Origin of the sequence: Streptomyces sp. NBC_00370, assembly GCF_036084755.1 — a bacterium.
Lineage (GTDB): Bacteria > Actinomycetota > Actinomycetes > Streptomycetales > Streptomycetaceae > Streptomyces.
Genome location: NZ_CP107968.1, coordinates 6,785,708 through 6,899,075, shown reverse-complemented (window position 1 = coordinate 6,899,075; position 113,368 = coordinate 6,785,708). Strand labels below are relative to the sequence as shown.

Genomic DNA, 113,368 nt, shown 5'->3' with positions numbered 1-113,368 from the left:
GCGCCAGGAGCCCGGCGGTGAGCCGGGGGCAGCCCCAGCCACTGAGCAGGATCTCGGTCTCGGCGAGCGTGGCGCGGACCGCCGGGTCGCCCGGCGGTCCTGTCAGCGACGTCGGCGCCAACCGCACACTGCGGGAGAGCCGTTCACGCAGATCCGCCGGCAACACCAGGTCGGCCACTGCCGGGTCGACGGCCAGGGCCGCGATCGGTCGATCGGTCACGTGCCGGTCCTTCTCTCGGGGATCTCAGGAAAATTCATCGTGCTCCAATAAATCCAATGGATTGCCTCACGTCAACGCATCGACGGCCACATCCGGTCGCGCGCAAGGCCGTTGGACAGGGGCCGCCTGCGGAAACCCGCTCCCGGCGATCAGTTGGAGACCGCCCCGAGTGGCAGGTAAGTACTTTTCCCTGCAAGGGATAACGGGAATCCGCGCCACCGAATCGCGGACCTGTGGTGAATGAGCGTGTGCTCAGCGGGCAGAAGGGCTCCTGGACGATCCGCTTGCTCGGGAGGGTGATGTCATGACGACCAGCACTGTGCACGCTGCCAGGACGGAGCAGGCAGAAAGTGCCGTGGCGTCGGGGCCGGTGGAAGCGGCGGACGCACTGCCGCAGATCGACGACCCGGGCAAGATCGCCCCGAGGGACGCGCGCGCCCTGTCGAAGCTGTTCTTCGACCAGCTCCAGGTACTGGAGGAGGGCACGCCCGAGTACCAGTACGCCAGGAACACGCTGATCGAGATGAATCAGTCCCTGGTGCGCTTCGCGGCGAGCCGGTTCCGCAACCGGGGCGGCGGCGAGATGGAGGACATCCTCCAGGTCGGCACCATAGGCCTGATCAAGGCCATCGACCGGTTCGACCTGTCGCGCGAGGTCGAGTTCACCTCCTTCGCCGTCCCGTACATCGTCGGTGAGATCAAGCGCTTCTTCCGGGACACCAGCTGGGCCGTGCATGTGCCGCGCCGGCTCCAGGAGCTGCGGGTCGAGCTGGCCAAGGCCAAGGAACTGCTCGCCACCCGGCTGGACCGGGACCCGACCGTCGCCGAACTCGCCGCCATGCTCGGCATCGAGGAGAGCGACGTCGTGGAGGGCCTGGTCGCGACCAACGGCTACACGGCGGGCTCGCTCGACATGCCGACCGGTGACGAGGGCAAGACCGGCGCCAACAGCCGCACCTTCGCGGACATCCTGGGCGAGCCCGACCCCGCCATGGAGAAGGTCGAGAATCTGCACGCCCTGGCCCCGCTGCTGGAGCAGCTCGACCCGCGCGAGCACCGCATCCTGGAGATGCGGTTCGGCCGGGAGATGACCCAGTCGCAGATCGGCGCCGAGCTGGGCGTCTCGCAGATGCATGTGTCCCGGCTGCTGAACCGCATCATCGCGCGGCTGCGCGAGGGGATGCTCGTCGAGGAGTAGGCGCCTCGCGCCGCTCCGCACGCCCCGCCTCCCCAAGCGCCCCGCGCCTGCGCCCCGGATTGTCAGACCCCTCGTCCAGACTTGAGGGTCCGACAGATTCATGGGGAGGAAGCCGAAATGACCAGTACGTCCAGCACGACCCACGCGTCCGGTGAACGCACAGCGGCCAGGGCCTACCTCAGGCTCCTGGCCGCTGTGCGTGCCGTCCTCGACGACCCCGCCCAGGCGTCCCTGGCGGCCCCGCTGCTCGCGGCCCCGATCGCCGAGGCCGACGAAGCCCTGGGCGCGGCGGGGCTGGCGGGGAACGAGCGGGAGTTTCTTCATCTCGTGGCGCATCAGGCCCTGGGTGAGAGCCCAGGGCCTGTTACGGACGAAGACGACGCGGGCGGATCAGGCGGACCCGGCGGCCGGATCCACTGAACCCGACCGCCGGCTCCCCGTCACCGTCCGATGCGCGTCAGACGCGGGTCAGACGCAGCGTGATCAGCTCGAACGGCCGCAGGGACAGGGTCACGGCCCCGTTGTCGAGCTCCGGCCTCGGTACGTCGGCCAGCGGCCGCTCCAGCAGGTCCGTCACGGCGATCCCGCCGACCCCGAGGTCCACCCCGACCCTGGCCCTGGCCCGGCCGCCGTGCGACTCGTAGAGCCGTACGACAAGGTCGCCGCTCTCGTCGTCGGCCAGCTTCACCGCGCTGACCACGACCGCGTCGTTGTCGACGGTCACCAGCGGGGCCACCTCACCGGTGCCGGTGACCCGGCGCTCAGGCAGGTTGATCAGGTAGCCCTCCCTGACGGCGTCGCCGATGGCGGCGCCGGGCACGAGCGCGTGCCGGAAGGTGTGCACCCCCTGGTCGGTCTGCGGGTCGGGGTAGCGGGGCGCGCGCAGCAGCGAGACCCGGACGGTGGTGGTCGTGCCCGCGTCGGCGGCCCGGACCGTACGGGTCACGTCGTGTCCGTACGTCGAGTCGTTGACGAGCGCGACCCCCCAGCCCGGCTCCTCCAGCTGGACGAAGCGGTGGTTGCACGCCTCGAACTTGGCCGCCTCCCAGCTGGTGTTGGTGTGGGTGGCGCGGTACACATGGCCGAACTGGGTCTCCGACGCGTACCGCTCGGCGTGCACGTCCAGCGGGAAGGCCGCCTTGAGGAACTTCTCCGTCTCGTGCCAGTCCACCTCGGTGTCGATGTCGAGCCGCTTGGCCCCCGGTGCGAGGGTGAGCAGCTGCGTCACCTTCGAGGCGCCGAAGGTGCGTACGACCCGGACGGCCGCCGACTCCCCTTCGAGCGGGGTGAGTTCGTCCAGCTCCGTCAGATCGGTGACGGTGTTCCGGTAGAACGAGTCGACGTCCCAGGCGTCCCACTGGTTGGGGAAGTCGGGGTGGATCTGGAGCAGGTTGGCCGCCTCGCCCGGCGCGACGCTCTCCCGCCCGGCCGCGATGTCGTAGGCCGACACCACAAGACCCCGGCCGTCGATCTCGACCCGCAGCAGCCCGTTGTCCAGCACATGGCCGCCGCCCTCCCGGGCGCGCAACTCCGTGCCGCCGGACCCGGTGACCGGCCCTGCGCCGCCCGCGGCGACTCCGGCCCTGGCGTGCGGGGCCGCGTTGAACACCAGGGCCGATCCGCCGGACGCCTCGCCTGCGAGCGCGCGCTGCGCCGATTCGATGATGCCGGTCAGCTCGGCGGCGACGGCGTCGTACGTCTTGCGGGCCTCACGGTGCACCCAGGCGATGGACGAGCCGGGCAGGATGTCGTGGAACTGGTGGAGCAGGACCGTCTTCCAGATCCGGTCCAGTCGCTCGTACGGATAGCTCGCGCCGGTCCGTACGGCGGCGGTCGCCGCCCACAGCTCGGCCTCGCGCAGCAGGTGTTCGCTGCGCCGGTTGCCCTGCTTGGTCTTGGCCTGGCTGGTGAGCGTGGCGCGGTGCAGTTCGAGGTACAGCTCACCGACCCACACCGGCGGGTTCGCGTACTCCGCCTCGGCCTTGGCGAAGAAGTCGGCCGGGGTCTCCCACTCGACCGTGGCGGAGCCTTCGAGACTGCGCAGCCGCGCGGCCTTGGCGATCATCTCGCGGGTCGTACCGCCGCCGCCGTCGCCGAACCCGGTGGGCGCGAGGGAGCGCCGGGCGACGCCCTTCTCCTTGAAGTTGCGGGCGGCGTGGGCGATCTGCGCGCCGTCCATGACAACGTTGTACGAATCGATCGGCGGGAAGTGGGTGAAGATCCGGGTGCCGTCGATGCCTTCCCAGTTGAAGGTGTGGTGCGGGAACTTGTTGATCTTGCTCCAGGAAATCTTCTGGGTGAGCAGCCACTTGGACCCGGCGGCCTTGATGATCTGCGGCAGCCCCGCGGCGAAGCCGAAGGTGTCGGGCAGCCACGCCTCGTCGTTCTCGATGCCGAACTCGTCGAGGAAGAAGCGCTTGCCGTGCACGAACTGCCTGGCCATCGCCTCGGAGCCGGGCATGTTGGTGTCCGACTCGACCCACATGCCGCCGGACGGCACGAACCGGCCGTCCGCGACCGCCTTCTTGACCTTCGCGTAGACCTCGGGGCGGTGCTCCTTGATCCAGGCGAACTGCTGCGCCTGGGACATCGCGAAGACGAAGTCCGGCTCGTCCTCCAGCAGGGCCGTCATGTTGGCGGTGGTGCGGGCGACCTTGCGGACCGTCTCACGCAGCGGCCACAGCCAGGCGGAGTCGATGTGCGCGTGGCCGACGGCGCTGATGCGGTGCGCCGTCTCCTGCGCGGGCGTGGCCAGTACGCCGGCGAGCTGGGCGCGGGCGGCCTCGGCCGTACCGTTCACGTCCTGGAGGTCGATCACGTCGAGCGCGTGGCTGACGGCGCGCAGGATCTCCCACCTGCGGCCCGCGTCGAGGGGCAGCTGTTCCATCAGCTCGCCCAGCACTTCCAGGTCCTGGATCAGGTTCCAGACGCACTCGTCGAGCACGGCCAGTTCCATCCGGCCCAGCGTGTACTGCGGTTCGCTGCCGGCCGTCTCGATGTCGCCGAGCGGTGTCGGTTCGAAGGGGTTGCCGCCGGAGTGCACGTTGGGGTTCGAGGCGGCTTCGATGTGCAGCAGCACCTCTTCGCCGCCGGCCGCCGGCGCGCCGACACGCACCCACTGGTTGCGGGGGTTGAGGCCCTTCACCGGGCTGCCGTCGGGGCGGTAGACGAGCCCCTCGCACTGGAATCCCGGGCTGGTCTCGTTGAAGCCGATGTCGAGGAGGGCCTCGACGGTGCGGCCCGCCCACTCCTGGGGGACGGTGCCGGTGACCCGGAACCAACTGGTGCCCCACGGGGCGCCCCAGCGGTCGCCGGTGGCGATGGGCGCGGTCGGCCCCGCCAGCCCTTCGTCCACCGGTACGGGCTCACCGGGTGCGGTCCAGACTTCGACGTCCAGCGGTATCGACTCGGGGTAGACAGCCGGCCTGATGCGCTCCTGGAGGACGCGCTTGAGGCGAGCTTCGACCAGGCTGCGGTCGTCGTGCATGAGGGAGAGCTCCTGAATGACGGAAGTGTGCGGGTTTCCGGCCGGTGCTGGTGGCGTCGGAGACGATGTACATCCTTCTCCGACCCTACGCACTCCGAAACACGCTGTGCCACACCTCGCGTTGTTTTTGGCTCCTCAGCAAACAAAAGAAACGGGGAGCACCCGTGCGGCGCCGGCGGTGTCGTCAGGCCGACTCCGTGGCCTCCTGCGGCACCTCATGGGCCAGCGGTCTGATCGCGGGTCCCAACGGCACCTGCGGGCCGCCCCCTTCGCGCAGCCAGCGCCTGAGCACCAGATGCACCCGCTCGGCGCCGACGAGTTCCGTACCGTCCGGCACGGGCGCCGAGAGCACGAGCGGTGACAGCAGGAACGCCGTCGACTGCTGACCGCCGAGCCCGCCGTGCGAACCGATCTGCTCCTCGAAGGCGTGTACGCGCCCGGTCGCCGGGTCGTACATCGAGTTGACCATGATGTCGGCGACATGCGGGAAGCCGTCCGTGCGCCGCACGGCGTCGGCGGCGCCGCGCCCCATCGCGGCGAGCGGCCCCTCGTGGTCGCGGAGTTCGGCGACGGGGACCTCGACGCCCTGCGGGCCGAACACGAGCGAACCGTGCTCCTCGCTGCGCACCAGCAGGAAGCCGATCCCCGGATGGCTGGCGAGGGTGCGCAGCAGCGCGGGGTGGCGCCGGTCCAGCTCCTCGCGGCTCATCCGCCCGGGCACGTCGGGGAACGAGATCAGCGCCAGATTCCCGGAAGCCAGCACGATCGGCTCCGAGTCAGCCTCAGGACGCTGCTCGCCCGCCTCACCCGCCTCGCCGTCGCGCAACGGCCGGTGCAGCGCGGTGCGCACCGCGCGCCGGGCGGCGTACCTGGCCTCGGCGCCGCTCCTGGTCCGCTCGGCCTTGCGCGAGACAGGCAGCCCGCAGCCCGCCCTGACCAGGTCCTTGAGGGTGAGGCCGTAGACCCCCTCGAAGGTCTCCCCCGGGCTCTGACCGTGGTCGGACAGCAGCACGATCCGGTACGTACGGGGTGTGTACTCGGCGATCTTGGCTATCAGGCCGACCGAGCGGTCCAGCCGGGCCAGCACCCGCACCGCGTCCCTGCTGTGCGGTCCCGAGTGGTGGGCCACCTCGTCGTACGCCACGAGGTCCGCGTAGACGGCGGCGCGGCCCGCCAGCATGTCGCCCATGACAGCCGCGACCACCACGTCCCGTTCGAGGACCGTGGCGAAGGCCCTGATGAGCGGGTACAGCCCGCCGCGGCCGACCCGGGGCCGGTCGCCGCGGATCCGCGCCCGGGTGGACTGGCCTATCTCGCGGCCGACTTCGGCGACGAAGGAGACCGCCGTACGGACCGCGTTGGCCGGGTCGGAGAAGTACGCGAAGTAGCCGTCGCGCGAGCGGTTGGACTTGCCGCGCCTGGCCGCCATGGACAGCACCAGCGCGAGCTGGTCGGCGCCGCCGCTGAAGAGATTGCCGCGGCTCGCGCCGTCGAGGGTGAGCAGCCCCCCGTCGCCGGTCCGCTCGATGGCGCGGCGCTGCAGCTCGGCCGCGCTGGCCGGGCGGTTGCTGACCATGATCTGGCCTGTGTCCTTCTCGTACCAGCGGAAGGCCGGGGCGTCGTGGTTGGAGCCGTGCAGGATACCGAGCTGGCTGGCGCCTGTCTGGCTCGACCAGTCGGTGCGCCACGGCGTCAGCCGGTGGGTGGGCCGCTCGCCGAGCCAGCGCGCCACCTGCGGCATGCTCCCGTTCGCCACCGCGTCCAGCAGTACCTGGTGCCCCACCCCGTCGAGTTGGAGGAAGACCGTGCCGGGCGGCCCGCCGTGGCCGCCGTCCTCACCGCTGCGGCGCCGCCGCCGGTCGGCGAGCCGGGAGAGCCTGCGCCGGTACGCGCCGTCGTCGCCGACGGCGAGCGCGGTCGAGGTCGCCGAGGCGACGGCGGACATCACGGCCGCGACCACGATCGCGTTCTCCGGGTTGGCGGCTCCCCTGCCATCGGGGATGAGCCGCAGCGCTATCAGCAGCAGCGAGCCGTTGAGGAAGAAGACCAGCAGCCCCAGCACGAGCGCGGGCACCAGCAGCAGCGCCCTGACCAGCAGCGGCCAGACGAGCGCGCTGAGCAGCCCGAAGGCACCGGCGCCCCAGCCCGCCGTGACGGCCGTCCTGGTGGCGCTGTCGCCGTCGTCGGACTGGAGCTGGAAGTCGGGCAGGATCCCGGCAAGCGCCAGCATCGTCAGGGTGGACACCGCCCACACCACGACCACGCGCAGCAGGGCCTTGCCCGCCGTCCGCCATCGCCCTCGGAGCACCGCTCTGCCACCTCACGTCCGGGCCCGCACGGGGTGTCCGGGCTCGGCACAAGACTGACACAACGGACCGACACCCAGGACTGCGCGCCGGTCCGTCCGCCCGGAGCCCGGCCCCGCGCCGGTCAGCGGCCGGTGAAGCCGCCCGCCGGCAGCGTGAGTCTGCGGTGCACCTCGGCCTTCATCCCCGCGTCGTACGACGGCTCGTCCAGGCTCACGGTCTCCAGCAGTACGCCTCTGCGCTCGCATTCGGCGAAGAAGGCCGCGGGTGAGGTGAAGGCCCGGTCGAGCACCCGGTGGTTGGGGGCGACGAAGACGTCCACGAACCCTTCGTCCACGTCGACCCACAGTCCGCGGTGGTCCGGGCGGAGCTGGTAGGCGGTCAGCTGCCGGGTGAGGACATAGCCCTTGTCCTCGGCCCACCGGGCGCACATCGCGTGCTGGCCGTGGGAGTCCACGAGGAAGGGATCGGTGTCCAGCTCCTCCAGCGGGGTCAGGCTGGCGATCGCCGCCACTCTCACGTCGCCCATGTCCGTTCCGTCCCCCCGGCAGTCACCTACGACTTGGTGCGCCGACCCTACTCCGCCGGTGACCCCGTGAGGGAGGCGTGAACCAGGCACCGGAGGCGCATTTCCGGTACGCACGCGGATGAGCGGGGAGCGCCGGCCGGGGCCGTCCCCGTACGCTGACGGCCTGGCCGCGCGAAGGCGGCCCCTGGGATCGGAGCTGAGGTCGAGGGTGGGAACTGTCATCACCTGGTGGGGTCATGCCACCTGCACGGTTGAGGACTCCGGGGTCCGGGTGCTGACCGATCCGCTGTTCGTCCAGCGGCTGGCGCATCTGCGCAGGCGCCGGGGACCGCTGCCGCCGCCGGAGGCGACGGTCGCCGACGCCGTGCTCGTCTCCCATCTGCACTCCGACCATCTGCATCCGCGCTCGCTCTCGCGGCTCACGCCCGGCACCCGGCTGATCGTCCCGAAGGACGCGGCCCGCTCGGTGCCCGCGCTGCGCAGGCTCGACGCCCGCCGCAACCCGGCGGGACTGCGGATCACCGAGGTCGAGGCGGGGGACGAGGTCGAACTCGGCGCGCTGCGGGTCCGGGTGGTGCCCGCGCACCACGACGGCAGGCGGCTGCCGGTCGGACCGCAGCGCTCCCCCGCGCTCGGCTACGTGATCAGCGGTGAGACCCGCACCTACTTCGCCGGTGACACGGGGCTCTTCGACGGGATGGCCGACGCCGTAGGACCGGTCGACGTGGCCCTGCTGCCGGTCGGCGGCTGGGGGCCGCACCTCGGTCCCGAGCATCTGGACGCGGCGCGTGCGGCGCAGGCGCTGGCCCAGCTGGCGCCCGCCGCGGCCGTGCCCGTCCACTACGGCACGTTCTGGCCGATCGGGATGGACGGGATCAGGCCGCACGAGTTCTACACGCCGGGCGACGAGTTCGTACGGCGCGCGGCGCGGCTGGCGCCGGACGTGACCGTGCATCTGCTGCGGCACGGCGAGAGCATGCGGCCGGAGGTCGCCCGGTGATCGACCAGCTGATGTCGCAGCTGCCACCGGAGTCGACCCAGCAGGCGGTCGGCTATCCGTCGGTCTTCCTGCTCGTGACGCTCGGGGCGCTGGTGCCGGTGGTGCCGACCGGGGCCGTGGTGAGTTCGGCGGCCGTGGTGGCCTTCCACCAGACGGCCCCGCTGTCGATGCTGTACATATTCCTGGTCTCCGCCTTCGCCGCCTTCCTCGGCGACATGGCGCTGTACTGGCTCGGGCGGCGCGGGGTCGGTTCGAAGAACGGCTCCCGGTGGCTGGAGAAGATCAGGGAGCACGCCCCGCCCGACCGGTTGGAGCAGGCGCAGGCCAAGCTCCAGGAGCACGGGGTGGCGGTGCTGGTGCTGTCACGTCTGGTGCCGGCCGGACGGATCCCGGTGATGCTGGCGTGCCTGCTGGCGAAGTGGCCGATGCGCAGGTTCGCCCGGGGCGACGTGCCGGCCTGTCTGGCCTGGGCCGCGACGTACCAGCTGATCGGGATCCTGGGCGGCTCGCTCTTCCCCGAGCCCTGGCAGGGCGTGGTGACGGCCGTGGTACTGACGGTCGTGCTCAGCGCCGCGCCCACGCTGTGGCGCAAGCTGCGCGGTCCTTCCGGGGACGCGGAGGGACCCGAAGGGCCGGCCGGGTCAGGGCACCAGCAGGCGTGAGGCGCCGACGGGGAGGTCCCAGAGCTGTTCGCGTGGCCGCCCCGTGCGCTCCCAGGCGGCTCTGACCCGGGTGAGCGGTTCGAGCACCGGTTCGGCGGAGAGGACGAACGTCGCCCAGTGCATCGGGGCCATGTTCCGGGCGCCGAGGTCGTCGCACGCCTGGACCGCTTCCTCGGGGTCGGTGTGCACGTCGCTGAGCCACCAGCGCGGCGCGTAGGCGCCGATCGGCAGCAGCGCCAGGTCGATGTCGGGGTGACGGGCGCCGATCTCCTTGAACCAGTGGCCGTAGCCGGTGTCTCCCGCGAAGTAGACCCGCCTGCCGTTGGGGTCAGCGATCACCCAGCCGCCCCACAGGGTGCGGCAGGTGTCGGTGAGGGACCGCTTGGACCAGTGGTGGGCCGGTACGAAGTCGAAGCGGACGCTGCCGCCGCCGGCGGCGGGCAGCTCGGCCGACTCCCACCAGTCGAGTTCGGTGACCCGGGTGAACCGGCGCCGCCTGCACCAGCGGGCGAGCCCCGCGGGGACGAACAGCGGGGTGTCGCGCGGCAGCCGTTTGAGCGTCGGTGCGTCGAGGTGGTCGTAGTGGTTGTGGCTGATGACGACGGCGTCGACGGCGGGCAGGTCGTCCCAGGGGATCCCGACGGGGGTGATCCTGGCGGGTGTTCCGAAGATACGGCGGGACCAGACGGGGTCCGTGAGGACGGTGAGGCCGCCGGCCCGGATCACCCAACTGGCGTGCCCCGCCCAGCTGACGGCGACCGTGCTGGTGTCCACCACGGGCAGCGGACCCGGCGCGTAGGGCAGGTGCGGGATGTCGCGGAGCCCGTCGGCGCCCGGTCTGACCGCGCCTTCCCTGGCGAGTCTCGCCATCCCGAGGACGCCGGGCAGCGGTGCGGTCAGCCGGTCGGCGAAGGACCGTGGCCACAGCCGGTGTTCACCGACGGGGCGCGGCGGGGCGCCGGTGAGGCCGGTGCGGTCCGGCAGACCGGTCTGTTCGCCCTGTTCCGTCATCGCAGGCTCCGTTCAACGGTTCGTCGGGTCAGCGCAGTTCGTCGAAGGCGGCGCCGAGTTCGTCCAGCGCGTGTGCGGCATACGGCAGTTCGAGCGGGGCCGCCGCGGTGAGGGACTCCAGGCGCTGTTCCGGGGTTGCCCCGAGCAGCGGCCCGGTGGACAGCCGTACGCGCAGCGCGCCCAGTTCGTCACCGAAGCGGTGGCCGCCGGGTACGGGTGTCCCGAGCCGCCGGCTCAGATGGCTCTCCAGCTCCATGGAGTCGGACACACCGAGCGCGGCCAGGCGTTCGCGCAGCGGCCCGAGGTCGGCGTAGAGGTGCCGGCCGGCGCGCGGCGGCCTGGCGAGCGCGCCGGAGACGAGCACCGCGTGGTGCGCGGCGACCGCGGCCCGCCCGTACAGCGCGGCCGCTGCCCGCGCCCTGGTCCGTACCGGCTCCGGCTCGTCGAGTGCCCACGCCGCCGCTGCCGCGACGGGCCCGGCGACGAGCGCGCCGAGCGCGGTGAGGATGTCGACGGTCGTGGCGCGCAGCGCGGCGCCGGCGGCGGTCGCCGGGAAGCGGGCGACGGCGGCGGGCCAGGCCGCGGGGGTGAGCGCGCCCGCCGTGTCGCAGATGACGGTGACGTCGTCCGGGAACATCTCGGCCGGGCTGGGCAGGACCGTACCGGCGGACGCGTCCGGCGTCCCCGGTTCGTGCAGGGTGTCGCGCCAGGTCTCGTCGCTGACGATCCGCAGTCCCTCGCCGATCGCGGCCTCGCAGGACTCGCGGACGAGTTCGGGCGGCGCGACGGTACCGGTCGGGTCGTCGGCGGGACAGAGCAGCAGCACCCCGGGGCTGCCGCCCTCGGCGCGCACCCGCCGGACGGTCTCCAGCAGCGCGTACGGGTCGGGCACTCCGCCGCACTCGGCCGGGATCGGCACGTGATAGGCGGCCCGGCCGACGATCCGCGCCTGCGGGGTCCACCAGGCGGGGCAGGGGCGCGGCAGCAGGATGTCCCCGCCGTACGCGGCGAGCAGCGCGAGCAGCAGCGGCTGGCCGCCGGACGCCGCCGCGACCTCGTCCGGATCGCACGGCAGCCCGCGGCGCAGCCAGTAACCGCTCGCCGCCTCGCGCAGCGACCGCCCGCCGCCGGGCGGCTCCGGCCCGGTGCGCCCGGCCGCGGCCGCGCAGACGGCGACCAGTTCGGCGGGGGCGGGGAGCCCGGCGTCGGGGGCGGCGGGCCCGAACCGTACGGGCCCACGGCCCGGCACCGTCCGCCGCATGCCGCCACCTCCCACAGTGAAGTCCCGTGCCCTTTATATGCAGATTCGTGGGGTTTGGCACTCCGTGCTTCCCGGCTCCCGCGCCACCGGGTGCCCGGTCGGCGTACGGCCGCTGCGTGCGGCGCCCACCTGCGGGGTACCCGCGATGCATGTCTGACACCTCTGCCGCGTACCACCAGGCGAGTCCGGAAACCCGCTCCCGGGTCGCCGCCATCCTCACCGACTGGGACACGCGGCTCTTCCGCTCCGTCGCCGACCGGCACTGGCCGGGGGCGGGCCCGGTGCTGCCGCGGCTCACCCGGACCGCCAACCACGGAGTGCTCTGGGTGGGCGTCGCCGCCGGGATCGTCGCCGCCGGGCGCGGGGCGCGCTCGCGGCGGGCGGCGCTGCGCGGGATCGCCTCGCTGGGGCTCGCCTCGGCGGCCATCAACACCGTGGGCAAGCGGGCCGTGCGCCGGCCGCGGCCGGTGCTGGACGTCGTGCCGGTGATACGGCAGCTGAAGCGGCAGCCGATCACCACGTCGTTCCCTTCCGGGCACGCGGCGTCGGCCGCCGCCTTCGCGACGGGCGTCGCCCTGGAGTCCAAGGGCTGGGGCGCCGCCGTGGCGCCGCTGGCCGCTTCCGTCGCCCTGTCCCGGGTCTACACGGGCGTCCACTACCCGAGCGACGTGGTGGTGGGCGCGGCGCTCGGCGTCGGGGCCGCCTTCGCGGTGCGCGGGATCGTACCGACCCGCTCGCAGCTGCCCTCGCCGGGCCGTCCGTACGCCGAGGCGCCCGCGCTGCCGGGCGGCGAGGGTCTGGTGGTCGTGGTGAACCGGGCGTCCGGTTCGGCCGGGCTCGCCACGCTGCTGACCGACGCGCTGCCGCGCGCCGAGGTGGTGGAGTGCGAGCCGCAGGAGGTGCGCGGCGCGCTGGAGAAGGCGGCGGAGCGCTGCCGCGCGCTCGGTGTACTCGGCGGCGACGGGACGATCAACCGGGCGGCCGTCGTGGCCGTGGAGCACGGGCTGCCGCTGGCGGTCTTCCCCGGCGGCACGTACAACCACTTCGCCTACGACCTGGGCATCGAGGACGTCCATGACACCGTCAGGGCGCTGGCGGCGGGTGACGCGGTCCGGGTCGACCTGGGCCGGTTCAGTCCGGGTCTCGGCGGGGCGAAGTCAGGGTTCTTCCTCAACACCTTCAGCCTGGGCGTCTATCCGGAGCTGGTCAGGGAGCGGGAGCGCTGGGCGTCACGGATCGGCGGCTGGCCCGCCGGGGTGCTGGCGGCGGCGAAGGTGCTGCGCGGCGAGCAGCCACTGCACGCGGAGTTCGACGGCAGGAAGCGCGCGCTGTGGATGATGTTCGTGGGCAACGGCATGTATCGCCGGATGGGCCCGACGCCGGGGCACCGGCGCGATCTGGCGGACGGTCTGCTCGACGTACGGATCGTGCACGGCGGCCGGGTGCCGGGCGCACGGCTGCTCGCCGCCGTGCTGGCGGGTCCGCTCAGCCGCTCCCCCGTGCACGCGGCCGAGCGGATGCGCCGGGTGCGGATCGGCGGCATCGCACCGGGGACCCCGCTGGCCTTCGACGGTGAAGTGGCGCCGTCGCCCGGGGAGTTGCTGATCGACAAGGTCAACGAGGCGCTGATGGTCTACCGGCCGCAGATCCTGCCCTGACCGCGTTCGCCGATCAGCCGGCTGACCACATCGTGAGATTGGGGTCTCAGTATTCAACATGGCGGCGTAGCGTGACCTCATCACGCCACGAGAAGGAGTCGGCCATGCCGAAGGAGACCGCCGTCTACACGCACGGGCACCACGAGTCGGTGCTGCGCTCGCACACCTGGCGCACCGCCGCCAACTCGGCCGCGTACCTCGTGCCCGAACTCCGGCCGGGCCAGGACGTGCTGGACGTCGGCTGCGGCCCCGGCACGATCACAGCCGACCTGGCGGCGCTGGTCGCGCCCGGCACGGTGACGGCGGTCGACGCCGCCGAGGACGTCCTGGCGAAGGCCAGGGAAGCCGCGGAGGCGGCGGGCGTGACCAACGTCCGTTTCGCGGTCGCCGATGTCCACGCACTGGACTTCCCCGACGACTCCTTCGACGTCGTCCACGCCCACCAAGTCCTGCAGCACGTCGGCGACCCGGTACAGGCGCTGCGCGAGATGCGCCGGGTGTGCAGGCCCGGCGGGATCGTGGCGGCCCGCGACTCGGACTACGGCGCCTTCGCGTGGTTCCCGGAGATCCCCGTGCTCGACGGCTGGCTGGAGCTCTACCGCACGGTGGCCCGCGCCAACGGCGGCGAGCCGGACGCCGGGCGGCGGATCCTGTCCTGGGCCCGGCAGGCCGGCTTCACCGACATCACCCCGACCGCGGGGACCTGGTGTTTCGCCACCCCGGACGACCGGGCCTGGTGGAGCGGGCTGTGGGCGGACCGTACGGTCGCCTCCAGCTACGCGGACATCGCGGTCAACGGCGGGCACGCCACCCACGAGCGGCTGACGGAGATCGCCGCGGCCTGGCGCGAGTGGGGCGCGAACCAGGACGGCTGGTTCATGACACCGCACGGCGAGATCCTCTGCCGGGCGTGAGCCAGGCCAACTAATGTGATCGCCATGGAAATCCTGGGAACCACGCTGCGCATCTGCGTCGACGACCTGGAGACCTCGGTCGCGTTCTACGAACGGCTCACAGCGACGCGCGCGCTGCGGTTCGAGCGCGGTGGGGTCTCGGTCGCGGCCGTCTCCTGCTTCTTGCTGATGAGCGGCCCCGCCGAGGAGATCGACGTGCTGCGCAAAGTGACCGCCACGATCGCCGTGAAGGACCTGGACCACGCGTTCACCACCCTCACGGCGGTCGGCGCCAAGGTCCTCGTCGGACCGGTGCCGACCCCCGTGGGGCGCAACCTGATCGCCGTCCACCCGGACGGCTCGGTCTTCGAGTACGTGGACCGCAACGGGGCGTAGTGCCGTGACCGGCACCGGGTGCCCATGACGGAGCGCCCCGCCGCGTGGCCGGTCGCACGTACCGAGGACCGGCACGCGCCCTAGGTCGTGTCCGGGCCGTCTCGTCTGGCTCGCGATGCCCGGCACGCACGCTCGCGGCGTTGCCGACCTGCCCAAGTAGCTCCGCTACAAGGGCACATCGGCGCCTTGCGATCGCACGCACCAGCCCCCGCGAGCCCCGCCCAAAGGGCGGACGACGATACTTCGCGGACACTCCCTAGTGCCCGTCCCGGCCGTCCGGGCCTTCCGGGCCTTCCGGGCCGTCCTGCGGTCGCATCCGGAACTCGTAGGCGTCAGGCAGCGGATCGTCGGTGAGCGCTGCCCACACCTCGCTCAGCGTCTCGGCGCCCTCCCGCAGGTCGGCCACCTCGAACCCGGCGTCGAACAGCGCACGCGCCGCGGCCTTGTCGCCCTCGGCGAGCAGCAGTTGGGCCTCGACGAAGCGGAAGGCGCCGCGCCGGCGCACCGCGGGCGGCAGCCGGTCGAAGACCCGGCGTGCCTCGGCCGCCCGGCCCACGGCCAGCAGCGCCGCCATCGCCTCGCGGCCGAGCGCGGCCGTCGCTGCCGTCCAGCCGGGGCCGTCGTCGCGGCGCTGCTCGCACAGGTCGTCGAACGCCTCGGCGTACTGGTCGGCCGCGCGTGCCGTGTTGCCGCCCCGCTGGTCGGCGGCGGCCAGACAGCGCAGCAACGGCCAGCGCGCGGGCGCCAGTTTGAGGCCGCGCTCCCAACTCCGCACCGCCTGGGCGAGATCGCCCGCGTGCCACTGCGCGACCCCGAGGTGGTACTCGGTGAGCGGCTCGGCGGGCGCCGTCTCCAGCATGTCGCGCCAGTGCGGCGCGACGAGCGTCGGGCCCGGCGGGGCCGGCGTGCGCTGCTCGGGCAGCGCGCCGCCCGCCAACAGCTCTGCCCACGGGGCCTGTTCGGCGCCGAGCGTCGACGGGTCGAAGGGCGTGCCGGGCAGCTGACGGCCCGTCCGCAGCGTCTCCAGCGCGCCCCAGCCCGAGCCCGTCGCCAGCCGTTCGCCCGGTTCGGCGTCGGCGTACGGCAGCCATGCCCGGTACGCCGCTTCGACGTCGGCGCGCGGGAAGGCCGCTTCGAGCCGGTCCGCCACCTCGGCGCGTGCCGCGCCCCAGTCCGCCCCGTGGACGAGGTCCGGGTCGGTTTCGAGCGGGCCGTACACCTCCAGCCAGCTGAATTCCCCGCCGCCTTCGAGCCGTACATGCTCCAGTTGGGTGCGGGCGAGGCCCGCCTGGATCTCCGCGTAGCCGGTCGTGCCCGGTTCGGTGAGCCAGCGCTGCCAGCGCCGGCCGCCGGTGCCCGCGCCCCAGACGAACAGCTTCCTGCCGCGCAGCACATCGGTCGAGGTCTGGACGAGCCCCTGCCCCGCGCCGTCGAGGGAGGCGATCCACTTCCGCTCGTCGGCCGGCACCTCGTAGAAGTAGTCGGCGGGGAACTCACCGCGCAGCGGGTACGTACGGTCGGCGCCCCGGAACTCGGGTACGGGGACCCGGCGCAGGCTGCGTTCGTAGCCGAAGTGCCAGGCCTCGTCGGCGGGGGCGAGCACCCGGGTGTGCTCGTTCTCCTCGACGGCGATGTTGGACCACCAGTACACCGGCGCGGGACGGTCGTGCGGGTTGCGGATCCGGACGCCGACCCGGAGGAAGGCGGCGTCGTCGGGGAGCCACAGGTCCACCTGGAACGGCAGGTCCCGCAGCCGCTCCCACTCCCAGAGCCGGAGCATCTGCCCGCCGTCGGGCGCGGGCACGACAGCGGCGTGCAGCGGGGCGCAGGAGAGCGTGGTGTGGCCGGTCGCGCCGATGTTCCATTCGATGCCGCCGGAGAACCATGCGCCGTTCAGCGCGAAGCAGGCGGGCTGCAGCACCGGGTTGCGGTAGAGCAGTTCGCGGCCGGTCGGCTTGTGGAGGAGCGACTGGATCCGGCCGCCGAGCCCCGGCAGGACCGTCACCCGCAGGTGCTCGTTCTCGATAACGATCGTGTCGATGCCGGTCTCGGCGCGGTCGCGTCCGTACCCGTCGAGGACCCGTACGGGCAGCAGGGTGCGCAGCGGTTCGTAGCCGATCTGCCGGGCCATGTCGCGCGGCAGGTCCGCCTTGTCGCGCTCGTCGATCGTGTGCGTCTCGTCGAGGGGCCGCAGGGCGGGCAGCGGGTTCTCCGGCCCGACGGGGGCGGCGGGCAGGGTCAGTACGGCACGTCGCACAGTCGTGGCCATGGCAGCCTCGCTTTCGTCCGCGGGCGGCCGGCGGCTCCGTTTCGGCCGGTGGCCCGTCGACCATGGAACACGTTGACCGCCGCACTGACCAGGGGCCCCAGAGGTTTGAACCGCGGGACAGGCGTCAGTCCTTGTCGTCGCCGAAGGCTCCCACGATGACATCGGTGAACATGGCGCCCGCGCTGCCGTCCGGGTCGAGGTCCGGGTCGTAGATGGTCACGTTCAGTCCGACGCAGCGCTCGGAGCGCACCAGGGTGCGCAGCAGCACGGCGAGTTCGTCCGGCAGGAGGCCGCCCGCGTCGGGGGCGTCGACCGCCGGCATCACCGCGGGGTCGAGGACGTCGGCGTCGAGATGCACCCAGAATCCGTCGGTGGCGGGCGTCTCCAGGGTCCGCAGAACGCCGGCGGCCATCTCGGCCACGCCCCATTGGCGCATCTCGCCCACGGACACGGTCGGGATACGCAGCCGGGCCAGCTCGGCGCGGTCCGTGTCCTCGTCGCGGATGCCGAGCAGCCGTACGTCCTCGTCGCGCAGATAGGGGCGCAGCCCCTCCAGGTCGGCGAGGTCGTCCTGACCGCGTCCGGTGGAGATGGCCAGTTCCTCGCCGCCCGCCGCGCCGACCGCGGCCGAGTTGCCCGGGTGCCGGAAGTCGGCGGATCCGTCGATGGCGGCCAGGCCGTAGCGGCCGATCCGGCGCAGCGCGAGCGAGGCGCCGAGCTGGATCGAGCAGTCACCGCCCAGCACCACCGGGAAGTCACCGCTCCTGACATGGCGCTCGATCCGGTCGGCGAGCCGGGGGGTGTACGCGGCGATGGCGGCGGCGTTGAACACCCCGTCGCCCTCCTGCCAGTCGCCGCGGTCGTAGCGCGGCGGGACGACGACACCGCCCTCGAAGGCACCGAGCCGCTGGACGATGCGCTGCTCGCGCAGGGCTCCCGCGAGCTTGTAGCAGCCGGGCACCGTCCCGGGCGCCGGGGGCCGCAGCCCCAGGTTGGAGGGCGCGTCGATCACCACGACAGGAGCCATACCGATCATTCTCGCCGGGTACGGTCCGTCCCTCAAGCGGATTGCGGACCTGCGGTGACCGCCCAGCGTTCGTGGTCGCGCCAGGCGCCGTGGATGTACAGGAAGTCCGGCGAGTAGCCCTCCAGGCGGAATCCCGCACGCCGGACGAACGCGATGGAACGGGTGTTGGCGGGCTGGATGTTGGCTTCGAGACGGTGCAGTCCGAGCGGGCCGAAGGCGTGCCGCATCACCAGGGCCAGCCCTTCCGACATCAGGCCCTGGCCCGCCGCGTGGGCAAACGCGCCGTAGCCGATGGCCCCGCTGCGGAAGGCTCCTCTGACGATGTTGTTCACGTTCACGTACCCGGCGATCCGGCCGTCGGAGCGGGAGCAGACGAGATAACCGGCGGCGCCTCCGACGCCGGCCGGGCCGCCCGCGCCGGACGGGCCGGTGAACCGGCTCACGTACGTGGCGAACGCCTCGGCGTCGTCGGGCGGGAAGAGCCAGGGGTGGTGCAGCGCCTTGCTCTCCCGGGCGAGCGCGGTGAACTCCTCGGCGTCCTCGGACCGGTAGGGACGGATGACCGCGCGCGGACCCGCGCCGAGCTGGGTGGTGGTTTCGGGCATCCCGCCAGCTTAACCAACACCCCGTCCGGACGGCTTGAGGAGCCGGACGGCTTGAGGAGTCAGATCAGCGCCGGGACGTCCAGGGTGAGGGTGGCGCTGTCCGCGTCGAGGACGCCGGGGACGCCCAGTGGCATGGTCAGATTCGTCTCGCCGTGGCCGAAGCCCAGCTCCTCGACGACCGGCACCCCCAGGCCGCCGAGCCGGTCCAGGAGCAGGGCGCGGACCTCCTCGTACGGGCCGCACTGCGCCCAGGAGCCGAGGCCGATGCCCGCGACACCGTCCAGCCAGCCGGAGCGCAGCAGCTGGGTGAGGATCCGGTCGAGCCGGTACGGCTCCTCGCCGACGTCCTCGATCAGCAGCAGCCCGCCCGCCGCGCCGCCCCGCGCGTGCGGGGTGCCCAGGTCGGCGGCGAGCAGGCTGACGCAGCCGCCGAGCGTGACACCGGCCGCCCGGCCGGGGACGAGTCCGCGGGCCGTCCCCAGCCCCAGGGTCCGTACCGACTCGGGCTCGAACAGCGTGGCGCGCAGCGACTCCTGGGTCGCGGCGTCCTTGAGGAAGGTCACGGCCGCCGTCATCGGACCGTGCAGGGTGACCAGCCCGAGCCGGGTGGCGAACGCCTCGTGCAGGGCGGTGACGTCGCTGTAGCCGACGAAGACCTTGGGGCCGGCGGCCCGCATGGCGGACCAGTCGAGCAGCTCGGCCATGCGCTGCACGCCGTAGCCGCCGCGTGCGCAGAACACGGCGGAGACGGACGGGTCGCACCACGCCTCGGTCAGGTCGCGTGCGCGGTCCTGGTCGGTGCCCGCGAGGTAGTCGAACCGGGGGTGGGTGTCGAGGACATGGGGCGCGACGACCGGGTCGAGGTCCCAGCCGCGCAGGATGTCCAGGCCGCTCTGCAGCCGCTCCTCGGGCAGCGGTCCGCTGGGCGCCACGACGGCGACCTTGTCGCCCGCGCGCAGCCGGGCCGGCCGGGTCAGTGGGATGACGGTCACTTGCGCAGCTCCAGTCGCGGGACGTCCGGGCGGTCGAAGCCGAACGTCTGTGCGTACAGGGACAGTTCGGCTTCGAGGGAGCGGATCAGGGTGTCCCGCATCCGGAAGCCGTGGCCCTCGCCCTCGAAGGCGATGTACGCGTGCGGTACGCCTTTGCCCTCGATCGCCGCGAGGAAGCGGTCGCACTGGACGGGCGGGCAGATCACGTCGTCCAGGCCCTGGAGCAGCAGGAACGGCGCGCTGACCCGGTCGACGAGGTGCACGGGTGAGCGGTCGCGGTAGCGGTCGGGGACCTCGGCGAGCGGTCCGATCAGGGATTCCAGATAGCGCGACTCGAAGTCGTGCGTCCCGTCGGCGGCCCAGTCGGCGAGATCGAGGATGGGGTAGAGGATCGTGCCGCAGGCGTAGACGTCGCTGGTCGTCAGGGACGCCGCTGTCGTCCAGCCGCCGGCACTGCCGCCGCGTACGGCGAGCCTGGCGGGGTCGGCGCTGCCTTCGGCGGCCAGCGCCTCGGCGACGGCCGCGCAGTCCTCGACGTCCACGACGCCCCACTGCTCGCGCAGCCGTTCCCGGTACTCCCGTCCGTAGCCGGTGGAGCCGCCGTAGTTGACCTCGGCGACGCCGATGCCGCGTGAGGTGAAGTAGGCGATCTCCAGGTCGAGGACGAGCGGGGTGCGGCTGGTGGGGCCGCCGTGCGCCCACATCACGAACGGCGGCAGCTCACCGTCGGGCGCGGTGTGGGTGGGGCTGTGCGGCAGGTGCACATGGGCGTGGATCTCCCGGCCGCCGGGCCCGGTGAAGACCCGCGACTCGGGCCGGGAGTAGTACGCGGGGTCGACGGGATCGTGGTGCGGCGAGCCGATCACCCGGGAATGGCCGGTGAGCGTGTCGAGTTCGACGATCTCGAAGCCGGTGTGGGCTCCGGCGGCGACGCCGATCACCCGACTGTCCTGGACGGCGAGGGTGGAGGCCCATTCCGTCCAGGGCCCGACGGCGTCGACCAGTTCGCCGCTCTCCGGGTCGAGGATGCCCAGCGCGTTGGCGCCGGTGCCGTGGATGACGGCGATCAGCCCGTTGCGCAGCGGGTGGAACCACTGGAGGCCGATCTTCCACAGCGGCCCGCCGAACTCCTCGGCGCCGCGCGGGGACAGGACCGTGGCGGCGAGCGGCCCGGCACCGACGGCGGGTGCGGCGAGGGCGTCGGGGCGGATCCGCTGGAGCTGCCACCAGTTGTCGGGGTCGGAGACGAACAGCAGCGAACCGTCCGGCGCCCAGTCCACCTGCGCGACGGACTCGCCGGTCCCGCCCGCGACGGACCTGACGCCGGTGAAGGGACCGGCCCCGCCGGCCTCGCCGAGCATCACCTCCGTACCGTCCCAGGGCATCCGGGGGTGGTCCCAGGCGAGCCAGGCGACCCGCAGGCCGTCCGGGGACAGCCGGGGCCCGGTGACGAAGTGGTGCCGGTCGTCGGAGAGTTCACGCACGGCCGTACGGTCGTCGGCCGCCGAACCGTCGAGCGGTACGGCGGCGATCACCCGCCGTACGTCCGTGGGCAGTTCGCCGGTGAACTCCTCCAGCACGCACCAGACCTCGCCGCGCTCGGACCTGAGCACCGGGTCGACCCAGCGCAGCCCGCCGCCGGTCGGCGACAGCGGGGTGAGCGGCCGGGGCTCGGCGGCTGCCGCCGGCTCGTACACGTACAGCCGCTGGTCGGGGAAGTGCACGAAGACGACGAGCGGGCCGCCGTCGGGGCGCGCCTGCGCCGCCCAGGGGGCGCCGCCGTACTCGATGACCCGGCTGCGTACGTTCCACGGGGCCGGCAGCACCGGCTCCTCGTGTCCTTCGGCCGTCCGGCGCACCAGCGCGCGCCTGCCGCCCTCGGCGGGGCGTGGCTCGGTCCACCACACCTCGTCGCCCACCGCCCCGACGAATTCGGGGCGGCCGTCGTGCGAGGCGGCCAGTGCGGCGTCGATCGGCGAGGGCCACGTTCCGTAGGCGCCCGTGGTCAGCATGTGGCGGCTCTCCCTATGCGGTCTGCAGATAGTGGTCGAGGACCCGGACGCCGAAGTGCAGCGCGGAGACGGGTACCCGTTCGTCGACGCCGTGGAAGAGCGCCTGGTAGTCGAAGCCCGGTGGCAGCTTGAGCGGCGAGAAGCCGTAGCCGGTGATGCCGAGCCGGGAGAACTGCTTGGCGTCCGTGCCGCCCGACATGCAGTACGGCACGGTGTGCGCGCCGGGGTCGAAGCGCTCAACGGCGGCGCGCAGTTTGGCGAACGTCGGCGAGTCGACCGGGGCCTGGAGCGCGATCTCCTTGTGGTGGAACTCCCACTCCACGTCGGGTCCGGTCAGCCGGTCCAGGGTGGCGCGGAACTCCTCCTCGCCGCCCGGCACCATCCGCCCGTCGACCAGCGCCGTCGCCTGTCCCGGGATGACGTTGACCTTGTAGCCGGCTTCGAGGACGGTCGGGTTGGCGCTGTTGCGTACGGTCGGCTCGACGAGCGCCGCCGCGGGGCCGAGCTTGCCGAGCAGCCCGTCCGTGTCGAAGTCCGGCGCCTCGACGTCGGCCTCGATGCCGTGCAGCGCGGCGAGTTCCCGCAGGGCCGCCCGCACGGTCGGGGTGAGCCTGACCGGCCATTCGTACTCGCCGATCCTGGCAATGGCCGCTGCGAGCCTGCTGACCGCGTTGGCCCGGTTCACCTTCGAGCCGTGGCCCGCCTTGCCGTGCGCGGTGAGCTTCAGCCAGCCGGTGCCCCGCTCGCCCGCGGCGATCGGGTAGAGCGCCATGCCGGGGCCCGCGTGGAAGGTGAAGGCGCCGGACTCGCTGATGCCTTCCGTGCAGCCGTCGAACAGCGCGGGGTGGTGGTCGGCGAGGAAGCCCGAGCCGTCGACGGCGCTGGCCTCCTCGTCCGCGGTGTAGGCGATGACGATGTCCCGGCGCGGCCTGATCCCTTCCCTGGCCCAGGCGCGGACGACGGCGAGGACCATCGCGTCCATGTTCTTCATGTCGATGGCGCCGCGCCCCCACACCACGCCGTCCTTGACCTCACCGGAGAAGGGGTGCACCGACCAGTCGGCGGGTTCGGCGGGGACGACGTCCAGATGGCCGTGGACGAGGAGCGCCTCGGCCGAGGGGTCGGTGCCCTCGATCCTGGCGACCACGTTGGTGCGGCCCGGGGTCCGTTCGAGAAGCGTGGGTTCGATGCCGGCGCCGGCGAGGCGCTCGGCCACATATTCGGCCGCCGGACGTTCCCGGCAGTCGCCGCTCCCTCGGTTGGTGGTGTCGATACGGATGAGCTCGGAGGTGAAGGTGACCACCTCGTCCAGCGCCGTCTGCATGTCAGCCATACTGCTCCTCCACCGCGGACGAGACGATCGTGGTGACCGCCTTGAACGTGCGAATGCCCTCATACATCGTCCCGCTCGTGTACGCGACACGCCGTTCGCCGCTGGGGGTCACCCCTGGGACGACGGTGGCGGCCGCCGCGAGATGCGCGGCGTCGAACTCCAGCTCCACGGTGAAGGTCTTGCCGGTCACCGGCTCATGACGCACGGCCAGCGCCGTCGCCTCCTTCGCGGCGGCGCGGATGTCGGCCGCCGTACGCGCCGGGGTGCGGCAGACGGCCGCGTAGCGCGAGACATGGTCCTTGACCGCGACGCTCCGGGCCCGCGGTGCGTAGCCCGCGGCGTCCTCGCAGGTCAGGTCGTCACCGGTGACGAGCACCACCGGGACGCCGTACTCGGCCACGACATGGGCGTTGAGCAGCCCCTCGCTGGCCCGGACGCCGTTGAGCCAGACGCCGGTGATGGAGTTGGCGAGGTAGGTGTGAGCAAGGACACCTTCGGTGCCCGCGCCGGTGTGATAGCCGACGAACGCGATCCCGTCCACGTCCCCGTGCTGGACGCCTTCGACCATGGAGAGCGACTTGTGACGGCCCGTGAGCATCTGGACGCGGTCGTCGAGGCGCTCCAGGAGCAGATTGCGCATGCTCCAGTGCGCCTCGTTGACCAGCACCTCATCCGCGCCGCCGTCGAGGAAGCCGAGCGCTGCCGCGTTCACGTCCGAGGTGAACAAGGAGCGGCAGCGCTCCCACTGGGGTGTGCCGGGCAGGACGTCGGCCGGCCAGGTCACACCGGTCGCGCCCTCCATGTCGGCGCTGATGAGGATCTTCATGGCGGAAACCGTACGCGCCCCGGTGTGGCCGATCCAGCCCTGTGGAAAACTAACGGTGGTCTAGACCTCTAATGCGACCCGCACGGCCCACGACCAGCGCCTTCACCACCGCCGGCTCACTCGCGGGCGAGAACGAACCACCGGGCCGGCAGATCGATCCTGGTGCCGTCCGGCAGCCGTTCCGTCATCGGCAGCGCCGTGTCCCCGCTCGCCAGGATCCGCAGGCCCGCCGCGCGCAGCAGCTCCGGCACCTCCTCGTCCGCCGCGCCGGCCGGCTTGAGGCCGTGCTCGAAGACCCGGCGCAGCTTGGCGGGCGGTCCGCCCGGCGACTCGGCGGCGCCTTTGAGCACGCCCTGCGCGGCCGGGGTGAGTTCGACCACAAACGCCCGGCCTTTCACGCCGAGCAGCCCGGCCACGGCCGCAGCGACGGCCGGCCGGTCCTGCGGCTCGCTCTGATGGATCACGGCCCGCATGTAGACGTTCGTGTCGCCGGTGCGCTCCCCCAGCGCCCGGACCGCTTCGGCGTCGACCAGATCGAGCTGTTCGTACTCGGCGGCCTTCTCCGGGTCGGCGCGGCGGGCGTGTTCGACCGCCGCGTCCGACAGGTCGACCCCGATGGCCCGGGCGAAGAGGGTGGCGAGATAGCGCGTCTGCGTGCCACTGCCGCAGCCGAGGTCGACCACGGGCAGCGCGGTGTCGGCGTGCGGCAGCAGCAGTTCGCTGTGCGGGACGGCGGAGAGGCCGGCTTCCGCGTCCCACATCGCCTCGCCCGGCGCGTCCGAGGTCGTCCGCCAGAAACCTTCCCATGACTCCCGGTAGCGCTCCGAGACGTCCATACGGCCTCCCATGTCTGGTTGTGAGGCACCGGACTACCGTCGCCGCCGGGCGCCGGGCAAGTGGGCGGGGGCCACTCGGCTCAGACGTTCGACCCGAAACGTACTTTTTACGCCAGAGCCTGCTCGAACCACACCGTCTTGCCGTGGGTACCGGTGCTGCTGCCCCACTCCCTGGCGAGTCTGCTGACCACCCGCAGCCCACGGCCGATCTCGTCGTCCGCCCCCGCGTCCCGCAGGGCGGCGGGCGCCGGTTCGTCGTCGGTGACTTCGCAGAGCAGGGCGTCGGTACGCACCAGACGCAGCCCGATATGGCGGCACTTGCCGTGGTGCACGGCGTTGGTGACCAGCTCGCTGACGAGCAGTTCGGCGGTCTCCACCGCTTCCGGCAGCTCCCAGTCCAGCAGTCTGCCGTGCACCAGCCGACGGGCGCGGGCCACCTCCCGTGGATCCAGGGCCAGTTGCCACTCGGCCACGTCGTCGGCCGGAATGCCGTTCAGCCTCGCCATCAGCAGGGCCACGTCGTCGTCGCGCCCTTCCCTGGTGTTCAGGGCGCGGATGATCGTGTCGCAGGCGGTGTCCATCGAGGCGGCGGGATGGGCGGCGTGCTCGCACAGGGCGGCGAGCCCTTCCCCGATGTCCTGGCCGCGCACCTCGACCAGACCGTCCGTGCACAGCACGAGCCGGTCGCCGGGCGCCACCGAGTAGGTCGCCGTCTCGAAGGCGACACCGCCGACGCCGATGGGCGCACCGGTCGGCGGGTCGAGCAGTTCGGCGCAGCCGTCGGCGGCGCGTACCAACACCGGGGGGATATGGCCCGCGTTGGCGATCTGCAGCTCGGACCTGATCGGGTCGTACACCGCATACAGACAGGTGGCCAGATAACGCTCGCCGAGCCGCTGCGCCAAGTCGTCGAGATTACGCAGCAGTTGGGCGGGCGGCAGCTCCATCGTCGCCATCGTCTGGACGGCGGTGCGCAGCTGGCCCATCATCGCGGCCGAGTTGAGCCCGTGGCCCATCACGTCACCGACCACGAACGCCGTGCGTGAGCCGGGGAGTTTGACGGAGTCGAACCAGTCGCCGCCTATCCGGCCGAGCCGGGTGCCGGGCAGGTAGCGAGTGGCGATGTCGCAGCCCGCCATGTGCGGGGCGACCGTCGGCAGCATGCTGTCCTGCAGTGTCTCGGCGACATTCTCCTGGTGGGTGTACATCCGGGCGTTGTCGAGCACGAGCCCCGCCCTGGCGGCGAGTTCGGCGCCGGTCGTCCGGTCCATGTCGTCGAACGGCGCACGGTCGCTGCGGCGCATCAGCACCATGAAGCCGAGCACCACGTCGCGCGCCTTCAGTGGTACGAGCAGCAGGGAGCGGTTGTTGATCAGCGGCCGCAGGTCCCGTTTCTCGAACTCCCCGGAGATACGGTCCCCTTGCTCCTCGCTGAGCCGGGGGATCAGTACCGGTTCGCCGGTGACCATGCACTGGAAGAACGGTGTGTGCCGGGGGAAGGCGATGGCCTCGCCGACCGGGACCGTGTCGTCCCAGCGGCCCGGTTCGTCGTTGTGTTCGACCCAGACCCGGTGCCAGACGGTGCTCTCGTCCGGCACCCCCTCGGGGAACCCCTCGCCCGCCAGTACGGCCGCCCGCAGATGTGTGCCGGCGAAGTCGGTGAACCGGGGCACGGCGGCGCTGGTCACCTCCCGGATGGTGCGTTCCAGGTCGAGCGAGGACCCGATGCGTCCGCTGATCTCGTTCAGGAACTCCAACCGCTCACGGACGGCGGCGTATTCGAGATCCGTCTCCGGTCGGGGCGCCGGCCGTCGCGTGGCGGCGGCCGGCCCGGCGAAATCCGGCCCCGCACCGGCCTGCCCGGCACCCGGCTGTCCCGCGCCCGCACGCGCGGCGCCCTGCCGGCCGTCCGGCCGCTGTGGCACTCCCCAGTCCGGGGTGACGGGCACCTGGGCGTGCCGGCTGAACTCCAGCACCGGATAGCCCAGTTCGAGGACCTGCGAGGTGATGCGGGTGGCCTCGGCGGGGCCCATGTTCGGCAGGATGTCCGGCAGCCTTCTGGCCAGCCCGTTCCCGTCGGGGAACTCGGTGTGCGCGGCGAAACCGGGCGTGATCCGCTGGGCCGCCGCGTCCTCCCCGGTCGTCCCGCCGCTGAACTGCCGCGCGTCGGCGGCCAGTACGAGATGGCGCCCCGTGCCGGGGCCGACCAGCGGGTAGGACCACCAGAGCACGTCGAGCGGATCCCGGCCGGGCTCGGAGACCTTCGCCCGCCCCGCCGTGGGGTAGGCCGCGCGTCCGTGCAGCTCGGGACCCAGCTCGTCGGCCGCGTCGTACAGGCCGTGGACCAGCCCGTGTTCGTCGTCGGCGAAGGCTCCGGAGACCGGCATCAGGTCGCCGGCCTGCTGACCGACCGCCTCTTCCTTGGAATGGCCGAAAAGTCTCCGTGCGCCGGTGGACCAGTGCGACACCTGGCCGTCCGCGTCCACGACGACCACGGCGAGCGGAATCCGGCCGGCCGCGGCGAACTGCTGCGGCAAGCCCGGCGGAAAGCCACTGTCCATGGGTGGAAGGCTCCTTCCATGCCGCCAGGATCTGCGGCTTCACCCACCACGGTACGGCCCTGCACACGCGATCCGCCGGGCAATGAACTAATAGGTGGTGCGCCCGCGCACGGCAAATTATTGACTGAAATTCAGTCAGTCCTCGTGGCCCAGTTGGAGATCCCGTTCGGTGCGTCCGCCGCCCGCCACCTGGAGCACCGTGGCGACCGGCGGATAGCCCGCCGCGATCACCGTGTACTCGCCCGACGAGAGGTCGACGAACCGGAAGGTGCCGTCGGCGTTGGTGGTGAGGGTGTCCACCACGTTCCCCGCCGCGTCGAGCAGGGTGACCCGGGCGTCCTCGACCGGCCGGCCGCCGCCGGCCCGTACCGTACCCCGCAGCACGGCGCCGCCCGCCAGCTCGATGTCCTGCCGGGTCTCCCGCGACGCCTGCACACTGACCGGCAGCGCTGCGGGGCGGAAGGCGGGGGCGCTCGCCGCCAGGGTGTACTCCCCCGCGACCAGCTCGGCGATCACATAACCGCCCTCACGGCCGCTGCGGGTACTGGCCACCACCTCGCCGCGCACGTCCGTCAGCGTCACGGCCGCGTCCCGTACGGGGGTGCCGTCGGCGGTGACGACGACCCCGGCGAGCCGGCCCGCCCCGCCCAGCACCACGTCCAGCTCGACGGGCCGCTCGCCGACGGTGACCGTCACGGCCTGCGGCTGGTGCCCGCCGGCCGCCGCGATCATCACGTACGACCCGGCGCCCGGCACACTGAGCGCGTACCGCCCGTCGGCGCCGCTCGCACCGCGGCCGATCTGCTGCCCCTGGACGTCGATGAGCGTGAGCGCGGCGCGCGGCACCGTACTGCCGTCGTAGTGCTGGACCGTGCCGCAGACGGCGACACCCGAGGTGTACGCGGGCTGGGTCGGCGCGACGGGGGCGACGGGCGGGGCGAACGGTGAGGGTTCCTGGGCGGCCGCGATGCGCGCGGTGGGGACCTCGGTGGACTCGGCGGCTGAGGCGTTGTGGGACACCAGCGGTTTCTCCTTGAGGAAGAAGGCGATGAAGAGGCCGAGGACAAGCACCGGCACGAGATAGAGGAAGATCCGCGGCATCGCGTCGGCGTACGCCTGGATGTAGCCGTCGCGCAGGGCGGGCGGCAGCGCGTGCACCATCTGCGGGGTGATGGACTCGGGGCTGGGCAGCCCGGCCCCCGCGGGGATGCGGTCGGCGAGCGCGTCGGTCAGCCGGTTGGCGAAGAGCGTGCCGAAGACGGCCGCCCCCACACTGCCGCCGATCTGCCGGAAGTAGTTGTTGGCGCTGGTCGCCGTGCCGAGGTCGGAGGGCGGTACGGAGTTCTGCACGGCGAGCACGAGCACCGACATCACCATGCCGACCCCGAGACCGAGCACCGCCTGCGCGATCCCGGTCTCCAGGCCTGAGGTGCCGGTGTCGAGCCGGGACAGCAGCCACATGCCGACGGCGGCGACGGCGGTGCCCAGCACCGGGTAGATCTTGTAGCGGCCGGTACGGCTGATGAGCTGCCCGGAGACGATCGACGCGCCGACGACACCGCCCATCATGGGCAGCATCAGCAGCCCCGACTCGGTGGCGCTCGCGCCGTCGACCATCTGCAGGTACGTCGGCAGATAGCTGGCGGCGCCGAACAGCGCGACACCGATGACCGCGCCGACCAGGCTGGTGGTGTTGAAGACCGTGTCGCGGAACAGCCGCAGCGGGATGATCGGTTCGGCGGCGAAGTGCTCGACGACCAGGAACAGCACGGCCGTTCCGAGCGCGCCGGCCGCGAGACCGAGGATGGTCCGCGAGCCCCACGCGTACTCCGTACCGCCCCAACTGGTCAGCAGTACGAGGCAGGTGGAGGCCGCGGCGAGCAGCGCGGCGCCGAGCACGTCCAGCCGGCCCCTGACCGCCTTCTTGGGAAGGCGCAGGACGACGGAGACGACGGCGAACGTGACCACACCGAACGGCACGTTGAAGTAGAAGCACCAGCGCCAGGACGCGTGGTCGGTGAAGAAGCCGCCGAGCAGCGGCCCCGCCACGGAGGCGAGACCGAAGGCGGCGCCGATCAGCCCCATGTAGCGGGCGCGCTGCCGGGGCGGCACGATGTCGGCGATGATCGCCTGGACCCCGATCATCAACCCGCCGGCGCCGATGCCCTGGACCGCGCGGAAGGCGATCAGTTCGTTCATGGAACGCGACCAGCCGGTGAGGGCCGAGCCGATGGTGAAGGCGACGATCGCGAACAGGAAGACGCCCTTGCGCCCGAAGAGGTCGCCGAGCTTGCCGTAGATCGGCAGACCGATGGTGGAGGTCAGCAGATAGGCGGTGATCGCCCAGGACATCCGGTCCAGGCCGTGCAGTTCGCCGACGATCTTCGGCAGGGCCGTGGCGACGATCATCTGGTCGAGCGCCGCCAGCAGCAGCGCGAGCATCAGGCCGACGAAGACCAGCCGCACCCGGCGCGGGCTGAGCACCTCGCCCGGCGCCACCCCGTCGGATCCGGTCGGTGGTGGCTGCGGCGGACCGGCCACCGCGGGAGCGGACACCAGTGTCCGCTCGTCGTCCTTCACCAGAGTGATCCCGCCCACGTACTGCTCCCCTCGTCACGCCCGCACCCGGCACACTTGCGCGGCGTCATTCTTCGCATTGCGCGCCAAGCAGGAGCAAGCGGGATGCTCACGAACGAAGGGGGTTACGGCGGGGGCGTGTTGTGCGTGGGAGCCCGCGCCGGGGCGCTCATCAGGGGCTTTCCCGCGACGCATCACGCGCGGAGCGCGGTACGGCGCCGCGGGGAAAACCACCCGAATCGGTGACCCCGGCGGGAGTGACCGAGGGAGCTTGGTTGCCCGGGACTACTTCTTCTCACCCTCGGCGGGGTCGGTCACCGCGGGCTCGGTCGCGGCAGGCCCGGTCGCGGCCTTGTCGCCGGGGGCCACCTCGACGTCTCCGCCGGACTTCTCGGCTCCGGACTTCTCGGCTCCGGCCGTCGCGGCCCCGGCCTTCTCGGTCTCGGCGGCGAGCCTCGCCAGGATCGTGCTGTAGATACGGCCGAGTCCCTTGGGCGCGAAGGTGCGCTCGAAGAAGCCGCCCACACCGCCGGCGCCGTCCCAGACCGTGGTGACGACGGCCTTCGAACCGCCCTCACCCGCCGGGGTGACGACCCAGGTGGTGACCATGGAGGAGTTGCGGTCCTTCTCGACCAGCTGACCGTCCGTGGGCTCCGTGACCTCCAGCAGACAGTCGCGGATTCGCTTGCTGGTGGCCTGGAGCTTCCAGTGGACGAGGGTCCCCTCGCCGTCGCCGCCCTCGCGCACCTCGTACTCGCTGAACTGCTCGGGCAGGAGCTTCGCACGGGTGTCCCGGTAGTCGGCCAGCGCGTCGAACACGGTCTCCGCGTCCGCCGCGATGATCCGCTCCGTCGTGGCCTCGACCTGCGCCATGGCTGTTCCTCCAGCACTCGGTTCTTGGGTGAAGTGCGGACAGCCAACCACCCCCGGCGCGCCCGCCCAAATCGGGGTGGCCGACATTGAACGAACAAATGTTCTATTCTCTGAGGAGCACTACCGAGGAGGCAGCCATGCGCTGGGACAATCTGGTCGAGAACCCCGGGACAACTGGGGACATCGCGCTCTTCGGGACGGACGCGGTGACCACACGCACCTTCGACACCCCCGAATTCCGCGGCATCACCTTCCATGAAATACGTGCCCGCTCGATCGTGAACCGGGTGCCGGGAGCGTCCCGTATGCCGTTCGAATGGACGGTCAACCCGTACCGCGGCTGCACGCACGCCTGCGTCTACTGCTTCGCGCGCAAGACCCACAGCTATCTGGACCTCGACACCGGACTCGGCTTCGACTCCCAGATCGTCGTCAAGATCAACGCCCCGGAGCTGCTGCGGCGCCATCTCGCGTCGCCCCGCTGGGAGGGGGCGCACATCGCGATGGGCACGAACGTCGACTGCTACCAGCGGGCCGAGGGCCGCTACCGGCTGATGCCCGGCATCATCTCGGCGCTCACCGAGCGCGCGAACCCGTTCTCCATCCTCACCAAGGGCACGCTGATCCTCCGCGACCTGGAGCTGCTGCGGCAGGCGGCGGCCGTCACCGAGGTGGGCATCTCCGTCTCGGTCGGCTCGGTCGACCAGGAGCTGTGGCGCACCGTCGAGCCCGGCACGCCCTCACCGGAGCGCCGGCTCGACGTCGTACGGGCGATGTCGGAGAACGGGATCGGCTGCGGGGTGCTGATGGCGCCGGTCATCCCCTTCCTGGGCGACCGGCCCGACCAGCTCCGGGCGACGGTACGGGCGATAGCGGCGGCCGGCGCGACCTCCGTGACCCCGCTCGTCCTGCATCTGCGGCCCGGCGCGCGCGAGTGGTTCATGGCCTGGCTCGCCGAGCGCCATCCGCACCTGGTGCGGCGGTACGAACGGCTCTACGCGGAGGGCGCCTACGCCCCGAAGTGGTACCAGCGCCGCATCACCGGCCAGGTGCACGCGCTGGCCGACGAGTACGGCATCGGCCCCGCGGCCCGGGGAGCGTCGCGCCGGCTGTCCGTACCGACGGACCCGGACCTGCCGACCGCGCGGCAGCCCGAACAGGAGGCCACGCAGCTCACGCTGTTGTGACCGGGGGGGGCGGGAGCCGGGGGCCGGCCGTCGGCCGCGAAACCCCTTGGCGCGTTGTCAGTGGCATCGGCCAGGATGGGCGCATGAGTGGACTCACCCATGTACCGGCGCCCGAAGGCGTCGCCCCCGGCAACGGCTACAGCCATGTCGTGTACGGCACGGGCACGTTCGTCGCGGTGTCCGGCCAGTGCGCCTTCGACGGGGACGGCAAGCTCGTCGGGGAGGGCGACGCGGCCGCCCAGGCGCGCCAGGTCTTCGAGAATCTGCGCCGCTGCCTCGCCGCCGCGGGCGCCACCTTCGCCGATGTCGTCAAGCTGACGTACTTCGTCACGGACGTCGCCCATCTGCCCGCGATCCGGATCGCGCGCGACGAGGTCGTGGACACCGCACGCCCGCCGGCCAGTTCGGCGATCCAGGTGGCCGCGCTGTTCCGGCCCGAACTGCTGCTGGAGATAGAGGCGTTCGCCGTCGTCGGGGAGAAGGGCTGAGCGGGGGGCCGGTCCGGATCCGGGACATGACGGCGGACGACTGCGAGGCCGTCGCGCGGATCCGGGTGCGCGGCTGGCAGCACGCGTACGCGGGGCTGATGCCCACGGCCTACCTGGACGCGATGAGCGTCGAGGAGGACGCCGCGCGCCGGCGGGAGCAGTTCGGCGCCGGGGGAAGCCGGGTGGTGAACGTCGTCGCGGAACGCGCGGGCGAGGCCGTCGGCTGGGGCTGCTTCGGCCCGAGCCGGGACACCGGAGCGCCGGACGGCACGGCGGAGCTGTACGCCCTCTACGTACGCCCCGAACACCTGTCCACCGGCGTCGGCCGGTCCCTGATGGCCGAGTTGCGCGTACGCGCGGCGGCGCGGGGATACCGGTCGATGTCGCTGTGGGTACTGACGGACAACGCCCGGGCACGCCGCTTCTACACGAAGGCGGGCTTCACGCCTGACGGAGCGAGCGAGTCGTACGAGGTGGCGAACGTCCCCGTACCGGAGGTGCGGTACGCGGCGCGCCTGAACGCCTAGGCCCTGTCCGGGCGTCAGGCCAGGCGGGTCAGGGCCTCGGTCGCCGCCGGGCGGAGCCCCGGGGTTTCGAGGGCCGCCCGCAGCACCGTCGTGGCGCGCGGGTCGCCCAGCTCGCCCAGGCCTTCGACGCAGGCGAGTGCCACCCGCCAGTGTGGTTCGTCCGGGGCCAGCAGCCGCTCCAGCGTGGTGATCAGTGCCGGTACGGACTCGGGCGCGCGCAGTTCGGTGAGCAGGCGGACGGGGTGCAGGGCGTACGCCGTGCGCATCGCGTTCGTGGCCAGCGCTGCCGCCGCCCGCGCCGTGCGGGGGTCGGCGAGCCGCGCCAGGGCGTACGAGGCGCCGACGCAGCGCTCCGGGTCGCGGTGGTTGAGCAGCAGGACCAGCGTCTCGAAGGCCCGGCTGTCGCCCGCGCAGCCCAGCCGGAAGGCCGCGATCTCCCGTGCCCATAACGGCCGTTCGCGCTCGACGAGCACGACGGCCAGCTCCTCGTCGTCCTCGGTGGCGATGAGCCGTTCGTACGCGGCGCAGCCGCCGGACTCGTCCCGCACCCGGTCCGCGAGAGAGCGGAAGTCCTCGTTCATGGCGGCCAGAGTATCCGTGACCCAGACCACATCCGCCAGCCAGGACGGAGGTCTGGCGCGCTCGTTACCCGTCGGTTAACCTCAGATGAGCGGGTGACCCCCGCGGCTCCCGGCGGCCTGGTGACGCAGCCGTCGAGAGCGCAGTGCAGTCGGTTCGGCACGAGTTCAGTACGAGCGACGCGACCCCGGGACAGGGTGGCGCCCTCCTGACCCGCAGGAATCCGCAGGGATCCCGCACCAATCCGCAGGACACGCGGCGCACCACGAGCGACGCACGGCACCCGGCGCACCGCCCCGTGCACACGTGCGCGCGCCCGCCGCCGCCCCCCTTCAGTCGTCACTCTTCCTCCCCTGGAGTCCCGTGATGGACATCCCTCTCTCCACCATCGCCGTCGTCGGCCTCGGCACCATGGGGACCGGCATCGCCGAGATCCTCACCCGGGCCGGCCGCGAGGTCGTCGGTATCGACATCAGCGACGCGGCCACGGCCCAGGCCGTCACCGCGCTCGAAGCCTCCACCGCCCGCGCCGTGGAGCGCGGGCGGCTCACCGAGCAGGAGCGGCGTACCGTCCTCGCCCGGTTCCGTACCTTCACCGATCTGCGGGCCGCCGCCGACGCCGGTCTGGTGATCGAGGTGGTGCCCGAGTCGTACGAGACCAAGCAGCAGGTCTTCCGCGCCCTGGACGGCATCGTCAGCCCCTCCGCCGTCCTCGCGACGGGCACGAACGCGCTGTCGGTGACCCGGCTCGCCGCGGACTCGGCGCACCCCGAGCGGGTGCTCGGGCTGCACTTCTTCAACCCGGCGCCGGCGATGAAACTGGTCGAGGTGGTCCGTACGGTCCTCACCGCACCGGCCGCCGTCGAGGCGGTCACCGCGCTCGCCCGTGAGCTGGGCAAGGAGCCGGTCGCCGTCGGTGACCGGCCGGGCTTCGTCGCCGACGGGCTGCTCTTCGGCTATCTCAACCAGGCAGCGGCGATGTACGAGGCCAAGTACGCGTCGCGCGAGGACATCGACGCCGCGATGCGGCTGGGCTGCGGGCTGCCGATGGGGCCGCTCGCCCTCCTCGACCTGATCGGCGTCGACACCGCGCGCACGGTGCTCGAAGCGATGTACGCGGCGTCGCGCGACCGGCTGCACGCGCCGGCGCCGGTGCTCAGACAGCTCAGCGAGGCGGGGCTCACCGGGCGCAAGTCGGGCCGCGGCTTCTACACGTACGAGGCGCCGGGCAGCGCCACCGTCGTCCCCGACGCGCTCACCCCGCCCGACCGCACCGGGACGGACGGGGCGCGGACCGTCACATCGGTGGGGGTCGCCGGTTCCGGCACGATGGCGAGCGGCATCGCCGAGGTCTTCGCGAAGGCCGGGTACGACGTGGTGCTGGCGGCGCGCGGCCCGGAGAAGGCGGCGGCGGCCAAGGACCGGGTCGCCACGTCGCTTCAGCGATCCGTCGACAAAGGGCGGCTGACGGCGGAGGCCAGGGCCGAGGCGCTGGCCAGGATCGCGCCGGCCGGTTCGCTCGACGCGTTCGCCGAGGTCGATTTCGCCGTCGAGGCGGTGGTGGAGGACCTGGAGGTCAAGCGGCAGCTGTTCGCCACCCTCGACAAGGTCTGCCGTCCCGGCGCCGTCCTCGCGACGACCACCTCGTCGCTGCCGGTGATCGCGTGCGCCCGCGCCACCTCGCGCCCCCGCGACGTCGTCGGTATGCACTTCTTCAACCCGGCCCCGGCCATGAAACTGGTCGAGGTGGTCCGTACGGTCCTCACGTCGGACGAGGCGCACGCCGCGGTGCACGAGGTGAGCGCGGCGATCCGCAAGCATCCGGTGGACTGCGGCGACCGGGCGGGCTTCATCGTGAACGCGCTGCTTTTCCCGTACCTGAACAACGCGGTCAAGATGGTGCAGGAGCACTACGCGACGCTCGACGACATCGACGCGGCGATGAAGCTCGGCGGCGGCTACCCGATGGGGCCCTTCGAACTCCTCGACGTGGTCGGTCTCGACGTGTCCCTCGCCATCGAGCGGGTGCTGCACCGCGAGTTCCGTGACCCGGGCCTCGCCCCCGCGCCGCTGCTGGAGCATCTGGTGGCCGCCGGGTGCCTGGGCCGCAAGACCGGGCGCGGCTTCCGCGAATATGCGCGGCGCTGACGGCGGGGCCGCGCCCGGCGGCGATCCGGGCGGCCCCGCCCCGCAGGAGATTTCCGCAGGGCGGATGCAGTACGTTCACCTCATGTCCCAGTCGGCCAAATCCTCCCGTACGACTGCCAGGTCCGATGCTCCTGAGACTGCGGCGAGTACCCGCGCCGCGGCCCAGCGGCTGAAGATGCGCCGCGAACTGGCGGCGGCGGCGATGGAGCTGTTCGCCACCAAGGGGTACGAGGCGACGACGGTCGACGAGATCGCGGCGACGGCCGGGGTCGCGCGCCGCACCTTCTTCCGGCATTTCAGGTCGAAGGAAGAGGCGATCTTCCCCGACCACGACGACACGCTCGTACGGGCCGAGGCCGTGCTGAACGCGGCCCCGGCCCACGAGCACCCGCTGGACACGGTGTGCCGCGGCATCAAAGAGGTCATGCGGATGTACGCGGCGTCGCCCGCCGTCTCCGTCGAGCGCTACCGGCTGACCCGTGAGGTGCCCACGCTGCGCGAGCGGGAGATCGCTTCGGTGGCGCGCTACGAGCGGCTGTTCACCCGCTATCTGCTGGGGCACTTCGACGAGCACGACCACACCGACGGCAACGACGACCCGCTGCTGGCCGAGGTGGCCGCCTCTGCCGTCGTCACCGCGCACAACCATGTGCTGCGGCGCTGGCTGCGGGCCGGCGGCAAGGGCGACGTGGAGGCGCAGCTCGACCACGCCTTCGAGATCGTCCGTGACACGTTCGGCGCGGGCATCGGCGCGGGCCGTACCGTCGGCGGCAAGCCGGAGCGGGCGGCGGCGACCGCGCGTACCAGCGGGGACGTGCTGGTGACGGTGGCGCATGTGGACGCGCCGCTGGACGAGGTCATGCGGACCATCAAAAAGGCGCTCAAGAACGCGTAGCGGCGCGACGCGGCCGTCCCGAGCGCGTGTCGTCCCCGGCGGGACGACGATCCGTATATAGAAATGCCGGTGGGGTCACATGCCGGAGGGGCCGTCCCCCTCCGTTCGTCGTCGCGCCCAGTCGCGATCACGGAAAGTGAGTAGCCGATGACCCGAGGCGTCCGCCGGGGAAATTACTGGCACGCAGTGTCTTGTCAGCTGGCACGGCGTGCCATACCGTGAAGGTGTCCGGATGTCCCCGCAGGCCATCTCGCCAGCGCCCCGGACGCCTGCGTCACAGGCACCCTCCGCGCCCACCCGGCGCCGCCGATCAGCATGACCTCGATCAGCCACACCCGCCGGACCGACGGCACACGCACCCCCTCAGCGTTCCCGAAAATACGCTTCGCCGGAGGCGACACCGTGAAGGAAATCCTGGACGCCATCGAGTCACCGGACAGCACGTCCGCCGACTTCGCCGCGCTGCCCGTCCCCGAGTCCTACCGCGCCGTGACCGTGCGCAAGGACGAGACGGAGATGTTCGCAGGACTGCCCACCAACGAGAAGGACCCCCGCAAGTCGCTCCACATCGACGACGTGCCCGTGCCGGAACTCGGCCCGGGCGAGGCACTGGTCGCCGTGATGGCCAGCTCGGTCAACTACAACTCCGTCTGGACGTCCATCTTCGAGCCGATGGCGACCTTCGGGTTCCTGGAGCGCTACGGCAAGCTCAGCGAGCTGACCAGGCGTCACGACCTGCCGTACCACGTCATCGGCTCCGACCTGGCCGGTGTCGTGCTGCGCACCGGCCCCGGTGTCAACGCCTGGCACCCGGGTGACGAGGTCGTCGCCCACTGTCTCTCCGTCGAGCTGGAGTCGTCCGACGGGCACAACGACACGATGCTCGACCCGGAACAGCGGATCTGGGGCTTCGAGACCAACTTCGGCGGCCTCGCCGAGCTGGCGCTCGTCAAGTCCAACCAGCTCATGCCCAAGGCGGCGCACCTGAGTTGGGAGGAGGCGGCGGCGCCGGGGCTGGTCAACTCGACGGCGTACCGCCAGCTGGTCTCACGCAACGGCGCCGGGATGAAGCAGGGTGACAACGTGCTGATCTGGGGCGCCAGCGGCGGACTCGGCTCGTACGCCACGCAGTTCGCGCTCGCCGGCGGCGCCAACCCCGTCTGTGTGGTGTCCAGCCCGCAGAAGGCGGAGCTGTGCACCCGGATGGGCGCCGAGGCGGTCATCGACAGGAACGCCGAGGAGTACCGGTTCTGGAAGGACGAGCACCACCAGGACCCGCGCGAGTGGAAGCGGTTCGGCAAGCGCATCCGCGAGGTCACCGGCGGCGAGGACGTCGACATCGTCTTCGAGCACCCGGGCAGGGAGACCTTCGGCGCCAGCGTGTACGTGACCCGCAAGGGCGGCACGATCGTCACCTGCGCCTCCACGTCCGGCTACACGCACGAGTACGACAACCGCTATCTGTGGATGTCCCTCAAGAGGATCGTGGGCTCGCACTTCGCCAACTACCGCGAGGCGTGGGAGGCCAACCGGCTGGTGGCGAAGGGCAAGATCCACCCCACCCTCTCGAAGGTGTACGCGCTCCAGGACACCGGACAGGCCGCGTACGACGTCCACCGCAATCTGCACCAGGGCAAGGTCGGTGTGCTGGCGCTCGCGCCCCGCGAGGGAATGGGCGTGCGGGACGAGGAGAAGCGCGCCGAACACATCGACGCCATCAACCGGTTCCGGACGCTGTGATGGGCGAGAAGGACCGCCCGTGGCTGATGCGGACGTACGCGGGCCACTCCACGGCCGAGGCGTCCAACGCGCTCTACCGGCGCAACCTCGCCAAGGGCCAGACCGGGCTCTCCGTCGCCTTCGACCTGCCGACCCAGACCGGTTACGACCCGGACCATGTGCTCGCCCGCGGCGAGGTCGGCCGGGTCGGCGTGCCGGTCACCCATCTCGGCGACATGCGGCGGCTGTTCGAGGACATCCCGCTGGACCGTACGAACACCTCCATGACCATCAACGCCACCGCCATGTGGCTGCTGGCGCTGTACCAGGTGGTCGCCGAGGAGCAGGGCGCCGATCTCGCGCGGCTCCAGGGGACGACGCAGAACGACATCGTCAAGGAGTACCTGTCACGCGGCACGCATGTGTTCCCGCCGGTGCCGAGTCTGCGGCTCACCACGGACATGATCACGTACACGGTGAACCACATCCCCCGCTGGAACCCCATCAACATCTGCAGCTACCACCTCCAGGAGGCGGGAGCCACCCCCGTCCAGGAGATCGCCTACGCGATGTCGACCGCGGTCGCCGTGCTGGACGCGGTGTTCGCCTCGGGGCAGATCGCCGACGACCGCAAGGGTGAGGTGGTCAGCCGGATCTCCTTCTTCGTCAACGCCGGCGTCCGGTTCGTCGAGGAGATGTGCAAGATGCGCGCCTTCTCGCGCATCTGGGACCAGCTGACCCGCGAGCGGTACGGCGTCGCGGACGCCAAGCAGCGCCGCTTCCGCTACGGCGTCCAGGTCAACTCCCTAGGTCTGACGGAGGCGCAGCCGGAGAACAACGTCCAGCGCATCGTGCTGGAGATGCTGGGCGTCACACTCTCCAAGGACGCCCGCGCCCGCGCCGTACAACTCCCCGCCTGGAACGAGGCGTTGGGACTGCCCCGGCCGTGGGACCAGCAGTGGTCGCTGCGGATCCAGCAGGTACTCGCGCACGAGAGCGATCTGCTGGAGTACCCGGACCTCTTCGAGGGCTCGCACGTGGTCGAGGCGAAGGTGGCCGAGCTGGTCACCGAGAGCCTCGCCGAGATGGCCAGGATCGAGGAGATGGGCGGTGCGATGGCAGCCGTCGAGTCCGGCTATCTCAAGTCGCGGCTGGTGTCGGCGCACGCCGAGCGGCGCGCGCGCATCGAGTCGGGCGACGAGAAGATCGTCGGCGTCAACTGCTACGAGTCGACGGAGCCCAGCCCGCTCACCGCCGACCTCGACACCGCGATCATGACGATCGACCCGGCCAACGAGGCGCGGGTGGTGGCCGCCCTGCACACCTGGCGCGAGCACCGCGACGAACCGCGCGCCACGGAGGCGCTGACCGCGCTGCGCAAGGCAGCCGCCGGCACCGGCAATCTGATGGAACCCACCGTGGAGTGCGCCAGGGCCGGTGTGACGACCGGCGAGTGGGCCTGGGCGCTGCGCGACGTCTTCGGCGAGTTCCGCGCTCCTACGGGCGTCGGCGGCGCGCCGGTGACCGCCGCGGCCGAGGCCGGCACACCGCTGGCCGCCGTACGCGCGAAGGTCGCGGACACCGCGCGGGACCTGGGGGTCGGCCGACTGCGGCTGCTCGTGGGCAAGCCGGGGCTCGACGGGCACTCCAACGGCGCCGAGCAGATCGCGGTGCGCGCGCGGGACGCCGGGTTCGAGGTCGTCTACCAGGGCATCAGGCTGACGCCCGAGCAGATCGTCGACGCGGCGCTCGCCGAGGACGTGCACTGCGTGGGGCTCTCGATCCTGTCCGGGTCGCACGCGGCGCTGGTGCCCGACGTACTGGCGCGGCTGCGCGAGGCGGGCGCCGGTGACGTACCGGTCATCGTCGGCGGGATCATCCCCGCCGGCGACGCGCGCACACTGCTCGGCGCCGGTGTGGCCGCCGTCTTCACCCCGAAGGACTTCGGTATCACGGAGATCATCGGCCGTATCGTCGACGAGATCCGCTCCGCCAACGCACTCGCTCCTCTGGAGGTCCCCGCATGACGTCCGTGAACCGTCTCAGGCCCCGCCGCTCCTGCCTCGCGGTGCCGGGATCGAACCCGCGCTTCCTGGAGAAGGCCCAGGGGCTCCCGGCCGACCAGGTCTTCCTCGACCTGGAGGACGCCTGCGCGCCGCTCGCCAAGGAGGGCGCCCGGCACACCATCGTGGACGCGCTCAACAAGGGCGACTGGACGGGCAAGACACGGGTCGTACGGGTCAACGACTGGACGACGCAGTGGACTTACCGTGACGTCGTCACGGTGGTCGAGGGCGCGGGGCAGAACCTCGACTGCCTGATGCTGCCGAAGGTGCAGGACGCGCAGCAGGTCGTCGCGCTGGACCTGCTGCTGACGCAGATCGAGAAGACGATGGGCTTCGAGGTCGGCAGGATCGGCATCGAGGCGCAGATCGAGAACGCCAAGGGGCTGGTGAACGTCGACGAGATCGCCGCCGCCTCGCCGCGTCTTGAGACCATCGTCTTCGGCCCCGCCGACTTCATGGCGTCCATCAACATGAAGACCCTGGTGGTGGGCCAGCAGCCGCCCGGTTACGGCGCCGACGCGTACCACTACATCCTGATGCGCATCCTGATGGCGGCCCGCACCCATGACCTCCAGGCGATCGACGGCCCGTTCCTGCAGATCCGGGACGTGGACGCGTTCCGCGAGGTGGCGGGGCGCGCCGCCGCTCTCGGCTTCGACGGCAAGTGGGTGCTGCACCCCGGGCAGATCGAAGCGGCCAACGAGATCTTCTCCCCCTCGCAGGACGACTACGACCACGCCGAGCTGATCCTCGACGCGTACGAGTACTCCACGTCGGAGGCGGGCGGCAAGAAGGGCTCGGCGATGCTCGGCGACGAGATGATCGACGAGGCCAGCCGCAAGATGGCGCTGGTGATCTCCGGCAAGGGCCGCGCCGCCGGCATGCGGCGCACCACCTCCTTCGAAGCCCCGGAGGTGTGAACGATGCAGTTCGGGCGCACATTTGAGGAGTTCGAGGTCGGCGCGGTCTACAAACACTGGCCGGGCAAGACGGTCACGGAGTACGACGACCATCTGTTCTGTCTGCTGACCATGAACCACCACCCGCTGCACATGGACGCCAACTACGCGGGCAGCACGACGGACTTCGGCAAGAACGTGGTCGTGGGCAACTACGTCTACTCGCTGCTGCTCGGCATGTCGGTGCCCGACGTCTCGGGCAAGGCCATCGCCAATCTGGAGGTCGAGTCGCTGAAGCACATCGCACCGACCTTCCACGGCGACACGCTCTACGGCGAGTCGACGGTCCTCGCGAAGACCCCGTCGCGGTCCAAGGCGGACCGGGGCATCGTCCAGGTCGAGACCCGGGGCTACAACCAGGACGGCACGGTGGTGTGTGTCTTCCGCCGCAAGGTGATGGTCCCCACCCGGGCCTATGTCGAGGAGCGCGGCGGCGAACAGCCGGGCCGCCCCGAACCGCTGGATCCGCCGCAGAAGTCACGGGAGAAGTGAGATGAGCCGACTCGCACAGACAGCGGACCTGACCGACGTACAGCGCGAGATCCTGTCGACGGTAAGGGACTTCGTCGACAAAGAGATCATCCCGGTCGCCACCGAACTCGAGCACCGCGACGAGTACCCGCAGCAGATCGTCGAAGGACTCAAGGAACTGGGCCTGTTCGGGCTGATGATTCCGGAGGAGTACGGCGGACTCGGTGAGTCCCTGCTCACCTACGCGCTGTGCGTGGAGGAGATCGCCCGCGGCTGGATGTCCGTCTCGGGCATCATCAACACCCATTTCATCGTGGCCTACATGCTCAAGCAGCACGGCACCGAGGAGCAGAAGGACACCTTCCTGCCCCGGATGGCGGCGGGCGAGGTGCGCGGCGCCTTCTCCATGTCGGAACCGGGGCTCGGCTCGGACGTGTCGGCCATCACGTCCAAGGGCGTCAGGGACGGCGACGACTTCGTACTCACGGGCCAAAAGATGTGGTTGACGAACGGTGGGACGTCCACACTCGTCGCCGTGCTGTGCCGGAGTGACGAAGGACATCCCGAAGGCACCGCGCGGCACAAGTCGATGACGACGTTCCTGGTGGAGAAGGAGCCCGGTTTCGGCGAGGTGCGTCCCGGGCTCACCATCCCGGGGAAGATCGACAAGATGGGGTACAAGGGCGTCGACACGACCGAGCTCATCATGGACGGACTTCGCATTCCGGCCAATCGGGTACTCGGCGGCACGACCGGCCGAGGGTTTTACCAAATGATGGACGGTGTCGAAGTCGGCCGTGTCAATGTCGCGGCGCGTGGCTGCGGCGTCGCACAACGCGCCTTTGAACTGGGCGTCTCATATGCCCAGCAGCGGCACACTTTCGGCAAGGCCATCGCCGAGCACCAGGCCATCCAGTTCAAGCTCGCCGAGATGGCTACCAAGGTCGAGGCGGCGCATGCGATGATGGTCAACGCGGCACGCAAAAAGGACTCCGGTGAACGAAACGACCTGGAGGCAGGGATGGCGAAGTACCTCGCCTCCGAGTACTGCAAGGAAGTCGTCGAGGACGCCTTCCGGATCCACGGCGGTTACGGCTTCTCGAAGGAGTACGAGATCGAGCGACTCTACCGGGAGGCGCCGATGCTGCTGATCGGCGAAGGTACCGCCGAGATCCAGAAAATGATCATTGGGCGCCGACTGTTGGAGGAGTACCGATTCCAGGGCTGATTGTCGCTTTTGAGGTTGTTTCGCGACGGATAAGATCACACCCTGTCGCCATCTGACACTGGCTTCAAGCCGCTCGACTCGGGTGCTGGCTTGCTCAGTTGTGGCTCGCAACCGATACCATCGGTGGAAAGCCGCCGTCCCCCGTTGCCAGCGCGGCATCATCCGCTACGAAGGTCATCCATGCCCCACAGCCAAACCTCTGCACCACGCGGCCGGGTCCGCCTCGCGCGCGGAGCATCGCCGTGGCTCCTCCCGACCGTCGCGACCGCAGCGATCGGCCTGGCCCGTGCCCGCCGCTCCAAGGGCGCCGCCGCATTCGCCGTGCCCGTCACCGTACTCGCGGCGGGCATGCTGTGGTTCTTCCGCGACCCGGAGCGTGAGATCACGCAGGGCCGCGTCATCTCCCCCGCCGACGGTGTGGTGCAGAGCATCATGCCGTGGAAGGACGGACGCACCCGCGTCGCCATCTTCATGAGCCCGCTGAATGTTCACGTCAACCGCGCTCCCCTCGCGGGCACGGTGACCTCCGTCGAGCACATTCCCGGCGGGTTCGTTCCGGCTTTCAACAAAGAGAGCGAGAACAACGAACGCGTCGTCTGGCACTTCGACACCGAGCTCGGTGACATCGAGATGGTGCAGATCGCCGGCGCCGTGGCCCGTCGCATCGTTCCTTATCTGCCGCAGGGCACCAAGGTGGAGCAGGGCGAGCGTATCGGCCTGATCCGGTTCGGCTCGCGCGTCGACATCTACCTTCCCGAAGGTGTGGATGTCGCTGTCGAGGTCGGTCAGGCCACGACCGCAGGGGTGACTCGAATTGACCGTCATTGATCCCGAGACTCAGACCGGCTGGGTCGCCGAGGCGCAGGAGGAGGACGAGGCGGAAGACATTCCGCTGTCCTTGCGGCTGTCGATAGCGGACACCCTCACACTCGGCAACGCCACCTGTGGCTTCATGGCGGTGTACTTCACCACCACCGGCATCCTCATCCCGCATCTCACGGGCAGTGACGAGAGCGGCATGGCGCGGCACTCCGCGGCCACCGCCGTGATCCTGATGCTGTGCGCGGCGATCTTCGACCTGTTCGACGGGCTCGTGGCGCGCCGGCTGCGCAGCTCGCCGATGGGCGCCGAGCTGGACAATCTCTCCGATCTGATCAGCTTCGGTCTCGCGCCGGCGTACTTCGTCCTCGTCTACGGCATGGTCGCCGACGACGCGCACCAGCGGGTGTCGGCGCTGGCGGCGATCGTGGTGCTGCTGGCCGTCGTGCTGAGGCTGGCCAGATTCTCCTGTGTGACGCTGAAGGACGGCATGTTCCAGGGCATGCCGAGCCCCTTCGGCGCGCTGACGGTCGTCTCGATCGTGCTGCTGGAGCTCCCCTTCGTGCCCACGCTGCTCGCCATCATCGGCGTGGCGTGGCTGATGGTGAGCCGGGTCGAGTACCCGAAGCCGCGCGGCATTCTCGCGGTGGCGATGCTCAGCTGGATCGTCTCGGCGATGGCACTGCTGGCGGCCTGGGCGTTCGACGCGCCCGGCGGGCAGCTGCTGCTGCAGACCGGCTGTGCGCTCCAGGTGGTGACGGGCGCGGTGATCCCGCTGTTCGCCACGGCACGGCGCGTGAACACGTTCCGTGACAACCGCCGTGAGGCGCGCGCGGAGCAGTAGGAGTACGAAACGTGAAAGAGGGGCCCGGGTGCGGATCGCACCCGGGCCCTCTTCGTTCGTCTCAGCCGCCGGCCGTGACCTGGAACGCCTCGGCGTTCTTGGCTGTCCCCGCGGGCCGTACCACCCGCAGCCCGCCCGGCACCTTGTCGTCCGGCTTCATGATCACGGACTGCCGGGTGGACGGGGCCGCCGGGTCCGAGAAGTCGTGCGTGATACCGAAGCCCTGGTACGAGGACGTGGACAGCAACGCCTTGCCGACCCCCGCCCGGGTCAGGTCCTTGGCGTCGCACGCCTTCTTCAGCACATCGCCGTAGAGCGTCCCGGCGACGTAACCGGCCACCACCCCGTTGTCCAGCTCCGCCTTCGGATAGGCCGCCTTGTACTCCTTGGCGAGCTTGGCGGGCGCGGGCTCGTCCGAGCCGATCGGCAGCGTCGAGGCCGCCATGTAGTAGTCCTTCATCAGCGCGGGGCCCGCCTGGGTGGCGAGCAGCTGCGGCGCGAACGTCGAGTTGTTGCCGACGACGGGGACGTCGAAGCCGCTCGCCGCCGCGACGCCCACCAGCGAAGCGGTCTGCGCCGGGCCCGCGCTGATCACGATGGCCTTGACGCCGGCCCTCTTCAAGGTCGCGACCTGGGCCGACATGTCGTTGTCCGTCGGTTTGATCTTCTGCTCGACGATGGTGAGCCCGGCCTGCTCGGCCTCGTACTTCGACCCGGCGAGCGCGTTCTCGCCGTAGTCGCCCTCGAAGTAGACATGCCCGACCTTGTCGCCCTTGGCGATGCGCTTCTCGCTGACCAGGTAGTCGAGGGCGTTGATGGTCTCGATGTCGTACGTCGCGCCGATCACCCGTACGTACTCGCTGCCCAGCAGACTCGCCGACCAGGCCTGCGGCAGGACGAGCCCCTTGTCCTGGCCGTCGATGCGCTGCTTGACCGCCGCGACGAACGGCGAGCCGATGAACTGGGCGAAGCCCAGCACGTTCGGCGCCAGCTCGTTGTAGGCCGTGACGGCCTTCTGCGGGTCGTAGCCGTGGTCGCGCACGGTCAGCTTGATGTCCCGGCCGCAGATGCCACCCGCCGCGTTGACCTGCTTCGCCCAGAGCTGCTGGGCCTGTGTGACGCTCTTGCCGAGCGAGGCGTAGACACCCGTCAGGTCGGTGAGGACACCGAGCGTGATGGTCTTGTCGGTGACGCCCTGCCCGGTCTTCACTCCCCCGGCGTCTGCCCCCTCCTTGTCGCTGTCGGTCGCCTTGCCGCTGCACGCCGTGAGCGTCAGCGCCAGGACGGCCAGCAGCGCGGCGCCGCCTCTGAGCGTGGTGATGGGACGTGGCTTCATTTCTTCTCCCGTGAGGACAGGGTCGGGCGGGTGAGGCCGCCGGGCAGGAACAGGACCACCGCGACGATCGCGGCGCCGTACAGATAGCGGGCGGCCTCACCGGGGGCTACGCCGCCCGCGCCTGGCTCGGAGACCAGCGGAAGGCCGTCGCTGTAGTGGGTGAGCACCTGGGGCAGCAGCGAGACGAAAGCGGCGCCGACGACCGCTCCGGCGACCGAGCCGAGGCCGCCGATGACGATCATCGCCAGGTACTCCAGGGCCAGCGTCATACCGAAGTAGTCCGGTACGGTCCGCTGGAAGATCAGGGCCAGCAGCACACCGGCCAGACCCGCGTACATCGAGGAGAGGACGAACACGGCGGCCCGGTAGCGGGCCACCGGCACGCCCATCACGCCGGCCGCCGTGCGGTGGTCGCGTATCGCGTTCATGGCCCGTCCGGGCCGGCCCCGCAGCACCCCGCGGGCGAACAGACCACAGCCCAGCAGCGCGGCCAGCGCCACGTACCAGAGCTTCTCCGACGACTGGAACGGCACGGCCGCCACGACGGTGACACTGTCGTCGAAGCGGATGCCGAACAGCGACAGCGGCGGTACGTCACGGCCGTTGAAGCCGCCGGTGAGCCCGGTCGCGTCGAACAGCACGTGCTGCCCGATGAAGATCAGCGCCAGCGTCGCGATCCCCAGATACGCGCCGCGCAGCCGCCCGGCGATGGGGCTGAAGATCCCGCCCGCCACCCCGGCGAGCAGTACGGCCAGCACGGCGGCGAGCCAGGTCGGCAGCCCGAGCCCGGCGAGCCGGTGGCCGCCCGCGCTCCCGCCGTCACCGGCGAAGACGCAGTAGCCGTACGCGCCCACGGCGAGGAAGAACGCGTGCCCCATGGAGAGCTGCCCGGTCGCACCGGTCAGCAGATTCAGCCCGATGGCGCCGACCGCCGCCGCCATGGCGAACAGCCCCGCCTGGAGCCAGAACCGGTCCAGGTAGAACGGCAGGGCCAGCAGCACCAGGGCCCCGGCGGCCCAGCCGTACGTCCGTGGCCCGCGCAGCAGCTCAGACACGGGCCAGCTCCTTCGTACCGAAGAGCCCGGCGGGCCGTACGAGCAGTACGACGAGCATCACCAGATACGGCGCGAGATCGCCGATGCCCCGGCCCAGGAACGTCAGATCGCTCTGGTACCCGGTCGCGAGGGATTCGGTGACCCCGACGATCAGCCCGCCGGCCAGCGCCCCCGTCGTGGAGTCGAGCCCGCCGAGGATCGCGGCGGGGAACGCCTTGAGCGCGGCCAGCGAGGTGGCGCGCTCAAGTCCCGGCGTCGGGAAGACGGTGAGGAACAGCGCGGCGACGGCGGCGAGCGCCCCCGCGACCGCCCAGGCGGACATCGAGACCCGGCCCAGCCGTACGCCCATCAGCGCGGCCGTCCCCGGGTTCTCGGCCGCCGCCCGCATCGACACGCCCCAGTTGGTGTACCGGAACGCCAGCAGGAAGCCCGTGATGAGCACGGCAGCCGCGACGAACGCCGCGACCCGGGTCTGGGCGATCGTGATGTCCCCGAGGGTGAGGACACCGTCGCCCCACGGATCACCGAGCGCCAGCACGTCCGTACCCAGCCTGCGGGTCAGCTCGGTGGTGAGCAGGATGTCGACGCCGATGGTGACGATCGCCAGCACGCTCTGGTCGGAGCCCCGGTAGCGCCGCATCACCAGATACTCCACAGCCGCACCGACCACGGCGGCCCCGGCGATGCCCACGGCGAGCGCCGGCCAGAACCCGATGTCGTCGTGCAGCGACGCGGTGACGTACCCGCCGGCCAACAGCAGTGAGGCGTGGGCGAAGTTGACCACCTCGGTCGCCTTGAAGATCACCACGAAGCCCAGCGCGATCAGCGCGTACACCGAGCCGATCGAAATGCCGCCGAGAAGAAGCTCGATCAGCGTCGTCATGAACCGCTCCCCTCATCAGCGCCCAAGTAGGCCCGCACCACGGCCGGATCGTTCTGTACGCGCTCCGGCGGACCGCTCGCGATCCTGCGGCCGAAGTCCAGTACGGTCACCGCGTCGGCGAGCCGCATCACCACCCCCATGTCGTGTTCGACCAGGACGATCGAGATCCCGAGGCTCTCTCGCACCCCCGACACGACAGCCGCCGTACGCCGCCGCTCGTCGGCGGTCATCCCGGCCACCGGCTCGTCCAGCAACAGGACTTGGGGCTCCATGCACAGCGCCCGCCCCAGCTCGACGAGCTTCTGCTTCCCGTACGGCAGCGCGCCCGCCGGCCGGCCGAGATCCCCGGCGAGACCGACGAACTCGGCGATCTCCGCGACCCGTTCGCGATGCCGGCGCGCCTCGCGGGCGGCCGAAGGCAGCCCGAGCCCCGTCGCGACGAACCCGGCCCGGGTCAGCCGGTGCCGGCCGAGCAGCATGGTCTCCGCGACCGTCGCGTGCGGTGGCAGCGCGAGATTCTGAAAGGTCCGCGCCACGCCGAGCGCGGCGATCCGGTGCGGCGCGAGCCCGGTCAGCTCGTCGTCCCCGAGCCGGACACTGCCCGAGGTGGCGCGGTAGACCCCCGACAGCACGTTGAAACAGGTCGACTTGCCCGCACCGTTCGGACCGATCACGGCGTGCACACTGCCGGGCTCGACGGTGAACGAGACAGCGTCGAGGGCGACGAGACCGGCGAAGCGAACGGTGACGTCGGTGAGGGTCAGCGCGGGTGCCTCGGCCGGCGGGCGCGCGGGGTGGTCGTCCTGCGGGCGCGGGAGTACGTCGCTCACGCCGACCACCGCGCCAGCACCGGCCGCTGAGCGCTGTCCGCGTCCTCGGCTGCGGTCTCGTCCACGACACCGAGATAGCGCCTGCGCACCTCGTCGGACGCGGCGAGCGCGTCCGCGGAGCCTTCGAGCGCGACCTGGCCCACCTCCAGGACGTACGCACTGCTGGCGAGCCGCAGCGCGATGGCCGCGTTCTGCTCGACGAGCAGCACCGACGTACCGCGCTCGTTGATCTCCCGGACGGTGTCCGCGATCCGGGCGGCCATCAGCGGCGCGAGCCCCAGCGACGGCTCGTCCAGCAGCAGCAGCTTCGGCCGCGCCATCAGGGCCCGCCCGAGCGCGAGCATCTGCTGCTCACCACCGGACAGCAACCCGGCCCGCTGCCGCGCGCGTTCGGCGAGAACGGGGAACAACTCGTGCACCTCGCCCAGCGCCCTGGCGGCCTCTTTACGCCCGCCGGACGCCCCCAGCGACCCCGCGCGCAGATTGTCGGCGACCGTCATTCGGGCGAACACCTGCCGCCCCTCGGGCACTTGCACCACCCCGGCGGCCACCACCCGCGCGGGGCTCAGGCCGTCGAGCGACAGCCCGCCGAACCGGACGGTGCCGGTGGCCGCGCCGCGATGGAAACCGAGGGTGCGCGAAATGGCCCGCAGCAAGGTGGACTTACCGGCGCCGTTCCCGCCGAGCACCGCGACGACGCGCCCGGCGGGCACATCGACGGAGACGTCGCGCAGTGCACGCACGGGACCGTAGCCGACGGTCAGGGCACGCACTTCGAGCGCGGCCATGCAGGCTCCTTCCGTCCGGTGATATCCGGAGATGGGAGCCACACCTCAGCATCGGTGCCGTAGCGGGGGCCATGTCGTGGCGGGGAACGGTTGCGGTGTCCCACTGGCGCGAGCGGGTGATTGTGCACGAGCCCAATCGCCGTCCGGCGGGGGTTGCGGGTTCTTGGCTGCGCCGCGGGTTCGCCGTCCGGCGGGGTGTGCGGGTCTGGGTTGCGGTTGTCGTCGTCCGTGCCGGTGTCCGGGTCCTGCGGAGGGGGGTGTCCGGACTGCTTGTCGCATGAGCTCCTTCGCTTTACGTCCGGACACCCCCCTCCTCCGGCCCCGGCCCCCTCCCGTCCGGCGGGTCCCACCCAACCGCCCACGTCAGCGCGGGCAAGCGGTGCCCTGCGGGCAGCGGGGCCGGGCAGCCGTCCCGATCGGCCGGGGGCTGAAAGGGGTCGTGCAGGGGTGGTGTCCGGAGCGTAGAGCGTGATTTGTGGCGCATCTCGGCGGTGGCTCCGCGTCTCGGGAGTACGCGCCGTAAATCATGCAGCGCAGGACACGACCCCGGAACGACACCCGGCAACAACCGCAACCAAGAACCCGCAACCCCGAACCGCGCCGGACGGCGACACCGCGCCCGGCGACCACCGCGTCGCAAACCCGCAACCCCCGAACCGCGCCGGACGGCGACACCGCAGCGCAGGACACGACCCCGGAGGGCCCCCGGCAACAACCGCAACCAAGACCCGCAACCACAAACCGCGCCGGACGGCGACACCCGTCAGATCAGGAAGTCGCGCGCGATGTTCGACGCCAGACGTTCCAGCAGCGGGCCCGCCTGCGACATCGACCGCGCCGCGTCCGGCTCCAGGTCGCTCAGTGCGTACGCGCGGCGGATACCCGCCTTGCCCAGTTCCTCCGGCCGCAGCGCCAGCCGCCCGCAGACCGCGATCACCTCGACGTTCCGCGCACGCGCCGCCGCCGCCACGCCCGCAGGCGCCTTGCCGTGGAGCGTCTGCTCGTCCAGGGAGCCCTCGCCGGTGATGACCAGGGTGGCGCGGGACAGCGCCGAGTCGAAGCCGAGCACGTCGAGCATGACCTCGATACCGGGCCGGAAGCTCGCGTGCAGGCCGACCAGGGCCCCGTAGCCGATACCGCCCGCCGCGCCGGCGCCGGGCGCGTGGGCGAGGCCCGTGGCACGGGAGCCGATGGCGGTCTCCAGGACCTTGGTGTAGTGGGTGAGGGCCGCGTCGAGCGTGGTGACGTCCGCCGCGCTCGCACCCTTCTGCGGACCGTAGATCGCGGCCGCGCCCTTCGGCCCCGTAAGCGGGTTGTCGACGTCGCTCGCGAGGACGATGTTTGTGTCGGCGAGCCGGGGGTCGAGCCCGGACAGGTCGGCGGTCGCGAGGTCGCGCAGGCCGCCACCGCCCGGGCCGACGGGGGCGCCGTCCGCGTCGAGGAGGCGCGCGCCGAGGGCCGTCAGCATGCCCGCGCCGCCGTCGGTCGTCGCGCTGCCACCGACGCCGAAGACGATGTGCGAAGCGCCCGCGTCGAGCGCGGCGGCGAGCAGTTGGCCCGCACCGTACGTCGTGGCGGTGAGGGCGGCGAACACGCCGTCGGGCAGGAGCTGCAGGCCGGAGGACTCGGCCATCTCCACGACCGCCGTGCCGTCGCGCAGCGCGAACGCCGCGGTCACCTCGTCACCGAGCGGTCCGGTGACCCGTACCTCGCGCCGTTCGAATCCGGCGGCCACCGCGGCCGCCACCGTGCCGTCCCCGCCGTCGGCGACGGGGAGCGTCTCCACCGTCGCTTCGGGGGCGACGCTCAGCAGCCCCGCGGTCACCCTCTCGGCGACCTGGACCGCTGTGAGTGAACCCTTGAATTTGTCCGCCGCGATGAGCACGCAGGCGGCCTCACGAAGTACTGCTCCGTCCGTCACTTGCAATCCCTTTGCTGTCGAACAAGCAGTCGCGCCGATTTGAGCTTATCCGTACGGGTTGTGCGAGGGGTACGGCGCCCCGGGACCGCGTCGCCGCACGGCCCGGGTGTCCCGGCCGATCCACAGGTCAGACAGGGGTGGCACCGGGCGCGGTTACGATTCCGGTGTGACACTTTCGGACTACGCCACGTACATCGCCGGCCTCCCCCGGGTCCTCGCCGGCGCCGCCACTCTCTTCAGGGACAGCGAGGGACGCGTACTGATCGCAGAGCCCAACTACCGGGAGGGCTGGGTGCTGCCGGGCGGCACCATCGAGTCGGACGAGGGCGAGACGCCGCGCCAGGGTGCCAGGCGCGAGACGCTGGAGGAGATCGGCCTCGATCTGGAGCCGGGCCGGATGCTCGCCGTCGACTGGGTGGTGGGTGAGGGCCGGCCGCCGATCGTCACGTATCTGTACGACGGCGGAGTGCTGGACGCCGAGCAGCTGGCGGCGGTGAAGCTGCAGGAGGAGGAGCTGGTGTCCTGGCGCCTCGTGGACCGCGCCGAGCTGCCCACGTATCTGCTGGGCACGCTCCTGCTGCGGGTGCAGGCGGGGCTCGACGCGCTGGATTCCGGTGCCGGCACGGTGGAGCTGGAGAACGGCCGTCCGGTGAGTTGACCTTCAAGTGTGTCGAACGCCGAGAATCGCGGCATGGACGGCACCCCTGAACTGCTCAGCATCAGCGCCTTCGCGCGGCGCGTCGGTCTCGCACCGAGCGCGCTGCGCTTCTACGACGACTGCCGGGTGCTGCTGCCCGCGCATGTCGACAGATCGACCGGTTATCGCTACTACCGCCCGGACCAGGTGCCGGGCGCCCAGCTGTTGCGTGACCTGCGCGCGACGGGCCTGCCGCTGGCCGAGGTCACGGTCGTACTGGACGGGGACGGGTCGCAGGCGGCCCGCGACGTGCTGGAGCGGCACCGCACCGCCGTGCGGGAGCGGACGCTGGCCGCCGACGCGACGATCGCGGCCGTGCTGCGGTCGTTGTCGGAGGGCGCTTCGACGGTCGTACGGCTCGACGGCGCGGAACTGGCCGCGGCCGTGCGGCAGGTCGTACCGGCTGTCGGGCACGACGCGGAGCATCCGGTGCTCGGCTGTGTGCTCGTGGAGATCGACGACGGTGAGGTGAGCCTGGTGGCCACCGACCGCTACCGGCTGTCGGTGCGTACGCTGCGCCCGGCGTCGGTGGAAGGACCCCCGCGTGCGCTGCTGGTCGAGGCGGCGGACCTGATCGAGGCGGGGACGTGGGCAGCGCGCTCCGCCGAGGTGGTGGTAACGGCCGACGCCACCGGCGCCAAGCTCGGCGGAGCTGCGGGCGAGCGTGAACTGGCCCTGGGTGAGGGGGAGTTCCCGGCGTACCGGCATATCCTGCCGGCGCCCGCCGACCGCCGGGTGATCGTGGACCGGACGGCTCTGCTCGCGGTCGTCGCCAGCTTCGACGCCCCGGCGGTCGCGATCCGGTTCGGGGCGGACGAGATCGTCGTGTCCCTGCCGGACGGTTCGCAGCGGCGGGAGTTGCCCGCCGTCTGCGACGCGGGACCGCGGATCGGTTTCGACCCGGCTGTCCTGGCGCCGGCCCTGGAGTCCGGTGTCGGCCCTGATGCGCTGCTGGAGATCGCCGAAGTGACCGGTCCTGTGCTGGTGCGCTCGGCCGACCAGGGCAGTTTCACCACGCTCGTGATGCCGGTCAGCCTCGCCCTGGCGGCGGCGTGAAGGCGGATGCCGGCCGCCGGAAATGGGGCGGCGTCCGGTGAGGTGATCAAGCTACGCTCGGCGGTATGACTCTCGTCGCGATCCTCAGCGGCGCCGGGATCTCGACGGATTCCGGCATCCCCGACTACCGCGGCCCGAACGGGGTGTGGCGCCGCGATCCCGAGGCCGAGAAGCTCGTCACGTACGACGCGTACATGAGTGATCCGGAGATCCGGCGGCGCTCGTGGCGGATGCGCGGCGACAGTCCCGCGCTGCGCGCCGAGCCCAACGCCGGGCATCGCGCGGTGACGGAGCTCGAACGGTCCGGTACGGCGGTCCGGGTGATCACCCAGAACGTTGACGGGCTGCACCAGCTCGCCGGTATGCCGGAGCGCAAGGTGCTCGAACTGCACGGCACGGCGCGGTCGGTCGTGTGCACCCGGTGCCATGCGCGCTCCGCGATGCCGGACGCGCTGGACCGGGTCGCGGCGGGTGAGGACGATCCGGCGTGCCTGGTGTGCGGCGGGATCCTGAAGTCGGCGACGGTGATGTTCGGCGAGCGGCTCGATCCCGAGGTGCTGGGGCAGGCGTTGGCGATCGCCAAGGCGTGCGAGGTGTTCGTCGCGGTCGGTACGACGCTCCAGGTGCACCCCGCCGCGTCACTGGCGGGCGTCGCCGCCGACCACGGCGCGCGGCTCGTCGTGGTCAACGCCGAGCCGACGCCGTACGACGACCGCGCGGACGAGGTCGTACGCGAACCGATCGGCACCTCACTGCCCGCGCTGCTCAGGGGGTTTCACGCCTAGGGAGTGTCCGCGAAGTATCGTCGTCCGCCCTTTGGGCGGGGCTCGCGGGGGCTGGTACGTGCGATCGCAAGGCGCCGATGTGCCCTCGTAGCGGAGCTATTCGGGCAGGTCGGCAACGCCGCGAGCGTGCGTGCCGGGCATCGCGAGCCAGACGAGACTTCGCGGACACGACCTAGAACAGTGTCGCTCCGACCGGGGCCACGGTGGCTGCGCCTTCGAAGACCAGCAGTCGTTGTTTACGGTCGAGGCCACCGCCGTAGCCGATGAGGCTGCCGGTCGAGCCGATGACCCGGTGGCAGGGGACGATGATGCTGATGGGGTTCCTGCCGTTGGCGAGTCCCACCGCGCGTGACGCGGCGGGTTTGCCCAGGGCGTCGGCCAGTTGGCCGTACGACCGGGTCTCCCCGTAGGGAATCAGCTGGAGTTGTTCCCACACGCTCAGCTGGAACGGGGTGCCCGCGAGGCTGATCGGCAGGTCGAAGCGGGTCAACTCGCCGTCGAAATAGGCGGCGAGCTGGTGCTCGGTCTCCCGGAACGGGCGCGGATCGGAGTCGCCGAAGCTCTCCTCCGGCGGCCGGTGCCGGTGGTTGACCATGTAGAGGCCGCTGAGCCTGCCGTCCGTGGCGACGAGGGTCAGCGGGCCGTACGGGCTGTCGATGACGGTGTGTTGCTTGTGCACGTCGAATGTCCTTAGCCAGGAAGGTGGTTGATGGGGTGGTCGCCGGTGGCCCACAGGTACTGGACGGCGTACGCGCGCCAGGGCCGCCAGGCCGCCGCGCGTGCGGTGAGCGCCGCAGGGGTGGCCGGCAGGCCGAGGTCCTGGGCGGCGCGGCGTACGCCGAGGTCGCCGGGGAGGAAGGCGTCGGGGTCGCCGAGCGCGCGCATCGCGATCGACTCGACGGTCCAGGGCCCGAATCCGGGCAGGGCGGACAGCTCCGCCCTGGCCTGTTCCCAGTCGCTGTCGGCGCCGAGCCGCAGGGAGCCGTCGGCGAGCGCCGCGACCAGGGTGGTCAGGGTCGTCCGCCGGGAGCGCGGCATGGCCAGCGCCTCCGGATCGAGCCCGGCCAGGGTCTCGGGGGTGGGGAAGAGATGGGTGAGCCCGCCCTCCGGATCCTCGATCGGCACGCCGTGCGCCGTGACCAGCCGGGCCGCGTGTGTACGGGCCGCGGCGGTGGAGACCTGCTGGCCCAGCACGGCCCGTACGGCGAACTCGGCCGCGTCCACCGTGCGGGGCACCCGCCGTCCCGGCCCCTCGGCCACCAGCGGCGCCAGCTCGGGGTCGGACGCGAGCTGTTCGTCCACGGCGACGGGATCGGCGTCCAGGTCGAGCAGCCGGCGGCAGCTGCTGATGGCGAGGGTGAGATCGCGCGGGTCGGTGAGGAGGAGCCGGCAGGCGATGTGGTCGGCGCGCGGCGCGAGAGCGACGATGCCGTGACCGTACGGCAGGGTGAGCGTGCGGCGGTACGCCCCGTCCCGCCACTCCTCGACGCCGGGCACGGCGGTGGCGGCGAGGTGCCCGAAGAGATTGTCGGGGTTGAGGGGCGCGCGGAACGGCAGCCGCAGGCTGATCACCCCGGGCGCTGCTGGCTCGGAGCCATGCCCGTGCCGGGCGTTGCGGGCGCGCAGCTCGCTCGGTGACAGCGCGAACACCTCGCGCACGGTGTCGTTGAACGCGCGGATCGAGGCGAACCCGGCGGCGAACGCCACCTCGGCCATCGGCAGTGTGGTGGTCTCGATGAGGACCCTGGCCGTCTGCGCACGCTGCGCACGGGCCAGGGCCAGCGGTCCCGCTCCCAGTTCGGCGCTGAGCTGCCGCTCGATCTGCCGGGCCGAGTACCCGAGCCGCGCGGCGAGCCCCGGAACGCCGTCGCGGTCGACGACACCGTCCTGGATGAGCCGCACGGCCCGCGCGACGGTGTCGGCGCGCGCGTTCCACTCCGGCGACCCGGGGCTGGTGTCGGGCCGGCACCGCTTGCACGCCCGGAACCCGGCCTGCTGGCAGGCGGCGGCGCTGGGCAGGAACGTCATGTTCTCGGCTTTCGGCGGCACGACGGGACAGCTGGGCCTGCAGTAGATCCGGGTGGTCAGGACCGCGGTGAAGAACCACCCGTCGAAGCGCGCGTCCTTGGACCGGACGGCACGCACGCAACGCTCGGTGTCGGTGTGCATGACTCAAGCATCGGGCACGGCGCCGCCCCGGGCTGGCGAAAAAACGACATCAGCCTTTGGGCCCCCGCAGCGTGTCCTGTCACAGGCGGGACGGCTGCCTTGTCTCTACTTGAGCAGCACAAACACGATCGGTGCCGGAAAACGGCCCCACCGAGGGCGGCCGGAGCACCGTGAGAACTCTGGAAGGAACCCCTGATGAAGATCGTCGTAATCGGTGGAACCGGGCTCATCGGCTCGAAGGTGGTCGCCAGGCTCAACGAGCACGGCCACGAGGCGGTGCCGGCGGCGCCGAACACGGGTGTCAACACCGTCACCGGGGAGGGTCTGGCCGAGGCGCTCCAGGGAGCGTCGGTCGTCGTGGACGTCTCGAACTCCCCCTCGTTCGAGGACGACGCCGTCACGAAGTTCTTCCGCGTCTCCACGACCAACCTGCTCAAGGCGGAGGCGGACGCCGGGGTGAGGCACCACGTGGCCCTCTCCGTCGTCGGCACCGACCGCCTGCAGGAAAGCGGCTACTTCCGCGCCAAGCAGGCCCAGGAAGACATGATCAAGGCCTCCGGCCTTCCGTACTCGATCGTGCACGCGACGCAGTTCTTCGAGTTCGCGAAGAGCCTCGCCGACTCGGCGACGGAGGGCGACACGGTGACCGTCGCCCCCATCAAGATCCAGCCCATCTTCTCCGGCGACGTGGGGACCGCCGTGGCCCGCACGGCCGCCGGCGAACCCGTCAACGGCACGACGGAGGTCGCCGGTCCCGACGTCTTCGAGCTTGAGGACTTCATCCGGCAGGGCCTCGCGGTCAAGAACGACCCGCGCACGGTCGTGACGGACCCGCACAGCCTGTACTGGGGCGCCGCACTCAAGGAATCCGACCTGCTCCCCGCCCCCGGCGCACACATCGCCGAAACCCACCTCGCCGACTGGAGCGCCCAGCAGCGATAGCTCTGCGGGACCCCGGCCCTGTCACGGAAGTGGCGGGGCCGTGCCCGCGACACATCGCGGGCCGGCGACCAGGAACAGCACCACGACGCCGACAAGCGCCCCGCCCCCGTGGAGAGTGGTCCACTCAGGCAGCATCCCCGCAGGCGCGGGAGTGGTCAGTCGACGTACATGGCGAACGCCTCGTACGCCCGCTCGTCGAAGAGGACGAACCTGACCTCTTCCACCGGGAGGGTCGCCGCCTCCCTGACCGTGTGGACCGCGATGCGGGCGCCGTCTTCCATGGGCCAGCCGTAGACGCCGGTGGATACGGCCGGGAAGGCTACGGTTCTGGCGCCCTTCTCGGCCGCGATGCGCAGGGACTCGCGGTAGCAGGAGGCGAGCAGGGCTGAGCGGTCTTCGGTGGCGCTCCAGACCGGGCCGACCGTGTGGATGACCCAGTGGGCGTCGAGGCGGCCCGCCGTTGTGGCTACCGCTTGGCCGGTGGGGAGGCCGCGGCCGTAGTGGCCTGCGCGCAGGTCGCGGCAGGCGGCCAGGATTTCGGGGCCGCCTCGGCGGTGGATCGCGCCGTCCACGCCTCCGCCGCCCAGCAGGGACGAGTTCGCCGCGTTGACGATGGCGTCGGTCTGCTGCTCGGTGATGTCGCCGCGTACCAGGGTCAGGGTGGTCATCGGGTCGCTCCGTCGGGGCCTCGGTCGGGGGGGCGGGGTCAGCTTGCACGCAGTTTGCGCCAGACGGATTTCGCCGCGTTGTGGCCCGACATCCCGTGCACCCCGGGGCCCGGCGGCGTTGCCGACGAGCAGATGTAAACCGCGGGGTGCGGCGTGGAGTACGGCGAGAGGCTGAGCTTGGGGCGCAGGAGGAGTTGGAGGCCGGCGACCGAGCCGCAGGCGATGTCGCCGCCTACGTAGTTGGCGTTGCGCGCGGCGAGTTCGGGCGGGCCCGCTGTGGCGCGGGCGAGGACGCGGTCGGTGAAGCCGGGGGCGAAGCGCTCGATCTGGCGCTCGACGGCTTCCGTCAGATCGCCCTCCCAGGCGTGCGGGACATGGCCGTACGCCCAGAAGACGTGCTTGCCCTCGGGTGCGCGCGACGGGTCGACGAGGCTGGGCTGGGCGGTGATCAGGAACGGGGTGCGGGGCGGGTGGCCGCCGACGGCCTGCTTCAGGGCCGTGCCGATCTCGCCGCTGGTCGGGCCGATCTGGACGGTGCCGGCTCTGCGGGGTGCCTCCGCCGTCCAGGGCACGGGGCCGTCCAGGGCGTAGTCGATCTTGAAGACGCTCGCGCCGTAGCGGTAGCCGTCGTACACCCGGCCCAGCCGGGCGATACGCGCCAGCGCCGTCGGTGAGGTGTCGAAGATGTACGCGCGGGCCGGCGGCAGGTCGTCGAGGCGCTTGACCTCGTAGCCGGTGTGGATCGTGCCGCCCTGGTCGCGGAGGTAGCCGGCGAGGGCGTCCGAGATCGACTGGGAGCCGCCGCGCGCCATCGGCCAGCCGCCCGCGTGCGCGGCGAGGGCGAACATCAGCCCCACTCCTCCGGTGGCGATCCCGCCGAACGGCGCGATGACATGGGCGACGAGGCCGGCGAAGAGGGCCCGCGCCTTCTCGTCGCGGAAGCGGCGCATCAGCCAGCTGTAGGGCGGCAGTCCGGCCAGACCGAACCGGGCAAGGGTGACCGGGTCGCGGGGCAGTGAGATCGGCGGCAGGGACAGGAAGTCGCGGGCGAGCGCGTCCCATTTGCCGAGGAACGGCGTGACCAGGCGGCGGTACACCCCCGCGTCGTGCGCGCCGAACGACGCCGCGGTCTCGGCGGGCGAGCGGGACAGCACGGCCGATGTGCCGTCGTCGAAGGGATGCGCCATGGGCAGCTCCGGCTGCAGCCATTCCAACCCGTACTGGTCCAGGGGCATCGCCTTGAAGGCCGGGGATCCGGCGCCCAGCGGGTGGACGGCGGAACAGGGGTCGTGGCGGAAGCCCGGGAGGGTCAGCTCCTCCGTCCGCGCGCCTCCGCCCACGGTCTCCTTCGCTTCGAAGACGGCCACGGCAAAACCGCGTCTGGCCAGTTCGACCGCGGCGGTCAGCCCGTTGGGTCCCGCCCCTACGACGACTGCATCGAGCATCGACGGCACCTTCGGACTCCTTTGTCAGCCGATGGCAAGAGGGTCCAGGATATTCCCGGGCACCGACAGCCCGAGCCCGGGTACTGTCCGCGACGAGGAATTCGACGACGATTTTCGCGGCGGGCGGCACGATGGACGAGACGATCGAAGCGATGGCGGCACGGCTCGTCGGCGTACCGGGGGTGCGCGCCGTCGCGCTGGGCGGCAGCCGCGCCCGGGGTACGCAGCGGCCCGACTCCGACTGGGATCTGGGGGTCTACTACCGCGGTGGGCTGGACACGGCCGCGCTGGCCGCGCTGGCGGGTGAGATGACGGGACGTCAGGTGGAGGTCGCCGGCCCCGGCGGCTGGGGCCCGTGGGTGAACGGCGGCGCCTGGCTGACGGTGGACGGCGTCGCCGTCGACTGGATCCTGCGGGACCTCGACCGGGTGGAGCGGGTGTGGGCGGAGTGTGTCGCGGGCCGGTTCGAGGTGGGGCACCAGCCCGGCCATCCACTGGGCTTCTGGTCGCCCGCGTACGCCGGTGAGGTCGCTCTGTGCCGCGTACTGGCCGACCCTGACGGTGAGTTGACGCGGCTGCGCGCCGCGGCGCAGAGCTACCCGGACGCGCTGCGGACCGCCCTGGTCGAGGCGGCCTGGGAGGCGGACTTCTCGGTGACCAACGCGCGCAAGTCGGCTGCGGCCGGTGACGCGCTCCATGTGTCGCTGTGCCTGTCGCGGGCCTTCGGCGTCCTCGCGCAGGCGCTGCTCGCCCGGCACCGGGTCTGGTGCGTCAACGAGAAGGGCGCGCTCGCCACGGCGGCCGGACTGCCGTCGGCCCCCGCCGACTTCGCCGACCGCGTGGCGGCGGCGCTGCGCTCGCTGGACACGGAAGCGGTCGGGTCGGCGGCGCGGCTGGTGCGGGAGACGCGAGAGTCGCTGGCCAGTTGAGCGGGCGTCAGGTCGGCGCGCGTCAGGTCAGCAGGCGTCGGGTCAGCGAGCGTCAGGTCAGCGGGCGTCAGGTCAGCAGGTGCTCCCTGATCCGCCGGGCAGTCGCCTCGTCCCTGGCCGCCGTGAACGGCAGTGCGTTGCCGCCGGTGATACGGAACGGCTCGCCGGAGAGCGTCAGTTCGGCGCCGCCCGCCTCCTTCACCAGCAGCAGGCCCGCCGCGTGGTCCCAGGCGAACTCCCAGTTGAAGGCGACCGCGTCGAGCGCGCCGCGCGCCACGGCCAGATACTCCAGGCCCGCCGAACCGCAGGGGCGGGCGTCGACGCCTTCGGTGCGCAGCCCGAGCAGGGCGCGCTTCTGGGCGTCCGTCGTGTAGTCCGGGTGCGACATGGCCACCGTGAGCACCGCGCCGGGCTCGGGCGAGCCGGACCGCAGCGGTACGCCGTTCAGCCGGGCGCCCCTGCCGCGTACGGCGACGGCCATCTCGTCCAGCACCGGAGCGTACGTCCAGGAGGCCAGCACTTCGCCGCCCCAGGCGAGCGCGACGAGTGAGCAGAAACCGGGCTCGCCCCTGACGAACTGGCGGGTGCCGTCCACGGGGTCGACGATCCAGACGGGGGCTTCGCCGCGCAGTTCCTTGTAGACGGCGGGGTCCGCGTGGACGGCCTCCTCGCCGACGACGACGGAGCCGGGCAGCAGCGCGGTGAGCGCGGCGGTGAGATGCGCCTCGGCGCCCCGGTCGGCGACGGTCACCAGGTCGTGCGGACCGTTCTTCTCGACGATCTCGTGGGCGGCGAGCTGCCGGAAGCGGGGGGTGATCTCGGCGGCGGCAGCAGCGCGTACCGCCGCCTCGACGGCGGACACGCGGGGGCCGTCGCGCAGCGGCACCGTTCCGAACACAGAGTCATCGATCATGCCGTCCAGCCAATCATGGCCGGGTGCGGCGCGGACGGCCGGTCGTATGACATCTCAGCGACCGACGGCGTAACCCTGCATGCCACGGGGGTTGGCCGCCGCCGACAGGATCCCGGTGTGCGGGTCCCTGGCGACGGCGCACAGCCGCCCCTCGGACCAGGGTTCACCGACTGTGACGTCATGACCGCGGCGGCGCAGCTCCTCGATCACACCGGGGTCCATGCGCTCCTCGACGGTCACACTGCCCGGCCGCATCCCGCGCGGGTAGAAGGAGCTGGGGAAGGCGTCGTTGTGCCAGTTGGGCGCGTCGATGGCGCCTTGCAGGTCCAGGCCGCCGCGCACCCGGTCGCGCAGGACGAGCGCGAGGAAGAAGTGCAGCTGCCACTGGTCCTGCTGGTCACCGCCGGGGGTGCCGAAGGCGACAGTGGGCACGCCGTCGCGCAGCGCGAGGGAGGGGGTGAGGGTGGTGCGGGGCCTGCGCCCCGGGGTCAGCGAGTTGGGCAGGCCCTCTTCGAGCCAGGCCATCTGCAGCCGGGTGCCGAGCGGGAAGCCCAGCTCGGGCACGACGGGATTGGACTGGAGCCAGCCGCCGCTCGGGGTCGCGGAGATCATGTTGCCCCAGCGGTCCACGATGTCGAGATGGCAGGTGTCACCGCGGGTCGTGCCGTCCTTGGCGACGGTCGGCTCGCCCGCGCCTGCCGCCGTCGGCACGTCGAACTCGGCGTCACCGGCGGCGACGGCGGTCACGTGCGCGCCGAGCACCGGCTGCCGCCCGTCCGGGCTGCCGGGGCGCAGTTCGTAGGAGGCCCGCTCCCCGACGAGCGCGCGGCGCCGGGTGTTGTACGGCTCCGACAGCAGCGCTTCGAGCGGTACGTCGGCGGCGTCGCCGTACCAGGCCTCCCGGTCGGCCATGGCCAACTTGCAGCCCTCGACGAGGAGATGGACGTACTCGGCGGAGCCGTACCGGGGCAGCTCATCGGCGCGGGCGGGCAGCAGCGCCAACTGCTGCAGGAACGCCGGGCCTTGGCTCCAGCCGCCCGCCTTGCAAAGGGTCCAGCCGTCCCACGTGTAGGTGACGGGGGTCTCGTACGCCGCCGACCAGCCGGCCAGATCGGCGGCCGTCAGCGTGCCCGTATGGCGTGCGCCGCTGGTGTCCGTGGTGGGGGTCGCCGCCTGCCGCACCAACGCGTCGGCGACGAACCCCTCGCGCCAGATGGCCCGTGCGGCCTCGATCTGCGCCAACCGCCCTGCCCCGCCTGCCGCTTCCTCCGCCTCGGCGATCAGCCGGCGCCAGGTGGCGGCGAGCGCGGGATTACGGAACAGCGCGCCCGGCTCGGGTGGTTGACCGCCCGGGAGGTAGACGTCGGCCGACGACGTCCACTCCGTCTCGAAGAGTTCGCGCACCGCCCCGACGGTGTGCGCGATCTGCTCGACGGGCGCGTGGCCGTCCTCCGCGTAGCCGATGGCGTACCGCAGCACCTCGGCCGGCGTCTTCGTACCGTGGTCGCGCAGCAGCACCATCCAGGCGTCGAAGGCGCCGGGTACGGCGGCGGCCAGCGGTCCGGTGCCGGGCACCAGCCGCAGTCCCAGCGAGGTGTAGTGGGCCACGGTGGCACCCGCGGGGGCGGGGCCCTGCCCGCACAGCACCTGGACCTCGCCGCCGGCGGGCGCGAGGATGATCGGCACCTCGCCGCCGGGTCCGTTGAGATGCGGCTCGACGACATGCAGGACGAACCCGGCCGCCACGGCGGCGTCGTACGCGTTGCCGCCGTCCTCCAGGACCGCCATCGCGGACTGCGAGGCGAGCCAGTGCGTGGAGGACACCATGCCGAAGGTGCCCTGGAGCGTGGGGCGGGTCGTGAACATGTGGCTCTCACCTCGCTGTTCGCACCGACCGGTCGTTCCGGTCGCCGCCCGGGCAGACTATCGACAGGGGGCCGCCGCGCTCACCGCCCGTCGCCATAAATGGCTCGCGGCCGGCGCGAGGGGTCGGTAGTCTCGCCGCGATGACGACTCCTTCTGTGTACAGATCGGGGGTCCCGTTCGCGCAAGGTGAGTGCTGATGCTCACCTCGACCGCGAACAGGGATGCCCGCTTTTCCTTCTGGCCGCGCGTGCGCGAGTTCGCCGTGCCGGCCTCCATGATCGAGACTGCGACCGCCCGCCGGCACGCCGGTGACTGGGCGGGGGCATGTGCCGCCGCAGGCTTCGACGTCGATTTCCGTCTCCGTGACGTGGCGCGTACCCACGGCAGGCATGTGGCGGCCCGGCTGCGGGCCGATCTGCGCCAACTGGCGCCGGACCTGCTGCGCTGGCACATGCCGAGGATCGCTCCTGACGGGCTGCTGCGGCCGGGGCTGACCGTCGCGCTGGCCCGGTACGGGCCCCAGGGACAGGCCGAAGCAGCAGGGCAGGTAGGGGCTGCGGGGCGGGACGAAGCGAGCCCGGTGTATCTCGTGGCCCGTACGGCGCCGGCCTGGGCGGATTCCGGTCAGCGGATCAGTCTCGCGCTGTGGGACGGCTCGCTCCCCACCGCCGGCGACCGCCGTCATCCGCATCCACGGCCCGACCGGCGGTTCCGCTTCGACCTGCACCGGCATCTGTGGGACGCGCGCAGGACCGACGAGCTGCGTGTCCGGTCGGGGGCCGAGGGGCCGCCCGCCGACAGCGGCCTGGAACTGCCGGCGGCAATGCCTCAGGGACATCACTGCGCCGTGGATCGCTGGCCGGCCGAGGCGGCGATCCTGCTCGGTGCCGAAGGCCCGTCCACCGGGAGCGCCGATACCGGCGGCACCTTCACCGTACGGCTCGCATCCAGGCACCGGCTGGTCCTGGACCTTGTCCCGGACAGGGACAGGCACGGGGACGGCGGCGCGCCGCGACTGCGGATCGCGAACACTCCCCCGGCCGACGCGTCGGCACTGCCCGTCCTGCCCGACGCGGCGACGTGGGTGCCGCCCGACCTGGAGCTGATCCGCAGCGGTTCGATCGCGGCCCGCCAGCTGCACCCGCTCGTCGCCGCAGCGCTGCTGCCGGACCGCCCGCCGGCCGGCGGCCCGCCGCCGAGCCAGGACCGGGCGGGACAGCCGCGCCTCGTGGAGTGCCGTGGAGCTCAGCACCGGATCGGTCTGGTCGACGGGGTGCTCGTCCCACTGGACCACGACCCCGCCGAGATCCGCCGCGAGGAGCTGCTGGTCGCGCTGACCGGCACGCCGCTCCCCTGTCTGCGGGCCGTCGACGAGGCGCACCGCCGTCCCGACTGCCTCACCGGTGTGCGCGAACGGCTCGACCACGGCGACACCGCCGGTGCGCTGGCCGTGGTCGAGGGCCTGCTGGGCCGCGAGGCGGTGCTGCGGACCGGCGCGCTCCGGGACGAGCTGGAGGCAGCAGCGCGACGGCGGATCACCTACGGGCTGTACCGGTCGGGTCTGATCGGCACCAGCGCCGACAGCAGCCTGCCGGGCCCGCGTCGCCCCCGCCACCACCGCTCGCACCCGCGCCTGACGACGGCTCGCTGACCCACCGGCCGCCCGTACCCTGCCCCGCCTCGCATCGCCTCGCATCGCATCGCCCGAGCCCCATCCGGTTCCACCCGACACACACAAGGTGATCACTCATGCCCGTACCTGCCCATGACTCCCAACTCGACGTCGCCGCAGAGCTGTTGACACTGCTGCGCGACACGACCACCGAACCGCGCCCCGACGCGCAACTGGAGGCGCTCACCCTCGCCGTCGCCGCCGACCTGCCCGTACTGCTGTGGGGTGAGCCCGGCATCGGCAAGACGGCGGCGCTGACCCAGCTGGCGGCGGCCCTGGACCTGCCGCTGACCACGGTGATCGCCAGTGTGCACGAGCCGTCCGACTTCTCCGGGCTGCCCGTCGTCGGGGACGATCCCGCCGAACAGGGCGTGCCGATGGCACCGCCGGACTGGGCCGTACGGCTGGTACGGGCGGGCCGGGGGCTGCTGTTCCTCGACGAGCTGTCCACGGCGCCGCCCGCCGTGCAGGCCGCCCTGCTGCGGCTGGTGCTGGAGCGGCGGGTCGGCGCCCTGCGGCTGCCGTCGGGGGTACGGATCGTGGCAGCGGCCAACCCCCGGTCGTCGGCGGCCGACGGCTGGGAGCTGAGCCCGCCGCTGGCCAACCGTTTCGTCCATCTGCAGTGGGCGCACGACCAGGACGTGGTCGTACGCGGCCTCGGCGGGACCTGGCCCCGGGCGACGCTGCCACGGCTCGACCCCGGCCGGCTGTCCGAGTCGGTGGCCGTCGCCCGGCGCGCGGTGTGCGGGCTGCTCGCCGCCCGGCCCGCGCTCGTCCACCGGCTGCCCACCACCGAGACGCGCAGGGGCGGCCCGTGGCCGTCCCCCCGGAGCTGGGAGATGACGCTGTGTCTGATCGCTTTCGCGACGGCGGCCGACGCCTCGCGGGACGCGCTCGCCCTGCTGGTCAGGGGCACCGTCGGCGACGGTGCGGGGCTTGAGCTGATGGCCGGTCTCGACCGGATGGACCTGCCCGACCCGGAGACGCTGCTGGCCGACCCTCTGGCTGTTCCGCTCCCCGAGCGGGGCGATCTGCGCCAGGCCGTGCTCGACGGGGTGGTGGCCGCGGTCCGTAAACGCCCGGACAAGGTCCGCTGGGACGCGGCATGGACGCTCCTGGTGCGGGCGCTCGAGACGGGCGCTCCCGACCTGGTGGTCGTCCCGGCCACGACGCTCGCCACGCTGCGTCAGCCGGACTGGGAGGTGCCGGCCACGATCGAGCAGCTTGCCGGGGCGGTGTCCCTGTCGCAGCGCGCGGACCGGGCGGCGGCCCGGACGACCGCCCGCACGAAGGTCGCGGCGAAGGCCGGCCGATGAGCGCGGAGGTCGGGACGACCGCGGACGCACCGCGAACCTCGGACGACCCGGGAGGCTTGGACGTCGACAAGCTCTTCGCCGCCCGGCTGCACGCCGCACGGGTCCGGCCCTATCTGTCGACGGCGCTGTTCGCCCTGCACACGGTCGCATCGCGCGCGGTCCCGACGATGGCCGTCGACCGGCACTGGCGGTGCTACGTGTCGCCCGGTTTCGTCGACCGCACACCGGTCGAGGAACTGGCCGGTGTGTGGGTGCACGAGGTGTCGCACCTGCTCCGCGACCACCACGGACGCGGCGACAGGTTCGCGCGGACGCACGGGCTGACGGGGCCGGCGGAGCGGCTGCGGATGAACATCGCCGCGGACCTGGAGATCAACGACGACGTGTACGGCGACGGTCTCGTACGGCCCGAAGGCGCCGTGCATCCGGCGCTGTTGAGGTTGCGCTCCGGAGAGCTGATGGAGGACTACCTGCACCAGTTCCGGCTCGGGCCGCACACCGCCGAGCTGGCCTGGCTGGACTGCGGCAGCGGCGCCGACGGCCGGGAGCGGGAGTGGGAGCTGGGGCCCGACGGGGCGCACGGCCTCAGCGAACAGGAACGCGACGGGGTCCGTTTCCTGGTGGCGCGGGGCCTCACCGGCCGGCCGGGCAGCGCGCCGCGCGGGTGGAAGCGGTGGGCGGAGGAGGCGTTCCACCCGCCGCAGCCGTGGCGGGAGCTGCTGGGGGCGGCGATCCGCTCGGCGGTCTCGGGGTCCGGCGCGGGCGAGGACTACAGCTACGGCCGGCCGTCGCGGCGCTCGGCGGGGCTGCCCGGTGTGATCCTGCCGAGCCTGCGGCGCAGACCGCCCCGGGTCTCGGTGGTCGTCGACACCTCCGGTTCGGTGAGCGACACCGAACTCGGCAGTGCGCTGCTGGAGGTCACCGCGATCTCCCAGGCGGTGGGCGGCCGTCGTGATCTCGTCACCGTACTGCCGTGCGACGCTGCGGCCCACCTCGTGCATCCGCTCTGCCGTGGGGAGGGGATTCCGCTGATGGGCGGTGGCGGTACGGATCTGCGTACGGGTTTCGCCAGGGCGCTCAAGGCGCGGCCGGGCCCCGATGTGGTGGTGGTCCTGACGGACGGTCAGACGCCGTGGCCGCAGGCCCGGCCGCCGTGCCGGACGGTGGTGGGCCTGTTCCCCCGGCGGCGCGGCGATTCGTGGCGCGAGGACGATCCCGACCACCGGCCGGACTCGCCGCCCGCGTGGGCACGGGTGGTCGACATCGACGGCTAGGGAGTGTCCGCGCGACGCGGAGCGGCGCCGACACCGCTCCCGTACGCGCGCTCCACCGGCGGGCGCTCGGTACGGTGATCACGCACGGGCCCGCGCGCACCGCCCGTACCGCGTACCTCTCCCGCCGCCCATGAACGAGGAGCCGTCCCCATGGCCACACAGCCGCCGTCACTCGACTCCGCCCAGCACCAGATCGGCCTGGGCCTGGCCGCGCTCGGGCGGCCCGGGTACATCACGTCCGGCAGGGAGCATGACCTGCCGACGGGGCGGGGGGTGGACGCGATGCGACGGCGTACGCACAAGGTGCTCGACCACGCGTACGAGCGCGGGGTGCGGTACTTCGACGCGGCGCGCTCGTACGGGCGGGCCGAGGAGTTCCTGGCCGAGTGGCTGAACGACGGCTCGGAGCGGCCGGGGGTGGTCGTCGGCAGCAAGTGGGGTTACACGTACACGGCGGACTGGCAGATCGAGGCCGAGCAGCAGGAGGTCAAGGACCACAGCTCGGCCACCTACAGCAGGCAGCTCGCCGAGTCACGGATACTGCTGGGCTCCCGGCTGAACCTCTACCAGGTGCACTCCGTCACGACCGACAGCCCCGCCCTCACCGATGTCAGCCTGCACAAGCGGCTCGCCGCGCTTGCCGCCGAGGGGGTCACGGTCGGGATCACGACCAGCGGTCCCGACCAGGCCGACACCATCCGGGCGGCGCTCGACGTCAGTGTCGGCGGCGCCCCGCTGTTCCGCAGTGTGCAGGCCACCTGGAACCTGCTCGAACCGTCGGCGGGACCCGCCCTGGCCGAGGCGCACGGCTCCGGCTGCATGGTCATCATCAAGGAGGCCCTGGCCAACGGCAGGCTCGTCCGCCCCGACGCGCGCCTCGACCCGCTGCTCGGCCCGGTCGCCGAGGCGACGGAGACCTCGTACGACGCGGTGGCGCTGGCGGCGGCGCTCCAGCAGCCGTGGTCCGACGTCGTCCTCGCGGGCGCCGTGACCACGGGCCAGCTCGACTCGAACCTGCGCGCCCCGGCGATCACTCTCGGGCCTGACCGGCTCGGTCCGCTGGTCACGGACCTGGCGGAGCCTCCGGCGGCGTACTGGACCCACCGCTCCCGGCTCCCCTGGAACTGACGGCCCGGGGGTCTTTCGCGGGGAACGGCACGGCAGGGTGCCGGTGTCCGCGTACGGCTGCCCACAGGACGGACACCACCAGGACCGCGATCCCGAGCGCCGCCAGACCGGCCAGCACCTCGTTCAGTGTGCCGTCGGTCAGCCGGGCCCGGTCCGGTTGACCGCCGTCCAGTACGCCTCTGCTGATGAGGACGGCCGCGGAGAGGCCGGCGGTGTCGGCGCCCAGGAGGACGGGGAGGATCCATGCCTGGCCCACCCGCAGCCACAGGACCGTGGCCGCGCCGAGCAGCAGGCTCACGACGGTCGTCGGCAGCGAGGCCGTCGCCCCGTCGATGTCGAACTGCGCGTCCAGCCAGGCCGCGGCGGCCAGAGCCACCAGGGCGAGCAGGAGTGTGCCGGCGCAGCGCCAGAGCGTGCCGAAGAGGGTTCGTGGCGCGGGAAGTTGGCCTGAGGGCGGGTCAGTGGGCAGATCGGTGGGCGGGTCGGTGGGCGGATCGGTGGGAGCCATGGCGGTCATGATGCCGTTCGCGCCCCGGCTCAGGCGCGCTTCAGGCTGTCGATCATGCCGCCCCAGGCCGGTCCTTCCCAGTTGATGACGACGGCCGAGCCGTCGGGCTTCTGCTCCAGGGTGCCGCTTGTGCGCTCCGGGTCCGGCTTCTGGCAGGCCAGGGTGAGCACCGGCTTCTTCGTACCGGCCCCCGTTATCGTGCCGGGACAGGCGAGCTTGCCCGTGGTGGTGACCTTGGTGCCGGTGACCGTCAGGGTGGCGATGGGGCTGTCGTCGTTGATGGGCCGCCAGGTGCCGTCCAGGCCCTTGCCCGCCGGACTGTCCGCCGCACCGGCGGCCGGGCTGTCCGACGGCGTCGCGGGCGCCTCGGCCGCCGGTGTCCTGGACGGTCCGGCCGTGGCCTTCGCCGAGCCCCCCGAGGCGTCCGACGAGGAACCGCCGCCACAACCGGCCAGCAGAACGGCGGTTGACGACATCAGGGCAGCGGCGAGCAGAGCTTTACGCATGGAGCGAGGTTCCTCCCGTGACCGGTGCGCGCACCGGCGTGTACATGGTCAGCAGCTATCTCAGCACACGGCGGGTGGCGGCGGTCCGCCGCCTGCGGTACGCGGATGGCCCACGCCCGCGTGCGTGACCCGGCGGCGCGTCCCAGGGTGGGGGCATGAGCACTCGCCACCAGTCCCAGCGGACGACCGATCTCGACACCCGACTCCTGACGACCGGAGCGGTACTCACCGCGACCGGCGCCGCGCTCGCCTGCGCGGGGCTGGCACTCGCCGGCTTCGCCATGCTGACTGCGGGACGCAAGGCGCTCCACCGGATGGACGTGAGCCCGTCCGAGCAGGCGGCGGTCAAGTGGCGCCAGGCCCGCGAGGCGTCCCGTGCGGGTGTGCAGGCGTGGCAGTCGGCGAGCGACGGCGGCGGCCGGGTCACCCAGTTCTGATCACGCGGAACCGGCGGCCGTGACACGCGGCGCCGTGACACGCGGCGCCGTGACACGCGGCGACGCGCCCGGCGCACTGCTCCACCGAGGCGCCGGGCGCGATCACATCACCTGCGGACGAGCATCCCTGACCCTACGGTCCCCGGCATGAGCGACTCCCCCGGCGCACCGCCCCCGCACGTGCTCGCCGCCTTCGGCGCCGCCTCCGGGACACCGCCCCGGCTGCTGCCGGGCGGCCAGGGACAGACCTGGCGCTCCGGGGGACTCGTCCTCAAGCCGGTGGCACTGGAAGCCGAGACGCACTGGCGGGCCGAGACGCCGGCGGCGCTGGCGCCACGCACAGCTCGCTGGACGCGGCAGAACGGGCGCGGTACGCGCCGGCGGCTGAGGCCGTGCTCGCAGGCGCGGGGTAGCCAGATGTGACGGTGCGTCAGTCACAAGGCCGTGCGGGCGAGCCAGTGTTCCAGCAGGGTGCTGTCGCCGGTGACCTTCAGAGCCTGGTCGTCGGCCGGCAGCCGCCGGGCGAACATCAGCAGCAGGTCCCGCACGGGCGCGCTCACCTCCACATCGGCGTCGGCCGTGGCACGGTCCCAGGCCACTCCGTCCGGTGTGCGGGTGATCAGCCACCCCGGCAGCGACGCTTCCGCCGGCCGCAGTCGCAGCGTCTCACCCTGCCCGCGCAGTCCGGCCAGGGCTGGTTTGACGAGGTCACTGCCCGGCGTCGACATCAGCTCCAGGCCCTCACAGATCGCCCCCGCCGCGAGGTCGGGCGGCAGGGTGAAGGCGGAGCCCGAGACGAGCGCGGCGTCGGCCCGGTGCACACAGGTGTCGTACAGCATCCGGCGCAGCCAGAAGACCGCGGGCCGCTCCCCCACGAAGGTCCACACCTCGGCTTCGGGGCCGGCCTCCCTGACGGCGTCGCCGAGTTCGGCCGCGCCGGCCGCCAGCCACCCCGCCCACTCCTGCGGCGCGCCCGGCTCCGCCTCGCGCGGGTCGGGCACAGCGGTGGGCCGGCCGCCGCGCACGATCCCCGCTGCCCATCGGTGGCCCTGGCCGATGTGCCCGACCAGGTCCCGTACGCGCCACTCCGGGCAGGTCGGTACCCGCGCGCCCGGGTCGGCGCCCTCGATCGTCTCGGCGAACGCGCCTGTCTGCTCACGCAGTTGTACGGCGAGCCGTGCCACGTCCGGTGTCCCCATGATGTTTCCTTCCGCTGGGTGGATCCGTACGGTAAAAGACGCACCCGAGTGGAGGTTCCAGTCATCGTGACCGAGGTCACAGCACATGAAGCGGGGCTCGGGATCGGCGAGTTGGCGCGGCTCGCCGGTGTCCCCGTCCGTACCGTGCGCTTCTACTGCGACGAGGGCATCCTGGAGTCCCGGCGCAGCGCGGGCGGACATCGCAGGTTCGATCCGGCGGCGGTCGACCGGCTGCGGCTCGTACGCCGGCTGCGCACCCTGGGTCTCGGTCTGCCCGCCATCTCGGGCGTGCTCGCCGGCCGGCTCTCGGTCGGGGAGGCGGTGGCCGCCGAACGGGCCGCTGTCGATGCCGAGTTGACCTCGCTCGCCTGGCGCAGTGCCTCGCTGCGCGCCATCGAGGAGGCGGGTCCCGCCGAGCGGGCCGCCCGGCTCGAACTGCTCGCCGCCGTGGCGGGCGGACGCGCGGCGTACGACGTCCTGGTCGCCTTCTGGCGCCGTACGTTCGGCTCACCGCTGCCGGACGCGATGCTCAGCATGTTCCTCTCCGTGGCCGTGCCGGAACCGCCGGCCGAGCCGACGCCGGACCAGGTGGTGGCGTACGCGGAGATGGTCACCCTGGTCGCGGACCGGACCCTGGTCCGGCGGTACGTGACGCGCGCGCGGGCCGACCGGGACACGGTCCGCGACGAGAGCGCGCTGCTGGCAGGCGTCGGCGCGGCGTGCGAGCTGGCCCGCCCCCTGCTGCTGGCCGGGCGGCGGCCTGCGCCGGGCCACGCGCTCGACCGCTTCGTGGCGGCCCACGCCGACGTGCGCGGGGCCGAGGACACCCCGGCGTACCGGAGCGAACTGCTCGCGGCAACCGCCGTGGACCGCGATCCGCGGGTGCGCCGCTACTGGGGTCTGCTCGGCCGGGTGACGGGCGAGCCCGTCACGGTCGGCGCGATGCACGGCTGGCTGATCGACGCCCTCGACCGCTCGGTCACGGACCGCCGTTGAGCGCCCGGCGAGCGAGGGGCAGGTAAGAAGGCGGTGCGCTCAGTCCTGGAGCGCCGGGATGATCTGCGCGCCGTACGCGTCGATCGTCGCCTCCTTGGCGTCGTGCATGTCGTAGACGGCGAACTGGTCGACGCCCAGGGCCCGTAGCGTCTTCAGCTTCTCGATGTGCGCCTCGACCGGGCCGAGCAGACAGAACCGGTCGACGATCTCGTCGGGCACGAAGTCCGTCGACGGGTTGCCCGTACGGCCGTGGTGACTGTAGTCGTACCCCTCGCGCTGCTTGATGTAGTCGGTCAGCGCCTCGGGGACGAGCCCCGAGTGCTCCCCGTAGCGGTTCACCAGCTCGGCGACGTGGTTGCCGACCATGCCGCCGAACCACCGGCACTGCTCGCGTGCGTACGGCAGGTCGTCGCTCACATAGGCGGGGGCGGCGACGCAGATGGTGACGGAGTCCGGGTCACGTCCCGCGTCGGACGCGGCCGTACGGACCGCCTTGACCATCCATTCGGTGAGGAACGGGTCGGCGAGCTGGAGGATGAAGCCGTCGGCCTTCTGCCCGGCGAGCGCGAGCGCCTTCGGCCCGTACGCGCCCATCCACACCGGCAGTTTGCTGTCCTTCACCCACGGCAGCCGCAGCGTCTGCCCGTCGACCTCGGCCTCACGGCCCTCGGCCAGGTCCCGGATGACGCCGATGGCCTCGCCGAGCCGCGCCAGCGAGTTGGGCTGCCGCCCCGCGACCCGCATCGCCGAGTCGCCCCGGCCGATGCCGCACACCGTGCGGTTGCCGTACATCTCGTTGAGCGTGGCGAAGGCGGAGGCCGTCACCTCCCACGTTCTGGTGCCCGGGTTGGTGACCATGGGGCCCACCGTGAGCTTGGTGGTGTGCTCCAGGATGCGGCTGTAGATGACGAAAGGCTCCTGCCACAGCACGGCCGAGTCGAAGGTCCAGCCGTAACGAAAGCCGTTCCGCTCGGCGCGCCGCATGAGCCCGACGACCCCCGAGGCCGGCGGGTCGGTCTGCAGGACGAGTCCGAAGTCCATGTGCGTGGCCCCTAGCTGAGTGATGTACAGGTGGGAGATGGGTACCGGCGGGAGGGGGACGTACTGTGACGGATCCTTCCATACAGGGCACCACCGGAGCCGGTGAAACGACACCGGAGTCGGCGAAACCCGGTGCGCGCCGGTCAGTTCGTGAACTGGCAGATACCGCGCGGCAGATACGCCCCGTGGCCCGCGTGGCCCACGTACTTCCGGCCGTCGATCACCGGGACGCCCCGGGACAGCACGGTCTCCACCTGTCCGGTCACCCGCTTGCCCTCGTACGCGGAGTAGTCGACGTTCATGTGATGGGTCTGCGCGGACATGATCTGCTCGGCGTGCGGGTCGTAGATGACGATGTCGGCGTCGGCGCCCGGCGCGATCGTGCCCTTCCTCGGGTACAGCCCGAACATCCGGGCCGGCGCGGCGCAGGCGATGTCGATCCAGCGGCGGCGGCTGATGTGCCCGTCGACCACGGCCTGGTGGAGCAGGTCCATCCGGTTCTCCACCCCCGGCATCCCGTTCGGGATCTTGGAGAAGTCGTCCTTGCCCATGTCCTTCTGGCCCTTGAAGCAGAAGGGACAGTGGTCGGTGGAGACCACCTGGAGATCGTTGGTGCGCAGCCCGCGCCACAGGGCCTCCTGGTGGTCCTTCGGGCGCAGCGGGGTGGAGCAGACGTATTTCGCCCCCTCGAAGTCCGGCTCGGCGAGGTTGTCCGTCGACAGGAAGAGGTACTGCGGGCAGGTCTCCCCGAAGACCGGCAGCCCCTCGTCCCTGGCCCGCGCCAGTTCGGCGACGGCCTCGCGCGCCGACACGTGCACCACGTAGACGGGCGCGCCGGCCACCTGGGCGAGCTTGATCACCCGGTGCGTCGCCTCGGCTTCGAGCAGCGCCTTCCTGACCTCGCCGTGGTAGCGCGGGTCGCGCTCGCCGCGCGCCAGTGCCTGCTCGACCAGGACGTCGATCGCCAGACCGTTCTCCGCGTGCGTCATCACCAGACCGCCGTTCGACCCGGCGCGCTGCATGGCGCGCAGGATCTGGCCGTCGTCGGAGAGGAAGACCCCCGGGTAGGCGGTGAACAGCTTGAACGAGCTGACGCCCAGCTCGACCAGCCGGTCCATCTCCTTCAGCGACGACTCGTTCACGTCCGACATGATCATGTGGAAGGAGTAGTCGATCGCGCAGTTGCCGTCCGCCTTCTCGTGCCAGGCGTCGAGCCCTTCCCTGAGCGAGCCGCCCTTGTTCTGGATGGCGAAGTCGATGATGGTCGTCGTGCCGCCCCAGGCGGCGGCCCTGGTGCCCGTCTCGAACGTGTCGGACGCCAGGGTGCCGCCGAAGGGCATCTCCATGTGCGTATGGCCGTCGACCCCGCCCGGGATCACGTACTTGCCCGTCGCGTCGATCTCCTGGTCGGCGGTCCAGCCGTGGCTGCCGTGCGTGGCCAGGGCGACGACCCGGCCGCCGTCGACGAGCACGTCGGCCTCGATCTCGTCGGAAGCGGTGATGACCAGACCGCCGGTGATCAGAGTGCGTGACATGGCTCGTCTCCATTCGCGTCGGGGTGCGTGCTCACGGTCGGTACGGCTCAGGCGGTGCGCAGCGCGCGGTCGAGGATCGAGGCGCCTTCCTCGGCCTCCGCGACGGTCAGCGACATCGGCGGCGCGATGCGCAGCACGCTGGTGTTGTGGCCGCCGCCCTTGCCGATCAGCAGCCCGCCCTCGCGCGCGGCTTCGAGGACCGCCGCCGCCCGTTCGGGGGACGCTTCGCCGGTGCCCGGCTTGACCAGCTCGATGCCGATCATCAGACCGCGGCCGCGCACTTCCCGTACGGAGTCGACGCAGGCGCCGACGGCCCGCAGCCGTTCGATCAGCAGTCCGCCGACCCGGCGCGCGTTGCTCTGCAGGTCGTGCTCCAGCAGGTACGAGAGGTTGGCGAGACCCGCGGCCATGGTGACGGGGCTGCCGCCGAAGGTGGAGATCGAGTTGGCGTCGAGGGTGTTCATGATCTCGGCGCTCGCGACGACACCGCCGATGGACATGCCGTTCCCGATGCCCTTGGCGAAGGTGACGATGTCCGGCGGGCCGTTCTCGGCGTGCGCCTGCCAGCCCCAGAAGTGGTCGCCCGTGCGGCCCCAGCCGGTCTGCACCTCGTCACTGATCCACAGGATGCCGTGCCTGTTGAGCACTTCGCGGAACGCGGCGAACAGCCCGTCGGGCGGTCCTGTGAAGCCGCCGACGCCCTGGATCGGCTCGGCGATCAGCGCGGCTGGTGCGCGGCTGTGGCCGAGCAGGTCCTCCAGGTCGGCGACGCACGCCTCGATGAAGCGGTCGTCGGTCAGCTGCGCGTACGGACCGCGGTTGCGGACGCCGCCGTGCACGTACAGCGTCTGGAGCGGGGAGAGCGTGGTCGGCGACCAGCCTCGGTTGCCGGTGATGGAGACGGTGGAGAAGGACCGGCCGTGGTAGCTGTTGCGCATCGCGAGGATCTGGTTGGAGCCCCGGTGCGCGGTGGCCAGCAGCAGCGCGGTGTCGTTGGCCTCGGTGCCCGACGTGGTGAAGAAGACCCGGGCGTCGGGGATGCCGGACAGGGCGGCGATCCGCTCGGCCAGCTCGACCATGGGGCGGTTGAGGTAGAGCGTCGAGGAGTGGATGATCCGCGCCGCCTGCTCGCTCACCGCCTTGGTGACCTCGGGCAGCGCGTGGGCGGTCATGGTGGTGAGGATGCCGCCGAAGAAGTCGAGGTAGCGGTTGCCGCCCGTGTCCCAGACATGGCGGCCCTCGCCGTGGCTGATCTCGATGGGCTGCTCGTAGTAGAGCGCCAGCCAGTCGGGGAGGACGGCGCGGTGCCGGTCGTACAGCGAGGGGGCGCCCGGATGCGTCACGACTCGATCAGCCCCTCGTAGGCGTCGGGCCTGCGGTCCCGGTAGAACTGCCACTGCTGGCGGACCTCCTCGAAGACGGCGAAGTCGAGATCGCGGACGAGCAGTTCCTCCGCCTTGTCGCTCGCGGGCTCGCCGACGAACTGGCCGCGCGGGTCGACGAAGTAGCTCGTGCCGTAGAAGTCGTTGTCGCCGTACTCCTCGACACCGACCCGGTTGATCGCCGCGATGAAGTACTCGTTGGCGACGGCGGCGGCCGGCTGCTCCAGCTGCCAGAGGTACGAGGACAGCCCGCGCGAGGTGGCCGACGGGTTGTAGACGATCTCGGCGCCGTTCAGGCCGAGCTGGCGCCAGCCCTCGGGGAAGTGCCGGTCGTAGCAGATGTACACACCGACGCGGCCGACGGCCGTGTCGAAGACGGGCCAGCCCGCGTTGCCCGGTTTGAAGTAGTACTTCTCCCAGAACCCCTTGAGCTGCGGGATGTGGTGCTTGCGGTACTTGCCGAGGTACGAGCCGTCGGCGTCGATGACGGCCGCGGTGTTGTAGTAGATGCCGGCCTGCTCGATCTCGAAGACCGGGACGACGATCACCATGCCGGTCTCGCGGGCGAGTTCCTTCATCCTGGTGACCGTGGGCCCGTCGGGGACGGACTCGGCCCACCGGTAGTGCTCGGCTTCCTGTACCTGGCAGAAGTACGGGGCGTTGAACACCTCCTGGAACCCGATGATCCCGGCGCCCTGCCGGGCCGCTTCCCGGGCGTGCTCCTCATGCTTGGCGATCATGGATTCGGTGTCACCTGTCCAGGTCGCCTGGACGAGTGCGGCACGTACGACTCGGGCCACGAGGTGCTCCTTCGGCCTGGGGCACGGACAACTCTACGCACGTAGATTCACTGCGTAGGAAGAGAACGTAAGCCTCCTCCCAGGCGGGGGCAAGACCATCGCCGTGAACCAGCGGAGTCGATCATGTTTCATACCCGAGCGGTCGACATGGGGCAGCTTCGGACACGCGACGTCGGATCAGACGCCGGCGATCCCGGCGACCCGCAGGGCGTGCACGACGTCCCGCTCCCGCGCGTCGGACACGGCGTGCGCCGCGTGGAGCAGTTGCGGTACGAGCCGGTGCGGGTCCCCCGCCGCGACGAGCACGGCGTCCTCGGGCGCCCGGGACTGGACGAACGCGCTGAGCAGCGCCTGCGCCTCGGGCTCGCGGCCCGCGTCGCCGAGGGCGACGACGGCGTCGGCGATCTCGTCGGCGGGGCGGGCGGCGCCCTGGCGCAGCAGCAGCGCGCAGTCGCTGTCGCGCCCGTACAGGGCGAGCGCGCCGGCCACGGCGGCGAGCCGCGCGGGCGGCAGCGAGGCTGCCTCCCAGAGCAACTCGGCCCAGTCGGCGGCGAGTCCGGCGCGGTGCAGTTCGGCGGCGAGCAGCGGCAGCCGGCCCGCCGGCATGTCGGCGGCCTCGCACAGCACGACATGCGCCTCGCCGGTGCGCCCTTCGGCCCGTAGCCGGGTGAGTGCGGCGACGGAGGCGGCGACGGCCGTACGGTCCTCGTCGGAGTGGACGGGCGCCGCGCTTCTGGCGGGTCCGGTCGGCGCGCCGCCGAACCGGGCGCCCCTGGGTGCTGCCCCCTGCTGCGCCGCTCCGGGCAGCGGCATGGCGGGCGCGGGTACGGCCTCGTCGACGGTGTCGGGCTCGGGCTCGATCCCGGCGAACCGGGCGCCGCGCGGCTTGCGTTTGGCGGCGGGGCGCTTGGCCGCAGGTGCCGCGGGCGCGGGCCGGGCCGGCTCGGCGCGGGCGGGCTCGGGTGCGGGCCGGGCGGGCTCGGGTGCGGACCGGTCCTGTGCTTCCGCGCGGCTGTCGGCCGCCGCCCACCGGGGGCCCTGCCGCTCCGGCGCCTCGGTGCCCGCACCGCTCCCCCGGCTGCTGGGCTCCTCGCCGCGGAACCAGCCCTCGGGCGCCGGCGGCCGACGCTCCGCGGCGGTCCGGCCGGGGGTCGTCAACGCCGCTGTCCTGACGCGGAGTTCGGCGCAGCGGGCCGAGGCGCGTGCGTGGTCGTCGCGGGCCCAGGCCAGCTCGTGGGTGAGTCGTTCCGCCTCGGCGGAGGCCGGCCGCGCGGTGCGCAGCGCCCGGGTCAGCTCCTCGGCCCTGGCGCCCGCGCTCGCCTGCTCGTGCAGCATCAGACGCAGCCGCTCGGCCAGTGCGGCGCTTCCGCCGGGCCGCCGGTCGTGGGTGGCCGCTGCCACCGCGTGCAACCGCCGGGCGCGTACCGTCTCCCCCACCGCGTCGGCGTCGCGGACCGCCGCGTAGTCCTGGAGCAGCGAGTCGACCACGTCCCAGGGCGGCACCTCGGCGCCGTCGAGGCAGGCGCGCATCCCGCTCGGGTCGCGCTGCACGAAGACCCCGTACCAGCCGCCGCCCGGGTCGAGCAGCGCCGTCAGGTCTCGTAGGTATCGCGCGAACGCCCCGATCTCCGCCGGGAGTTGATGCACCGCCATCGCTGTCCCGCCCCCGCCCTTCCGGTAGTCCCCGGCATTCGACCGCAGCCGTGTTACGGGACGGCTACGCGCGGTTTTCCGGGAGCTACGGGGTTAAGGGGGCGGCAGAGGTCAGAGGGACACGGCGATACCGGTCTGGGGGCGCTTGCCGCGTCGGATGATCTTGGCGGGCCAGTCGGCCAGCCAGTACTGCCAGGTGTACTTGCGGGCGAGGAGTTTACGGACCCGCTCGGTGCCGTCCTCGTCGAGCAGCCGCGCGGTGCCGTGCGCGGTGGGCGCGCCTGCGGCGATCCGGCCGCGCATGTCGCAGACGGTGACGACGACCCGGCTGTCGTTGCGGATCCGCTTCACCTTCCACGCGTCGGAGCTGGTCCAGATGAACAGCTGACCTTCGTCCACCGCGTGCCAGACGGGGGTGGCGACCCCCCGGCCGTCCTTGCGGTAGGTGGTCAGGCTGACATAGCGGCTGCGGCCGAGTTCGTCGAGGGTGCTCACGCGTTCGACCTTACGCCGTCGTCGGGTTGTCGGCATGGGTGAGCGTCTCCCACGCGACGAACAGGTCGTCGGTGCCTGCCGGGCGCTGCCGCTCGGCGAGCCGCTCGGTCAGCGGGAGTTCGCGGTGCATCCGGCCTTCGAGGTGGTTGAGCGCGACCTCCACGTCGGGGCCCATCGTCCGGGTGACCTTGCCGCCGCACAGCCATGTCGGCGGTTTCGCGCCGAGTTGGTAGCGGGCGTGGAACTCCAGCGCCGCGGTGAGCCGGTCGGCCTGCTCGCCGTACAGGTCGACGCCCTGGTGCCAGGCCGTCTCGGCGATGTGCGCCGTGGAGGCCAGCGAGTAGCCGATGTGCATGAAGTTGCGGCAGGTCTCCTGGCCGAGGCCGTCGGCGAAGGTGCGCTGGCCGAACCAGTACGTGGACAGCTGCCCCGGCGTGCGGATGGTGCCGCCGGGGGGCGCCTTGGGCAGCTTGCCGTCCGACGCGAGGTAGAAGTACGCGGGGACACGGGCCCGGAAGCGGCGCAGCGAGTCGTCGAAAAGTTTGTGGTCCTCCAGGAAGACGGACATGCCGATGGCCGCGTCGGTCATCGCCAGTTCCCAGTTCCCGTTGTAGTCGGGCACCTTGGCGGTGACGTCGGGCAGATACGCCTTGCGCAGCATCCACTTGAAGCGCATCACCGCGGGCTCGCGCCACTGCGGGTAGCCGGCGTGCATGATCTCGGCCGCCCGCGACCAGGTGGAACCGGTCCACGCGGTCTGCAGGTCGGCGTCGTCCTTGGTGTGCCGTTTGACCACCTTCGACCAGGCGTCCATGATCTGCACCGACTTGCGGGCGTGTTCGGGCCTGCCGGTGACGGACCACATCAGCGCCTGGGTGTACGCGGCGATGGCGTCCTCGCGTTCGGCGACGCAGGCGGGCGCGCCGTTGTTGGACGCGCAGGCCACCACAGCGGCGGGGTGCGCGGTGTAGCCGGGCTTCGCGTACCGGCTGGCGCTCATGGCCGTGAACGCCGAGGCCCAGGGTTCCTGCCCGGCGGCGACCTTTCGCCGTACGGTCGCCAGCTGCGCGCCGCCGACCACCACGCCCGGGTGGCGGAACTGCGCCGGGCTGCTGCGGTTGGAGGCGGCGCCGGGCGTGGCGGGCGCCGGGGCGCAGGCGCCGAGCAGCGCGAGCGAGCCGGTGAGCGCGAGGAGGGCGATCTTCTTGGCGACGGACACGCCCCCACCGTCGCCCGGCGGCGGGGGCTCCGCAATCGGCGGCCACCCGACGGGTGGTCGTATACGCCCAGGTGGCGGGTCCCTGCGCCCGGGACCCGCCCGCGTGCGACTACCGGCCGGCGGGCCGTACCACCATCGCCGAGCCGCCGCCGCGGCGTACCGGTTCGGCGGCGGCCTGCCAGCGGCCGTCAGGCAGCCGCTCGACGCCGGTGGCGGCGCCGATCTCGGCGACCTGGGTGAAGGAGTGTCCGACGGCCTCCAGCTGCGCGCGCAACGGGCTGTTCCACAGGGCCGGTTCGAGTTCGGTCGCGGCGGCGTTGCGCTGGCTGGCGCGCGGTGCGGCAATCGCGTCGTCCAGTGCCAGACCCCGGTCGATACGGCCGGTCAGGGTCTGCAGCACGGTCGTGATGATGGTCGCGCCGCCGGGTGAGCCGACGGCGAGCACCGGGCGGCTGTGCTTGTCGAGGACGATCGTCGGGGAGATCGAGGAGCGCGGCCGCTTGCCGGGGCCCGGCAGGTTCGGGTCGTGCACGGCGGGGTTCGCCGGGGCGAAGGAGAAGTCCGTCAGCTCGTTGTTGAGCAGGAAGCCGCGGCCCGGCACGGTGATGGCGCTGCCGCCGGTCTGCTCGATGGTGAGCGTGTACGCGACGACGTTGCCCCACTTGTCGGCCACGGTGAGGTGCGTGGTGTTCTCGCCCTCGTACGTCGTCGGCGCGGCCGTGCCGCCGGGCGCGCAGGGCGCGGGACGGCGGGGGTCACCGGGTGCGAGCGGGCTGCTGAGGACCGCGTCGTCGGAGATCAGGCAGGCGCGCGAGTCGGCGAACCGCTGCGAGAGCAGGCCCTTGGTGGGGACGTCCTCGAAGGCCGGGTCACCGACCCAGCGGCCGCGGTCGGCGAAGGCGATCCGGCTCGCCTCGATGTAGTGGTGCAGGTACTGCGCCTGGGATTCCTTCGAAAGGCGGCTGCGCTCAAGGATGTTGAGCGCTTCACCGACGCTCGTGCCGCCCGAGGACGACGGCGCCATGCCGTACACGTCGAGTCCCCGGTAGGAGACCTCGGTGGGGGCCCGCTTCACCGTGCGGTAGGCGGCCAGGTCGGCGGCGGTCAGATCGCCGGTGCGGACGTTACGGGTGGAGCCGGGCGCGACGGGCGGCTTGCGCACCGTACGGACGATGTCGCGGCCGAGCGCGCCCCGGTAGAGCAGATCGGTGCCCTTGCGGCCCAACTCCTCGTAGGTCCGGGCCAGATCCGGGTTCTTCAGCGCGGAGCCGACGACCGGCAGCTGTCCGCCGGGCAGGAAGATCTTCGCGGAGGCGGGGAAGTCGGCGAACCGCGCCTGGTTGTCCTTGGTCTGGGAGCGGAACGTGTCGTCGACGGTGAACCCGTTCTTCGCCAGCCGCTCGGCGGGCTTCAGCACCTGGCCGAGGGACTTGCTGCCCCAGGAGTCGAGGGCGGTGTCCCAGGTGGCGGCCGTGCCGGGGGTGCCGACGCTGCGGCCGCTGGTCACCGCGTCGGCGAAGGCGAGGGGTTTGCCGTTCTCCAGGAAGAGCGAGGTGTCCGCCGACTTGGGCGCGGTCTCGCGGCCGTCGATCGTGTGGACGCTGCGGCTCTTGGCGTCGTAGTAGACGAAGTAGCCGCCACCGCCGATGCCCGCCGAGTACGGCTCGGTGACACCGAGCGCGGCCGCCGTGGCGACGGCGGCGTCCACGGCGTTGCCGCCGTGCTTGAGCACGTCGATCCCCGCGGCCGTCGCGTCGGTGTCGACGCTGGCCACCGCGCCGCCGTAGCCGGTGGCCACCGGTGTCTTCGCCGGCGTGCCGGGTGGCGCGGCCGACTGCCGTGCGGCGGAAGGTGCCACGGCTCCGATCGACAGCATGGCCGCGGCGACGGCGACAAGCGAGACATTCCGTGCGGCTGAGCGACGCATCCGTACCTCCAGTCAAGAACCGTCCGGGAACTGTAACTTCAGCGCACCCCACTCGTCAGGACCGCGTCTCGAACAATGGTGCGTTGCCCCGATAGCATGCGCGCCCATGACTGACGACGTACGCAACATCGTGCTCGGCGTGGTCGCCGCCCTGATATGTGCGGCTCTGGGCTGGCTCGCCCGCTCGTCCCTGTGGCGGCGCAAGCTCGGCAGGAAGCAGGAATTCTTCGGACTGCCGGGAAACTCCGAGTGCTTGATGGTCGTCAACCGCGAGGCGGGCGGTGACGGCGCCGTACTGCGCCATGACGTCTTCGCCCTGCTGGAGGTCGCGGCCCTGGTGAAGGAGTGCGGCGCGCACGCGCAGATCGTGCAGCACGACGCGGCGCAGCAGGGCTTCGGCGAGCGTACGGAGTTCTGCTTCGGCGGGCCCGGGTCCAACCGGCGGATGGCGGCGCATCTGAAGTCGCTGCTGCCGGGGGTCGGCGTCAACACGGACGCGACGCCGGGTCCTGACCGCGGCGCGTTCCAGATCGGTTCCGAGCGCTACCGGGTGGATCCGGGTGTGGCGGAGTACGTACTGCTGGCGCGGCTGACGGCCGGACAGGGCACGCGGCCGGTGTTCCTCTTCTGCGGACAGCGGGCCATCACCAACCAGGCGGCCTCGCGCTATCTGGCCCGCCACCACGAGCGGCTGTTCCGCAAGCACGGCGGGAGTTCGTTCTGTCTGCTGCTGAAGGTCGCCAACTCACAGGCGTACGGGCCGGATGTGGTGGAGCTGGTCGCCGATGTCACGCGCGCCGCGCAGGAACCCGCCCCGGTCCTGGCACGCACGTCCCATCGGGCCAAGGAGTAGAGAGCGGCGCCCCCGTCGCGTTCCACGGCGACGCGGGCCCGCTCCACACCGAGCACAACCCGACCGGCTCGCAGCTGACCTTCTCCCCTGAACGAGAAGTGATCTCCGGCTGCTGCCGGACGGGCCATTGCCCCTGAGCTACTGCGCTCCCGGCAGCAGCGTCCCTGGTTCGGCCGGGCTGACACCCGCGGCCGGCGTTCTCGATAGGGATGAACGGCAAAGGGTAGTCGAGATTCGTCGCGATGAGCTTGCGTTGACGCCATGTGGCTCGGTCGGCGGATCGACGGCCATACGCTGTTCTACCCACTCTCGGCGGTGTCGGGGTCAGCGCAAACTATCCATGCCGACAAGGGACTTCACACCCGACACGCATAAATGGTGCATAAGTGACATTTACTGCCGGGGTGATCGGCGGTGCCACCGTCAGGCCTCGGCCGCCTCCGCGTAGACCTGGGCCAGTTCGGGGGTGCCGGTGACCGCCCATTCGAGCCCGGCCTCCACCACCTGGATCTCCCGGCCGGAGGCGAGCCGCACCACCGGGTGACCGCCCGGCCAGATGTGCCAGAGGGCGCCGGGGACCGTCCGGACGATCACCGTGCCCAGATACAGCCCCGCGTCGTTGCCCAGCCAGGGCATCTCCTCGGGGTCGTCACGCCAGCGCGGCGGGAGCTGGTCGAGTTCGTCCAGGGACCCCGGCGAGTCGTCGAGTCTCAGACCGCTCTGCCCCGCCCGGACGCGCAGCAGTTCGCACTCCGAGAGCAGCTCCGTGACGCCCTCCTGCTCGCCGCCGACCGCGGTGGCGAGCGGCGTCGCCTGGATACCGGCGTGCTTCCTGCGCCAGTTGTCCAAGAAGGGGATGTTCATACGACTCAGCCTGCCATCACCCCCGCCGGGGCACCATAGGGGCGCGCGGGGGCGCGGCGTCCGGCTCAGACGTCGAGGTCCACGACGACAGGAGCGTGGTCGGAGGCGCCCTTGCCCTTGCGCTCCTCGCGGTCGACGTAGCTGTCCTTGACGGCCGTGGCGAAGGGGCCGTTGCCGTACACGAGGTCGATCCGCATGCCCCTGTTCTTGGGGAAGCCGAGGCTGCGGTAGTCCCAGTAGGTGAAGGGACGGTCGTACTTCAGCGGCCGGGGCATCACGTCGGACAGGCCCTCGTCGCGCAGGGCAGCGAGAGCGGCGCGCTCCTTGGGGGTGACGTGGGTGGCCCCCTCGAACTGGGAGCGGTCCCAGACGTCCTCGTCCGTCGACGCGATGTTGAAGTCGCCGAGGACGGCGAAGGGGCGCTCCCCCGCCGCGTCTGCGGCGACGGCGGCGCGCAGCGCCTCCAGCCAGCGCAGCTTGTAGGCGTAGTGGTCATGGCCGACCTCGCGGCCGTTCGGCACGTACACCGACCAGAGGCGGACGGGGCCGCAGGTCGCCGAGACGGCCCGCGGCTCCTGCACGCCCTCGTACTCGGGTCCCTCCGGGAGGCCGCTGACCACGTCGTCGAGACCGACACGGGAGATCAGCGCCACCCCGTTCCACCGGCCGCTCGCGTTGACCGCCGACTCGTACCCCAGCTCGCGCAGCGGCTCGGCGGGGAACTGCTCGGCGGTGGACTTGGTCTCCTGGACGCACAGCACGTCCGTGCCGCTGCTCTCCAGCCAGGCCAGCAGCCGGGGCAGCCGAGCGGTGATCGAATTGACATTCCAGGTCGCGATGCGCATGCGGGACAGCCTATCGGCGGGGTCCGACAGTCACCGTCCCGCGCCGGTCAGACCTCGGTGGAGTCGCCGGATGCGAACCTGGCGTGGTCGGCGGCTGCCAGGGCGCCGATCTGCCCGTCGTAGACCGGCCGGGCCAGCTCGGTGAGCAGCGCGTCATGGATGTCGAAGGCCCGCAGGGGCTTGACCTCGCGGACGTAGTCGATCACCTCGGAGAGCTTGTTCCACGGCGCGTGCACCGGCAGCAGCAGGGTCTCGACCTGCTGGTCCGGCACGGTCAGCGCGTCGCCGGGGTGGAACACCGAGCCGTCCAGGAGATAGCCGACATTGGTGATGCGCGGGATGTCGGGGTGGATCACGGCGTGCAGCTCGCCGTGCACCTGTACGTCGAATCCGGCGGCGCTGAAGGTGTCCCCGTGGCCGACGGTGTGCACCCGGCCGGGAAAGGCCGCCGAGACCTGGTCGGCGACGCTGCTCAGCGTCCACAGCTCGGCGGCGGGGTTCGCTTCGAGCGCCGCGCGGAGCCTGCCCTCGTGGAAGTGGTCGGGGTGCTCATGGGTGACGAGCACGGCGTCGGCGCCGGCCGCCGCGTCCTGCTCGCTGAAGCCTCCGGGGTCGATGACGAGTGTCCGCCCGTCCTTCTCCAGCCGGATACAGGAGTGCGTCTTCTTGGTGAGCTTCACCGTGGACCACCTTTCGTCTCGGACCGTCCGTACCGCTGTTCCATCATCCCGCTACGCCCCCGGCGCCGTCTCTTCCTGGATCACGGCCCTGGCCACCCGGAACGCGGAGTTCGCCGCGGGAACGCCGCAGTAGACGGCTGTCTGGATCAGTACTTCCTTGATCTCGGCGGGGGTGAGTCCGTTACGGAGCGCCGCCCGGGTGTGGAAGGCCAGCTCGTCCAGGTGTCCGCCCGCGACGAGCGCGGTGAGCGTCACACAGCTGCGGGTGCGGCGGTCCAGGCCGTCCCTGGTCCACACCTCGCCCCAGGCGTAGCGGGTGATCAGGTCCTGGAAGTCGCCGTCGAAGTCGTCGGAGGCGGCGAGGACGCGGTCCACATGGGCGTCGCCGAGCACCTGCCTGCGTACCCGCATGCCCGCCTCGTACGGGTCGGCGTGGCCCGTCGCGACCTGCGGCGGCTGTTCGGCCGGCGCGATCTCGGCGACGGGTCCCACGCTTGCCGACAGGCTCGGCGCGAACCGGCTCTCGGGGAGCACGGTCAGGCCGGTGGAGGTGTCGTTCGGGTTGTACCAGGCGGTGGAGAAGTGCCGCAGCAGCAGGTCGGTGACGGCGGCGGGCTGCTCGACCGGCGCCAGGTGCGAGGCGCCGGGCACCAGCGCGAGCCGGGCGTCCGGTATGCCGGCGACCAGGGTGCGCGCCTCGGCGGGCCCGGTGACCTGGTCCTCGGCGCCGACGAGTACGAGCGTCGGCACGGCGATACGGCCCAGCTCGGCCCGGATGTCGAAGGCGGCCAGCGCCTCGCAGGCGGCGATGTAGCAGCCGGGGTCGGTGGTGCGCACCATCTGGACGGCCCACTCGACGATGGCCGGCTGGGCGGCGGCGAAGCCCGGCGTGAACCAGCGCTCGGGAGCGGCGCGCGCCATCGGGTCGAGCCCGTTGGCCCGGACGATCACACCGCGCTGGCGGAACTCGTCGGCGGTCCCGAACCGCGGCGACGCCGCCACCACGGCGAGCGAGGCGATCCGGTCGGGCCGGCGCAGCGCCAGCTCGGCGCCGACGGCGGCGGCGATGGAACAGCCCGCGTAGCCGAACCGCTGGACCCCGAGGGCGTCGAGCGTGGCGAGCAGCCGCTGCGCCAGCTCCGGAATGCCGCTGGCCGCGTGGGCGGGAGCACCGCCGTGCCCCGGCAGGTCGAACCGGACCACCCGCCAGTGCCGGGCCAGCTCGGGCACCTGACGATCCCACATATGCCAGGTGGTCCCCAGCGAGGGGCCGAGGACCAGCACGGGCGCGTCTTCGGGACCGTCCATCCGGTACTGCAGTGTCTTGGGAGGCGTCGTCTCACTCACCCGCTCACGCTCTCATGTCACCCGATCACTCATGACCGCGCGGTCTGTCCCCCTCCAGAAAACCGTGCAATCCCCACACAACGCGGCAGCCCCGTGCCGGAACTCATCGTCGGATGACCGATGGCCGATGCCCGATGGCCGACCCTCGCCCGAGGCCGGGCCGTCAGTGGTGCGCCGGTTCGCGCAGGGTCTCGCGGTGGGCGCGGGCCGTCTCCATCAGCGCCTCCAGGGCCTCCTGGGTGCGCGTGAGGTCGCGGATGTGGGCGGCGAGCCGGGCGTGTTCCTGGGCCATGCGTGCCAGCGCGGCGTCGGAGTTGTCCGTGCTCGGGGAGTCGACGCACGGCAGCAGTTCGGCGATGGTGCGGCTGGACAGGCCCGCGGTGTAGAGGCGTTGGATGAACCAGACGCGCTCGACCTCGTCGTCCGTGTAGTGCCGCTGGCCGCTGGGGCTGCGGGTGCTGGCGAGCAGGCCCTGCTCCTCGTAGTAGCGCAGGGACCGGATGCTGACTCCGGTACGTGCGGCGAGTTCCCCGATACGCATGCCGTCCTCCGGGCTGTGAGCTGCGGCACAGGACTTGCCTCTGACATCCATGTGAGCTTTTAGCGTACTCCCGTGCCCGGAAGCCGGGCGACGGCGAGCGCATACCGAGGAGCCCCGCGATGACGAGCCTTTTCCACTCCTACCGGTTCGGTGACCTGACCCTGCCCAACCGGCTGGTGATGGCCCCCATGACCCGGATCAGGGCTGCGGCCGACGGGCTGGCGACGCCGTCCATGGCGACGTACTACGCCCAGCGGGCGACGGCCGGACTGATCGTGACCGAGGGGGTGCAGCCCAGTCTTGTCGGGCAGTCCAGCCCGGGCACGCCGGGGCTGCACACCGACGAACAGGTCGCGGCGTGGCGTCCGGTGACGGCGGCGGTGCACGCCAGCGGCGGACGGATCTTCGCCCAGCTCATGCACGGCGGGCGGGTCTCGCACCCCGACACCACCGGCAGCGTGCCCGTGGGACCGTCGGCCGTGCCCGCCGTCGGCGAGGTGTTCACGCCGACCGGCCCCAAGCCCGCGCCGGTGCCGCGCGCCCTGGACACCGCCGAGGTCCCGGAACACGCCGAGTCGTACGCGCTGGCCGCCCGGCGCGCCGTCGACGCCGGTTTCGACGGGGTGGAGCTGCACGGCGCCAACGGCTATCTCATCTCGCAGTTCCTGTCGTCCAACGCCAATCTGCGGACAGACCGTTACGGGGGCTCGACGGCGAACCGGATCCGCTTCGCCGTCGAGGCGGTGGCGGCGACCGCCGCTGCCGTCGGCGGGCACAGGACCGGGATCCGGCTCTCTCCGGCCGCCGGGTTCTGGGGAGTCGAGGAGACCGACTCGGCCGCCCTGTACGCCGAGTTGCTGACCGAACTGGCCCGGCTCGACCTGGCCTACGTCCATCTGGAGGCCACCGCCGACGAAGAGGTGCTGCTCGGCCTGCGGCGCGCCTGGCCCGGCACCTTGATCATGAATCCGGTGCTGCCCATGGGCGCCAAGCAGACCGGCCTGGCCGAGGCCGACCACTGGCTGGGCCTCGGCGCCGAACTCATCAGCTTCGGCCGCGCGTTTCTCGCCAACCCGGACCTGGTCGAGCGGCTGCGCGGCGGGCTGCCGCTCGCCCCCGTCGACGAGACGACGTACTACCAGGGCGGTGACGCGGGCTATCTCACCTACCCCGCGTATCAGCACACGGCGGCGTAAGCCGTGACCCGGCGCCGCGGGCAGGTCAGGGTGTGGTCGTGGAGACGACGAAGACGCGCGGGAAGCCGGGGTCCGCCAGGTCCACGATCACGTTCTGGCTGGGCAACGGGTCCTTCTGCTTGTGGCTGAGGCCGGCCCATTTGTGGTCGGGGATGTCGAAGTCCCAGCCGGCGATCTTCTGGTCACGCTTCGAGATGGTGACCGCGCCGTTCTTGAGCGCCGAGCGGCTCGTGCCCATCTCGGTCAGGAAGGAGTCGAGCCGCCCCGACGTGACGTCGAACTGGGCGTAGAGCCGGCTGGACTTCCAGTTGCTCGTCTCGTAGTAGCGCACCCCGGTGGCGCCGCCGGGGATCGGCACGTCGTAGATCCGCTTCTTCATCCCGGCGGGGCGTACCGGCTGGAGGCCGGTGGCCAGGGTCTCGGCCTCCTTGGCGCGCCCGCTCTCGCGGCTCTGCTCGGCCGCCACGGCGAGATAGCCGGCCGGGATGCCGACGAGGAGCACGATGACGATGGCGGTGAACCAGCGTCTGGCGTTGCGGTGACCTCGGTTCTCCGGGGGCCTGGCTCTGTCGTCGGGCTGTGCGGGACGGCGGGGCACGGTCATGACGGCGGTTCCTGGGTCGGGGTCGTGCGGGTGGTCCTGATGGCCTGTGCGTAGCGTTCGTAGCGCTCGTGCCGCTCCACCCGGCGGCGGGTGGCCCGGCGGAACCTGCGGGCCACCAGCCGGGCCAGGTCGGCGGCGCCGACCATGCCGGCCTCGGGACCGAGCTCTGCCTTCACGATACGGGCCTCGGGGCGGTAGCCGCGCCCCGTGAGGTGCCGGCGGAACGCGTCGCGCGCCGGGCCGATCAGCAGGTCGTCCGCCGCGCTGACGCCGCCGCCGATGACGAAGCAGGACGGGTCGAGCGCCGCCGCCAGGTTGGCGATGCCGACCCCGAGCCACTGTCCGATGTCCTGGAACAGCTCGACGCACATGGCGTCGCCGTCGCGGGCCAGCTCGGTGATCAGCGGTCCGGTGATCTCGTGGACGTTGCCCTTGACCCGGTCGATGAGGCTGTACGCGACGGGCGAGTCGGCCGCGGCGAGTTCCTTGGCCTCCCGGACGAGGGCGTTGCCCGAGCTGTACTGCTCCCAGCAGCCGCGGTTGCCGCACGGGCAACGGTGGCCGCCCGGCACGACCTGCATATGGCCGAACTCGCCTGCGACGCCGAACTTGCCGCGCTTGACCTGGCCGTCCTCCAGGATCGCGCCGCCGATCCCGGTACCGAGCGTGATCATGACCAGATGGTCCTCGCCGCGGCCCGCGCCGAAGCGCCATTCCGCCCAGGCGGCGGTGTTGGCGTCGTTGTCGACCATCACGGGGACGGCGAGCCGGGAGGCGAGCGCGTCCCTGAGGGGTTCGTCGCGCCAGGCCAGGTGGGGGGCGAACAGCACCTTGGAGCGGTCGGCGTCGACCCAGCCGGCCGCTCCGATGCCGACGGCGTGCACGTCGTGCCGGTCGGAGAGGTCGAGGACCAGCTCCACGATGGTGTCCTCGACGACCCGGGGGCTCTTGGACTTGTCGGGCGTCTCGGTGCGCAGCTTCTCCAGGATGTTGCCGTCGGCGTCGACGACGCCCGCCATCACCTTCGTACCGCCGATGTCGATACCGACGGTGGGCACCCTGGGCGCGGTCAGATGGGAGCGCCGCTCACGGGTGCCGACGGTCCGCAGGACGGTGCCGCGGGTGCTGCCGCGGCCGGCGAAGTCACGGTACGTACTCATCGGGCGGGCCCCCTCGTGTCCGTCGGCTCAGGCCTGCCGTACCGAGTGCGCCGGCTGATTGCTCGCACGAGTCGTGTCGTCCCTGTGGGGTCGGGGCCTGCCGCCCGGGTGGGCGAAGGCGGCGGACGGTGCCCGCCGGTGCGAATTCTGCCATCCGGAGGGTAAGAGCCCGGTGTGCGGCCCGGTAAGCGGACGGAGCGCGTCGCTCCGGTCCTGCCGCCGGGCCGCCGGGGCGTACGGTCAGTCCTTCTCGGCCGTGCCGGCCTTCTCGGTCCTCCCGGCCGTCTCGGCCGGACGCCCGCCGAAATGGCTCGGGGCCGGGGCTGCGGCCAGTTCGTGGCTCAGCTCCTCCAGCTCGGAGCCGCCGGCCATCTGCCGGGTGATCTCGTCCAGGGTGATCGAGTCCTTGGTGTGGCTGCCCGCCATGACCCCGCGCTTGAGCAGCACGAAGCGGTTGCCGACGAGATACGCGTGGTGCGGGTTGTGGGTGATGAGCACCACGCCGAGGCCCGCGTCGCGCGCCGCGGCCACGTACTTCAGCACCACGCCGGACTGCTTGACCCCGAGCGCCGCCGTCGGCTCGTCCAGGACCAGCACCTTCGCGCCGAAGTAGACGGCGCGCGCGATGGCGACGCACTGGCGCTCACCGCCGGACAGGGTGCCGATGGGCTGGTCGACGTCGCGCAGGTCGATGCCCATCCGCAGCAGCTCGGAGCGGGTCGTCTCACGCATCAGCCTGACGTCGAGCCGCTTGAAGGGGCCCGCCCCCTTCGTCGGCTCGGAGCCGAGGAAGAAGTTGCGCCACACCGGCATCAGCGGGACGACGGCGAGGTCCTGGTAGACCGTGGCGATCCCCAGGTCCAGGGCCTCGCGCGGGGAGGACAGCGAGGCCTTCGCGCCCTCGATCAGGAAGTCGCCCGAGTCGTGCTGGTGCAGCCCGGCGATGATCTTGATCAGGGTGGACTTGCCCGCGCCGTTGTCGCCGAGCACACAGGTGATCTCGCCGGGGTGCACCTCCAGCGAGACGCCTTCCAGGGCGCGGACATTGCCGTAGTACTTGCTGACGTCGGCCAGCTCGACCAGGGGCGTCGCCCGCTGCTCGGGCCGGGGGTCCGGTGCCGGCTCCGTCCGCGGCGCCGTGTCCGGCTGCGGCTGGTCCGTCGGGTCGGTCTGCGGCTCGCTCATCGGGTCGCCTCCGCGCGCTTACGCACCCACGCGTTGAGCAGGGTGGCCAGAAGGAGCATCGCTCCGAGGAAGAACTTGAACCAGTCCGGGTTCCACTCCGCGTACACGATGCCCTTGCTGGTCATGCCGAAGATGAAGGCGCCGACAGCGGCGCCGATCGCCGAACCGTAGCCGCCGGTGATCAGACAGCCGCCGATGACGGCCGCGATGATGTAGATCAGCTCGTTCCCGACGCCCTCGCCCGACTGGACGACGTCGAAGGAGAACAGCAGGTGCTGCCCGGAGACCCAGGCGCAGAACGCCACGCCCATGTACAGCAGGATCTTGGTGCGCATCACGGGGACACCGACGGCGCGTGCCGCGTCGGCGTTGCCGCCGGCGGCGAAGATCCAGTTGCCGAAGCGGGTCCGCAGCAGGATCCAGGTGGCGAGCGCGACCAGGACGGCCCACCACAGGATGGTGACCTTCAGCTCGACGCCGCCGACGGTCCACTCCGAGGCGAACAGCTTCTTCGCCGAGGGGAAACCCTCCATGTCGCCGATGGACTTGGTCGAGACCGTGCCGCTGATGAGCTTCGTCAGACCGAGGTTGAGGCCGATGAGCATCAGATACGTGCCGAGCGTGATGATGAAGCTCGGCAGTTTGGTACGGGTCAGCATGACGCCGTTGAAGGCGCCGAGCGCGAGGGTCACCAGCAGGGAAACCCCCACGCCCACCCAGACGTTGGCGGTCATCTGGTAGCTGAACATCGAGGAGATCAGCGCCGAGCTGGTCACCATCACACCGGCCGACAGGTCGAACTCGCCGCCGATCATCAGCAGCGCCACCGGCACCGCCATGATGCCGATCGTGGACGCCGCGTACAGGACGGTGCCGAAGCTGGAGCCGCGCAGGAACGAGTCGGCGACGACGGCGAAGAAGAGGAAGACCGCGACGGCGCCCACGACCGAGCCCAGTTCCGGCCTGCCGAGCAGCTTGCGCAGCGGTGAGGTGCGCAGCAGCCGCTCGTCGGGTTCGGCGCCGCCGTCCGGCTTGCTGCCCACCGGTGGCGCTGTCGTCGTCATCGGGTCCCCCGCTTGGTGAACGCCTCCAGGGCGCCGGCGTCCTGCTTGGTGATCACCTGCGGTCCGGTGAGTACGGGCTGTCCGCCGCCGAGCACGTCGGCGTTGTACTTGTTGAGCCAGAGCAGGTCGACCGCCTCGTACCCCTGGAGGTACGGCTGCTGGTCCACGGCGAAGCCGAGCGTGCCCGCCTTGAGCGAGGCGGCGACGGACGCGTTGAGGTCGAAGGTGTCGACCTCGGCCTTGCTCTGCGCCGTGCCCTTGGCCTTGACGGCGGCGTCGGCGAACGGCGCGCCGAGGGTGACGACGGAGTCGATCGACGGGTCCGCCTGGAGCTTGGCCTCGATGGACGACTGGACGTCCGGCATGTTCGTGCCGTCGACGTACAGGTTCTGCAGCTGTCCGTCGAAGTTCTTCTTCGCACCGGCGCAGCGCTGCTCAAGACCGACGTTGCCCTGTTCGTGGACGACGCACAGCGCCTTCTTCTTGCCGCGCTTGTCGAGTTCGTCGCCGACGGCCTGGCCGGCGATCGTCTCGTCCTGGCCGATGTGGGTGAGCGCGCCGAACGCCTTGGACTGCTCGGCGCCCGAGTTGACCGTGATCACCGGGATGCCGGCCTTACGGGCCTTGGCGACGACGGCCTTCATGGCGTCGGGCTTGGCGAGTGTGACGATCAGCCCGTCGACCTTCTTGTCGATGTACGAGTCGACGAGCTGTGCCTGCTGCTGTCCCTCGTCGCTGTGCGCGTAGAGGAAGTTGACGTTGTCCTTGACCGCGGCCTGCTTGGCACCGCTCTGCACGATGTCCCAGAACGTGTCGCCGTCCCCGGAGTGGGTGACCATGGCGATGGTCCACTTCGGCGTGTTCACAGCGGCCCGTCCCTGGGCCTGGGCCGCCGCTTTCGCCGCCCGTTCCTCGGCGCGCCTGCCGCCGGTGCTGCTGCAGCCGGCGAGGACCGATGCCCCGAGGACCGCTGCCAGCACGGCGCTGGTCGCGCGTACCCCTGTCCGAACCCTTGTCACGACGTAGTGCCCTTCTCGCGAGATTACTCGGAGCAGTATCGGCCATCGTTGTTCGGTGCATGCTCATCGGGTACGCGGTCGAGCGTCAAGGGTTTGTCCGTACATTCTTACGAAAAAGCGCCGCTCAGGGCCGGACGAGCAGCTGGAACTCGAAGGCGTACCGGGACGCGCGGTAGACGTGCGAACCGAATTCCACCGCCCGGCCCGTGTCGTCGAACGTCGTGCGCTCCATCGTGAGCAGTGGCGCCCCCACCGTCTCCGCCAGCCGCCCGGCCTCCGTCTCGGTCGCCGCGCGCGCCCCGATGGACTGGCGGGCGCTGTGCAGCGTGATGCCGCCCGCCCGCATCATCCGGTAGAGGCCGGTGGCCTCCAGGCGCTCGGTGTCGCAGTCGAACAGACCGGTCGGCAGGTGGTTGCGCAGATACGCCATCGGCTCGTCGTGCGCGTACCGCACCCGCTCGACGAGCCGCACCTCGGCGCCTTCCGGCACCCCGAGGGCGGCGGCGGCCTGCGCGGTCGCCGGTACGAGCGTGTTGCGCAGCACCTCGGTCGCCGGGCGCTGGCCGGCCGCCTCCAGGTCGTCGAAGAGGCTGCTCAGCTCCAGCGGACGCTTGACCTGGCTGTGCAGGACCTGGGTGCCGACGCCTCTGCGACGGACCAGCAGGCCCTTGTCGACCAGCGACTGGATGGCCTGGCGGACGGTGGGCCGGGACAGCCCGAGCCGCCCGGCCAGCTCGATCTCGTTGCCGAGGAGGCTGCCGGGGGCGAGGCCGCCCCGCTCGATCGCGGCCTCCAGTTGCTGCGCCAGTTGGAAGTAGAGCGGGACCGGACTGGTGCGGTCCACGGCCAGCTGGAGCGGGAGGGAGTGCTCCGTCTCCTGCCCGGGCTGCGGTGATCTCGGCTGATTGGGCACATCAGGGAGGGTAGACCCCTGCCATGTTGACGGGAAGTCGTGAAGTTCGATTGTCAGGACAAATGCTTGACATCGTGAGCCACCTGCGGCCACCTTTGGGGCCATGCGCATCGGACTCATCGGCACGGGCCGCATCGGCACCTTCCACGCGGACCTGCTCAGCCGCCACCGCGAAGTAGGGGCCCTGGTGGTGGCCGACACGGACTCGGCACGGGCGGCCCAGGTCGCCGACAGGACAGGATCGACGGCGGCGCCCTCGGTCGACGAGATCTTCTCCTGGGGGGTGGACGCCGTCGTCATCGCCTCGGCCACCTCCTCCCACGCGGAGCTGATCAGCCGCGCGGCACGGGCCGGGCTGCCCGCGTTCTGCGAGAAGCCCATCGCCCTCGACCTGGCGGGCACGCTGGGCGCGCTGCGCGAGGTCGAGTCGGCGGGTACGGTCCTGCAGCTCGGCTTCATGCGCCGCTTCGACGCCGGGTACGGCGCGGCGCGCGACCTCGTACGGTCGGGCAAGCTCGGCCGGCTGCACACGGTGCGGGCGATCACCTCGGACCCGGCGCCGCCGCCCGCCGCGTATCTGCCGCTCTCCGGCGGGCTGTACCGGGACTGTCTGGTGCACGACTTCGACATGATGCGCTGGGTCACCGGGCGCGAGGTGGTCGAGGTGTACGCGACGGGCTCCGACAACGGCCCCGCGATGTTCCGGGAGGCGGGCGACGTCGACACGGCGGCCGCTGTGCTCACCCTGGACGACGGGACACTCGCCACGGCCACGGCCGCCCGCTGCAACGGGGCCGGCTACGACGTACGGATGGAACTGGCGGGCGAGCTGGACCAGTTCGCCGTCGGGCTCGACGACCGTACGCCGATCACCTCGACGGAGCCGAAGGGCCCGCCGCCCTGCGACAACCCGTGGCCGGGCTTCCTCGAACGGTTCGCCCCGGCGTACGAGGCCGAGCTGAACGCGTTCCTGAGCGTCGTCGCCGGCGAACTGGACAATCCCTGCGACGGCCGCGAGGCGCTGCACGCGCTGCGGATCGCCGAGGCGTGCGAGCTGTCCAGGCGTGAGCGCCGGCCGGTGGCGATGACGGAGATCGCGGGCGGCTGAGCCCGCGCGCTTGCCGGGTCCGCGGTCCGGCCCGGCTCAGGGCTGCTGGACGGGCAGGACCGTGCCCTGGGCGACGGCGCACAGGGTGCGGGTGCCGTCGTCGGCGACGGTGAACACATCGCAGCGGACCGTGGCCTGCCGCCGTCCCGAGTGGACGACGGTGGCCTCGGCCAGCAGTCTTCTGCCGGTCGCCGGCCGGACGTACTGGATGGAGAAACCGCCGGTCAGCACGTTGGGGCCGAGGGTCGTCCCGGCGGCGAAGGTGATGCTGTTGTCGGCGGCGTAGGCCAGGACGCCGCCGTGCACATAGCCGTTCTGCTGGTGCAGATCCGCGCGGACCGCCACTTCGAGGACGGCCTCACCGTCACCGAAACGGGTGAGGCGGGCGCCGATCAGCTTGCTGAACGGCTGGGCGTCGAGCACCTGCTGGGCGAGGGTGATGTCGAACGCGGGCATGGTCGTTTTCTACCACCGCACCGGCAGTCGCCGCACGCCCCGGATCAGCAAGCCCGGCAGCCACTCGTACGGCTCGGGCGACGGGTCGAGCGCCAGGCCGGGGAAGCGCTCCAGCAGGCTGCGCAGCACGACGGCGCCCTCCAGCCGGGCGAGGGGTGCGCCCAGGCAGAAGTGCAGGCCGTGGCCGAAGGCGAGATGGCCCTGGGCCCCGCCCTTCGCCGCCCGCCGGATGTCGAAGGTGTCCGGTTCGGGGAAGCGCGCCGGGTCCCGGTCGGCGGAGGCGAGCCCGACCAGGACCATCTCGCCTGCCGGGATCACCGTCTCGCCGTAGGCGACCGGCTCACGGGTGTAGCGGTTGGTCGCGTTCTCCACCGGGCCCTCGTAGCGGAGCATTTCCTCGATCGCGGGTTCCAGCAGGGTGAAGTCGGCGCGCAGCGCCTTCAGTTGGTCGGGGTGGTCGAGCAACGCCCGTACCCCGTTGGAGATCAGATTGACCGTGGTCTCATGGCCGGCGATGAGCAGGATGAAGGCCATGGCGCGCAGTTCGGCGGCGGAGAGCCGGTCGTCGTCGGCGGCGCTGGTGCGCAGCAGGGCGGAGAGCAGGTCGTCGGCGGGGCCCGAACAGCGCTTGTCCTCGATGAGTTCGTCGAGGTAGTCACGCAGCGCGTAGGCGGCGGCCGTGGAGCTCTCGACCGAGGTGGGCGCGACGATCTCGTTGGTCCAGCCGCGGAAGGTGTCCCGGTCCGACCGCGGCACCCCGAGCAGTTCACAGATGACGGTGATGGGCAGCGGGAAGGCGAGTGCGTCCACGAGATCGCCGTGCCCGGCGGGGCCCATCGCGTCGAGCAGTTCGTCGGTGATCTGCTGGACGCGGGGGCGCAGGCTCTCCACCCGGCGCGCGGTGAACTCGCGGGTGATCAGCTTGCGCAGCCGGGTGTGGTCGGGCGGGTCGGAGATGAGCACGTGCGGGCCCATCAGCAGCTCCTCGCCGCCGGCGACCTGGGGCCGTTTGCCCAGCCGGGGGTCGGCGAGGGCGGCGCGTGCCTCGGCGTAGCCGACGACGAGCCACCAGCGCCAGCCGTCCGGGTTCCGCATCTGGTGGACGGGACCCAGCTCGCGCAGCTTGGCGTAGTACGGGTACGGGTCCGCGGTGAAGTCCGGTCCCAGCTCGCGTACTTCGATGGTCGCCATCGGATCAGCCTACGACGCCGTCCGGTGCTCCGGGGTCGCCCGTGGCCGGTTCGGCGTCATGGACGAGCAGGGCGATCTGGACGCGGTTGTTCATGCCCAGCTTGGCGAGGATGCGCGAGACGTGGGCCTTGACCGTGGGGATGCTCAGATAGAGTCCCGCGGCGATCTGGGCGTTGGACCGGCCGCGGCCGACGGCGAGCGCGACCTCCCGCTCCCGCTCGCCGAGCAGGGCCAGTTTCCGTGCGGCGCCCGCCCTGCGGTCGGCCGTCGGCGCGCCGGTGACATGGGTCATGAGCTGGCGGGTGACGGCGGGTGACAGCACGGGATCACCGGCCGCGACGCGCCGTACGGCGGTGACGATCTCGGCGGGCGGGGTGTCCTTGACCACGAACCCCGCCGCGCCGACGCGCAGGGCCCGCAGCACCTGTTCGTCGGCGTGGAAGGTGGTCAGGACGATCACCTGCGGGGCTTGGGGCCTGGCGCGGAGCAGTTCGGTCGCGGTCAGTCCGTCCATGACCGGCATCCGGATGTCCATCAGCACCACGTCGGGGGTTGTGCGGTCGACGAGGGCGGCGACCTCGGTACCGTCGGCGCCCTCACCGACGATCTCGATGTCGTCGGCGCCGCCGAGCATGAAGGTCAGGCCGGCCCGTACCAGCGGATCGTCGTCGACGACGAGCAGTCGGATGGTCATGCCGCCCACGGTAGCCAGGCCCGCACGGCGAAGCCGCCGTCTCCGGTGGGTCCGTGCTCGAAGCGGCCGCCGGCCAGCGCGGCCCGTTCGGTCAGGCCGATCAGGCCCTGGCCGGATCCGGGCACCGGTGTGATGTCGCCGTGCGGCGCCGTGTTGCGGACCTCGACGGTGAGTCCGTCGCCCGGGCCGCCGCCGACCAGGACCGTGGCCTCGGTGCCGGGCGCGTGTTTGCGCGCGTTGGTCAGGGCCTCCTGGGCGATGCGGTAGGCGGTGCGTCCGACGGCGGCGGGCGCGGCGGCCGGGTCGGCGACGCCGCTGTCGAAGGTGACCCGCATCCCCGCGTCCCTGGACTCGGCGACCAGGGCTTCGAGGGTGGCGAGGGTGGGCTGCGGGCGGTCGCCGTCGTCGCCGGGCGTACGCAGGACGCCGATGATCGCGCGCAGGTCCTGGAGCGCTTCGTGGGCGCTGTCCCTGATCACCCCGGCCGCCCTCGCCACCTCGGGCGGCGGCGCGTCCGGCCGGAATTCGAGGGCGCCCGCGTGGACGCTGAGCAGGCTCAGCCGGTGGGCGAGCACGTCGTGCATCTCGCGGGCGATGGACTCCCTGGCGAGCCGCTGGGCCTGTTCGGCCCGCAGGTCGGCCTCGGCCTCGGCGCGCTGGGCCCGCTCGCGCAGGGCGACGACGAGCTGGCGCCTGGCCCGTACGAGCATGCCCCAGCCGGTGACCAGCAGGATCAGCAGGGCGGTGCTGAACACGGCGACTGTGAACGAGACGGTCGGGTCGGGGCGGAGCACCGCCTGGACGACGCCGGTGACGACGGCCAGCGCCCCGATGAGGGCGACCGGTTTGAACGGCCGGTGGACGGCGACGGCGAACAGGCTCACCAGCGCGGCCCCGCTGCTGACCGGTGCGACGGCGGTGAGGAGGGTCAGCGCGACGGCGAGGGCGACCGGCCGGCGCCGGCGCAGCCACAGCGCGCAGCAGGCGACGGCGCCGGCCGCCAGGTCGAGCGCGACGACCGTGTCGGAGTTGCCCGCCTTGGTGGCCGCGTCGAGGGCGAACATGCCGAAGAGGACGGCGCAGCCGAGCATCGCCGTGTCCACGATCCAGTCACGGACCGTGCGGCGCTGCCGGGGTTCCGCCATGGCGGACGGCAGCAGCCAGCGGTACTCCATCGTCGTCATACGTCCACGGTACGCAGGTGGGAGGGGGTGGGCGGCCCTCGCGGCGGGAGCAGCTACCAAAGTCACACGGCTCCCGACTTCGGACACCGCGTTACCGGAAAGAGACGCACATGTCTGGTTCTCATCGGTCCCTCGTGGTTAAAGTAGCCCCACACGAATTAATCTCAGCGTGAGAGGAATTGTGGCAACTACCTCCCTCCCCCGTGCGTCCAACCGCAGCGCCGTCCTCGCGGCCCTGCTGTCCGGCGCCGAGACGGACCGCCAGCAGCTGATCGCCGACACCGGTCTCAGCCGCGCCACGGTGTTCCGGATCATCGACGACCTGATGGCCGACGGGCTCGCCCGCGAAGGCCGCCGGCTGCTCCGCGAAGGACCTGGCCGGCAGTCCACATCGGTGGGCTTCAACAACCGCTCCGCCCTGGTGTGCGGCATCGACCTCGGCGGCACCAACTGCCGTGTCGTGGTGTCCGACGCGCTGGGCCGCCCGCTGATCAGAAGCCGTGACGCGACACCGCGCGACGCGACGTCGGCCGAACTGGCCGCCTGGGTGGCCCGCCGGGTCACCGAACTGGTCGCGGGACACGGCGAGGACATCACCCTGCACACCGTCACCATCGGTCTGCCGGGTGTGGTGACCGGTGACGGCCGTACCGTCGTCGCCTCGCACAACCTCGGCCAGATCAAGGGCACCGCCTTCATCGAGGAGGTCTCCCGGCTGCTGGGTGTGGCGACCTTCGTCGGCAACGACTCCAACCTCGCCCTGCTGGGCGAGTTGAGTTACGGATCGCTGCCGGACCGCGAGACGGCCGTCCTGCTCGCCATGGGCACCGGCCTCGGTTCGGCCGTCTCGCTCGAAGGGCGGGTGCTGACCGGTGAGTCGGGGCTGCTCGGCGAGTTCGGCCGGCTCCCGCTGCCGGGCCGCGAGGAGCGGCTGCGCGATCTGCTCTCCGGCGCCGACCTGGTCGCCTACGCACGCCGCAGGGGCGTCGAAGTCCCCACGGCGCAGAGCCTCTTCGCCGACCGGGCGCGCTACGCGGCGCTGCTCGACGAGGTGCACTCCGCGCTGACCCATCTGGTCTCGGTCGTGGCCCTGGCCTACGAACCGAAGACGGTCGTCCTCACCGGCGGGTTCTCCGAGTCCTTCGACCCGGCCTGGCTGGGCCGGATCAGCGACCAGGTCGCGGACACCGTCGGGGTGCGCAGCCTGGTCAGGAAGTCCGACCTGGGCGACTCGGCGGGGCTGCTCGGCTCGATGGCCTCGTCCCTCGGCCACTACTACGCGTCACTCGGGGTCAGCGCCCCGGACAGCGCCTCGATCGACGTCGACCGCGAACTGATCGTCAAGCGGCTCGACGACTGTCCCACGGACGAACAAGAAGGGTGAGAAGAATGAACCGATCACGGTGGCGGTATGCCGTCACGGCGCTGCCGGTCATGGCGCTCGCGCTGACCGGCTGCGGCGGTGGCAGCGGCGGCTCGCAGTCCGAGTCCGACCACAAGCTCACCATCTGGATGATGACCGGCGGCCCCGGTGACAATCCGCTGATCAAGGACGTCAACACCGAGTTCGCCAAGAAGCACCCGGACATCAAGGTCGACATCCAGATACAGCAGTGGGACGGGGTCGCCACGAAGGTGACCACGGCGCTGGCGACCAACAACCCGCCGGACATCGTCGAGATGGGCAACACCCAGACCCCGCTGCAGACTTACTCCGGCGGTCTCGCCGATCTCACCGCCGACAAGAAGTCCTTCGAGGGCTCCGACGGCTGGCTGACCGGGCTTTCGGGCCCCTCCACGTACGACGGCAAGCTGTACGCCGTACCGCTGTACGGCGGCACCAAGGTCGTCATGTACAACAAGAAGCTGTTCGCCGACGCCGGGATCAAGCAACCCCCCAAGACGCTTGCGCAGTTGCAGCAGGACTGCGGGACGCTCGCCAAGGCCAACGCGCAGGTGGCCAACTTCTCCGGGTTCTACCTGCCGGGCCAGTACTGGTTCAACGGCATGCCGTTCCTCTTCGGCAAGGGCGGCGAGATCGCCACCCGGTCCGGCGGCACGTGGAAGGCGCAGATGAGTTCCCCGCAGAACGCGGCGGGACTCACCGCCTGGCGGGACTTCCAGAACAGCTGCTCCACCAAGTCCTCCGTCGGCGTCAACACCGACAGCCCCGACCAGGACCAGCTCTTCGCCGACGGCAAGGCCGCCATGGCGTACGTGAAGGCCTGGGAGCCGGCCGCCGTGCTGGAGAAGAACCCGTCACTCAAGGACGAGATCGGCTTCTTCCCGATGCCCGGCTACACCGCTGACAAGTCCATGCCGGTGATCGTCTCCGGTTCGACGGTCGGGGTCGCGGCCAACAGCCCGGACCAGGAGGCGGCAGCGGACTGGCTGCGCATCGTCTCCGGCAAGCGGTTCCAGCAGAAGATGGCGACCACGCTCAATCTGCTGCCCGTGTCACCCGACTTCACCCCGCCGGGCGTGCCGGAGCAGCTGACCGTCGCGTCCGCCGCCAGCCGGATCAGTCGGCCGCTGCCCAGCAGTCCGGGCGAGGCGACGCTGGAGACCGAGCGGTACAACGAGCAGTTCTTCTCGAAGATCGCGAGCGGCGCCGACATCGCGAAGGCGTCGGCCGACTACGACAAGCACGCGACCGAAGCCTTCAACTCACTGAGCGACTAGTCCTTCTGAGGCCCTGATGGCAATCACAGAGAAGCGGAGTCCGGTACGCACCTCGACCGGGCCCCGCCCCCGGCCCCCGGGCCGGCGCCGCAGCGCCACCCGGCCACGGATGCTGCCCTGGGCGATGATCGCACCCGCGGTGATCGCACTCCTGCTGATCCAGGGCTATCCCCTGGTGCGGCTGCTCGTCCTGTCCACGCAGGACTTCGGTCCGCGCTCGCTCTTCACCGGACAGGCCGACTTCGTCGGACTCGACAACTTCACCAAGATATTCGGCGACGCGGACTTCCGGGCCGTGCTGGTCCGTACCCTGGTGTTCACCGCGTTGTGTGTCCTGCTGCTGATGGTGCTGGGTTTCCTCATCTCGCATCTGCTGATGGGTGTCTCCCGGTGGGTGCAGATCGTCACCACGGTGTGTCTGGTGCTGGTGTGGGCGATGCCGATGGTCGCGGCGACGCTGGTGTGGCAGTGGATGTACCAGCCGCAGTACGGCGTGGCCAACTGGCTGCTCACCAAGCTCCAGGTGTTCGGCGACCTGACGGCGCACGACTGGTTCTCCCATCCGAACCAGGCACTCGGGCTGATCGTCCTGCTGACGGTGTGGAAGGGGCTGCCCTTCGTGGCCCTGACGCTGTTCGCCGCACGCGGGCAGATATCCGAGTCGCTGTACGAGGCGGCGCGGCTCGACGGTGCGGGCACCCTGCAGACGTTCCGGCACATCACCATCCCGATCATGCGTCCGGTGCTGGCGATCCTGACCATCCTGGAAGTCATCTGGTCGGTCAACTCGTTCACCCCGATCTGGGTGCTGACCCAGGGCGGTCCCGACGGGCAGACCACCACCCTCGGTGTGTACGCCTACATCACCGCGTTCAGCCGCAACGACTACGGCAGCGGCGCCTCCATCGCCGTGGTGACGGTGCTGATCCTGGCGCTGTTCTCCATCGCCTACGTACGCAAGCTCTCGGCCCAGGGGGAGACGCGATGAGCGCATCGATGACACCGGCACGCCGGCGGCGCACCGTCAACAACATCATCGCGCTGCTGGTCTCCGCCGTGATGGTGTTCCCCGTCTACTGGATGGTGACCACAGCGCTGAAGCGGCCCGGCAGGATCCTCAGCGCCGTACCGCAGTTCTTCCCCTGGCCGCTGAGTCTGGACAACTTCGCGCGGGCCCTGGACAAGCCGCACTTCTGGGTCTTCGTCCGCAACTCGCTGACCGTGACGCTGTCCTCGGTCGTACTGTCCCTGATCATCTCGCTGTTCGCCGCCGTCGCCATCGCCCGCTTCCGGTTCGCCGGCCGCAAGGCACTGCTCGCGATCCTGGTGCTGGTCCAGATGATCCCGGCCGCGGCGATGGTCATCCCGGTCTATCTGATGCTCAGATCCATCAACGGCCTCGACTTCATACCGGGGTTGGTCCTCACCTACATGACGTTCGTGCTGCCGTTCACGATCTGGACACTGCGCGGCTTCGTCGAGGGCGTACCGGTCGAGCTGGAGGAAGCGGCGCTCGTCGACGGGTGCGGCAGGTTCCAGATGTACACCCGGGTGCTGCTCCCGCTGCTGATGCCGGGCATCGTCGCCACCTCCATCTTCGCCTTCGTCAACGCGTGGGACGACTATCTCTTCGCCTACGTGATCATGAAGTCGCAGAGCAACTACACACTGCCGGTCTGGCTGGTGTCCTTCCAGACCTCGGAGAGCGTCGACTACGGCGCCATGATCGCGGCTTCGACGATCTTCTCCATCCCCGTACTGATCTTCTTCCTGCTGGTGCAGCGACGCCTGGTCGGCGGCATGACCAGCGGCGCGGTCAAGGAATGACCGCGCGACGAAACGAGAGAGCGAGGAGCTCATGAGCGAGCTGTCCCGACTGGCCCACGGTGTGCTGTTCCCGGCACTCGGCCGGCGCACCGTGCCCCGGTGGGCCCGTGCGAGCGTCGCCGAAGGGCTCGGCGGATTCGTCCTGTTCGGCAAGGACATCGCGTCGGCCGAGCAGGTGCGCGAGCTGACGGCCGGGCTGCACGGACTGCGGGAGCATGTCGTGCTCTCCATCGACGAGGAGGGCGGCGACGTCAACCGCCTTGAGGCGCACGGCGGTACGTCGGTGCCCGGCAACCACGCGCTGGGCCGGCTCGACGACCCGGAGCTGACCCGGCAGGCCGCGTACCAGATCGGCCTCTCGCTGGTCGAGGCCGGTGTGGACTGGGACCTGGCGCCCGCGGTCGACGCCGCGGTCAACCCGCTGAGCCCCAACGGCATCCGCTGTTTCGGCTCGGACCGGACCCTGGTCGCCAAGCACGCGGCGGCCTGGGTGGAAGGCCTCCAGTCCGCCGGGGTCAGCGCCTGCGCCAAACACTTCCCCGGGCACGGGCTCAGCTCGACCGACGCCCACCTCGGCACACCCACCGTCGGCCTGTCCCGGCAGGAGCTGGTCGACCACTACCTCGACCCGTTCCGCGCGGCCATCTCCGCCGGGGTCGACAGCATCATGGTCTCGCACGTCCTGCTGACCCAGCTCGACGACGTACCCGCCACCATCAGCCCGGCCGTGCTGACCGGGCTGCTGCGCGAGGAGCTGGGCTACGACGGTGTCGTCATCACCGACGCCCTGGAGATGCACGGCATCAGCGATGTCGCGAGCCTGCCGGAGGCGGCGGTACGGGCCATCGGCGCGGGCGCCGACGCGCTCTGCCTGGGCGCGTGGGCGTTCGGGGACGACGTGCGGACGGCGGCCACCGCCCTGGTCACGGCCGTCGAGGACGGCACACTGCCGCTGGCCCGGCTGCGCGAGGCCAACGAACGCATCGCCAGGCTCGGCACGCGGCGGCGCGCCGCCGGTGAGGCCCACGACGACGCGGTGGGCGCACGGCTCGCCCGGGCCGTCACCGAGGTGCACGGCGACGCGCGGATACGCGGCGACCGCGCCCTGGTCGTACGGCTCGACCCGACCCACTCGCCCGCGCAGGGCGGCGCGTCCTGGGGTGTGGAGGAGCCGCTGCGCGCCGCGGGGGTCGAGGTGGAGTCGCTGGCCGTGGCCGGTGACACGTACAACGCCGAAGGCATGATCCGCGCCGAGATCGGGCTGTTCCGCGACGAGTTCGGCCCGGCTGCCGATGTGCTGCTGCTCGTCCGCAGCTCGCACCGCTTCCCCTGGCAGCGCCCCGTGCTGGACGACCTGCTCAAGCGGTACCCGACGGCCGTCGTGGTCGACATGGGCGTACCCGGCGACGACTTCAGCGGCTTCCGCGGCTGGGTACGCACCTTCGGCGCCTCGCGGGTCTGCGCACAGGCCGCTGTCGGCGCCCTGCTGGCCGACGCGTGACCGGCGGGCAGCCGCCCGCGCCCCAACTGCTCGTCGGCGCGCGGCTCGTGACACCCCGTCACGGCGTCACGGCCGGGTGGCTGGCGATCAGCGACGGGCGGATCGACGCACTCGGGCACGGCGCGCCGCCGGACTCCGCCGAGGGGCCGGTGCTCGACCTCGGCGGCCGGCTGCTGGTGCCCGGGTTCGTGGATCCGCACTGCCACGGCGGCGCCGGCCACTCGGTCTACACCGGCGACCCGGCCGACGTACGGGCGGCGACGGCCGGCCATCTGGCGCGCGGTACGACCACCATGCTGGCGTCCGTCGCCACGACGGCGCCGCCGGCGATGGAGGCGGCGGCGCGCGCCGTCGCCGAGGTGATCGAGGACGGCTCGGCGCCCTCGCTCGCGGGGATCCACTTCGAGGGCCCCTTCCTGTCGCCCGAGCGGCGAGGTGCGCAGACCCGTGACGCCCTGCGCACCCCCGACCGGGCGGTGCTGGCGCGGCTGCTGGCAGCGGCGGGCGGCCACGCCCGGTCGATGACCGTCGCGCCCGAACTGCCCGGCGCCGTCGAGCTGATCCGCGAGCACGCGGACGACCTGCTGTTCTGTCTCGGGCACAGCGACGCGACGGCCGAGCAGTTCGGCCGGGCGGCGGCGGCCGGCGCACGCGCCGTCACCCATCTCTTCAACGCGATGCCGCCCCTGCACCACCGGGAGCCGGGGCCGGCGGCGGCAGCGCTGCTCGACCCCAGGCTGAGCTGCGAGTTGATCCTGGACGGGCACCATCTGGCCGACGACACGGTCCGGTTGGCCCACCGGACGGCCGGGGCCGACCGGCTGCTGCTCGTCAGCGACGCCATGCCGGCCGCCGGACTCTCCGACGGCACCTACCGGTTCGCCGACCGGGAGGTCACCGTCACCGACGGCGTGGCACGGCTGCGCGGCACGGACACACTCGCCGGCTCCACCCTGTTCGTCGCTGACGCCTTCCGCCGCGCGGTGCTCGGCATCGGACTGCCGCTCGCCGACGCCGTACGGATGGCGACGACGAACGCGGCGCGGCTGCTGAGGCTGACCGACCGGGGCGCCCTGCTCCCGGGGCTGCGCGCCGACTTGGTGTCGCTCGACGCCGAGCTGCGCCCCGACCGGGTCTGGCTCGCGGGTGAGAGCGTGCACTTGTGACACTCCTGTGACCGGAGCTGTGGCCTCCGTCACGCGTGCGTGGTCACCGCCCTGATGGGATGACCCGATGAGCAGACCCTCCGCCTTCCGCCCGGCCGCCGCCGCGCCCGCACCCTTCCTGGCGGCCCTCGCCGCGACCGCTCTGCTGCTCACGGGCTGCGGGACGGAGCCCGCGGGCGCCGGGGACCGAGGTGCGGGCGCGGCCGGTTCGCCGTCCGGCACACCGGTCGACGATCCGGGCAAGGACGGCGTACGGGTCACCTCGGTGACCTTGCCGTCGCCTTCCCGCACGCCGTCCGACGACTACTCCGTCCACGCCGACAGCCTGTATTCGGGGATCTCCGCCGCCTACGAGGTCACCAACAAGAGCGCCGAGACGCTGACTTACACGGTCATCATCACCTTCCAGAGCGCTGACGGCGGCGCCATGTCCAACCGGACCGTGACCGTGCGCGACGTCGGTCCTGGCAGGACCGTGCGCGGCACGGTCCAGGCCGAAGCGCTGCCGCCCGGGGCGCCACGGACCACGGGGGCCAAGGTGCTGGAGGTGACCAGGGTCCCCGCAGCCGAGGCGCCGACCGAGCCGGGCACCTGCCCCGCCTCGGGGATCCGCGTCAGCGTCGACCGAGGAGACGCGGCCATGGGGCTGCGGGTCGTGGGCCTGCACCTCGACAACTGCGGCACGCGCACCTACACCGTCGAGGGCTATCCGCTGCTGCAACTCCTCGACGAGGACCGTAAGCCCGTCGACGGCGTGCAGATCCTCGAAGGCAGCGCCGAGATCTCCACCGGCGCGGGACCCGACACGCCGCCCGGGCCCGTCACCCTCAAGCCGGGCGAGGAGGCCACCTCCGCCCTGGTCTGGCGCAACACCACCCAGATGGGGACGGCGGTGAACGTGCCCTACGTACGGGTCCGGGCGAAGGCCGGCGCCGACCCGGTGACGGTGACCCCGAAGCTCGACCTGGGCACCACCGGGAAGCTCGGGGTCAAACCGTGGGCGAAGGCGAAGCCGTAGCCGCGGGGCGGGTCCGCGAAGTCTCCGCCGGGTGACTCAGTCGCCCATCAGCTTCCGGGCCTGCGGCCAACTCTGCTCGGCGGCACGGGCGTTGCCCGCACGCGTACCACCCAGATCCTCGCGCGCCCCGCTCTCGACGACCGTGCCGGAGGGGAAGTAGGGAAGGTTCGTCACGCCGTGCCCGGCGCCCGGGTACACCAGCGCCCGGTACGACACGCCCGTGACACTCTGACCCGAGGCGATGAGCTGCGCCGAGGTGGCCGAGTCCCACACCTTGTCGTCGGCGCCGGCGACGGCGAGGACACTTCCGCGTACGTTGTCGAGCGGTATCGGGGCGGCCTCGGCCGGCTTGCCGTCCTTCGTCCACGCGACACCGCCGTGCGGATAGCCCGGACTAGTACGCGCGCTCGGGGCGAACACGACCGCGTTGCGAACCAGTTCCGGGTAGTCCTGGACCAGCAGTTGGGCCGGTTCGGTGCCCCGGGAGGCGCCGACGACCGTCGTACGTCCCGGAGCGGCGCCGGCCCGCCGGTCCAGCACCCGCGCCGCCGTGGCGAAGTACTCCATGGGGATGCGCTCCAGGCTCTTCGGCGGCCCGTCGTCCTGACACCCGAAGTAGCAGACAGCCAGGGCCGGATGGCCACGCGAGGCGAGCAGCGCCGCACGACCGCTGTAGCTCACCCCGCCCTCCGAGCCGCCGAGCAGCAGGACGGGCGCTCCCTGCCGGGCGCCTGCGGGCGGCAGATACAGCTCCCCGCTGACCTGGTCGCGCGCCTCGGTGAGCGTGGTGTGCCGCACCCCGCGCCCGACCGTGGTGCGGGTGAGCGTCTTCGCCGCGACGGTGCGGTCGCCCGCGCGCAGGGTGATCCGTACGGAGAACGAGGACGTCTGCTTCGGCGGCTGGAACCACGAGGTCACCGGGTCGGCGCCGCGCGGTGTCATCGACCAGAACAGCCCCATGGCGTCGACGCCCCGGTAGGTGCCGGACTTCGGGGCGTCGCGGTCGAGATCGATCACGCCGTGCTTGTCGGCGGTCAGGACGGCCTTGCCCGTCCACGTCCGGTGCCGGGCGTCCACGGCACTGGACCCCGCGGTGACCTCTTCCCCGGGACGCAGGCCGGTGAAGCGCAGCCGCACCGGTGCGTCGGCGAGTGAGACGGGCCTGTCGACGCTCAGCACGGCGTGCTCGCTGTGCTTCACGCCGCCGCTTCCGCAGCCGGCCGCCACGAGCATGGCGACCGGGAGAGCGAATACCACCGAGGCCGTACGAACCTTCGACTGCCGCATCCTCCGATTGTTCGTTCGGGCCCGGCCGGATATCAAGTGGGCGCTCCGTGGGCCGTGTTGGCGGTTGCCGAGCCTGGGGTCCGATAGCCGCCAGCGGCGTCGCCGCCGCGCCGCTTTCATCGTAGGCAGCGTGCGGCGGGAGCTTCGTCCGTCGGCGCCCCACCACGGAAGAGGGAGACGGCTCATGTCCGCACTGGACGGCAGGACGGCACTGGTCACCGGCGGCAGCCGGGGTATCGGAGCGGCGACGGCGCTGCGGCTCGCGCAGGACGGCGCCGATGTGGCGCTCACCTATGTGACGGGCGAGGAGGCGGCGCTCGCCGTCGTACGGAAGATCGAGGCGACGGGGCGGCGCGGGCTCGCGCTGCGCGCCGATTCGGCCGACCCGGCGGAGGCGGCAGGGGCGGTGGACCGTACGGTGGCGGGCCTCGGGAAGCTCGACATCCTCGTCAACAACGTGGGCGTGGGGCTGCTCGGTCCGCTCGACGGCTTCACCGCCGACGAGGTGTCCCGGACTCTGGACGTGAATGTCCGGGGCGTGTTCCTCGCCTCGCAGGCGGCGGCGTCGCGGCTGGGCCGCGGCGGCCGGATCGTCACCGTCGGCAGCTGTATGACGCAGCGCGTGCCGGGCCCCGGCGGCACGCTCTACGCGACGAGCAAGTCGGCGCTGATCGGTCTGACGAAGGCGCTGGCACGGGAGTTGGGCGAGCGCGGCATCACCGCCAACATCGTCCACCCGGGCCCGACGGACACGGACATGAATCCGGCCGACGGGCCGCACTCACCGGCCCAGAGCGCCATGACGGCGCTCGGCCGGTACGGCTCGGCGGACGAGGTGGCGGCGATGGTGGCGTTCCTCGCCGGTGACGAGGCCGGCTATGTGACGGGGGCGGAGTTCGCGGTGGACGGCGGCCACGCCGCCTAGGCCGCTCGCCCAGGCCCTGCTGCCGGGCCGCAGCGCGTCCCCCGTCCCTGCGGTCAGCCGGTCAGCCGGTCAGCCGCCCAACTCCTGGTGGCGGGCCGCCAGTCGGGCCGCGCCCTGTTCGGTCAGCGAGCCGAAGAGGCGGAGCCGGGAGATACCGCCGTCGGGGAAGATGTCGATCCGTACGTGCGTGGCGACCGCGGCGGACGGCAGCACGAACCGGTGGTTCGTGTCCGGCTGGAGCCGGGTGCGGGGCAGGATCTCGGTCCACGCGCCGCTCTCGCCGTCGCGCACCGAAAGGGTCGCCCAGCCCGCCGCGTTGCCCTTGAGGTAGGCGGTGTCGATCTCGACGGCGCGGATCTCCGACTGCGTCGCCAGCGCGTAGCTGATCCAGTCGTTGCCCTGGTCGCGGCGGCGCCTGGTCTCCCAGCCGTCGTCCATCTTGTGGGAGCGGCCCGGCTGGATGGTGTTGGTGGCCGGGGAGTAGAAGCGGTCGGACGCGTCCTCGACCCGGCCGCCGTTCTCCAGCGCGACGAGGTCGAACGTACCGAGCGCGGTCAGCCACCCCGGGTCGGGGGCGACCTCGCCGTACACCCGCAGCCGGGCGATCCCGCCGTCCGGGTGCTGGTTGAGCCGCAGATGGGTGAAGCGCTGTTCGGCGTCGACGCTGAAGCCGTTGGCCGCGTGGCCGCCGACTGCCGTACGGGGTACCAGCGTTGTCCACTTCACGTCGTCGCCGAGCAGCGTCTCGGGGGACGGCGAGCCGGGCACCGAAGCGCCTTCGACCGACACCGCCTGCGGGTAGTTGCCGCGGAAGTGGGCGGTGTCGACGACGATCCCCCGGATCACCCCGGGCGCGCCGAGCCGGACGAGCGCCCAGTCGTGGTCGGTGTTCGTGGGGTGCGGCCGGGCCGCCGAGACACCGCGCCTGCGGCGGGTCTCCCAGCCGTCCATGATCTTGCCCTTGTGTCCGAAGCGCTCGGGGTCGAACTCGGCGACGCCCGGCTTCAGCAGATTCTCGCGCTCGGCGAAGAACTCGTCGTTGGCGGCGACGACACCGGCGCCGAGCCGCCGGTCGGCGAGATCGGCGAGCTGGGTGAAGGGCAGTTCGGCCGCGCGGTAGTCGGCGTACGGGTCGCCGCCGCCGTAGGGCGCGACGTCGCCGGTGAAGGTGGTGGAGTTCAACGGGGTTTGTGACAAGGTCAGTTGTTCCTTTCGAGCAGTCGGCCTGCGGGCGGTTCCACGAGGGCGCCGTCGATCAGGGTCCGGCTGCCGCGCAGCCAGGTCGATCGGACGACGCCGTGGAGCGTCCTGCCCGCGTAGGCGGTCACCTGATTGCGGTGGTGCAGTTCCGCCGGGTCGACGGTGAAGGTCGCGTCAGGAGCGACGACGGCGAAGTCGGCGTCACGGCCGGCCTCGATCGCGCCCTTGTCCGCGAGTCCCGCGAGCGCCGCGGGGGCCGTCGACATCCAGCGGGCGACGTCCTCCAGGGTGCGGCCGCGGCGGCGCGCCTCGGTCCAGATGGCCGGCAGGCCGAGCTGGAGGGAGGAGATGCCGCCCCAGGCGGAGGCGAAGTCCGGGGTCTTGAGGTCGGTGGTGCAGGGCGAGTGGTCGGAGACGACGCAGTCGATCGTCCCGTCGATCAGTCCCTGCCAGAGCAGATCCTGGTTGGCCGCCTCGCGGATCGGCGGGCAGCATTTGAACTCCGTCGCGCCGTCCGGCACTTCCTCGGCGGTGAGGGTGAGGAAGTGCGGGCAGGACTCGACGGTGATCCGCACGCCTTCGCTCTTGGCCGCGGCGATCAGCGGCAGCGCGTCGGAGGAGGACAGATGCAGGACGTGCACCCGCGCGTCGAGCCGTTTGGCCTGGGCGATCAGATGCGTGATCGCCGCGTTCTCCGCGCCGCGCGGCCGGGACGCCAGGAAGTCGGCGTACGCGGGGCCGCCGCGCTGCGGTGCGCCGGCCAGCTCGTGCGGGTCCTCGGCGTGCACGATCAGCAGACCGCCGAAGCCGGCGATCTCGGCGAGGGAGCGGGCGAGTTGGTCCTGGTCGAGCTCGGGGAACTCCTCGACACCGGACGGCGAGAGGAAGCACTTGAAGCCGAAGACCCCCGCGTCGTACAGGGGCCGCAGATCCTTGACGTTGTCCGGTACCGCGCCGCCCCAGAAGCCGACGTCGACATGGGCCTTCGGCCGCGCGACGTCCTGCTTGGTACGCAGATGGGCGGCCGTCGTCGTCGGGGGCAGCGAGTTGAGCGGCATGTCCAGCAGGGTGGTGATCCCGCCGGCGGCGGCGGCGCGGGTGGCGGTCCAGAACCCTTCCCACTCGGTGCGGCCCGGGTCGTTCACATGCACATGGGTGTCGACGAGCCCGGGAAGCACGACGTCGTCGCCGACGTCCTCAAGCCGCGCTCCGGGCGGTACGTCGGATCCGTACGGCAGCACGGCGGCGATCCGTCCGTCGGCGACCGCGACCGAGGCGGCGCGCGTCCCCTCGGGGGTGACGACGCGCGTCGAGCGCAGCACCAGGCTCACATCGGGCACGCGGGGCCTGCCTCTCTGAAATTCAACGAAGTGTTGAAGAAGTCTTCCCCCTCGATTCCGGTCCGTCAAGACCGACTGCCATCGCTTTTTCCACCAAGCGAAAGTACTATTTCGTTGAGCAGAATGTATCTTTACCCAGGACCGGTAGGCTGTTTGTTCGCCCAGCCCGTCCCGAAAGGACACCTGACGTGCCGTCGTCCAGCGCCAGCATCACCGACGCCGCGAAATCCGCCTCCGCCGGCGGTGGCGTCCAATCCCTTGAGCGCGCGTTCGACCTGCTCGAACGGATGGCGGACGCCGGCGGCGAGGTCGGTCTGAGCGAGCTCTCCGCCAGCAGCGGTCTGCCGCTGCCCACCATTCACCGTCTCATGCGCACGCTGGTCGTCTGCGGCTACGTACGCCAGCAGTCGAACCGGCGGTACGCACTCGGCCCGCGGCTGATCCGGCTCGGCGAGTCGGCGTCGCGGCTGCTCGGCACCTGGGCCAGGCCCTATCTGGCCCGGCTGGTCGAGGAGACCGGCGAGACCGCGAACATGGCGCTGCTGGACGGCGACGAGATCGTCTACGTCGCACAGGTGCCGTCCAAGCACTCGATGCGGATGTTCACCGAGGTCGGCCGGCGGGTCCTCCCGCACTCCACCGGAGTCGGCAAGGCCCTGCTCGCACACATCCCGCCGGACGACGTCAGGGCGCTGCTCGCCCGTACGGGCATGCCGGCCACCACCGACAAGACGATCACCACCCCGGACGGCTTCCTGCGCGCCCTTGAGGTGGTGCGCGGGGCCGGCTACGCGGTGGACGACAACGAGCAGGAGATCGGTGTCCGCTGCCTCGCGGTACCGATCCCCAACTCCCCCACGGCGGCGGCGATTTCCATCTCGGGCCCGGCGGGACGGCTGACCGAGTCGGCCACCGCAAGGATCGTGCCGGTGCTCCAGGAGGTCGCCAGGGACCTGTCGGACGTACTGACCAGCAACACCCAGGCCTAGAAGCCGGGACGAGCCGGGCCGGACCCGCTCCGGACCTAGGGCCTTTCGTTTGGATCAGGCCGGATCAGGGAGCGGGGTCTGGTGTCGTGGATCGCAAGGCGGAGGAGGGAGGCGACGCGGAGCGTCGCCGACCGACGACAACGCCGCGAGGCGCGGCACCAGACCCCGCGAGCCCGGCAAGATCCGAACGAGAGGCCCTAGGCCCGGCCGCCGAACAGCTCGACCGCGTTCCGTACGCCCATCAGCGCCGGGGTGAGCGCGCTGACCGAACCGGTCGAGCCGACGATCAGCAGCAGGGAGCGCCGCATCCGGCCGATCTCGGGTGCGCCGCCCGCCACCATCGCGGCGAGCGCGGCCAGCTCGTCCTCCGCGATTGCCCTGTCCTTGAACTCGGCCGGATATCCGGCCAGTTCACGCCGGAGCCGGGCGATGGCGGCACGCAGCCCCGCCACTCTCGGATCCTCGTCCGGGTCCCGCCCCTGGTCCCGCCCCTGCTCTGTCACCCGCGTCTGCCCCACGCTCCGCAACAAAGTGTCTCCCCCTCGCTCCGCACGTTTCCGTGCCCGTTTCCCGACCTCCCGGACGGTGGTCAAGCGCCAAGGTTCGCGGGCAAGTTAACCCCTTGGCGCGCGTTCGGCGCCACTCCGCGGACCGAATACGGCGGGAATGCGGGCGGATATCCTGCCCGCTTCGCGC

102 protein-coding genes and 1 pseudogene (1 of these 103 only partly in view) are annotated in these 113,368 nt (G+C 71.8%); 43 read left to right on the top strand and 60 right to left on the bottom strand.

What is annotated here, in order from left to right; translation table 11 throughout:
• Positions 1–220, bottom strand: partial view of a hydroxyacid dehydrogenase gene (locus OHS57_RS30815; RefSeq protein WP_328584013.1) — the 5' end (the start) only. The gene continues 782 nt to the left of window position 1, outside the view; the window shows 220 of its 1,002 coding nt (coding positions 1–220); it begins with the start codon at positions 218–220; its stop codon lies beyond the left edge, outside the window.
• Positions 221–524: 304 nt separating this feature from the next.
• Here OHS57_RS30815 and OHS57_RS30810 point away from each other — a divergent pair, with 304 nt between their 5' ends.
• Both OHS57_RS30810 and OHS57_RS30805 read left to right on the top strand, forming a co-directional pair.
• Positions 525–1,418 (top strand): RNA polymerase sigma factor SigF, encoded by an 894-nt coding sequence (locus tag OHS57_RS30810; RefSeq protein WP_041992667.1) that lies wholly within the window; start codon positions 525–527, stop codon positions 1,416–1,418.
• A gap of 117 nt (positions 1,419–1,535) precedes the next feature.
• Positions 1,536–1,838 (top strand): hypothetical protein, encoded by a 303-nt coding sequence (locus OHS57_RS30805; protein ID WP_328584012.1) that lies wholly within the window; start codon positions 1,536–1,538, stop codon positions 1,836–1,838.
• Between the two features lie 37 nt (positions 1,839–1,875).
• Here OHS57_RS30805 and OHS57_RS30800 read toward each other — a convergent pair whose 3' ends face one another.
• From OHS57_RS30800 to OHS57_RS30790, 3 genes are all read right to left on the bottom strand, one after another.
• Complete coding sequence (locus OHS57_RS30800) at positions 1,876–4,905, bottom strand: alpha-mannosidase (RefSeq protein ID WP_328584011.1); 3,030 nt, start codon at positions 4,903–4,905, stop codon at positions 1,876–1,878.
• A 184-nt stretch (positions 4,906–5,089) separates the two neighbouring features.
• Entirely contained in the window at positions 5,090–7,213 is a 2,124-nt protein-coding gene (locus OHS57_RS30795; protein WP_041992656.1) for a phage holin family protein, read from the bottom strand.
• Between the two features lie 122 nt (positions 7,214–7,335).
• Positions 7,336–7,740 (bottom strand): hypothetical protein, encoded by a 405-nt coding sequence (locus OHS57_RS30790; RefSeq protein WP_328584010.1) that lies wholly within the window; start codon positions 7,738–7,740, stop codon positions 7,336–7,338.
• 208 nt (positions 7,741–7,948) lie between these two features.
• Here OHS57_RS30790 and OHS57_RS30785 point away from each other — a divergent pair, with 208 nt between their 5' ends.
• Positions 7,949–8,740 (top strand): MBL fold metallo-hydrolase, encoded by a 792-nt coding sequence (locus tag OHS57_RS30785; RefSeq protein WP_041992649.1) that lies wholly within the window; start codon positions 7,949–7,951, stop codon positions 8,738–8,740.
• 11 nt (positions 8,741–8,751) lie between these two features.
• The gene (locus OHS57_RS30780) at positions 8,752–9,402 is read left to right on the top strand and encodes a DedA family protein (RefSeq protein WP_041997105.1); all 651 of its coding nucleotides are present in this window, start codon (positions 8,752–8,754) and stop codon (positions 9,400–9,402) included.
• Here OHS57_RS30780 and OHS57_RS30775 read toward each other — a convergent pair.
• Positions 9,382–10,413 carry an MBL fold metallo-hydrolase gene (locus OHS57_RS30775; RefSeq protein ID WP_328584009.1) on the bottom strand — a complete coding sequence of 344 codons (1,032 nt, stop codon included), beginning with the start codon at positions 10,411–10,413 and terminating at the stop codon, positions 9,382–9,384. The genes OHS57_RS30780 and OHS57_RS30775 overlap by 21 nt on opposite strands.
• Before the next feature lie 28 nt (positions 10,414–10,441).
• Positions 10,442–11,674 carry an aminotransferase class I/II-fold pyridoxal phosphate-dependent enzyme gene (locus tag OHS57_RS30770; protein ID WP_328584008.1) on the bottom strand — a complete coding sequence of 411 codons (1,233 nt, stop codon included), beginning with the start codon at positions 11,672–11,674 and terminating at the stop codon, positions 10,442–10,444.
• 149 nt (positions 11,675–11,823) lie between these two features.
• On the opposite strand from OHS57_RS30770, the gene OHS57_RS30765 reads away from it, so the two are divergent.
• The 3 genes from OHS57_RS30765 (at position 11,824) to OHS57_RS30755 (ending at position 14,621) form a co-directional block, all read left to right on the top strand.
• Positions 11,824–13,332 (top strand): bifunctional phosphatase PAP2/diacylglycerol kinase family protein, encoded by a 1,509-nt coding sequence (locus tag OHS57_RS30765; RefSeq protein WP_328584007.1) that lies wholly within the window; start codon positions 11,824–11,826, stop codon positions 13,330–13,332.
• Positions 13,333–13,436: 104 nt separating this feature from the next.
• A complete protein-coding gene (locus OHS57_RS30760) occupies positions 13,437–14,246 on the top strand; it encodes a class I SAM-dependent methyltransferase (protein ID WP_041992641.1) in 810 nt (269 codons plus the stop codon).
• A gap of 24 nt (positions 14,247–14,270) precedes the next feature.
• Entirely contained in the window at positions 14,271–14,621 is a 351-nt protein-coding gene (locus OHS57_RS30755; RefSeq protein ID WP_041992640.1) for a VOC family protein, read from the top strand.
• Between the two features lie 256 nt (positions 14,622–14,877).
• Here the strand turns inward: OHS57_RS30755 and OHS57_RS30750 are convergent, their stop codons facing one another.
• The 11 genes and pseudogenes from OHS57_RS30750 to OHS57_RS30700 all read right to left on the bottom strand — a co-directional run.
• Positions 14,878–16,890: a DUF5107 domain-containing protein gene (locus OHS57_RS30750; RefSeq protein WP_328584006.1), complete on the bottom strand. Its 2,013-nt coding sequence runs from the start codon at positions 16,888–16,890 to the stop codon at positions 14,878–14,880.
• A 124-nt stretch (positions 16,891–17,014) separates the two neighbouring features.
• On the bottom strand, positions 17,015–17,917 hold the full coding sequence (locus OHS57_RS30745) for an arginase family protein (RefSeq protein WP_328584005.1): 903 nt from the start codon (positions 17,915–17,917) through the stop codon (positions 17,015–17,017).
• A gap of 32 nt (positions 17,918–17,949) precedes the next feature.
• On the bottom strand, positions 17,950–18,522 hold the full coding sequence (locus tag OHS57_RS30740; protein ID WP_041992632.1) for a GNAT family N-acetyltransferase: 573 nt from the start codon (positions 18,520–18,522) through the stop codon (positions 17,950–17,952).
• A gap of 59 nt (positions 18,523–18,581) precedes the next feature.
• Positions 18,582–19,514: a S66 peptidase family protein gene (locus OHS57_RS30735; RefSeq protein ID WP_328584004.1), complete on the bottom strand. Its 933-nt coding sequence runs from the start codon at positions 19,512–19,514 to the stop codon at positions 18,582–18,584.
• Positions 19,511–21,526: a prolyl oligopeptidase family serine peptidase gene (locus OHS57_RS30730; protein WP_328584003.1), complete on the bottom strand. Its 2,016-nt coding sequence runs from the start codon at positions 21,524–21,526 to the stop codon at positions 19,511–19,513. The genes OHS57_RS30735 and OHS57_RS30730 overlap by 4 nt, the downstream gene beginning before the upstream one ends.
• Positions 21,527–21,539: 13 nt before the next feature.
• A complete protein-coding gene (locus OHS57_RS30725; RefSeq protein ID WP_328584002.1) occupies positions 21,540–22,859 on the bottom strand; it encodes a M20/M25/M40 family metallo-hydrolase in 1,320 nt (439 codons plus the stop codon).
• A complete protein-coding gene (locus OHS57_RS30720) occupies positions 22,852–23,685 on the bottom strand; it encodes a M55 family metallopeptidase (protein WP_328584001.1) in 834 nt (277 codons plus the stop codon). Before OHS57_RS30720 ends, OHS57_RS30725 begins: the two co-directional genes overlap by 8 nt.
• A 116-nt stretch (positions 23,686–23,801) precedes the next feature.
• A complete protein-coding gene (locus tag OHS57_RS30715) occupies positions 23,802–24,521 on the bottom strand; it encodes a class I SAM-dependent methyltransferase (protein WP_041992616.1) in 720 nt (239 codons plus the stop codon).
• Between the two features lie 107 nt (positions 24,522–24,628).
• Positions 24,629–27,082, bottom strand: a complete 2,454-nt coding sequence (locus OHS57_RS30710; protein ID WP_041992613.1) for an ATP-binding SpoIIE family protein phosphatase — start codon at positions 27,080–27,082, stop codon at positions 24,629–24,631.
• A 135-nt stretch (positions 27,083–27,217) separates the two neighbouring features.
• Positions 27,218–29,680, bottom strand: coding sequence for an MFS transporter (locus OHS57_RS30705; RefSeq protein WP_443042995.1), 2,463 nt, complete (start codon positions 29,678–29,680; stop codon positions 27,218–27,220).
• A 411-nt stretch (positions 29,681–30,091) separates the two neighbouring features.
• Positions 30,092–30,532, bottom strand: a pseudogene (locus tag OHS57_RS30700) (SRPBCC family protein); the annotation flags it as partial.
• A gap of 137 nt (positions 30,533–30,669) precedes the next feature.
• On the opposite strand from OHS57_RS30700, the gene OHS57_RS30695 reads away from it, so the two are divergent.
• The 3 genes from OHS57_RS30695 to OHS57_RS30685 all read left to right on the top strand — a co-directional run bounded on the left by OHS57_RS30695 (position 30,670) and on the right by OHS57_RS30685 (position 32,734).
• A complete protein-coding gene (locus OHS57_RS30695; protein ID WP_328584000.1) occupies positions 30,670–31,719 on the top strand; it encodes an Rv2578c family radical SAM protein in 1,050 nt (349 codons plus the stop codon).
• 83 nt (positions 31,720–31,802) lie between these two features.
• Positions 31,803–32,207, top strand: a complete 405-nt coding sequence (locus OHS57_RS30690; protein ID WP_328583999.1) for a RidA family protein — start codon at positions 31,803–31,805, stop codon at positions 32,205–32,207.
• Positions 32,208–32,233: 26 nt separating this feature from the next.
• A complete protein-coding gene (locus OHS57_RS30685) occupies positions 32,234–32,734 on the top strand; it encodes a GNAT family N-acetyltransferase (RefSeq protein WP_328583998.1) in 501 nt (166 codons plus the stop codon).
• A gap of 14 nt (positions 32,735–32,748) precedes the next feature.
• Here the strand turns inward: OHS57_RS30685 and OHS57_RS30680 are convergent, their stop codons facing one another.
• Positions 32,749–33,315, bottom strand: coding sequence for an adenylosuccinate lyase (locus tag OHS57_RS30680; RefSeq protein ID WP_328583997.1), 567 nt, complete (start codon positions 33,313–33,315; stop codon positions 32,749–32,751).
• A gap of 364 nt (positions 33,316–33,679) precedes the next feature.
• On the opposite strand from OHS57_RS30680, the gene OHS57_RS30675 reads away from it, so the two are divergent.
• From OHS57_RS30675 to pssA, 9 genes are all read left to right on the top strand, one after another.
• Positions 33,680–35,461 carry a 3-hydroxyacyl-CoA dehydrogenase family protein gene (locus OHS57_RS30675; RefSeq protein ID WP_328583996.1) on the top strand — a complete coding sequence of 594 codons (1,782 nt, stop codon included), beginning with the start codon at positions 33,680–33,682 and terminating at the stop codon, positions 35,459–35,461.
• A gap of 82 nt (positions 35,462–35,543) precedes the next feature.
• Entirely contained in the window at positions 35,544–36,356 is an 813-nt protein-coding gene (locus OHS57_RS30670; protein ID WP_041997094.1) for a TetR family transcriptional regulator, read from the top strand.
• Positions 36,357–36,758: 402 nt separating this feature from the next.
• On the top strand, positions 36,759–38,096 hold the full coding sequence (gene ccrA, locus OHS57_RS30665; RefSeq protein WP_041997092.1) for a crotonyl-CoA carboxylase/reductase: 1,338 nt from the start codon (positions 36,759–36,761) through the stop codon (positions 38,094–38,096).
• A complete protein-coding gene (locus OHS57_RS30660; protein WP_328583995.1) occupies positions 38,096–40,102 on the top strand; it encodes a protein meaA in 2,007 nt (668 codons plus the stop codon). Before ccrA ends, OHS57_RS30660 begins: the two co-directional genes overlap by 1 nt.
• The gene (locus OHS57_RS30655) at positions 40,099–41,061 is read left to right on the top strand and encodes an HpcH/HpaI aldolase/citrate lyase family protein (RefSeq protein WP_328583994.1); all 963 of its coding nucleotides are present in this window, start codon (positions 40,099–40,101) and stop codon (positions 41,059–41,061) included. The genes OHS57_RS30660 and OHS57_RS30655 overlap by 4 nt, the downstream gene beginning before the upstream one ends.
• Positions 41,062–41,064: 3 nt before the next feature.
• A complete protein-coding gene (locus OHS57_RS30650; protein WP_328583993.1) occupies positions 41,065–41,592 on the top strand; it encodes a MaoC family dehydratase in 528 nt (175 codons plus the stop codon).
• Between the two features lies 1 nt (position 41,593).
• The gene (locus tag OHS57_RS30645) at positions 41,594–42,799 is read left to right on the top strand and encodes an acyl-CoA dehydrogenase family protein (protein WP_041992584.1); all 1,206 of its coding nucleotides are present in this window, start codon (positions 41,594–41,596) and stop codon (positions 42,797–42,799) included.
• A gap of 180 nt (positions 42,800–42,979) precedes the next feature.
• A complete protein-coding gene (locus tag OHS57_RS30640; protein WP_041992581.1) occupies positions 42,980–43,627 on the top strand; it encodes a phosphatidylserine decarboxylase in 648 nt (215 codons plus the stop codon).
• Positions 43,614–44,462, top strand: coding sequence for a CDP-diacylglycerol--serine O-phosphatidyltransferase (pssA, locus tag OHS57_RS30635; protein ID WP_041992578.1), 849 nt, complete (start codon positions 43,614–43,616; stop codon positions 44,460–44,462). The genes OHS57_RS30640 and pssA overlap by 14 nt, the downstream gene beginning before the upstream one ends.
• Positions 44,463–44,523: 61 nt before the next feature.
• Here pssA and OHS57_RS30630 read toward each other — a convergent pair whose 3' ends face one another.
• The 6 genes from OHS57_RS30630 to OHS57_RS30605 form a co-directional block, all read right to left on the bottom strand.
• Complete coding sequence (locus OHS57_RS30630; protein WP_328583992.1) at positions 44,524–45,798, bottom strand: ABC transporter substrate-binding protein; 1,275 nt, start codon at positions 45,796–45,798, stop codon at positions 44,524–44,526.
• The gene (locus tag OHS57_RS30625; RefSeq protein ID WP_328583991.1) at positions 45,795–46,853 is read right to left on the bottom strand and encodes a branched-chain amino acid ABC transporter permease; all 1,059 of its coding nucleotides are present in this window, start codon (positions 46,851–46,853) and stop codon (positions 45,795–45,797) included. The genes OHS57_RS30630 and OHS57_RS30625 overlap by 4 nt, the downstream gene beginning before the upstream one ends.
• On the bottom strand, positions 46,846–47,736 hold the full coding sequence (locus OHS57_RS30620) for a branched-chain amino acid ABC transporter permease (RefSeq protein ID WP_041992570.1): 891 nt from the start codon (positions 47,734–47,736) through the stop codon (positions 46,846–46,848). The genes OHS57_RS30625 and OHS57_RS30620 overlap by 8 nt, the downstream gene beginning before the upstream one ends.
• On the bottom strand, positions 47,733–48,500 hold the full coding sequence (locus OHS57_RS30615; protein ID WP_328585207.1) for an ABC transporter ATP-binding protein: 768 nt from the start codon (positions 48,498–48,500) through the stop codon (positions 47,733–47,735). The genes OHS57_RS30620 and OHS57_RS30615 overlap by 4 nt, the downstream gene beginning before the upstream one ends.
• Before the next feature lie 62 nt (positions 48,501–48,562).
• Positions 48,563–49,354, bottom strand: a complete 792-nt coding sequence (locus tag OHS57_RS30610) for an ABC transporter ATP-binding protein (RefSeq protein ID WP_328583990.1) — start codon at positions 49,352–49,354, stop codon at positions 48,563–48,565.
• Positions 49,355–50,117: 763 nt separating this feature from the next.
• Positions 50,118–51,275: a glycerate kinase gene (locus OHS57_RS30605; protein WP_328583989.1), complete on the bottom strand. Its 1,158-nt coding sequence runs from the start codon at positions 51,273–51,275 to the stop codon at positions 50,118–50,120.
• Positions 51,276–51,441: 166 nt separating this feature from the next.
• Between OHS57_RS30605 and OHS57_RS30600 the strand changes: the two genes are divergently transcribed.
• From OHS57_RS30600 to OHS57_RS30590, 3 genes are all read left to right on the top strand, one after another.
• Complete coding sequence (locus OHS57_RS30600; RefSeq protein ID WP_041992560.1) at positions 51,442–51,933, top strand: NUDIX domain-containing protein; 492 nt, start codon at positions 51,442–51,444, stop codon at positions 51,931–51,933.
• 33 nt (positions 51,934–51,966) lie between these two features.
• Positions 51,967–53,028 (top strand): DNA polymerase III subunit beta family protein, encoded by a 1,062-nt coding sequence (locus OHS57_RS30595; protein ID WP_328583988.1) that lies wholly within the window; start codon positions 51,967–51,969, stop codon positions 53,026–53,028.
• A 65-nt stretch (positions 53,029–53,093) separates the two neighbouring features.
• On the top strand, positions 53,094–53,813 hold the full coding sequence (locus tag OHS57_RS30590; protein WP_328583987.1) for an SIR2 family NAD-dependent protein deacylase: 720 nt from the start codon (positions 53,094–53,096) through the stop codon (positions 53,811–53,813).
• 172 nt (positions 53,814–53,985) lie between these two features.
• Here the strand turns inward: OHS57_RS30590 and OHS57_RS30585 are convergent, their stop codons facing one another.
• Both OHS57_RS30585 and OHS57_RS30580 read right to left on the bottom strand, forming a co-directional pair.
• Complete coding sequence (locus OHS57_RS30585) at positions 53,986–54,492, bottom strand: methylated-DNA--[protein]-cysteine S-methyltransferase (protein ID WP_328583986.1); 507 nt, start codon at positions 54,490–54,492, stop codon at positions 53,986–53,988.
• An 11-nt stretch (positions 54,493–54,503) separates the two neighbouring features.
• Positions 54,504–55,982, bottom strand: coding sequence for an AlkA N-terminal domain-containing protein (locus OHS57_RS30580; RefSeq protein ID WP_328583985.1), 1,479 nt, complete (start codon positions 55,980–55,982; stop codon positions 54,504–54,506).
• 195 nt (positions 55,983–56,177) lie between these two features.
• On the opposite strand from OHS57_RS30580, the gene OHS57_RS30575 reads away from it, so the two are divergent.
• A complete protein-coding gene (locus OHS57_RS30575) occupies positions 56,178–56,924 on the top strand; it encodes an SDR family oxidoreductase (RefSeq protein WP_328583984.1) in 747 nt (248 codons plus the stop codon).
• 155 nt (positions 56,925–57,079) lie between these two features.
• On the opposite strand, the gene OHS57_RS30570 is transcribed toward OHS57_RS30575, so the two are convergent.
• Both OHS57_RS30570 and OHS57_RS30565 read right to left on the bottom strand, forming a co-directional pair.
• Positions 57,080–57,592: an O-acetyl-ADP-ribose deacetylase gene (locus tag OHS57_RS30570; protein WP_328583983.1), complete on the bottom strand. Its 513-nt coding sequence runs from the start codon at positions 57,590–57,592 to the stop codon at positions 57,080–57,082.
• Positions 57,593–57,630: 38 nt separating this feature from the next.
• Positions 57,631–59,046: a phytoene desaturase family protein gene (locus OHS57_RS30565; protein WP_328583982.1), complete on the bottom strand. Its 1,416-nt coding sequence runs from the start codon at positions 59,044–59,046 to the stop codon at positions 57,631–57,633.
• A gap of 122 nt (positions 59,047–59,168) precedes the next feature.
• Here OHS57_RS30565 and OHS57_RS30560 point away from each other — a divergent pair, with 122 nt between their 5' ends.
• Positions 59,169–59,966, top strand: a complete 798-nt coding sequence (locus OHS57_RS30560) for a nucleotidyltransferase domain-containing protein (RefSeq protein ID WP_328583981.1) — start codon at positions 59,169–59,171, stop codon at positions 59,964–59,966.
• Positions 59,967–60,033: 67 nt separating this feature from the next.
• Here OHS57_RS30560 and OHS57_RS30555 read toward each other — a convergent pair whose 3' ends face one another.
• Positions 60,034–60,879, bottom strand: a complete 846-nt coding sequence (locus OHS57_RS30555; protein ID WP_041992539.1) for an inositol monophosphatase family protein — start codon at positions 60,877–60,879, stop codon at positions 60,034–60,036.
• 54 nt (positions 60,880–60,933) lie between these two features.
• Positions 60,934–62,745 (bottom strand): gamma-glutamyltransferase family protein, encoded by a 1,812-nt coding sequence (locus tag OHS57_RS30550; protein WP_328583980.1) that lies wholly within the window; start codon positions 62,743–62,745, stop codon positions 60,934–60,936.
• 196 nt (positions 62,746–62,941) lie between these two features.
• Between OHS57_RS30550 and OHS57_RS30545 the strand changes: the two genes are divergently transcribed.
• The 4 genes from OHS57_RS30545 to OHS57_RS30530 all read left to right on the top strand — a co-directional run bounded on the left by OHS57_RS30545 (position 62,942) and on the right by OHS57_RS30530 (position 68,135).
• Positions 62,942–64,396: a hypothetical protein gene (locus OHS57_RS30545; RefSeq protein ID WP_328583979.1), complete on the top strand. Its 1,455-nt coding sequence runs from the start codon at positions 62,942–62,944 to the stop codon at positions 64,394–64,396.
• Positions 64,397–64,494: 98 nt separating this feature from the next.
• Entirely contained in the window at positions 64,495–65,733 is a 1,239-nt protein-coding gene (locus tag OHS57_RS30540) for an AAA family ATPase (RefSeq protein ID WP_328583978.1), read from the top strand.
• A complete protein-coding gene (locus tag OHS57_RS30535; protein ID WP_328583977.1) occupies positions 65,730–67,007 on the top strand; it encodes a vWA domain-containing protein in 1,278 nt (425 codons plus the stop codon). Before OHS57_RS30540 ends, OHS57_RS30535 begins: the two co-directional genes overlap by 4 nt.
• 150 nt (positions 67,008–67,157) lie before the next feature.
• Complete coding sequence (locus OHS57_RS30530; RefSeq protein ID WP_328583976.1) at positions 67,158–68,135, top strand: aldo/keto reductase; 978 nt, start codon at positions 67,158–67,160, stop codon at positions 68,133–68,135.
• Here the strand turns inward: OHS57_RS30530 and OHS57_RS30525 are convergent.
• Both OHS57_RS30525 and OHS57_RS30520 read right to left on the bottom strand, forming a co-directional pair.
• Positions 68,071–68,643 (bottom strand): hypothetical protein, encoded by a 573-nt coding sequence (locus tag OHS57_RS30525; protein WP_328583975.1) that lies wholly within the window; start codon positions 68,641–68,643, stop codon positions 68,071–68,073. The genes OHS57_RS30530 and OHS57_RS30525 overlap by 65 nt on opposite strands.
• A gap of 29 nt (positions 68,644–68,672) precedes the next feature.
• The gene (locus OHS57_RS30520) at positions 68,673–69,149 is read right to left on the bottom strand and encodes a hypothetical protein (RefSeq protein ID WP_328583974.1); all 477 of its coding nucleotides are present in this window, start codon (positions 69,147–69,149) and stop codon (positions 68,673–68,675) included.
• A gap of 155 nt (positions 69,150–69,304) precedes the next feature.
• Between OHS57_RS30520 and OHS57_RS30515 the strand changes: the two genes are divergently transcribed.
• Positions 69,305–69,586: a hypothetical protein gene (locus OHS57_RS30515; RefSeq protein ID WP_041992516.1), complete on the top strand. Its 282-nt coding sequence runs from the start codon at positions 69,305–69,307 to the stop codon at positions 69,584–69,586.
• A 147-nt stretch (positions 69,587–69,733) separates the two neighbouring features.
• On the top strand, positions 69,734–70,009 hold the full coding sequence (locus OHS57_RS30510) for a hypothetical protein (protein WP_328583973.1): 276 nt from the start codon (positions 69,734–69,736) through the stop codon (positions 70,007–70,009).
• 11 nt (positions 70,010–70,020) lie between these two features.
• Here OHS57_RS30510 and OHS57_RS30505 read toward each other — a convergent pair whose 3' ends face one another.
• Complete coding sequence (locus tag OHS57_RS30505) at positions 70,021–70,785, bottom strand: maleylpyruvate isomerase family mycothiol-dependent enzyme (protein ID WP_328583972.1); 765 nt, start codon at positions 70,783–70,785, stop codon at positions 70,021–70,023.
• A gap of 66 nt (positions 70,786–70,851) precedes the next feature.
• On the opposite strand from OHS57_RS30505, the gene OHS57_RS30500 reads away from it, so the two are divergent.
• A complete protein-coding gene (locus OHS57_RS30500) occupies positions 70,852–71,781 on the top strand; it encodes a MerR family transcriptional regulator (protein WP_328583971.1) in 930 nt (309 codons plus the stop codon).
• Positions 71,782–71,820: 39 nt separating this feature from the next.
• Here the strand turns inward: OHS57_RS30500 and OHS57_RS30495 are convergent, their stop codons facing one another.
• From OHS57_RS30495 to ggt, 8 genes are all read right to left on the bottom strand, one after another.
• Positions 71,821–72,822: a TIGR03842 family LLM class F420-dependent oxidoreductase gene (locus tag OHS57_RS30495; RefSeq protein ID WP_041992507.1), complete on the bottom strand. Its 1,002-nt coding sequence runs from the start codon at positions 72,820–72,822 to the stop codon at positions 71,821–71,823.
• A gap of 143 nt (positions 72,823–72,965) precedes the next feature.
• Positions 72,966–74,357: a dihydropyrimidinase gene (hydA, locus tag OHS57_RS30490; protein ID WP_041992504.1), complete on the bottom strand. Its 1,392-nt coding sequence runs from the start codon at positions 74,355–74,357 to the stop codon at positions 72,966–72,968.
• 47 nt (positions 74,358–74,404) lie between these two features.
• Positions 74,405–75,700: an aspartate aminotransferase family protein gene (locus OHS57_RS30485; protein WP_328583970.1), complete on the bottom strand. Its 1,296-nt coding sequence runs from the start codon at positions 75,698–75,700 to the stop codon at positions 74,405–74,407.
• Positions 75,697–76,539: a nitrilase-related carbon-nitrogen hydrolase gene (locus OHS57_RS30480; RefSeq protein WP_328583969.1), complete on the bottom strand. Its 843-nt coding sequence runs from the start codon at positions 76,537–76,539 to the stop codon at positions 75,697–75,699. Before OHS57_RS30480 ends, OHS57_RS30485 begins: the two co-directional genes overlap by 4 nt.
• A 177-nt stretch (positions 76,540–76,716) precedes the next feature.
• Positions 76,717–78,192 carry a hypothetical protein gene (locus tag OHS57_RS30475; RefSeq protein WP_328583968.1) on the bottom strand — a complete coding sequence of 492 codons (1,476 nt, stop codon included), beginning with the start codon at positions 78,190–78,192 and terminating at the stop codon, positions 76,717–76,719.
• Positions 78,193–78,303: 111 nt separating this feature from the next.
• Complete coding sequence (locus OHS57_RS30470) at positions 78,304–78,687, bottom strand: PPOX class F420-dependent oxidoreductase (RefSeq protein WP_241778674.1); 384 nt, start codon at positions 78,685–78,687, stop codon at positions 78,304–78,306.
• A gap of 10 nt (positions 78,688–78,697) precedes the next feature.
• Positions 78,698–79,906, bottom strand: coding sequence for an alginate lyase family protein (locus tag OHS57_RS30465; RefSeq protein ID WP_328583967.1), 1,209 nt, complete (start codon positions 79,904–79,906; stop codon positions 78,698–78,700).
• Between the two features lie 109 nt (positions 79,907–80,015).
• Positions 80,016–81,833, bottom strand: coding sequence for a gamma-glutamyltransferase (ggt, locus tag OHS57_RS30460; protein WP_328583966.1), 1,818 nt, complete (start codon positions 81,831–81,833; stop codon positions 80,016–80,018).
• A gap of 106 nt (positions 81,834–81,939) precedes the next feature.
• Between ggt and OHS57_RS30455 the strand changes: the two genes are divergently transcribed.
• A complete protein-coding gene (locus OHS57_RS30455; protein WP_041992491.1) occupies positions 81,940–82,686 on the top strand; it encodes a hypothetical protein in 747 nt (248 codons plus the stop codon).
• Positions 82,687–83,109: 423 nt separating this feature from the next.
• Here OHS57_RS30455 and OHS57_RS30450 read toward each other — a convergent pair whose 3' ends face one another.
• The 5 genes from OHS57_RS30450 to OHS57_RS30430 all read right to left on the bottom strand — a co-directional run bounded on the left by OHS57_RS30450 (position 83,110) and on the right by OHS57_RS30430 (position 86,963).
• A complete protein-coding gene (locus OHS57_RS30450) occupies positions 83,110–83,550 on the bottom strand; it encodes a DUF6278 family protein (RefSeq protein WP_328583965.1) in 441 nt (146 codons plus the stop codon).
• A 65-nt stretch (positions 83,551–83,615) separates the two neighbouring features.
• Positions 83,616–84,395, bottom strand: coding sequence for an exodeoxyribonuclease III (locus OHS57_RS30445; protein WP_328583964.1), 780 nt, complete (start codon positions 84,393–84,395; stop codon positions 83,616–83,618).
• Positions 84,396–84,442: 47 nt separating this feature from the next.
• Entirely contained in the window at positions 84,443–85,075 is a 633-nt protein-coding gene (locus tag OHS57_RS30440; RefSeq protein ID WP_041992484.1) for an MBL fold metallo-hydrolase, read from the bottom strand.
• Positions 85,076–85,126: 51 nt separating this feature from the next.
• Positions 85,127–86,383 carry a bifunctional 3-oxoadipate enol-lactonase/4-carboxymuconolactone decarboxylase PcaDC gene (gene pcaDC, locus OHS57_RS30435; protein WP_443043108.1) on the bottom strand — a complete coding sequence of 419 codons (1,257 nt, stop codon included), beginning with the start codon at positions 86,381–86,383 and terminating at the stop codon, positions 85,127–85,129.
• A 202-nt stretch (positions 86,384–86,585) separates the two neighbouring features.
• Positions 86,586–86,963 carry a MerR family transcriptional regulator gene (locus OHS57_RS30430; RefSeq protein ID WP_328583962.1) on the bottom strand — a complete coding sequence of 126 codons (378 nt, stop codon included), beginning with the start codon at positions 86,961–86,963 and terminating at the stop codon, positions 86,586–86,588.
• Positions 86,964–87,082: 119 nt separating this feature from the next.
• Between OHS57_RS30430 and OHS57_RS30425 the strand changes: the two genes are divergently transcribed.
• The gene (locus OHS57_RS30425; protein WP_328583961.1) at positions 87,083–88,159 is read left to right on the top strand and encodes an alkene reductase; all 1,077 of its coding nucleotides are present in this window, start codon (positions 87,083–87,085) and stop codon (positions 88,157–88,159) included.
• A 25-nt stretch (positions 88,160–88,184) separates the two neighbouring features.
• On the opposite strand, the gene OHS57_RS30420 is transcribed toward OHS57_RS30425, so the two are convergent.
• From OHS57_RS30420 to OHS57_RS30395, 6 genes are all read right to left on the bottom strand, one after another.
• The gene (locus OHS57_RS30420; protein WP_041992477.1) at positions 88,185–88,763 is read right to left on the bottom strand and encodes a hypothetical protein; all 579 of its coding nucleotides are present in this window, start codon (positions 88,761–88,763) and stop codon (positions 88,185–88,187) included.
• Positions 88,760–89,923 (bottom strand): ROK family glucokinase, encoded by a 1,164-nt coding sequence (locus tag OHS57_RS30415; RefSeq protein ID WP_328583960.1) that lies wholly within the window; start codon positions 89,921–89,923, stop codon positions 88,760–88,762. The genes OHS57_RS30420 and OHS57_RS30415 overlap by 4 nt, the downstream gene beginning before the upstream one ends.
• A gap of 240 nt (positions 89,924–90,163) precedes the next feature.
• Positions 90,164–91,108, bottom strand: coding sequence for an ATP-binding cassette domain-containing protein (locus OHS57_RS30410; protein WP_328583959.1), 945 nt, complete (start codon positions 91,106–91,108; stop codon positions 90,164–90,166).
• Positions 91,105–92,172, bottom strand: coding sequence for an ABC transporter permease (locus tag OHS57_RS30405; RefSeq protein ID WP_041992472.1), 1,068 nt, complete (start codon positions 92,170–92,172; stop codon positions 91,105–91,107). The genes OHS57_RS30410 and OHS57_RS30405 overlap by 4 nt, the downstream gene beginning before the upstream one ends.
• The gene (locus OHS57_RS30400; RefSeq protein WP_198533337.1) at positions 92,169–93,191 is read right to left on the bottom strand and encodes a sugar ABC transporter substrate-binding protein; all 1,023 of its coding nucleotides are present in this window, start codon (positions 93,189–93,191) and stop codon (positions 92,169–92,171) included. Before OHS57_RS30400 ends, OHS57_RS30405 begins: the two co-directional genes overlap by 4 nt.
• Positions 93,192–93,315: 124 nt before the next feature.
• Positions 93,316–94,104: a GntR family transcriptional regulator gene (locus tag OHS57_RS30395; protein WP_277816769.1), complete on the bottom strand. Its 789-nt coding sequence runs from the start codon at positions 94,102–94,104 to the stop codon at positions 93,316–93,318.
• A gap of 103 nt (positions 94,105–94,207) precedes the next feature.
• Between OHS57_RS30395 and OHS57_RS30390 the strand changes: the two genes are divergently transcribed.
• Positions 94,208–95,212 (top strand): Gfo/Idh/MocA family protein, encoded by a 1,005-nt coding sequence (locus OHS57_RS30390; RefSeq protein ID WP_041992466.1) that lies wholly within the window; start codon positions 94,208–94,210, stop codon positions 95,210–95,212.
• A 36-nt stretch (positions 95,213–95,248) separates the two neighbouring features.
• Here the strand turns inward: OHS57_RS30390 and OHS57_RS30385 are convergent, their stop codons facing one another.
• From OHS57_RS30385 to OHS57_RS30370, 4 genes are read right to left on the bottom strand one after another with little or no spacing between them, the layout of a single operon-like run.
• Entirely contained in the window at positions 95,249–95,668 is a 420-nt protein-coding gene (locus OHS57_RS30385) for a PaaI family thioesterase (protein ID WP_328583958.1), read from the bottom strand.
• 9 nt (positions 95,669–95,677) lie between these two features.
• Positions 95,678–96,859, bottom strand: coding sequence for a cytochrome P450 family protein (locus OHS57_RS30380; RefSeq protein WP_041992461.1), 1,182 nt, complete (start codon positions 96,857–96,859; stop codon positions 95,678–95,680).
• 4 nt (positions 96,860–96,863) lie between these two features.
• Positions 96,864–97,553, bottom strand: a complete 690-nt coding sequence (locus OHS57_RS30375; protein ID WP_328583957.1) for a response regulator transcription factor — start codon at positions 97,551–97,553, stop codon at positions 96,864–96,866.
• Entirely contained in the window at positions 97,550–98,737 is a 1,188-nt protein-coding gene (locus OHS57_RS30370) for a sensor histidine kinase (protein WP_041992457.1), read from the bottom strand. The genes OHS57_RS30375 and OHS57_RS30370 overlap by 4 nt, the downstream gene beginning before the upstream one ends.
• Positions 98,738–98,918: 181 nt before the next feature.
• On the opposite strand from OHS57_RS30370, the gene OHS57_RS30365 reads away from it, so the two are divergent.
• The 7 genes from OHS57_RS30365 to OHS57_RS30335 all read left to right on the top strand — a co-directional run bounded on the left by OHS57_RS30365 (position 98,919) and on the right by OHS57_RS30335 (position 106,931).
• Complete coding sequence (locus OHS57_RS30365; RefSeq protein WP_041992454.1) at positions 98,919–100,121, top strand: ROK family protein; 1,203 nt, start codon at positions 98,919–98,921, stop codon at positions 100,119–100,121.
• 5 nt (positions 100,122–100,126) lie between these two features.
• Positions 100,127–101,419: an extracellular solute-binding protein gene (locus tag OHS57_RS30360; protein ID WP_328583956.1), complete on the top strand. Its 1,293-nt coding sequence runs from the start codon at positions 100,127–100,129 to the stop codon at positions 101,417–101,419.
• A gap of 16 nt (positions 101,420–101,435) precedes the next feature.
• Positions 101,436–102,407, top strand: coding sequence for a carbohydrate ABC transporter permease (locus OHS57_RS30355; RefSeq protein ID WP_041992450.1), 972 nt, complete (start codon positions 101,436–101,438; stop codon positions 102,405–102,407).
• Positions 102,404–103,246 carry a carbohydrate ABC transporter permease gene (locus OHS57_RS30350; protein ID WP_328583955.1) on the top strand — a complete coding sequence of 281 codons (843 nt, stop codon included), beginning with the start codon at positions 102,404–102,406 and terminating at the stop codon, positions 103,244–103,246. The genes OHS57_RS30355 and OHS57_RS30350 overlap by 4 nt, the downstream gene beginning before the upstream one ends.
• 31 nt (positions 103,247–103,277) lie before the next feature.
• Complete coding sequence (locus OHS57_RS30345) at positions 103,278–104,747, top strand: glycoside hydrolase family 3 protein (protein ID WP_328583954.1); 1,470 nt, start codon at positions 103,278–103,280, stop codon at positions 104,745–104,747.
• On the top strand, positions 104,744–105,913 hold the full coding sequence (nagA, locus tag OHS57_RS30340; protein WP_328583953.1) for an N-acetylglucosamine-6-phosphate deacetylase: 1,170 nt from the start codon (positions 104,744–104,746) through the stop codon (positions 105,911–105,913). Before OHS57_RS30345 ends, nagA begins: the two co-directional genes overlap by 4 nt.
• A 67-nt stretch (positions 105,914–105,980) precedes the next feature.
• Positions 105,981–106,931, top strand: a complete 951-nt coding sequence (locus OHS57_RS30335) for a DUF4232 domain-containing protein (protein ID WP_328583952.1) — start codon at positions 105,981–105,983, stop codon at positions 106,929–106,931.
• 36 nt (positions 106,932–106,967) lie between these two features.
• On the opposite strand, the gene OHS57_RS30330 is transcribed toward OHS57_RS30335, so the two are convergent.
• Complete coding sequence (locus tag OHS57_RS30330) at positions 106,968–108,218, bottom strand: acyl-CoA thioesterase/bile acid-CoA:amino acid N-acyltransferase family protein (RefSeq protein WP_328583951.1); 1,251 nt, start codon at positions 108,216–108,218, stop codon at positions 106,968–106,970.
• A gap of 184 nt (positions 108,219–108,402) precedes the next feature.
• Between OHS57_RS30330 and OHS57_RS30325 the strand changes: the two genes are divergently transcribed.
• Complete coding sequence (locus tag OHS57_RS30325; RefSeq protein WP_328583950.1) at positions 108,403–109,143, top strand: 3-oxoacyl-ACP reductase family protein; 741 nt, start codon at positions 108,403–108,405, stop codon at positions 109,141–109,143.
• 69 nt (positions 109,144–109,212) lie between these two features.
• Here OHS57_RS30325 and alc read toward each other — a convergent pair whose 3' ends face one another.
• Together alc and allB are read right to left on the bottom strand one after the other, a co-directional pair.
• Positions 109,213–110,340 (bottom strand): allantoicase, encoded by a 1,128-nt coding sequence (gene alc, locus OHS57_RS30320; protein WP_443042994.1) that lies wholly within the window; start codon positions 110,338–110,340, stop codon positions 109,213–109,215.
• Positions 110,341–110,342: 2 nt separating this feature from the next.
• Positions 110,343–111,683, bottom strand: coding sequence for an allantoinase AllB (allB, locus tag OHS57_RS30315; protein ID WP_328583949.1), 1,341 nt, complete (start codon positions 111,681–111,683; stop codon positions 110,343–110,345).
• A gap of 188 nt (positions 111,684–111,871) precedes the next feature.
• Here allB and OHS57_RS30310 point away from each other — a divergent pair, with 188 nt between their 5' ends.
• The gene (locus OHS57_RS30310; protein ID WP_328583948.1) at positions 111,872–112,672 is read left to right on the top strand and encodes an IclR family transcriptional regulator; all 801 of its coding nucleotides are present in this window, start codon (positions 111,872–111,874) and stop codon (positions 112,670–112,672) included.
• Between the two features lie 197 nt (positions 112,673–112,869).
• On the opposite strand, the gene OHS57_RS30305 is transcribed toward OHS57_RS30310, so the two are convergent.
• Positions 112,870–113,202: a DUF5955 family protein gene (locus OHS57_RS30305; protein WP_443042993.1), complete on the bottom strand. Its 333-nt coding sequence runs from the start codon at positions 113,200–113,202 to the stop codon at positions 112,870–112,872.
• Positions 113,203–113,368 lie beyond the last annotated feature (166 nt).

Bases quoted from the DNA above. Each gene is read 5' to 3' on its own strand.
- OHS57_RS30810 (WP_041992667.1), top strand. From the start codon at position 525: ATGACGACCAGCACTGTGCACGCTGCCAGGACGGAGCAGGCAGAAAGT.
- OHS57_RS30805 (WP_328584012.1), top strand. From the start codon at position 1,536: ATGACCAGTACGTCCAGCACGACCCACGCGTCCGGTGAACGCACAGCG.
- OHS57_RS30800 (WP_328584011.1), bottom strand. From the start codon at position 4,905: ATGCACGACGACCGCAGCCTGGTCGAAGCTCGCCTCAAGCGCGTCCTC.
- OHS57_RS30790 (WP_328584010.1), bottom strand. From the start codon at position 7,740: ATGGGCGACGTGAGAGTGGCGGCGATCGCCAGCCTGACCCCGCTGGAG.
- OHS57_RS30780 (WP_041997105.1), top strand. From the start codon at position 8,752: ATGTCGCAGCTGCCACCGGAGTCGACCCAGCAGGCGGTCGGCTATCCG.
- OHS57_RS30775 (WP_328584009.1), bottom strand. From the start codon at position 10,413: ATGACGGAACAGGGCGAACAGACCGGTCTGCCGGACCGCACCGGCCTC.
- OHS57_RS30770 (WP_328584008.1), bottom strand. From the start codon at position 11,674: ATGCGGCGGACGGTGCCGGGCCGTGGGCCCGTACGGTTCGGGCCCGCC.
- OHS57_RS30765 (WP_328584007.1), top strand. From the start codon at position 11,824: ATGTCTGACACCTCTGCCGCGTACCACCAGGCGAGTCCGGAAACCCGC.
- OHS57_RS30760 (WP_041992641.1), top strand. From the start codon at position 13,437: ATGCCGAAGGAGACCGCCGTCTACACGCACGGGCACCACGAGTCGGTG.
- OHS57_RS30755 (WP_041992640.1), top strand. From the start codon at position 14,271: ATGGAAATCCTGGGAACCACGCTGCGCATCTGCGTCGACGACCTGGAG.
- OHS57_RS30750 (WP_328584006.1), bottom strand. From the start codon at position 16,890: ATGGCCACGACTGTGCGACGTGCCGTACTGACCCTGCCCGCCGCCCCC.
- OHS57_RS30745 (WP_328584005.1), bottom strand. From the start codon at position 17,917: ATGGCTCCTGTCGTGGTGATCGACGCGCCCTCCAACCTGGGGCTGCGG.
- OHS57_RS30740 (WP_041992632.1), bottom strand. From the start codon at position 18,522: ATGCCCGAAACCACCACCCAGCTCGGCGCGGGTCCGCGCGCGGTCATC.
- OHS57_RS30730 (WP_328584003.1), bottom strand. From the start codon at position 21,526: ATGCTGACCACGGGCGCCTACGGAACGTGGCCCTCGCCGATCGACGCC.
- OHS57_RS30725 (WP_328584002.1), bottom strand. From the start codon at position 22,859: ATGGCTGACATGCAGACGGCGCTGGACGAGGTGGTCACCTTCACCTCC.
- OHS57_RS30720 (WP_328584001.1), bottom strand. From the start codon at position 23,685: ATGAAGATCCTCATCAGCGCCGACATGGAGGGCGCGACCGGTGTGACC.
- OHS57_RS30715 (WP_041992616.1), bottom strand. From the start codon at position 24,521: ATGGACGTCTCGGAGCGCTACCGGGAGTCATGGGAAGGTTTCTGGCGG.
- OHS57_RS30710 (WP_041992613.1), bottom strand. From the start codon at position 27,082: ATGGACAGTGGCTTTCCGCCGGGCTTGCCGCAGCAGTTCGCCGCGGCC.
- OHS57_RS30695 (WP_328584000.1), top strand. From the start codon at position 30,670: ATGCGCTGGGACAATCTGGTCGAGAACCCCGGGACAACTGGGGACATC.
- OHS57_RS30690 (WP_328583999.1), top strand. From the start codon at position 31,803: ATGAGTGGACTCACCCATGTACCGGCGCCCGAAGGCGTCGCCCCCGGC.
- OHS57_RS30685 (WP_328583998.1), top strand. From the start codon at position 32,234: ATGACGGCGGACGACTGCGAGGCCGTCGCGCGGATCCGGGTGCGCGGC.
- OHS57_RS30680 (WP_328583997.1), bottom strand. From the start codon at position 33,315: ATGAACGAGGACTTCCGCTCTCTCGCGGACCGGGTGCGGGACGAGTCC.
- OHS57_RS30675 (WP_328583996.1), top strand. From the start codon at position 33,680: ATGGACATCCCTCTCTCCACCATCGCCGTCGTCGGCCTCGGCACCATG.
- OHS57_RS30670 (WP_041997094.1), top strand. From the start codon at position 35,544: ATGTCCCAGTCGGCCAAATCCTCCCGTACGACTGCCAGGTCCGATGCT.
- OHS57_RS30660 (WP_328583995.1), top strand. From the start codon at position 38,096: ATGGGCGAGAAGGACCGCCCGTGGCTGATGCGGACGTACGCGGGCCAC.
- OHS57_RS30655 (WP_328583994.1), top strand. From the start codon at position 40,099: ATGACGTCCGTGAACCGTCTCAGGCCCCGCCGCTCCTGCCTCGCGGTG.
- OHS57_RS30650 (WP_328583993.1), top strand. From the start codon at position 41,065: ATGCAGTTCGGGCGCACATTTGAGGAGTTCGAGGTCGGCGCGGTCTAC.
- OHS57_RS30645 (WP_041992584.1), top strand. From the start codon at position 41,594: ATGAGCCGACTCGCACAGACAGCGGACCTGACCGACGTACAGCGCGAG.
- OHS57_RS30640 (WP_041992581.1), top strand. From the start codon at position 42,980: ATGCCCCACAGCCAAACCTCTGCACCACGCGGCCGGGTCCGCCTCGCG.
- OHS57_RS30630 (WP_328583992.1), bottom strand. From the start codon at position 45,798: ATGAAGCCACGTCCCATCACCACGCTCAGAGGCGGCGCCGCGCTGCTG.
- OHS57_RS30620 (WP_041992570.1), bottom strand. From the start codon at position 47,736: ATGACGACGCTGATCGAGCTTCTTCTCGGCGGCATTTCGATCGGCTCG.
- OHS57_RS30610 (WP_328583990.1), bottom strand. From the start codon at position 49,354: ATGGCCGCGCTCGAAGTGCGTGCCCTGACCGTCGGCTACGGTCCCGTG.
- OHS57_RS30595 (WP_328583988.1), top strand. From the start codon at position 51,967: ATGGACGGCACCCCTGAACTGCTCAGCATCAGCGCCTTCGCGCGGCGC.
- OHS57_RS30590 (WP_328583987.1), top strand. From the start codon at position 53,094: ATGACTCTCGTCGCGATCCTCAGCGGCGCCGGGATCTCGACGGATTCC.
- OHS57_RS30580 (WP_328583985.1), bottom strand. From the start codon at position 55,982: ATGCACACCGACACCGAGCGTTGCGTGCGTGCCGTCCGGTCCAAGGAC.
- OHS57_RS30575 (WP_328583984.1), top strand. From the start codon at position 56,178: ATGAAGATCGTCGTAATCGGTGGAACCGGGCTCATCGGCTCGAAGGTG.
- OHS57_RS30570 (WP_328583983.1), bottom strand. From the start codon at position 57,592: ATGACCACCCTGACCCTGGTACGCGGCGACATCACCGAGCAGCAGACC.
- OHS57_RS30560 (WP_328583981.1), top strand. From the start codon at position 59,169: ATGGACGAGACGATCGAAGCGATGGCGGCACGGCTCGTCGGCGTACCG.
- OHS57_RS30555 (WP_041992539.1), bottom strand. From the start codon at position 60,879: ATGATCGATGACTCTGTGTTCGGAACGGTGCCGCTGCGCGACGGCCCC.
- OHS57_RS30550 (WP_328583980.1), bottom strand. From the start codon at position 62,745: ATGTTCACGACCCGCCCCACGCTCCAGGGCACCTTCGGCATGGTGTCC.
- OHS57_RS30545 (WP_328583979.1), top strand. From the start codon at position 62,942: ATGCTCACCTCGACCGCGAACAGGGATGCCCGCTTTTCCTTCTGGCCG.
- OHS57_RS30540 (WP_328583978.1), top strand. From the start codon at position 64,495: ATGCCCGTACCTGCCCATGACTCCCAACTCGACGTCGCCGCAGAGCTG.
- OHS57_RS30535 (WP_328583977.1), top strand. From the start codon at position 65,730: ATGAGCGCGGAGGTCGGGACGACCGCGGACGCACCGCGAACCTCGGAC.
- OHS57_RS30530 (WP_328583976.1), top strand. From the start codon at position 67,158: ATGGCCACACAGCCGCCGTCACTCGACTCCGCCCAGCACCAGATCGGC.
- OHS57_RS30525 (WP_328583975.1), bottom strand. From the start codon at position 68,643: ATGGCTCCCACCGATCCGCCCACCGACCCGCCCACCGATCTGCCCACT.
- OHS57_RS30520 (WP_328583974.1), bottom strand. From the start codon at position 69,149: ATGCGTAAAGCTCTGCTCGCCGCTGCCCTGATGTCGTCAACCGCCGTT.
- OHS57_RS30515 (WP_041992516.1), top strand. From the start codon at position 69,305: ATGAGCACTCGCCACCAGTCCCAGCGGACGACCGATCTCGACACCCGA.
- OHS57_RS30510 (WP_328583973.1), top strand. From the start codon at position 69,734: ATGAGCGACTCCCCCGGCGCACCGCCCCCGCACGTGCTCGCCGCCTTC.
- OHS57_RS30505 (WP_328583972.1), bottom strand. From the start codon at position 70,785: ATGGGGACACCGGACGTGGCACGGCTCGCCGTACAACTGCGTGAGCAG.
- OHS57_RS30495 (WP_041992507.1), bottom strand. From the start codon at position 72,822: ATGGACTTCGGACTCGTCCTGCAGACCGACCCGCCGGCCTCGGGGGTC.
- hydA (WP_041992504.1), bottom strand. From the start codon at position 74,357: ATGTCACGCACTCTGATCACCGGCGGTCTGGTCATCACCGCTTCCGAC.
- OHS57_RS30475 (WP_328583968.1), bottom strand. From the start codon at position 78,192: ATGGCGGTGCATCAACTCCCGGCGGAGATCGGGGCGTTCGCGCGATAC.
- ggt (WP_328583966.1), bottom strand. From the start codon at position 81,833: ATGCGTCGCTCAGCCGCACGGAATGTCTCGCTTGTCGCCGTCGCCGCG.
- OHS57_RS30455 (WP_041992491.1), top strand. From the start codon at position 81,940: ATGACTGACGACGTACGCAACATCGTGCTCGGCGTGGTCGCCGCCCTG.
- OHS57_RS30450 (WP_328583965.1), bottom strand. From the start codon at position 83,550: ATGAACATCCCCTTCTTGGACAACTGGCGCAGGAAGCACGCCGGTATC.
- OHS57_RS30445 (WP_328583964.1), bottom strand. From the start codon at position 84,395: ATGCGCATCGCGACCTGGAATGTCAATTCGATCACCGCTCGGCTGCCC.
- pcaDC (WP_443043108.1), bottom strand. From the start codon at position 86,383: ATGGACGGTCCCGAAGACGCGCCCGTGCTGGTCCTCGGCCCCTCGCTG.
- OHS57_RS30430 (WP_328583962.1), bottom strand. From the start codon at position 86,963: ATGCGTATCGGGGAACTCGCCGCACGTACCGGAGTCAGCATCCGGTCC.
- OHS57_RS30425 (WP_328583961.1), top strand. From the start codon at position 87,083: ATGACGAGCCTTTTCCACTCCTACCGGTTCGGTGACCTGACCCTGCCC.
- OHS57_RS30420 (WP_041992477.1), bottom strand. From the start codon at position 88,763: ATGACCGTGCCCCGCCGTCCCGCACAGCCCGACGACAGAGCCAGGCCC.
- OHS57_RS30415 (WP_328583960.1), bottom strand. From the start codon at position 89,923: ATGAGTACGTACCGTGACTTCGCCGGCCGCGGCAGCACCCGCGGCACC.
- OHS57_RS30410 (WP_328583959.1), bottom strand. From the start codon at position 91,108: ATGAGCGAGCCGCAGACCGACCCGACGGACCAGCCGCAGCCGGACACG.
- OHS57_RS30405 (WP_041992472.1), bottom strand. From the start codon at position 92,172: ATGACGACGACAGCGCCACCGGTGGGCAGCAAGCCGGACGGCGGCGCC.
- OHS57_RS30390 (WP_041992466.1), top strand. From the start codon at position 94,208: ATGCGCATCGGACTCATCGGCACGGGCCGCATCGGCACCTTCCACGCG.
- OHS57_RS30385 (WP_328583958.1), bottom strand. From the start codon at position 95,668: ATGCCCGCGTTCGACATCACCCTCGCCCAGCAGGTGCTCGACGCCCAG.
- OHS57_RS30380 (WP_041992461.1), bottom strand. From the start codon at position 96,859: ATGGCGACCATCGAAGTACGCGAGCTGGGACCGGACTTCACCGCGGAC.
- OHS57_RS30375 (WP_328583957.1), bottom strand. From the start codon at position 97,553: ATGACCATCCGACTGCTCGTCGTCGACGACGATCCGCTGGTACGGGCC.
- OHS57_RS30370 (WP_041992457.1), bottom strand. From the start codon at position 98,737: ATGACGACGATGGAGTACCGCTGGCTGCTGCCGTCCGCCATGGCGGAA.
- OHS57_RS30360 (WP_328583956.1), top strand. From the start codon at position 100,127: ATGAACCGATCACGGTGGCGGTATGCCGTCACGGCGCTGCCGGTCATG.
- OHS57_RS30355 (WP_041992450.1), top strand. From the start codon at position 101,436: ATGGCAATCACAGAGAAGCGGAGTCCGGTACGCACCTCGACCGGGCCC.
- OHS57_RS30350 (WP_328583955.1), top strand. From the start codon at position 102,404: ATGAGCGCATCGATGACACCGGCACGCCGGCGGCGCACCGTCAACAAC.
- OHS57_RS30345 (WP_328583954.1), top strand. From the start codon at position 103,278: ATGAGCGAGCTGTCCCGACTGGCCCACGGTGTGCTGTTCCCGGCACTC.
- OHS57_RS30335 (WP_328583952.1), top strand. From the start codon at position 105,981: ATGAGCAGACCCTCCGCCTTCCGCCCGGCCGCCGCCGCGCCCGCACCC.
- OHS57_RS30330 (WP_328583951.1), bottom strand. From the start codon at position 108,218: ATGCGGCAGTCGAAGGTTCGTACGGCCTCGGTGGTATTCGCTCTCCCG.
- OHS57_RS30325 (WP_328583950.1), top strand. From the start codon at position 108,403: ATGTCCGCACTGGACGGCAGGACGGCACTGGTCACCGGCGGCAGCCGG.